Here is a 115343-nt window from a genome sequence, read left to right as displayed (position 1 = left end):
GTTCCTCGCCTTCCTCAACATCGCCGCAGCACGGCTATGGTTGAAAGACTATGTCAACAGGACCTAGCCTGCGATAAAATCTCTGGCCGATGCAGCGCCGTCGGGTCAGTCTCTCAGCCTTGGAACGGGTGCAACGTCTTCGATCGTTCCGTCAACAAGTCCACGAACGCTCGAAGTGGCGCAGGCATGAAGCGGCTGGAGAAGTACAGGCGCGGACCGTCGTACCGCGGCCACCAGTCGCGAAGAAGGGGCACAAGCGCCCCGGACGCAAGATGCGGATCGAGCCAGTTGCGGAACGAATAGAGGATTCCCTGACCCGTAAGCGCATGATGCATCAGGGCCTCCACACCAGCCGTGCCGAGAATGATTCGCGCGGGCGGGTCGACGCGGATGGTCTTGTCGCCCTTCTCGAACTCCCAAGCGTTCAGCGCCGCGCCGGCGAAGCGGATGCGCAGGCACGCGTGGTCGAGCAGGTCGCGCGGATGCTCCGGGACGGGATGCCGCGCGAGATATGAGGGGGCAGCGGCAAGACCGCTTTCCTGCTGCCGGGGCCCGATCGGCACGGCGATCATATCCTGTTCGAGGTGTTCCCCGTAGCGGATGCCCGCATCGCAGCCGGCGGCGGTGATATCGACCAGACGGTCCTCGACGACGATCTCCACTTGGACCTCTGGATGGCGGTCCAGGAACCGGTCGATCAGCGGCGGCAGGATGTCCCGCATCACGGCGCCCGGAACGTTGAGCTTCAGGCGACCGCGAACGACGTCCTTCGAGTTGATGACGTCCTGCATGGTTGCAAGGGCCTCGCTGAAAAGCGGCGCCAATCGCGCCGCGAAAGCGGAGCCCGCCTCGGTCGGCACCACGCTGCGCGTCGTTCGCGCCAGAAGGGGGACGCCGATCTGGTTCTCGAGCCGTGATATGGTTTCGCTGACCGTCGAAGGTGAGAGACCAAGGCGCCTTGCAGCGATGCGGAAGCCAGTTGCCTCACGACGGCCAGAAAAACCCGAAGATCGTCGAAGGAAGCGGGGTGTTCATTGATCGGCATGGCGAACAGGCTATTCGCCTGAACGTCGATTATCAAATTTTTCCGAACAGGCAACTTGCGTTCATCAGCAAGGAGACCTGTGATGTCTGATACAGCAACCCAACCGGACGCGGCCGCCGCTGGCCGCTTCACCTTTCCCGGCACGTCGATCTCGGTGAGTCGTATGGGCTATGGCGCTATGCAGTTGGCCGGACTGCACGTATTCGGAGAGCCTCGCGATCCCGAGGAAGCGAAGGCCGTCCTTCAGGAAGCGCGCCAGCTCGGCATTGACCACATCGACACCTGCGACTTCTACGGACCGCACGTCACCAACCGCCTCATCCGCGAAACGCTGCATCCCTACGGTGCCGACCTGACGATCGTCACCAAGATCGGCGCCTATCGCGACGAGACGGGCGGGTGGGTCCTCCAGCGAGATGCCGACTTCCTGCGACGTTCGATCGAAGACAACCTTCGCAATCTCGGTCTGGACCGAATTGCGATCGTCAACCTGCGTATGGGCGGCCCCGAGGACGACGTGGCCGCTCCGATGGAGGCGATGCGCCGGATGCAGGAGGAAGGGCTTCTCGAGCACATCGGCATCAGCACGGTGGACGAACGGCAGCTTGCCACTGCCCGCGAGATCGCGCCGATCGTCTGCATGCAGAACCACTACAACCTCGTCCACCGCGCCGACGATGCGATGATTGACGCGCTGGCCGCGGACGGGATCGCCTATGTCCCCTACTTCCCGCTCGGCGGCTTCACACCGCTCCAGGCCGATCGCCTGACTACGGTCGCGACCTCGATGGGCGAGACATCCCAGGCGGTCGCTTTGGCCTAGCTTCTCCAGCGCAGCCCCAACATCCTCGTCATCCCAGGCACCTCACGCCGTGGCCACCTTCAAGCGAACGTCGCGGCAGCCGTGTTGCAGCTTTCGGCTGATCACGTGCGCGAGCTGGACGGGCTTCTCGACGCAGGTTGAGAACGCAACGGTTCTCGTCGTCGGTGTGAGGTTTTTACCCCTTCGATTCAACTTCGAGGACAAGAATGGCCGCTTCCGGGAAGATCTCGGGGGCGGTCGAACTTCCGGGAAGGGTCGTATTCAGAACGGCGGCTTTCCGCCATTCGCGATCAAAAATGGACCGTCGGGTATCGGCCCGTCCTCATATCACGAGGCATCGCATTTTGAGACCGCCACTTGCCCTTTACTGGCAAAGGGTCCGGCGAAGAAACTGGCGGCAGCCCATACTTCGTAGAGATGCAAAGGTTGCGGATCGAAATCGGTGGCGAAGCTCTTCATCGCCCGGGCCTCAATCCTGAACGATCCGCTCGAAGAGGTCTGACCGACCTGAAGATTCTTGAAGAGGAGAGGGTCGTTGATCACCTGTATCGGCTGCCAAACACCTGCGCCGGGGAATGCGTCCCCGGCGCTCGTCACGCGACATGTCTTTGTGGTCGATGTCAGGCGGGCTTTCCCGTGCTCACAGCTGCCGGTTTGCCAACGGGACGTTGGTTCTCGACGAGAAGAGAGACGACGGCGCCGACGAGGAGAGCCCAGAACGGGGCGCTGATGCCGAGGATCGACACGTTCGCCATCGCAATAATCAGTGCGACGAAGGCGCCGACCTGATAGCCCGAGTCCCTGTTGAAGGCCGCCTGAAAGGCCATGACGAGGACATTGATCATGGCAAGGCCTGCGACGGCGCCGATGAGCGGTCCCGGCAGCATGAGGATAAGCGGCACCAAAGCACCGGCGAAGACACCGAACCCGGCGAACAGCACGCCGTTGACGATCGTCGCGGCATAGCGACCCTCTCGCCGTTCGCCGGCCTGATCCGACGAGCAGATCGCGGTCATCGGCCCGGCAATGTTGGCGTTGTGTCCTCCCAACAAGCCGGCCAGAATACCGCCAATGCCGGAAACCACCGTCATCGCATTGACGGGAGCGTCGTATTTTTCGGCAAGGAGCACGCCTGTCGCCTGTGCGTTCTCCGCGCCGACGACGAGGATGGCGAGGGGTACGGCAATCGCGAGGAAGGCGTCGAACGAGAAGCTCGGTGCTGTGAACTCCGGCAGAACGAAGCTGATGCCGGCCTCGTTGGTTCCGAACGATCCCGTCAGCGCGACGGCGACCAGGCCGACCACGAGCGCTGACAGAACCGGGGGCACCACCTTGAGGAAGCGCATGGACAGGAAGAAGGCGACGACGGCTGCACCAACGACGATCGGCAGTGCCGAGACCGCATTCACGGCACCGATGCCGAAGCGGATCAGCGCGCCGGCAATCATCGCCATGACGATCGGCATCGGTAGCCAGCGCATGACCTTGCCGATCAGTCCCGTCACTCCGAGGATGAGGACGATCACGCCGGCCATGATGAACGCCCCAACGGCCTGATCGAAGGGGAACACCGTGAGCGATCCTGCGACGAGCGCCGCGCCCGGGATCGAGTAGGCGCCCGTGATCGGCATTTTGTAGTAAAGAGCCATCACGAGGCTGATCAGGCCGCCAAAACCGTAGATCGCAAGAAGCCAGGCCACGGTCTGACCATCGGTCAAATTGCCGCCTTCGGCTGCGCCGATGACGATGAGAGCGGGGCCCGAACAGCCGAAGATCGCGGCGACGAGGCCCGCGCTCCCCGTCTTCAGGTTGAAACTGGCCGCGAGATCGCGAAATCCCGCGCCGATCCCGGGACCGGGCTCGATCAGCCCTCGTTTCGTGATTTCCATAATGTCCTCCCCTAAGAAATTTGCGTCGCCGGAAAACCTCACCTGTCCGGACGTCACGCGTTGACGACGTCGACCGTTCAGCGGCCGGTGAAGTTCGCCTTGCGCTTTTCGTGGAAGGCTTCGACGCCCTCCCTGAAGTCTTCCGACTGGCGGAGTCTGCTGTAGTTCAGACCCTCGAGTTCGATCGCCGTCGTCAGGAAGGCGTCGTCCGTGTCGTTGAGCATTTTCTTGGCAGTGCGCTGCGCAAGCGGGGAAAATTCGAGGAGTTCGTCCACCAGAGCGTCGACGGTGCTCTCGAGATCGGAGTCAGCGACGCATTCGGTCGCAATTCCCCAGTCGAGCGCCGTCTTTCCGGCGATGCGCTTGGAGCGCATCACGATATCCTTTGTGCGCGTCACGCCGATGATCTTCTGGAGGCGTGCCGAGCCGCCGGATCCGGGGATCTGGCCGAGCTTCTGCTCGGGCAGGGCGTATCGACAAGTCTCCGAGACGATCCGGAAGTCGCAGGCGAGCGAGATCTCGAATCCGACACCGAACGTATATCCACGGTTGGCGGCGATCACCGGCTTGGAGCATCGCGAAGGGGCAGCGATATTCCAGGCGAGCTTCGAGACGTGCTCGGGGCTCGCTTCCATGAAGCCCTTGATGTTGCCGCCGGACGAGAAGTGCTCGCCCATGCCCGATAGGACGATGATCCGCACGCGCTCGTCTTCGTCGAGGGCTTCGAAAACGAGACGCAATTGATCGCGCGCCGCCATCGAGATGACGTTGAGCGGCGGGCGATCGAGAATGACGTCGGCACGCTGCTTTTCAGACGTGATTTCCACGCGGAAGCCGTCGAGAGTTGAGAGGCGTGGATCGGAGAAGGTGTAGGTCTCGCTCATGAGATGCTGGTCTTTCGAAAGATGTTCAGGAGAGGGCCGGCTGCCGGCTTTCGCCGACGCTGGTTTCTGCGTCGTATTCACCGGCGACGAGCTTGCGGCGCAGGAGTTTTCCGACCGGCGATTTCGGGATCTCGTCGACGAAGACGTAGGCTCGGGGCCGACGGAAGTTGGCGAGACCGGACGTCTTGCAGTGGCCGTCGAGAGCAGCCTCGTCGATCGGCGCCGACCGCTTTACGAAGGCGGTGACGATCTTTCCCCAACGCTCATCGGGAAGGCCGACGACCGCGACCTCGACGACGTCAGGATGCAGCGACAGGCAGCTTTCGACCTCGACCGGAGATACGTTTTCCCCACCGGTGATGATCATGTCGTCGGCGCGGCCGGTCACGAACAGATCGCCGTCCGCGTCGACGAAGCCTGTATCGCCGGTGAAGTACCAGCCGTCCCGCAGAGCCTTTGCGCTCGCTTCAGGACGTTTCCAGTAGCCTTCGAAACTCTCATCGCCGAGGAGCGAGGCAACGATCTCGCCTTCTTCGCCTGTCTTGACCCGGACCTGCGTATTTTCGGCCCCCAAGGGTACGACGCGGATACGTTGATTGATCCCGGCCCGCCCCGCCGATCCCGGTTTGGCGGCGGCGTTCTGGTCGATGGTGAAGGTGTAGACTTCAGAGGAGCCATAATGATTGACGAAAAGCTCCGGCTCGAACGCGCTCCTGAGCTTCTTCATCAGACCGTCGGTCATCGAGGCCCCGGCATAGCCGAGCTTCGTCACCGTCGCGACCTTGTCCTTCGAGAAGTCCGGATGGTGGACGATGTCGTGATAGAGCGTCGGTACGAGATAGAGATTGGTGACGCTCCGTCTTGCGATCGCGTCGAGAGCGCCCTTCACGTCGAACCGGCGCAGACAGACGAAGGTGCCGCCAATAACCGAACTCGCCAGCAGCGAGCGAACGCCCATCGTGTGGTAGAGCGGCATGACGCCAAGCGTGCATTCGCCGTGGCGGTAAAGGTTCTGCGCGACATGGGCGATGGCGGCCGCGCGCTCGGCGCGGTGGCGTCGGGGCACGCCTTTCGGCCTCGACGTCGTGCCGGAAGTATAAAGCATCAGCGACCAGTCGTCGGCGGACGCGCGCGGACTTGCGTCGGGGCTCGACGACGCCATGAGCAAGGTCAATGATTGCGCTTCGGCGTCCGGCTCGCCGGCCTTGAGCTTCGGCAATCCATTCGCCTTCGCCGCTCGCGCGACGGCCTCGGCTGTCGCGTCCTCAAAGACGATGATCCTCACTTCGGCGTCTTCGATCGCGTAGTCGATTTCGTCCGGCTTGGCGCGCCAGTTGAGGGGCGTCACGATCAGACCGGCGAGCTGGCAGGCCCAATGAAGAGACGCGTTCTCCCAACGATTCTGCAAGAGTGTGAGCACATGGTCGCCGGGCTTAAGCCCAAGCGTGGCTAGGCCGGCAACCAAGGCCGAGATCTTCCCGAACCATTCCTCATAGGTAAGTTCGACGTCGCCGTCGCAGATCGCCAGCGCATTCGGATCGCGTTCGACGCTTGCGATCAGGCTCGTCCCAAGATCAAGCATCTGTTGTCTTTTCCTCCCTGACGTGTGCCTGTGCTGCGAGAGCTGCCTTCACGATCGGCGCATATCCCGTGCATCGGCACAGGTGGCCCGAAAGCTGTTCGCGGATCTCCCGCTCGCTGGCTTTCGGCTTGCGCGCGAAGAGCGCGTCGAGGCTCATGAGAATGCCGGCGGTGCAAAACCCGCATTGCAGCGCGAAATGCTCTCGGAATGCCGCCTGCAGCGGCGACAGTTCGCCCGGTCGCGGCTCGAGCCCCTCGACCGTCCGGATGTCGAGCTTCTCTGCCTGAGCGGCGAGCGTCAGGCAGGCACGAACCGGTTCTCCGTCGATCTGCACGGTGCATGCACCGCACACGCCGTGTTCGCAGCCGACATGTGTCCCCGTCGCACCGACGGCATGCCGGATCAGGTCGGTCAGGAGCATGCGTGCCTCTACGCGCGCTGTCGTCCTTCGGCCATTCAACGTGAAGCCAATCTCGTGGGTTGTTCTACTACTCAGCTTCGGCATGCGACGGCCTCCTCGACGGTTCGGCGCCCGAGCGTGCGAACGAGATCGCGGCGATAGCGGGCGCTGGCATGCAGGTCGTCGCGAGCGTTGAGGCTCCAGGCGAATTCGTTGAGCTGATCGTCGAAGTCGGGATCGGAGGGGTCCGGCAAGGCGACGGCCTGCGGGACATCGGCGACGCCGCCGATCGCAAGGCGAGTTGCGCCGCCAGGCCTTGCGATCGCAGCGCAGGCGACGATGGCGTAATCGCCGTGACGGCGAGCGACTTCGCGAAAGGCGGTACCGGTTCCCATCGGATGCGCCGGCAGGACGATTGCTTCGATCATCTCGCCGGGCGCGACAGCGGTCGCCATCATGCCGAGGAAGAACTCGTTCGCCGGGAGGGTGCGTTTCGCCCTCTTGGATCTCAGTTTGACCTCGCCATCGAGCGCGAGCAGCGCGAGAGGCAGCTCCGCGCTCGGATCGGCATGGGCAAGCGAACCGCAGACCGTGCCGCGCGAGCGCGTCTGGGCGTGGCCGACCCAGGGCATCATCGCGGCGACAAGGGGCAGCGTACCGGCAAGGGCCGCCCAGCGTTCGAGCGCGACCTGGCGAACTCCGGCCCCGATTTCCACCCGGCCGTTCTTCGGCTCGATTTTGGAAAGCGCGTCGATCCGCATCACGTCGACGAGCACCGAGGGGCGCGCCAGACGCATGTTCAGCATCGGCACCAGCGACTGGCCGCCTGCGATGATGCGTGCCTCCTCGCCGCCCTCTGCCAGCGCGCCGAGAGCCTCGTCCAGCGTCTCGGCGCGAACGTAGTCGAAGGGAGCGGGCTTCATGAACCACCTCCGACGAGCGCCTTCAGCCGCGCAAGGAAGCCGGCGCCGGACGCCCCTCCGCCGGCATGGTTCGCGAGCGCCTTGAAGAACTGGCCGATCACCACCCGCGCCGCGCCGTCGAGGAGGCGTCCGCCGACCGACGCGACCTTCCCGCCAACTCCGGCTTCGTAAGTGTAGGCTATGCGTGTTCTTCCCGAGCCAATATCGGTAAGCGTGATCCGTCCCTCGCCCTCGCCGAAGCCGAGGGCCCCGACGGTCTTGCCGCGCAGCGTCACGGCGTTCGGCTCGTCGAGATCGAAGAGTTCGATGTCGGCCTTGTAACGACCTTTCACCGGTCCGACGCCGAGCGTCACATCGGCAGCAAAGTGGGTGTCCGAAATTCTGCGGACGCCATGCGAACCGGGAATGATCGCATCGAGCGTCTGCGGATCGAGGAGCATCTTCCAGACCTCTTCGCGGGTGGCCGCGACTTCGGCCGCTCCTTCGCCGGTCAGCTTGCGCTGGCCGCTCGGGCCAGCCGGCTCGATCTTGCGCGGCGGGTTCTTCGCCTGCGGCTCTTCGCCGGCGATCAGCCCGAGAATCTTCGAGGGGGTCAGCGGAAGTGTGACGCTTTCGGCGTCGATCGCGTCGGCGATCGCATTGGCGATGCAGACCGGCGTCGACATGCAGTTGCCTTCGCCGACGCCCTTTGCGCCGAGCGGCGTGAAGGGTGATGGTGTCTCGTGATGGAGGATCACGGGCTCCGGCACTTCCATCACGGTCGGAATGAGGTAGTCGGCCAGTGTCCCGGACTGGAAGCTGCCATCGGCGCCGTAAGCGTATTCTTCCAGAAGTGCCGCGCCGACGGCATGGGCGAAGCCGCCTCTCACCTGTCCTTCTACCATCGCGGGATGAAGGATCGTGCCGCAGTCGTGCATGGTCACGTAACGGTCGATGCGCGTCTCACCGGTCGAAGCGTCGATCTCGACACCGCAGAAATCGAAGATGAAACCGTGGCAGAGCGACGAGTTGATTTCGTCATCGGCGTTCGGGGCGGCGAGTTCGTCCGGTGTCCAGAAGACCGTTTCGCGGATCGTCTGATCGACGACCTCAGGGAGGGTCCCCGGCGCCCAGTGCGCAGCGGCGGCGACCCGCGAGAACGAGACCGAATTGTCTGGATTGGCCCGTGAGGCGATCCGTCCGCCTTCGAAGGCGATGTCGTCCGGCACCGTGTTCAGCTGACCGGCCGCGACATGCTTGAGCTTTTCGCGGAGACGATCGGCGGCCAGTTTTGCGGCGCCGGCGACGGCGGGTGCAAAACGGCTCGAATAGTTGCCCGAAGCGATCGACCATGCGTCGCGCCCGGTATCGACATCCGCTATGACCGATACCGAGCCGGGATCGAGCCCCAGGGCGTCCGCGACGACCTGAGCGAGGACCGTGCGATGGCCCTGGCCTTGGGGCACGGACGCGACCTTGACCGAGACCGAACCGAGCGGGTCGACCGCCACCGTCGCCGTTGCCTGCGCGCCGTTCTTCGGGCCGGCCTTTTCACGTTCCTCGGGAGTCAAGACGGTCGTGATGTAGCCCATGTTCGAGACGCTCGGCTCGACGGCGGCCGCCAGACCGATGCCGTAGACCCGTCCTTCGGCGCGCGCGGTCTTGCGGCGTTCGACGAGTGCGGCGTATCCACCCTCGGCGATCGCGCGACCGAGTGCCGTTCCGTAGTCGCCGGAGTCGAGAAGAGCCCCGGTCGCCGTGCGATAGGGGAAGGCGTCCGACGGTACGAGATTGCGGCGGATCACCTCGATCGGGTCGAGCTTCAATGTCCGCGCGATCGTCTGCATCAGCCGCTCGAGCGGATAGTAGACCTGCGGTCCGCCGAAACCGCGATTGAGGCCCGTCGGCGTCTTGTTGGTCAGGACGATCCGGTTGCGGATCGAGACGTTCGCGATCGCGTAGGCGCCGGTCATGTTGCCGTGCATGCGATAGAGCGTTGCGGGTTCGGGAGCCCTCAGATGCGCTCCGCAATCCTCGATCTGGTCCCAGGCAAGCGCGGTGATGCGCCCGTCGGCCTCGACGGCGGCCTCAAGTTTCGTCGCACGGTTCGTCGCCGAGACCGAAGCCGCGAGATGTTCGATGCGGTCCTCGATCCATTTCACCGGTCGCCCAGCGATACGAGCGGCAACGCCCATCAGGATCATGTAGGGAAAGACGCCCTGCTTGATGCCGTAGCTTCCGCCGGAGGATGGCGGGGTCTTCAGCCGCATGCGGTTGCCAGGCACCTTGAGCGCCCGCGCGACGACCGCATGGATCGAGAAGGGCCCCTGAAAATTGGCGAGGATTTCATAGGCGTCCTCGCCGGGATCGTAATGGGCGACGACCCCGTAGGTTTCGATCGGTGTACAGGAGTTTCGCGGATAGGCGATATCGACGCCGATCCTGTGGGGAGCGGCGGCGAACGCGTTGTCCGGGTCGCCGTAGGAAAAACGCCGCTCGTTGATGAGGTTCGAGCCAAGAGAGGGATGCAGGACGGGCGCCTCGTCGCCCAGTGCTGCGACCGGGTCCACGACCGCCGGGAGAATGTCGTAATCGACTCCGACGCGTTCGGCGGCGTCTTCGGCCAGATAGCGGTCCGTTGCAAGAACGATCGCCACCGGCTCGCCGACATAGCGTACACGGTCGGTCGCAATCGGCCAGCATTCCACGTTCGCCTTGACGCCGACCGTCATCGACCGGGTCAGTCGTTTGACATCATCGCCGGTCACGACCGCAACGACACCCTCGCTCGCAAGTGCCGCATCGACGTCGACGCGACGGATCTCGGCATGGGCGTGCGGGGAGCGGACGATTGCTGCGTCCAGCGTGTTTGTTGCTGTGGGCAGGTCGTCGATGAAGCGTGCCCGGCCCGTTAGGAGCGCAGCGTCCTCGACACGCGGAACCGAGCGTCCGACCCAACGATCGGCGGACGGGTTGATGGTCATGGTACCTCCCTGACGCCCCTCCCGGCGTCGTTCTGTGGGAGGTTAGGAGCTTTGAAGATGTCATCGCGATCCCAAGGCGTCGCGCGACTTACCGAGGAGTCTCGAAATCGACGGTCTGCAGCCCCGCAACTTTGCGAAAGGCCGTTGGCGAGGATCCGGCGTGATCGTGGAAGAAGCGCGAGAAATGCGCAGGGACCGAAAAGCCGAGTGTTTCGGACACGGACGCGAAACTCGCCGTGCCCTCGGCCACCGCTTGGACGGCGCGCTCCATCCGAAGAACATTGAGGAAAACGCGCGGACTGACGTTCAGCGAGGATTCGAACAGGCGAAAGAAGTGCGCTCGGGACAGGCCGACCGCGACCGCGAGCTTGTCCATGTCCACGACCGCGCCGGGGTCGGCGCTCATTGTTCCGACGGCCTTGCGGATTCGATGGTCGATGATCGTCGACGCAGCCAACCTGAGTGAGGCCGGCTCGTCCCGCCATTCGGCAAAACGCTCGATGACCGCGATCATCAAGCGCGCGATCAGACGCTCGTGTTCTTCCGTATTTCCCGGTTCGTGCACCATCGTCTCTGCAAGCCGGCGCGTCAGCCACCGGATGTCCGGGCTCGTCTCACCCACTGAGCGGACGAAGAAGTCGGGGGCCCCGCTCGCCTTCCAGTTCGGCCGAAACGCACCGAGCCAGCGTGGCTCGATGTAGAGCGCAAGGATGATCGTGGCCGGCTGACCCTCCTTGTGCGCATAAGCATGCGGTTCCCACGCATTGATTAGGACGGCGCTCTCGTCAGATAGCGGAACGACCCGATCGCCGACAGAAAACTGGGTGTCGACACCCTCAACCTTGAGAAGAACGTGGCAGTGCGGATGCGCATGGCGCACGAGCGGACGATCCATGTCGAGGAGCGCGACACGACCGAACGTTCCCTTTGCAAGTCTCAACGCGTTCGACATCGTTCGAGCCTAACACAAAACCCGATAGAGGATGACAAAGAAGAATTTAGCTCTCTCGTGAACGCGTCACGTAAGATGTGTCTACGAAACTAGTTCCGAAGTTTCCCCTTCGGCACCTACGTCAAAATAATTCCGAAGTTTCCTCTTCGGCACCTACGTCAAACTAAAGACGTAGATTGAAGCGATTGCCATCGTAGATCGTGGTTTTGAAGATGCAGTGGACCGTTTGTTTCCAAACGCTGAATGGTATGCTTGATACCAAAAACCGATGTCAGCTTTTAACCTCACGCGCTCCGAAGCGGACCGTCTTCTTTCGGCCCATCCTTGACGGGCTTTCTGAACACGCATTCGGCCAAAAGTCTTGGCGAAACCCGCGCCATTATGGAGGCTTGGCGTAGAGACTATAACGAAGTCCAACCTTACAGCGTGATCGGCCACAATACGCCGATTGAGCTGATGAAATGCTCAGGAAACGCGGTGTCGGCCTGGGCGGAAACCTTCGGAATTGTTTCAGCTGGGCGGTGGAAAGGCGGAAGCCCCTCATCCCCCGGGACTTCTATTGCAGGGCTGACCATAGACTTAGGCTCACCTTGGCCAACCTGAAGGGTCGCAACAGATTCGCAACGTAGATCCGGGAAAGTAACGGAATATTTTAAGAGCATGCATCATGAAGAAGCAATCCGACAGAATCGTAGGCCTTCAACGTCCTGATTGAATAGGTTTTCCAAATTTTTACGTAAAGACTCGATGGCGGAGCTGTCGCTCTCGATTTCGACTGTCGCAATCGTCAATCTATTGCAGTTGTCGAAAGGCGCGATGGTGTGCATTGCTAGGAGAGGCGGCTGGCTCTTTAGTCTGACGTGGTGGGGATAGAGAAGAACGACATTGCGGCAGCGATACAAACGGCTGTAAGCCATGATCTGATAGATGTCACTCTGCGAAACCCCGCGCTTCGGATCGTCAATTTTGTCGGACAGGGGCTTCCACTTCGTATCGATGATGGCTTCGACGATTTCGCCCCGCCGGATGAGAATGTCCGGCTTGGTCAGGAATAGTTCGCTACCGCTTTCATCTCGCAGGCACTTGCGGAAACCGCCTTGGGCAGTCGCCTTGAAGCCCGTTCCCTGCAAAACGCGATCAACGAGACGTGCGGTGTAGGTCTCGAACAGGATATTCATGTCGAACAGCAGGGAGATCCCCTCGGTCTGGCCGCTCGACGTCGTTTGAAACCGATCGCCGAGGAGCATCTTTGCCAGATTGAGGAGTCCCTTCCAGCGAACGTTCGTGCGGTCCAGCGATACCTCGTTCCACGCCAGACGACGCGGATGAACGGGAGTGATATCAGCATAGACCGCCGCAAGCTCACGCAGGGCTCGATCGTTCGAAGCCGAGCGCGTGATCCGCAAAAGCCGCGTGATCGCAGCTTTCATGATCTGATTGAGCGCGATGTCCGGCGAGAGATCGTCGAAGCGACAAGCGAGGCGCTGGGGGCTTGCTGCGAGCACGGTGAACTGGCGACGCAGATCGAGGCGGCCGCGCAGGGTGGGCAGATCCTCCGCGACCTCGACATAGCGCCGCGGCATCCCTTTGCGCACGGCGTCCGTCAGCCGCGAGGCAAAGAGAGCGATCAGGATTTCGAGAAGGTTATCGCGCTGCGTTCCGAGCCCGGTCGCAGCACCGGCGGCGATCGGAAAATCGAACGCGAAGGCGAGCATATGGACAAGCCGGTCGCGGATACGCGTTTCATTCGGCGCGGAATCGCCGGCAAAATCGATCTTCGGCAAGATCTCGAGAACGCAGTTGCCCGCGACGACGACGCCGACGACGTGCCGTGCGTAGAGCCCATTGGCGCGACGATCGAGGGCGACATGACCCAAGCGCGATGCGCTTGCAGCTGCGTGGAGGCGATCGGCGACACCTCGGTTGATCTTGTCATCACCCTCGCCGAATTGCAGTCCGGTCCATTCCAACAGGGTCCGGCGGATCATCGGAATATGTCGTAAGCATTGTCCGCGAATGGCGCGCGCACTGTCCAGCGCACGCGATTCTCGGCAAATGCATCGTCCGACAGCCCCGGAGGCGCATTGAGGGGTTTGCGCTCCAGGAACCGCGCGCCATCGACGTCGCCCAGCACGGACGCGATCTTTTGCCAGTCCTCGAAGAAATATTCGGCGAGCAGCGGGATGACCTTCCGGCGCATCACGGCGTCGACATCCTCGCGGCTTCGACAAGCCATGAAGAAGGCATGGCCGATCTGATGTTCGCGATCGAAGAGATACTCGATACGATCGTTGATCACGCGCAGCATCGCCACGAGGGGGATGCCGGTCGAAGTCTCGGCATCTCGGAGGTGCTCTGGCTCCGGCATCAGCTCGATGAAATCGAACCGGCGCCGCAGTGCCGTGTCGAGAAGCGCGATGGAGCGGTCCGCCGTGTTCATGGTGCCGAGCACGTGAAGATTCGAGGGCACGCCAAACGTGTCGTGCGAATAGGGAAGCGTCACGGTCAGCACGTTGTCTTCTCCCAGCCGCTTGTCGGGTTCGAGCAGAGTGATCAGCTCGCCGAACACTTTCGAGATGTTGGCGCGGTTGATCTCGTCGATCACGAGGACGAACTGGTTCGGGCGGCGAGACGAGAGGTTCTGCAGTGTTTGATCGATCTCGCCTGCGCCATGGCCGGAGGCCTCCGACAAAAGGCGTTCGAGGGCCGCCCGGTTGAGGAGGTCCGACCGGAGCTCGTAGCAGGACGATTGCGTCAACGATTTTCCGTAGATCGCATCGGCGGGAATCGGGTCCTTCGGGACAAGCAGCCAATTGACGGGACGGCGCTGGTCGTAGCGTTCCGGCTCGCCCGGTGCGTGGTAGTAATCGCCGGTCACGATACCGATCGCGCGGATCAGACTGTTGCCGTGCGAAACGACGACGAGGTCACCGACATTCATCTCCAGAAGCCGCCAGACCTGAGCGATATCACCCGAATTGCCGGAGGTTCCGGGTTTTTCGTCGTTCACCCGGCGATAGACTTCGTCGTAGTTTCGATACTTCGGATCGCTCCAGTCGAGGCCGAGGCCCCAGCCGAGAGCCGTGTAGCCGCCTTCGATCGCAGCATCGAACAGATAATCTTCCCAACCGGCCCGTCCGATGCTCATCTTGAACACGCGGCGGGACCCAAGGGCGAAAGGTGTCGCCTCGGGACTGACAGGCTGACATGCGGCAATCCTTGCGCGCTCGGCTTCTGCGGAGATGCGACGGAAGACGCCGTTGACGGGCTTGAGCTCAAAGCCGGCCGACGATGTTTTGGGTTCGGATTGCGGCCCGGTCCCTTCCGCTTCTTCGAGCCCTTGCGTTGGGCGCAGGCCTTCGACGAAATCCTCGTAGGCATAGGACTGGTGGAAGGTCACGAACTCGATCTGTTTGGTGGCGACGAGTTCTGCGTATCGGGCTCGTACAGCTTCCCTGTCATAGAGAGTTTCTTTCCGCCAGTCGTCGCCGTCGATCAACGCAACAGCGTGTCGCGACGTGGCGTAGGTCTTGCCTGTTCCTGGTGGACCGTAGAGGATCAGATTGCGAGGTTCGGGAACGTATTGGATTGACGAAGCCGTGCTGTCGTCGCCGTGCGGAATGTTGCCTGCTGGCATGTCTCCCCCCTCTGCCGGAATGTTCAGAGCTTCTGCGATAGATTTCGAAATGCGATAGGCGACGAGCTTTTGCTTGCCGTAGCCGAGAAGGTTTGCCGGCCCACCGCCAAGCGGAGCCATTCGGACAAGCCGGCGGTCGATCAGAAGAAAGCGCGCGACTGCTATCAGGTCTGTAGTGAACTCGGTTTCCTCGAGCTTATTCCCGCCCGTGGAGATGCGGTATGCAGGCTCGTCGCCGCCTTGCGGAACCATCGGCTTCGGCGCGAAGGCGGTGCCGCTCCGATCGAACAGCAGGATTGGATTTTCCGACGTCTCTTCTTCATCGATGCCAAAATCGGCATCGAGGCACACCCAGGCGAATCCCTGGACGTCCAGAAGATCGCGCGGCTGCCATGTCCAGTCGTTGCGCATCACGGCGAAGATGCGGTCGAGCAGCCGCTGCCATCCTGCGATTTCGTTCGGATCGGACGGGCCGATGTCGAAGATCGGCCTACCAAGGAGGCGTCGAGCGAGGTCGCCCGCCTTGCTGACCTCGACGAAGCACGTTTCGGACGGGTGGCCGGCTGCGCGGACGGTGTGCGTGAGGCAGCGGATTTCGCCCGGCGTCAGCGTCGCGGCTGCCTCGCTTCGCATCGTCTCCAGCTCGGCGGCGGCCCGCGCGATTTCCTTCGTTCCCGGACGGAATTCCCCCACATCGGCGGTCGCCGGCTCGCGTGCGAGCTGGCCGAGGATTGCATAAAAGCGATCGGCAAGCTGCGGCACCTTCTTGTCGATCGCATCGCGCGTCTGCCATCGCAGCAGGGGACCGGCCTGGGGCACCAGGGCATCGTAGACGGCCCGGCCGGTCGAGGCCTCGTCGGTGCCGCGAGCGATGGCATCCGCGACCTTGGCAAGGATCTCGTCCTTGTAGGCCCGCTCAATCCGCCAGTATTCGCCGCTTTGCTGCTGGAAATTCTCGAAGTCCGGCATGCGCTCCAGAAAACTGGCCTTCATTGCCTCCAGCTCCGGCCAGTTCCCGGTTGGTTTGGGTGGCTCGCCGTCCATGAAGCGTTTAAAGAGGCGGAGATAGCTGCGAAGCGCGGTCAGATATTTTTCCGGGATCGTGGTGTCGGAGAGGACAGCGTAACTTCGATCTCCAGCTTTGGCCGCCTCCCGCATGGTGCCGAGATGGGCGATGAGCCCGCGGAGGCCGTCGGCCCGGTAGGCTTCGTCGAGGCTCTGCTGCGGGGCCTTGATCGCGGCGAGCTTGTCTTCGAGATTGCGAAGGCGCGACAAGCGTGTCGACACGGCCTTCTGCGTGCGCCCTCCTTCAAGCAGCCATGTCTGAAACGCTTCGTCCTGCATGATGGCCGTCCCCGTAATACACGCTTAAAATAAATTTTGCACGTCGATAGCGCGGTATGACATGTTTCGAAAGAGGGCGTGAGCAGTCTGCACAGATGTCTCGATCGCTCGCTATTTCGCGGAGACCGCGATCCGTTTCGCGGCTCGTAAACATCCTGGCGTCACGAATGACGGGCGCCTAGCGCGTTGCGTCGTAGGACCAATAGCGCGGTCAGCGCGTTCTCGACCTCGCTGAGATTGGCTTCGGCGGGTGCTGTGGCCTTATACGGAAGCCTTCCGCCGGCCACGCTTCGGCTTCGGCGCTTTCGCGCGCTCGGCGCGGATGCGCTCAAGGAGAACGCTCGCCGGCTCGTCGTTCGGGTCCTGCGGCACCAGCTCGCCGCGGAAGGCTTTTGCGAGGATCGCCTGTTCCAGTCGGTCGAGGAGTTTTCGGGCACGGGCGGCCTCGGCCTCCATGCGGTCGGCGCGAGCGAAGGCGGTCCGAAGCCCGTCAACAATTCGATTTTGAACATCTATCGATGGCGCGGGTAGTTCGAGCGCAAAAAACTTGCCCTGTGTTAGATTGAGGCCGCTGTCGCTGATACCCGTTTTCATAGCCTCAATGCGTTCAAGAGCCTGGGGCGAGTTTAACATGAACGCTAAGAAGGCGGGGCTCACTTCACCCGTGCAACGCAGGCGATACATCTTGTCGGCCAGCATAAGCCGCGGCCTGGTCGTCTCGACGAGGCAGGTTACCCCGCATCGGACCCGTGGACCTGCTCGCGTGACGAGGATGTCCCCCGCTCTTACTTCGATATGGGCGCGCGGCTGGAGATCGAGAGGCAGAACTTTGTTTTCACCTGACTGATAAGCCATCGCCTGGATCGCCGTCGTCTTTAACACCGCCCACTCGTCATCATTGGACGAAGGGTAGTTCTCACATTTTGGACTCCACCCTTGGTCAAGAGTCTCGATAAGGTCACCAAGCTCGGAAATTCGGTAGGCAGACGCAATTTGATAGGCTTCTCGCAATGCAGCGAAGCGCAAACTTGATGCCAGCGCCGCCACCCGGTCCAGTTCCGCCCGCGCACGGGCGATGCGGGCGGTCAGCGCGTCCAGCTTCGCGACGATCCGGCGCTGTTCGGCGGCGGGGGGGAGATCGATGTGAAACGCTTTGACTTCTGGGAAATAGATCGTCGTATGGGTCGAGCCTTCGCCAAAGCGGCGTATGTCTTCGCCTTCCGCAAGAAGCGCGTTGAGCAGGTAGTCTGGGTCGATTGTCTCGCTGCAGGTCCAGTTCACGAAATCCTGGCTCGTCGCCATGTCTCGACCCATCTTCACGACATATCCAACGGACGCTGTTCGTGAGAGGCACACGGTGTTCTTCGGCAACAGGACTGCCGCGGAATTATCCAGCCCCAGTTCTGTGACGTGCTGTGCCGTATCGTTGATGACCTTTCCATGATTGGCTCCGGCGTCCCGAATGCCGATCCACGGAATGTCACCGTCCCAGTAATTCGGCTCGTGGCGGCTTGGCGTGTGCCCGGTTCCGAGGTCTGCGACGTCGGTCAGCGGCGCACGGCTCCAGCCCGTCGGCAAGGGATGCCCCGGATCGTTGACGGATATCGCGCATCTGCCCTTGATGATCGCATCGGTCGCTGCACGGCCTGCCATTACTCCGCCGCCTCCGGCAAATCCGCCGTTTCCGGCATCCCATCCCCCAGCTCTACCAACAGCGCCCGCACTTCGGTCATCGCCGCGGTCAGGTGCCCGTCGATCGCGGCCAGGATGTCCTCCGGCGTCTCGAGCCCGTCCTCAGCCTCGTCGCTGGTGTCCTTCAGCCAGGTGATGTCGAGATTGTCGCCGCGCGCCGCGATGCCCTCGCGGGAAAAGCGCCGGAAGCGGCCGGTCTCGCCCTCGTCGGTCCGCTCGGCACGGCCATGAGGGTCGGCACCGAAGGCGGTGACGAATCCGTCGAAATCGGCGGGTTTCAGCGGGTTGGTCTTGCCATAGGCCGGCGCGCCGGAGCGCATGTCGTAGATCCAGACCGCCTCCGTCGCGTCAGTCAGCGGCGCCTCGTCGGTGGAGCGGGTGAAGAACAGAACGTTGGTCTTCACGCCTTGTGCATAAAAAATGCCGGTCGGCAGGCGCAGGATAGTGTGGAGGTCGCACCAATTCATCAGCCGCTGGCGCAGCGCCTTGCCGCGCCCGTCGTCGAAGAGGACGTTGTCCGGCACGACGACGGCGGCGCGCCCGCCAGGCTTCAGCGCCCGGATACAATGTTCGACGAAGGGAAGCTGGTAGGAGGAGACGCGGTCGGTGATCGTCAGGTCGTCGCGCGTCGGCGGGCCGCCAGCCGGGCCGAAGGGCGGATTGGTGAGGATCAGGTCGGCCTGCTTGAAGCGGGTTTCCGAGCCTGCCGGCGACAGGGTGTCGGCAAGATTTAGGTGGTCCGGGTCGATCGAATGGAGATGCAGGTTCATCTGCAGCAGGCGAAAGGTATCCGGCACGTTTTCGAGGCCGCGCAGGGCCTGCGAGAGCTGGAAGGCGCTCTTGTGTTTATCGTCTGCGAAATCGAAATAGTTGTCGCTCCGCGCCCGCATGTACCGGTCGGCCGCTATCAGGAAGCCACCGGTGCCGGCGGCGGGGTCCTGGATGACCTCGCCGGGCTGCGGCTTCATGAGGTCGACCATGACGTCGATTAGGACGCGCGGGGTGAAATACTGGCCGGCGCCGCGCTTGGTCTCCTCGGCCATCTTCTGGAGAAGGCCCTCATAGGCATCGCCGAAAGCGTCCCGCTCGTCGGAGAACCAGTGGAGGCCGTCGATGGCATCGATCAGCTTTCTGAGGTTCGCCGGCTCGCGAACGATGGTCGTGGCATTCTGGAAGATCGCGACGATGGAGCGGTCGGCGATCTTGGCGCCGTCGCCGAGATCGATCAACGCTTGGCGGTAAAGTTTGAGGACCTCGGTCTCGCTCGCCCTCTTCAGGGCGCCCCAGCGATAGGGCTCCGGAATGCGGCTTTCGTCCTTCTGCTCCGACGCCATCTTCAAGAAGAGGAGATAGGTGAGTTCGGTGACATATTGCTGATAGGTCACCCCGTCCTTGCGCAGGAGCGCACAGAGGCGCCAGAGCTTGTTCACCAGATCGGCGGAAGGGTTCATGCGGCAACTCTCGTCATGCGGCGTTCGGGCTGTCCCAGATCGCCGTGTTCAGGTCTTTGAGGACGGTCTCTAGCGTGGAGTCGAATTCCCGGTCGATGGTCTCGAAGCCGCCGAACTGGGCAAAGAGCGGCTCGGCGAGGAGCTCGGGGTCGCCGACCGGCTGGGCCTTCAGCGCCCGGCCGATGCGGTTCAGCCACTGGCGCTGCTTGGCTGTCCAGGCGCGACTGGCGAGCATCTTCTGCAGGCCGTTCTCGACACGGGTCTCGTAAGGGACCAGCGGATCGCCGATGGCCGCCTGACGCACGAAGCCGATGATATGGGCGGCGATGTCGGCATTGCGTGCCATGCCATAGGCGCGGCGGAGGCCTGCTTCCGAAAAGCCCTCGGCGTCGAGCAGGGTGGCGAGCTCCTTCAGCTCCTTGCGGGTGAGTTCGCGCGGACGCTGGGTGGCGGCGATCATCGCCGGCACGGCGTTCATATTGGCGCGGACATAGGCCTCGAAGCTCTCGATATAATCGGCCGGGCTCGCCTTCTTGCCGTAGTCGTCGACGACCGAGACGACCTCGTCCTCATGCTCGGAAATATAGACCTTTGAGCCGCGCCTTTCGGGATTGGCTGCGTCGAGCACGCCGGCGAGCTGCGGGTGCTTGGCGAACAGCGCGGCGACTTCCTGCGGTGACTCGTCCTTCAGCCGGTCGGCGAGCGTGGGGAGGGGCCCGAGCACCGTTTCCAGCGCTCCGCGTCGCTCCGGGTCGAGATATTTGATACGCTGGCGCAGCTTCACGACGATCTGATCCCGCACGAAGGTCTTGTCCTCCCTGCTTGTCGCGCGGTCGAGATCGGCGACGAGGGCGGAAAAGGTCAGCTTCGGATCGACGACGACCGGCCGCATGTCGCTGACGTCCTGCAGCTTCTCGTAAAGGTCGACGGCATCGAAGATCCGGAAATACTCCTTGCCGATCTCGTCGCAGCGCCGTGTGGCCCGGCCGATCATCTGGTCGTAGAGGATGCGGCTGTTCACCCGGCGCACGAAGACGAGATTGACGATCGCCGGCACGTCGATGCCGGTGGTCAGGAGATCGACGGTGACGACGTATTTCGGACGCGGGTCGTTCTTGAACGCCTTGATATGGTCGAGCGGGCGATCGATCGACCCGGTGATCTTCTCGACAAGATCGTGAGGTTGCGGGCCGTATTCGGCGGCAAGCGCCTTCCGCAGTTCGTCGACCAGGACATCGGCGTGACCGTTGCTCGCCGCAAAGAGGAGCGTCTTGCCCGGCTGGTCCGGCGGGCATTCGGCGGCGATCACCTCGGCGACCGCCCGGTTGAAGGCGCGCGTGTAGACCTTCTTGTTGAACTCGGAGACCTCGAAATCCTGCTGGTCTTCCAGGGTGAACAGATCGATCTGCCCGGTGCGGCGGTCGATGACGTTGACTTCCTCGCCCTTGTCAAAGCTGATCCCGGCCTGGCTGAGAGCCGTCGTGATGCGCCGGGGCGGGCGATGGTCGATGAGATAGCCGTCGATGACGGCCTGACGGTAGCTGTAATGGAAGACGGCGGGTCCGAAGATCTCGCGGGTGTGGAGCGCCGGCGTCGCGGTCAGCGCAACCTTCGTCGCGTCGAAATAGTCGAGCACCCGGCGATAGGCGGAGAGATAATCCTCGAGATTTCGGAAACTGAGGTCTTCCTCGCGGAGTTCCGCGTCGAGCGTGTAGCCGCGATGGGCCTCGTCGACGATGACGAGGTCGTAGGTGCCGGGCGTCGGCCGCGTCTCGTTCGGCTCGTCGAACACCCGCCGGATCATCGCCTGGACGGTCGCGACCTGGACACGGTCGCTCGCCTCGGGAAATTTCTGGTCGAGGCCGGCGACGGAAAACACCTGATCGAACTTCAGGAAGCCGCTGGTATCGGTCGTCGACATGGCATCGAGGGCCTGGCGACCGAGTGAAGTGCGGTCGACGAGGATGAGGATGCGGCGAAAGCGCTTGGCCCTCAGGAAATCGTATATCATCGCGAGGGCGAGGCGCGTCTTGCCGGTGCCGGTTGCCATCGACAGAAGGATCGAGCGCTGGCCGCGAGCTACGGCTGTCTCGACCGCCGCAATGGCCGCCTGCTGATAATCGCGAAGGCCGGTGACGCCGATTTCGCGCTCGGCCAATTCGCCGAAGGCCGGTTCAGTGGCTTGCTCCAAACGCTCCGACAGGTCACGTGGCGAGAACCATTCGGGCAGAGCCACTGCCGGATTCTCGGAGCGTCGGGCATCCCAGAACCAGATGCCCGACTTCGTCTCCAGCTGTTTCACAAAGGGCCGGCCGTTGGTGACGAAGATGAAGGGAACGCGGTAGCTGTCGAGCCCGTCCTGCCAGGGCCCATCGAGCGGCATCTCTTCGCTTGAGAGGACGATGTCGCGCGCGTAGCGGCGGGCCTGGGGGAGATGGCCGGGAACATCGGCCAACTGCCGCTTCGCCTCAATGACGCCAATGCAGCGCCCGTCGACGAAAAGGGCATAGTCGACCCGCCCGCTCGTCGTTGGCCATTCCGCGATCGCCATCGCCTTGCCGGGTAGCGGGCGTGCCCCGTTCGCGTGGCGCAGGGACGTATGGTCGGCCTCCCAGCCGGCGCCGCGCAGATGGTCGTCGATGAGAGTTCGGGTGGTCGACTCGTCAATCTCGATGCGCGCCGCACTCTGCGCGCTATGCATGGCCAAGCGGTCGAGGTGTTGGCGCGGCGCGGTTTCGGCTTTCGCCTGGGTCGCCTTCAACTCGGCTTCGGCCGTCTTGAGCGCGGCTTCCGTTTCGGCCGCATAGCGCTCCCAGAATGAGCGGTCCTCGGCTTCGGTCTTCGCCTGCTCGGCAAATCGCTCTGCCTCATCGGCTGCTTGACGTGCTGCGAGCCTCGCCTTCGCCTCGGAGTCGGCGCTCGCTTCCACCGCTCGGCGCATTTCGTCGAGTTGACTCCTCAACGCCGCCGTCGCGTCGGTCGGCGCGGCCGGAGGAATGAAGGGGCTGGGACAGAACCCCGGCACCCCCGCATAGGTCTGATAAAACCAGATGGCGACGACGCGCGCGATCTTGAGGGCGGCGAGCGCGTCCGATGCCGAGCCACGGTTTTCGTGCGCGGCAGCGTTCCCGGCACGTTTCAAATGAAAGAAGAGGTCGGCGACCTCGCGCGGCAGCACGTCCCGCATCTTGAGGAGGCGCAACGTCTCGTCGAAACTCGGAGAGCGCTCGCGAAGGAGCGCATGCCGCGCAGCGACCTCCTTGGCCATGAACTCGCCGAACTGTCGCAGCCGGAACAGCGCGGCCGGCGGATCACTCTTGAAGTAGCTTTCGGCGAGCGTTGCCAACTTGGCGAGCTCAGGGCTTTCCTCGCTAAGGAACCCGAAATTTCCTTGCTCAGTCTTCATTTCAGTCCGTAGGGCGGCATCGATCTTTCAGTGCTTCCGTGATTGCGAGACGAGTGCGTGTCTCGCGAGCAAGCCTGCTTCAATTTGGAAATGCTTTCAATGTTCAAGACGAGCGGCACCAGCAAGTCTCTTCTGAAAGGTCGTGCCAGGCCAGACGCTTGGAGAGAAAAGTGTTCCACAACGAGAAGTTAGGTATTCGCCCCTAAACCGGTCCGAGGTCAATTTGCCAATCTGGGCATGGGATTGCGACACCTCAGTCGAAACTGGATACCATTCAAGAATGCCGATCATCGAAAACGCGCCCCTCGACGAAATTCAACGTCGTTTCGTTACCGCGAACGACACAGACATCCGGCTGCTCGCCCCGGCCGGGTCCGGGAAAACGCATTCGCTGTTGTGGCGCTGTTTGCATCTGCATCGGCAAAGCCGGTCCGCAGCACGGTTCCTGCTCGTGACCTTCACTCGAGCGGCGCGGGATGAACTGCGTGCTCGGCTCAACAGTGGCGGCGATTTCGCCGAGATCGCGACATCCGCAGATGTCGTGACGCTCAACGGATATGGCTGGCGAGCAGTGCGCGACACCTTCTCGAGCCCGAAGTTGTCGGTTTCCGCGTTCGAGCGGCAAACGCTGGTCAACGGGACATTGGCTTCGGCCTGGAATGAGGATGAGCGCCTCCGCGAGGCCATGCGCGCCTACCCCTTCAAGGCACCGGGTGTCCTTGCCAGCCTCCTCGAAACGATGAAGGCTCTTGGCTTTGATCATGAGACACCCTCAAGTCGCCAGGCGAACGACCGCATCGACGCTCTCGAAGACCTTGGGCTGATCGGACTTCTGGAGGAACCGAAAGAAAAGCTTCTGGAATTTGGAGCACTCGCGAACGGCCGCTGGGAGACGTTTCTCGCGACCGTCGTCCCATTCTTCGTGAAGGCCTGCGAAGCACAGCGACGGGCGGCGGCATTTACCCTCGAGGATCAAAAGTACTTCGGCTGGCTCGCTCTTCGCAACCTCGTTCGCGACCAACGCCTGCCTGCACCGGAAGCCCGCTTGACGCATATTTTGGTCGACGAGTTTCAGGACATTAATCCACTCGACCTCGAGCTAATCCTGACGATCGCCGCACTCAACGACGCAAAGCTGACCATTGTAGGTGACGACGACCAAGCGATCTTCGAATGGCGCGGGGCGGCGCCGGACTTCATTCTCGATCCGAACGAGCAGCTCGCTCGGCCGTTCGAGACGCATATCCTGGAAATGAATTACCGCTGCCCGCGCAACATCGTCATGAAGAGCGCCGAATTGATCGCTCACAACAAGCGCCGCGAGAAGAAGAAGATGACGCCGGTCTCCGAAGTGGAGGCCGAAATCAAGCGCCTCCACGGCGAGACCTTCCTCCATACGACGAACGCGGTCGTCAACGAGATCCGCGGGTTCGTTGCGGGGGGTCTTGCTGGCCAGCGGATGGCTCTCCTGTCGCGAAAGCGGGCGCAGCTCATTCCCTATCAGATCATGCTCGCACGCGAGGATATTCCGTTCTGCGCAGCCGAGGATCTCCATCTCTTCCTGTCCGACAGTTTCAAGCGCCTTCTCGGGGCGTTGAAGACCCGCCTTACGGCACAACAATTGCCTGCTTTGGCAGCGATCGGCTTCACGCCCCCCAATCTCGTCGACGAGATCATGGTCCTTGCGGACTCCGTCCAGCGCTATCCGATGCGCAAGGCCGAACGCGATGCGCTCGCTTCCTTCGTGAGATCAGCCCGCCCTGAAACCTATGACGCGGCGGTGGATCGGCTGGAAGTCTATGACGGGTCGATCCGCGGCGAAAAGGATAACGGGAAGACGGTGAAAGACTTCGCCCTTCGTTTGCGCCGCTTCCTGCACGCCGGAGACGTTCGCGCAGCGATCGCAGCGCTCGAAGAGCTCTATTCCGGCTTCCGCCAGGATTATGGGCGCGGGACGGAAGACATCTTTCTCGCCGATCCGCCATTCTTCTACCTTTCGGCGTTCGCCGGGACGTATGGCGATGATTTCAAGACCTTCATCGCCGATCTCGAAAAGGCCATGTCCACGTTGGTCAAGCTTCCCGGTTCCGACTCCGACGATCGGATGGACGAGCAGTGGAAGCGTCCCGTGCATCTTATGACCGCGCTTCGCGCCAAAGGCCGGGAGTTCCATACGATCGTCATGCTCGATGCCGTAGATGGCATCTGGCCGCTTCGTCGTGCCAAGACCGAGCGTCAGATCGAAGGCGAGCGTCGGCTCTTTTATGTCGCGATGACGCGCGCTAAGGCGCGGTTGCTCGTAACGACGAGTGGACGGATCGGGGATGCGCCCGTTCAGCCGAGCCCGTTTCTTCAGGAAGCCGGGCTGCTATCCTAATCGATCGATTTATCGCTGGAGAAGCCGGGTTCGACTGACGTCGAATGGGGCTGTTGAGTTTTGACGACAGCAGAGGAAGTGAATTGACGACCGATTGAGAAAGAGTTCGTTTTACGCCTTACCGAATTGATCTCGAAAGCAAAAATTGTGAAACATGCGCGCTGCGGTAGTATCGCCCTCTCTGAGGTGATGAGCCGTCGATACGGGGAATTATGGGGACGTCCGCATGAAATGGCTTCTGTGGTGGCCGATCAGACTGACGCTCTTTCTCGTGATCGTCGGTTTAAGCGTTTTCCTATTCGACGTCGTCTTTACCTGGCTCGATCTCGGGGTCGTCACGATGACGGTCGGCGAAGCGATCGATGGCAACTATGAAGCGCTCACCAACGAGGACTTCGCCTACTCGCTGGCGACGCTGATCTTCGCGTTCGGAGCGGGTATCGCCGCTGCTTTCCTTTTCGCAAACGTGGCCTTCGTGCTGCTCGCTGTCCGGCGCTCCCGAAGGGTCCTTGAAAAAGCAATGAAGGCCGGGAATTCCCCTGGCGACAAGCTACTCGCATATTCGGACAAGCACGACGACATCCGTGGACGCCTGACCGGAAGCTTCTTCGTCGGCCATGCCTTCAAGGAATTCTGCGAGACTCTGGTCGTCCCCGACGAACGCGGCAAGCCGATCGTCAACACGGTGCGCCCGCAATCCTTCATCAATGCAAGCCTAGCACGCGAGCGCTTGCCAGGCCTGAAAATCATGCCGAGCATCCCTGGCTACTTCGTCGGTATCGGTCTGCTTCTGACGTTCATCGGTCTCGTCCTCGCCCTATCGAAGGCAGGCGAAGCGACCCAAGCAGGGGACGCCGACTCCATGACGATCGCGCTCAACGGATTGCTCGCTGTGGCCTCCTTCAAGTTCGCGACCTCGATCGCGGGCCTTGGAACGTCGATCTTTCTCGCGATCTTCTTTCGCATCTACCAGGTTCTGCTCGAGAGCAGCTTCGGCAAGTTCTGCGAGACGCTGGAAAATGGCCTCGTCTACCAGGCGCCACAATCGATCTCGGCCGAGATGAGCCAGACGCTGAAGGAGCAGCTGCGCGAACTGAAAGATATCACGCAAGGCGAGTTCTTCTCCCGCATGGGTCGTGAAATGGAACCGATCGTCGCGCGTGCCGTCTCGGGCGCGATGACGCCTGTCGGCGATCGGATCTACGAGGCGGTCGGCAACATTTCGCAACAGGGCACGGCTGGCATGGAAGCCATGATCACCAGCTTCAGCGAGAATGTTCAAATGGGGGCCGGTGCTGAATTGAAGGCCTTGGCCGAGACGCTGGCGCAAATGGAGAAGACGCTGTCGGGACTTCAGAACGAGTTGCGGGGCTCGGGTGAAGACGTCAGCCGCCGCCTGTCTGAAGCGGCGGAAGGCCTGAAAGCCCTCGTCGATACGGCCGGTTCTAATATGGAGGAGAGTTCCGCAAAAAGCCGGGATGCTTTCGCGGAGATCGCCCAGGCACTGAAAGAGAGTCTCTCAGGCGCCGGCGAAGGGCTCAACGCAAAGATTTCCAGTGCAGCCGATGCGAGCGCGCGGCAGATCGACGAAACGATGGCGAATGTTCTCGGTCGTCTCGATGCACAGATCAGCCAATTGGGCGCGGGTCTCAACGCGATCCAGGAGACGATGGCGAGCGAGGCGGCACGGACCGAGGAGGAAGGGCGGAAGCGGCGGAGCGACGCCGACGCGCTGGCCGATGCGGAACGTGAACGCGCTATGACGCGCACGAAGGAATGGGAGGCGGCCCAGCGCAGCGCCCAGGAAGGGCTTGCAGAGAGCGTCAGCGAGGTCGCGGGGCGCCTGACTGCTGCTGTCGAAGAAGCGACCCGACGCGTGGAAGCTCGTTTCGGCGAACTTGGAACTCGGTTTTCCGAGGTGGAGCGCGCGCTGGCCGGACAGACTCTCGCTTTGCAGGGAACGGCCGGCGAAGCCCGAAAGACGGCGGACGCCTTCTCGGACACTGCACAACAGATCCGCGTCGCGACGCCGCCACTGATCCAAGTCAGTGAACGCTTCTCCAAGGCAAGCGACGGCATCAACGAGTCCCTGCAGCTCACGCTCCGCTCGATCGAAGCGGCAAAAGGCGGCATCGAGACGCTCGCACTTTCGCTCACCGAGGCGAACCAGCGGAGCGGCGAGTTCTGGGACGGTTTCCGTGCCAAGTTCGACAGCGTCGACACAGCGCTCGGGGTAGCGGTCACTACGCTATCGACCGCGACGACGAACCAGACCGACAGCCTCCGCGATCAGGTGCGGACGGTGGACCACGAACTTGCCAAGGCGATTGGAAACTTGCAGCCGCTTCTGAACGATTTGTCGAACGCTGCGGGCGATCTCGCCGATAGCGTCGGCCATCAGCAGCGCAGAGCATCCGGGTCGAACGGCCAATCGTTCGAGAGAGCAGGCACATGATTGCCGATCACGACGTCGCGCACGGGAGTGAAGGAGAGGAGGAGAGCGAAAATTACTTCATCTCCATGACCGACATGATGGTTGGCATCCTCTTCGTCTTCATCATCATGCTGATGGTCTTCGCGCTGAACTTGCAGCGGCTGACCGACCAGACGCGTGACCAGATCGCGGTCGCGGACGATCTGGCGCGCCAGATCTCGGAATTGCAAGAACGGATCGACAGCGAGTTCGCCGCAATCAACGAGGCGGACGCCGCGCGTCGGCAATTGCTGAAGACGTTGAAGGACAGCCTGCAGGCGGCGGGTCTTTCCGTCGAGATCGACGAAACCAACGGCGTGCTACGATTGGCCGAAAATGCCATTCGTTTTGCATCCAACGACTCCCGGTTGTCGGCGCAGGCAGTCGGTAATGTCCGAAAAGTCGCCGGCGTCCTGGCAGAAACGCTCCCGCGTTACGCGCTCTGCAACCAGGATGGGTCGTGTCAGCAGTCCGACGCAGCAAACCGCGTCGAGACGGTCTTCATCGAAGGTCATACCGACGTTACCGGTCTCGACGAGCGCAACTGGCAGCTGTCAACCGAGCGGGCCGTCAATACCTATCGCGAGATCATCGAAACTGCACCCAAATTGCGGGACCTTCGCAATGGCGAGGCGCGGGAAGTTCTAAGCGTCTCGGGATATTCATCCACCCGTCCGGTCTCGGAAGGAAGCGAGAGAACGGATTTTGATAGGAATCGACGTATCGACCTGCGCTTCGTCATGGAAGCGGACGACCGAAAAAGGCTGATGGAGATTTCGAGTCTCCTCGACCAGATGAATGCGCGGATCCGGCGCCTGCGAGGGGACGCGCCGGTCGAAGGTGGCAGCGATCTTGGTCTAAGGACCGGAAACGATGGCTGATGGGGAGGAGAGCGATCGGCAGGACACCGACAAAGACGGTGGTGACGGCTCTGATGAGCATCATGCGGATGATCGACAGATCGGTCTGCGCGAGGCGATCGGCGATCTACTGGCACGCCACCGACATGCCCCCGCGTCCTCACCACCCTCGGAACTCACGCGCACCGTTGCGCTATTGGACGGCGTCGAGGCATATGTCAGCGAAAGTCCCAAGAAGGATTACGACGTCATTGCATCCCAGATCGCCAGTTGTCTCGCCGCGCGAGACCGGATCGCACAACGAAACCTGCGGGACGGTGCATGGTGCATGTGGAAGACCAAACCTGCGCTCGCAGAGGATGCACCGATATTGAGCGAGTTTCTCCGTCGCTGCCAGGCGGAAAACGACAAGCGGATCGCTCGCAATCTGTTATCTGCCTATTTAACTCAATGGCAGGATGATCGGCCCGGGCTGAACGAGATTTCCGTGGCCTGCACGTCGCTGGCGGGTGTCGCGGGGCACCAATATTCCGAAGCGCAGTGTCGTTACCGCCTTTTCAGTCTGCCTTCGGGGCCGGTCGAGCTTGGTCGCGCCGCCGTCCAACAGAGGCGCGCCCCGCCTACGCTTCTTGCGGAACTCGGGTTTTCCGACAGTATCGCTCGCGGCGGCTTCTCACTTCCCTGCACCCGAGCCGCATTGGAGACAGCCGGCGAGACTAAGGAGCTCTCACCACGCGAGCGTCTCGACCTCGTCCGCGATCTGGCTCTGCTGCCCGACGGCACTTTGATCAACCAGACTCTGAGTGTGCCCTTCGCGAATGCCCTTCTAATGCCTTATTCCGCAAAGAGCCCGACAGAAGATATCAAGCAGGAGACGATCAATCTGGTGACGAGAGTCCTCGGCGATCCTCGGACAAATTCCTGGATCGGTATGGATCAAGCGAGGAGGGTCCTGCTCCGATGGCTGACCAGATTGGCGCTCAGCCAGTTCCTTGATGTCGTCGAAGCTGTCAATCCGGACCCCAATTGGAAATATCGCCGCCGCTTCTGGGAAGCGATGAACGAAGAGGAGGCGATACTTGGCGCGTGGGCCGTTCTCAGCAGCGAAGGCGAGGCGGAAGCTCGGCGTCGGTTTGGCCTGGACACACCTTTCGCAACTTTTCATCGTGGCTACGTGCAGTCAGGACATGCTGTTTTGCTGATGCAGATCGGCCCCGGCATCTGCGCAGAGTGGAGTTTCAGCGGCAAGTGTCGATTCTGGGCAGACTCAAGCCGGCAGGGTGCTCCCAAAATGTACGAGAAGTCGTACGATGCGGACTTTCTTCGAAAAGGGCGCTCCTATGCCCCTGTTCTTGAGGTCGTGCATTCGCCTCATCGAGACAGCCGCTCCGGCGTGGAAACGGCTTGGCAGCATAAAGTCTATCGCCGCATTTCCGGTATGACAGGCATTCGCGTCCCCAGCGATCGCTATATGTAGATAGAACATGACTTTCGCCGCCACATACGCCGAAGCAGGCGTCGAGATCAGACACAAAGCCCGCAAGATAATAAGAAGTGGCGTGACTCCGCCCGATCAATGGACGTCTATATCGGGCGGCGAAAAGCGAGCCGCAACCGCTTTGCTGGCGATAGTCGAACGCGACGAAGCTGTCTTGATAGACGACGGTGTTCGTCTCACCCATGAGCGGGCGGCCCGTCTGCCAGCCTCGCTTGCCGCGGCCATAGGCCTGCCGCCACTCGTGCCGTTGTCGGTCACACTCGGTTTCGACGGCAAGATGACGGATCGTGACGGCCGCATCCGTGCGCGATGGTATGATGACGGGCTTGCGACCGTCCGGCCCAAACGCACCGGATGCATCGTCGAATGGTGTCAGGACAGACAGGGCCGTCTGTCCCCGCAGCTGTTCACCTTGATCGAGGCCGTCGACGCCTATAACGCAACCGACGGGCAGGAAACGGAGTGGCGCATCGAGGCCTGGATGCCGGTTCAGACGGCCCTTGTGGCCGCAACTGGCGAGCGCGTCGATGCCGATTCCTATATAAGCCATCTGACCCTCTATCAGGCTGGCTCGCTATCGCTCGACGTGCGCGCAGGCAAGGACGGGCCGGATTTCGCGCCGATCCCGATGGGTCGCGACCGCGCAAGCGGCCCGACGGACGGGGACGCGCCGGTTCCAGATGACGATGGCAGCGGCGATCCGGCCTCCGTCGACCGACCGCCCGACGAGAATACCGCCGCCTTGCTGCCGCGCGATCTGCAAGCAGTGTTCTTGCAGCAGTTCCGGAAAGAGGAGGCGACGCCGCCGGCCTATGTTCTCGGGCGCGGCGAGTTCATGGTCGTCGATCCCGAGCTCCGCACCGCTCTCGATGTCGTTCGAAATAAACGCCGCGCCCCGCGGAGTGAGCGCGAAGACTTCGTCCGCAATCCATGGGCGGCCTTCAGCCAGGCGCTTGCAAGAAAGCCGAAATCACCCTCTGAACCGAACCTCGAGGAAGCCGAGAACGTCGAAGATAATGCAGAGCTGTCGTCGTCGCTGCTCGTCGAGACGGCGCAATACGCCGAGCGGGTGATCGGCCTCGGCGTCTGGCAGAAGCCTGATATCCCATGGCTTAAGGCACCCGGCGGGCAGTGGTTGCCTGAGCGGTTTCCGGTTACAATCGGTGAGACGGTCGTCACCCTCGACGAGCGTTCGACGGCAGTCTTGAAGGAGACCTGGACTGCGGCCGTCGCTGCGGGTGAGAGCAAGATCGTGCATGAGGGCGCGACGCTCGAGACGGCGAAAGTCGGCGACACTCTGCGTTCTCTCGGGATCGTCGTTGACGAGCCGGAAGGAGAGAGCCCCGACGGCCCGAACTATACTCAGGACGATACCGGAGACGGGCCGAACGCCGGCTTTGAGGAAGCCACGGCCACATCGCCCGATCCTCTTTCGCAAATTCCTGATCCTTCGGAGCCGCCGGTCGCACCCGACCGCCAAGTCCTGCTCATTCACCAGAATTTCGAGGGCGTCGATTACGAGATCGCCTATCCCCGACGCGCGCCCGACGAGACGGTCGATTTTCCGAAGCACCTCACGCGATCGGAGCCGAAGCCGCACCAGTGCGAAGGGTTTGCATGGCTTTCCGCCGCCTGGAAGGTCGGGTGGCCCGGCGTGCTCCTCGCCGATGACATGGGCCTCGGCAAGACGTTCCAGTCGCTTGCCTTTCTCGCCTGGCTCCGCGCCGAAAACCTCAAGAAGGGCTCATCCCGCCTGCCGGTTCTCGTCGTCGCCCCCACGGCTCTCTTGCGCAACTGGATCGAGGAGGCAGATCGCCATCTGATGCCTAATGCGCTCGGCGAGCGGGTCGACGCCTTCGGAAGCGCGCTTTCTCGCCTGCGAACGAAGAGCGGAGACGGCTGGAGCGATGAGGACAGCCTCGATGTCGCGCGCATGCGCAGGGCCGACTGGGTTCTAACGACCTACGAGACTCTCGCCCAGCATCACCGCGCGTTCGCCCGCACCGCCTTTTCTGCAGCAATCTTCGACGAGGCGCAGAAGATCAAGAATCCGGGCACCGTGAACACGCAGGCGGCGAAAGCGATGAATGTCGACTTCTGTCTGATGATGACGGGCACGCCGATCGAAAACCGCCTGGCCGATCTCTGGTGCATCGTCGACCGCGCGGTACCCGGTTATCTCGGCGCGCTGAAGGACTTTTCGAAGGCCTACGAGGATGTAACCGAGGATCGCTTGGGGGAGTTGAAAGCCAAGCTCGACGGCCCCGACGTAAGCACGCCGCCGCTGATGCTGCGGCGAATGAAGGAAGATATCCTGTCAGCGCTTCCAGAGCGTCGCCGGATCAGCCTTCCGGCGGAAATGCCGCCGGCTCAGGCGGCCGCATACGGCACAGCGCTTCGAGAGGCGATGGAGGGCGAGCGCAGCCACGGGGCGATGCTCAAGGCGATCCACGCATTCCGGGGTCTGTCGCTTCATCCGGATGGCGTCGCAGATCTCGATCCCTTCGATGCAGGAGCCGTGGCGACGTGGATCGGCCGCTCGGCGCGCGTGTCGGAAGCCGTCAAGGCACTCGACGAGATCGCGGAACGAGGCGAGAAGGCGCTCGTCTTTCTCGAAGACCTTGCGATGCAATCGGCCTTCGCGAGAGCGATGGCGACGCGCTACAACTTGAAGAAAGAGCCGGGCATCATCAACGGCAATGTGCCGGGCGAGAAACGGCTCGCTATCGTGGACGCCTTTCAGACCGGTCCCGCAGGCTTTGATCTTCTGGTGCTTTCGCCGAAGGCCGCAGGCGTCGGCCTCACGATTACGGCGGCCAACCATGTCATCCATCTGTCGCGCTGGTGGAACCCGGCCGTCGAGGACCAATGCAACGATCGGTGCTACAGGATCGGCCAGAATAAGCAGGTCACCATTTACATACCGCAGGCGATCCACCCCGCTTTCAAGGACGCGTCCTTCGATCTGACGCTGGACAAGCTTCTCGAACGCAAGCGTAGCCTGAGCCACGCGATGCTTCGGTCGCCTGTGGAGGACGGCGATGTTGCTGCACTGTTCGGTGGGGTTATTCGCCCGATCAATCGGGTGGTTTAGAACCAATCCTTCGCAAGGAACGGCTCCAACAAGAAAATTGCAATTAGCATCTCAGTCGCTATCTGTTACTTGTACCAGCCGAAGTTTCAATTCTCGAAATGTAAATACGGGTTTATCGGAGAATTCTCTAGATTCGTTGATGATTTTCGGACGGAGGCGGAGAATCCCTTCCTCTCCGCCATGGATTTTTCACTCTCCGCCATTTAAAATCCCGCTGATTAACGCATTCGACCCGATCGACACACCTGTTTCGGGAGCGTGGGAATGTCGGCGTTAGCGGGTCTATCGTGCCGTGTATCGCGTGGCGGGCCATCGGAGCCAATCAAGTCGAGCGCGAACCGACGCGGATCGGGTCCCTGTCTCGTCCGGTTCGTGACGATCTATCGCTTCCACATCCGTCGTCCGAAGGATCTGGATGTCGGTCGCTCGAGGCCGCCGATCCGGGTGAGCCTCGGCATATGTTCGATCTGCGAGACACGGCGTAGAGCCGGGTACCCTGCAGCTTATGCACGGGGGCCGGTTCGAGGAACCGGGAGGCAGACGGGCAGCTGAAGGCGGAGATGAGGACGGCGGGCGAATGGAGGACAGGACGCCGACCTTTTCCGAAGGGAAACTCGGACGAGGCGCTGGTCAGATGCGGGGATGGCTGAAGCCCCACCATTCTCTGATCGATCGTGTGCATCCTCGCCCGAAGCCGCAGCGGTACGAACGAAGCGTTCTCGCAAGTCCGCCGGTATCATTCCTCCCGCAGGGCTCGCTGCATCTGATCGGTGAAGGGTTTGATCAGATATGAGAGTGCGGTCCGCTCCTTGGTTTGAAGGAAGACGTCGACAGGCATGCCGGGGACAATCGATTTCTGGCTGATTTCCGAATGGCGCGGAATCCGGACGGTCGCAAGATAGAACGCCTGTCTGGTTGCCTCATCGACGCTTGCGGCCGCGGTTACAACCTCGACGGTCCCTGTTATCTCAGGCGTCGTGCGCTGATTGAAGGCGGAGAAGCGAAGCTTTGCGGTCTGGCCCGGCTCGACCTGGTCGATGTCGACGGGGGAAAGGCGCGCCTCGACCACGAGGTCCTCACCTTTCGGGACGATCGTCATCACGGTCTCTCCGGCGGCGATGACGCCTCCAATCGTATGCACCCGAACTTCGTTCACCGTTCCACCGATCGGAGCACGCACGTCCATTCGTGCGAGCTTGTCGGCCGCGGCGACCGCACGTTCATGAAGCTCGGATATGCGGCCCTCGACATCCCGAAGCTCGCGTTGCGCGTCCGTGCGCACTTGCTGGTCGAGCTCGATCAGTTTCAGTTGCGATTCACTGATCTGCCCTCTCGCACGTGCGATATTGGCGGACAGTTCGCCGGCGAGCCCGTCGAGCCGAGCGATATCGCGCTCGAGTGTTCGCGTCCGGCTGACCTCGACCATCTGTTTGCGAACGAGGGGCATCAATCGATCGAGATCCTCGGCAACGAGCGTTCTCTCCTCGCTGTTCGACGTCTGCTGTGCCTCAAGGCCACGTATCTCTTCTTCGAACTGATCGATCTGCGCCTGCAACTGCTTTCTCTGCGCATCCCGCGTGGCGCGGTTCTCCTCGAACAGTCTCCTTTCGCCGTCCACGATCGCTTCGGAGACGCCGTCGCCGCGCGCTTCCTTGTCGACGACGATCGCTTCGAGCCCGTCGCGTTCTGCGATCAAGCGGGCCTTTCGGCCTCCAAGCTCTGCGAGCTGCGAGCGCAGAACGCCGAGTTCGGCTCTCGTCTGGGTCTGGTCCAGACGCAGCACCACGGCCCCGGCTTCGACCTTCGCCCCCGGCGCAACGAGAATATCCTCGACGATTCCGCCATCTCGATGCTGTACCTCCTTGATCTGGGTGCGGACCGCCACCGTGCCATGAGCGATGACCGCGCCCGAAAGTTTCGCCTGTGCGGCCCAGCCTCCGCAACCGACGACAAGAAGGACGGCAAAGCTGCTCGCGAGAAAGACCCGCGATCTCACTCCGAAATTCTTGTCCCGTGGTCGTGCAGATCGCGGGCTGGTTGCGGACCGTGTCATTTCATCTTCCTCCAACAGGGCCTCGAGGCTTGTCTTGTCGTCTTTTCTCGACCAGTTCGTCCGGTTTCACGCATGTTCGACGATCGTGCGTTCGCCGAGATCGAAATCTGCTGCCGTCAGTTCATGCCAGCCGTCGAGGATGATCTCGGCATCATCCGCCGGCCGATCGCCGAGATGGGCGACGAGAACCGTCTCTTCGCCTCCGTCGTCGAGCAGACGATGCTCGAAGGTTAGGGCACCGATGTCTTCGGCGCTCTCCAAGGCGGCACCGGCGAAGAACAGCTTCTGGCTGCCGAAGCCATCTTCTGCGATCTCGATACGCGAGAGATCGATCCGGTCTCCGGGTTCGAAATCGACAATGCGGTCGCTCGGCCCGCCGTGATTGCGGATCGCGTCGAGACTGCGAAAGACGAACGTGTCGTGCCCGCTATTGCCGACCATGACGTTGACGTCGTCGCTTGCGATCAGACGGTCGTCGCCCCTTCCCCCCACGATGTTCTCGATGCTGAAGAGGCGGGCTTCCTCACGGTCGGCAATCCAGAGGCTCGCGTTGGGAAGATCGACAACGGTATCGAAGCCCTCGTTGCGCAGATCGATGGTGTCGCATCCCTCGCCTCCGCGATACTCGTCGACCACGCCGTCGGCGACCGCCACGAAATGGTCGTTCCCGCTCCCGCCATCGAGATGATCGAGACCCTGGTCGTCGCGAAGGACGTCCTCGCCGTCGCCGCCGAGGAGCGTATCGTTACCTCCGCCGCCCGAAAGATCATCCGCTCCGTCGCCGCCATCGAGACGATCGTCACCCATCCCGCCCTGGAGAGTGTCGTTCCCAGCATCGCCGGCAAGGACGTCGTCGCCGTCGCCGCCGTCGAGAACGTCGTCTCCCTCCCCTCCGAAGAGAAGGTCGTCGCCCGCACCAGCGTTCAGTTCGTCCTTTCCGGCATCTCCATGCAACTCGTCGTCGCCGCTGCCGCCGTCGAGCAGGTCGTCGCCTGCGCCCCCGTATAGGCGGTCGTCGCCCGCACCTGCGACGAGCACGTCCGAACCGTTGCCACCGTAGAGCGCATCCGCGCCCTCGCCGCCGTCGAGAACGTCGTCACCCGCGTCTCCATAGAGAATGTCGTCGCCCGAACCGCCGTCCAGCACGTCGCGTCCGGAGCCACCATGCAATTCGTCACTGCCGGAGCCGCCATCGAGGACGTCGTTTCCGTCTTCGCCGTAGAGAACATCGTTGCCGTCCTCGCCGAACAGGACGTCGTCGCCTGAACCACCGAAGAGGATGTCGTCGCCCGGCCCGCCATGGATGGCATCGTCGCCATCGCCGCCAATCAACCGGTCTTCTCCGGCTCCACCATAGATGACGTCGGCCGCCTTGCGGCCGTAGACGATGTCGTCGCCATCGCCGCCGAAGATGACATCCGCGAGCGGCGTGCCCAGAAGGACGTCGTCTCCTTCCGTTCCGACGATCTCGTTACCCGAGTCGGGGAGGATTTTCAGATGGGCGATCTGCTCGACCGCCTCGATGCCGTCGGTCACCTCGTAATGAAAGACGACGGGACGAGTGGAATCGACGTCCGGCGTGAAGATCCACTGCTCGGGTCCGATCCGGAGCAGCTTTCCACCATCTGCCTCGATGATCCCCAAAGCGAGGCTGTCCCCGTCCGGATCGCTCGCGCCCATCAGGAACATGGATGCGGTGATGAGGATCGAGACGTTCATCCGGCCATCGGTGAGATAGACCGGACTGAGAAGGACCGGCCGGCGATTGGCCCGGCCTTGAGGCGCGGTGACGCCGTCACCGGCGGGAGCCTGACCGCCGCTGCCCGGCAGATCGTCCTCGCCTGCCGGTGACGGGCTCGGCGGCTCTGCGGACCCCGTGCAGGAATGGTCGCCGATGGGCTTGGGAGCGGCATCGCGATCCGCCGAGCCGAACGGTTCCATGCCTGCATTTTCACGGGGAGAGACGCCATGGGCAGGACGCGTCTCTTCAGGAGAAACGGGCGCTTCTCTTTCGGCGTGCTCGCCCGGACTGAAGAGGCGCCGGCCCGCCTGCTGCACCGTGGCCCGCCCCGACGAATGATCGGAAAGCGAAAAGGCCCTCACCCGTTCAAATGACGCGTCGAAACTCAGCGCCCCCTCGGATGCCAGAAAGGCGACCGGGCTCTGCGTCGCCGCGGCGATCACCGGCACCTTGCGTCCGGAGAGCGTATCCAGATAGTCGGCGATCCGCAGGACGTTTTCGGCGGACTGATCGTCTGGCTCGGTCCTTGCAGCCGGCACGGCGGTATCGTCGGGAGCCGGCGGCTGCTTCGGATGCGGCGATCCATGCGGCTCGTCCTCGGGCGCCTTCTGGCTGCCTTCGATCTTGGCGAGCACCCAGAGCAGACCACCGATGATGAAAGGCAGGACAGAGACGGAACGAAGTTTGGTTTTCGGCGTGTCGGCCTCGAACCGGCCCTTCGGCGCATCAGCCTGATCGCCCTGCGGTATGTCGATCCTGAGGGGCTGGTCCATCGAACGTCGCCTCTACTTCGAAGGCGCGGCCGTTGCGCGGCCAGCGCTTGCGCTCGCTCCGCCGTAGATCGGGGCGTACGGGACCGGGCGCGGCGATGGCTGCAACACTTCGTCCTTCGAGCCGAAGGCGTGCAACCTGCCGTTTTGAACGATGGCGACGAGATCGACGGCCACGAGGGCGCTTGGACGGTGTGCGATGACGATCGCGATGCCGCCCCGCTCGCGCACCGCCCTGATGGCTTCGGTCAGGGCCGCCTCCCCTTCGGCGTCGAGATTGGAGTTCGGCTCGTCGAGAACGACCAGGAACGGGTTGCCGTAGAGCGCCCGGGCAAGACCGATGCGCTGTCGCTGCCCGGCCGAGAGTGACGTGCCGTTCGGTCCGAGTTCGGTCTGGTATCCCCCGGGCAGGCGGACGATCATTTCATGAACGCCGGCGGCGCGCGCCGCGGCGATGATCGAGCCGGGATCGGCATCCGGATCGAACCGAGCGATGTTCTCCGCGATGGTGCCGTCGAGAAGGGCGACGTCCTGCGGCAGATAGCCGATGCTCTGCCCGAGAACCTCTGGACGCCACTGGTCCAGATCGGCATCGTCGAGGCGCACATGACCTCTCAGAAGCGGCCAGACGCCCACGAGCCCCTTGGCGAGCGACGTCTTACCGCCTCCGCTCGGTCCGATCAGGCCGAGGGCCTGGCCGGCTTTCACGTCGAAGGACACCTCGCTGACGAGAATCGTTCCGGTGGCCGGCGCGACGATCGTGATCTTCTCCACCTTGATCGACTTCGTCGGAGCCGGAAGCGCAAGGAACCTGCCGTCGTCGTCCATCGCCTCGATCGTTTCCTGGAGACGATCGAAGCTGCGCCTCGCCGCCCCCATGGCCTTCCACTGGCCAAGGATCATGTCGACGGGCGCCAGCGCTCTGGCGGAGGCGACCGAGCAGGCGATGATCGAACCGGCCGAAAGCTCCCCGCGCATGGTCAGGTAGGCGCCCAGACCGAGAAGCGCGGACTGGAGCATCATGCGAAGGACCTTCGACAGGCCGCTGAAGGAGCCTGCGACATCGCTCGTGCGCGTCTGGAGATCGAGATGGCGTTCGTTCGCCGCCTCAAACCGGGCGACCGCCCGCCCGGCAAAGCCCATGGCGCGCAGGATGTCCGCGTTTCGCGCATGGCAGTCGGCGAGATTGCCGCGAAGCACGGCGGCCTTCTGCAAGTCTGCGGCGGAATTTCGCGTAACGAAGCCGGTCAATGTCGTCAGGGCGATCAGAACGAGCGCGCCCGCGCTGGTGAGAAGGCCGAGAAGCGGATGGAGGACGAAGACGAAGACGAGGAAGAGGGGCATCCAGGGCAGGTCGAAGAGCGCCCCCGGCGCCGGGCTGGCCACGAAGTTGCGCACCGTGTCGACATCCCTGCCGCGTTCGAGCGCCTCGGTGGTCGAGTAGCCGTAGCGCGGCATCTCGATCACCACCTCGTGCGCCAGGGGCGCGAGACGCGCATCCATCCGCGCACCGAAGCGCACGAGGATCTGCGATCTCAGGACATCGAAGATCCCCTGGAAGAGATAGAGCCCGATCGCCAGCACCGAGATCGCGACGAGGGTGGGCACGCTGCCGCTCGTCAGCGCACGGTCGTAGATCTGAAGCATGTAGAACGAGCCGGTCAGTGCCAGCAGATTGATGACCCCCGACAGAAGGAGAAGGAAGATCGCGAGGCCGCGGTAGCGTCCGATCTTCTCGGTCATCAATGCTTTGCCGGTCTTCGGCTTCTTGCGATCCCTGGCCATGAAACCTCCGCTCCACCTCAAGGTCCCGGGCACGTTCGAAAGCCAGATGTCTTCGGGGCTGATGCCGTGCTTCGGGAGACGAATTCAGAAGATTGCGGGCGGCATCATGCCGCCCGACCACGCGTTCGGCAGATCAGTTGATGCCGTGGAAATCCGCTTTCGTCAGATCGTGGCGCCCCGTCAGATCGATGCTGAAGTCGTCAGCGCCGTCCTCGCTCAGATGCGCTGTCACGAGCGTGTGCTCGCCGTCGTCACGCGTCTCGTGGGTCACCATGACCTGACCGATCGCCGTGAAGCTCGTGCCTGCGAAGAGGACGAAGTTCTGGTGCCCGGCGCTTCCGCGATCGGCATCGATGCCCGACAGGTCGATCACGTCACCCGGCTGGAAGCCGACGATCGTATCGCCTCTGGCTGCCTCGGCGGAGTTGAAGACGAAGGTGTCGTTGCCGCCGCCGCCATCCATGACGTTCGCAAGGTTCGATGCGACGATCGTATCGTTCCCCGCACCGCCGATGACGTTCTCGAAACCGAAGATCGTGTCGTAACCGCTGGCGATGCTCGAAACGCTGCCATGCTGCATGAGGCCACTGCCGAGATCGACGGTGAGGTCGCTCATGATCGCTGCCAGATCGAGCGTATCGGTCCCGGCATCGCCCCAGTAGACGTCGTCGCCGTCGTTCATCGTCGCGATCACCCGGTCGTCTCCGGCACCGAGATAGACCGTATCGGCACCCGCACCGCCTTCGACGATATCGTGCCCCTCGCCGGCGAAGATCCGATCCGAACCATCGTCGCCGAAGATCATGTCGTCGCCGCCGTCGCCGAAGAGATCGTCGGCGCCGGTTCCACCCATGATGACGTCGCGGCCGGCGCCGCCCTTGATCAGATCGTTGCCGTCGCCACCCAGAAGGGTGTCGTCCCCGTCCTGTCCGAAGATCAGGTCGTCGCCTGAAAGACCCGAAAGGATGTCCGCTCCAGCCCCCCCGACCAGAAGATCCGGATCCGCCGTGCCGAAGCCGGCATCTGAGTCTTCGGTCGGATGGCTTGGAGGCTCCGACTGCGAAGCCCCGTCTTGCGGCGTGTCCGCGTCGCCCTCCAGGTCGGACGGGTCGTCGTCCGGAATTTCGGCGGCGCCGCTTCCGCTCGCATTCTGTCCGGTGCCGGTCGCATCGCCCGGCTGTCCGCCCTGGGCGGAGCCTTTGACGTTGACGATGTCCTGGGGACGCGTGTCGCCGATCACCTGGCCGGAGGCATCCGTGCTGAAGACGATCCGGTGATCGGAGGCCAGGCGGGTGATGTCCACCGTGTCGCCGCCATCCTCGTCGTTGATGTGGATCGTATTGTAGTTGAGGTGCGTCGCGTCGAAGTTGCCGCTGACATTGACGGTGTCGCTTCCGCCCCCGGTGTTGATCACCAGTTCCTCGACATTGCGAAGTTCCGCGATGACGGCACCGTTGGTGGTTCCGCCCCGGGTGATGACGATCTCGGTCCCGACCGCTGCCGTATGGCCATTGTTGCCGGTGCCGCCGAGAGCCAGCCAGTCCGCTCGCGTATAGAGGTTGAAGGTCTCCGAGCTGTTGCTCCCGTTGATGACGAAGGTGTCGCCGGCAGCACCGTTCGAGCCGCCATCCACCACGTCCCGGCCATCGGTGCCGTTGTTGGAACCGCCGCCCGCATTGTTTGCATTCCACACGATCGTGTCGTCGCTGCCCCCGGCATTGATCGTGTCGTTGCCTCCGCCACCGACGATGATGTCGGCGCCGGCGCCGCCGCTAATGGTGTGGGCGCTGCCGTTGTCGAGCAGGATCTGGCCCGATCCCGACGTCGCATTGAGCGTGGTGCCGCTCGTCTGCTGGGTGACGGAGACGGTGGCCGACAGCGCGCCGGAGGTATAGCTGAACGTTCCCCCGGGGCCGCCGCGGTCGACGAAGGAGACCGATCCGGACGCGGAACTGTGAGCGACGTTCGCAAGACCGGACAGGTTCGCGGCACCGGAGATCACGACCCCGTCCACATCGGTGTCGTTGGCGGCCAGCATCCAGTCGGCGACGGTGATCGTGGTTCCGCCGAAGCTGTTGCTGTTGGTGTAACCCAGGTTCGTCACGATCGAGTCGGCCGCGAGGGCAGTCGCCGGATCGTCGACGGGCGTGACATGCACGGTCGTCGTCGCCACCGCGCTGTCGCGCAGGCCGTCATTGACCGTGACGTCGATGTGCCGATCGGCCGCCGTCGGATCGTCACCGGCGTTCGAAAAGGTAATCGCCTCGAGGGCCGTCTGGAAATCCGCATGGGACGCGCCGAGCTGGCTTGTGAGGACGATCGCGCCCGTCCCGCTCCCCGCGGCGACGATGCCTGCCGGCAGTGTCCCGACGGTCAGCCGGTCGCCGGTCACGGCATCCCGGATCACCGCCCTGGCGGAGAAGATCAGCGTATCGTCCTGATCCGTGATCGATGGCGTCGAGGCGATGGCCGGCGGGGCCGCCTGCTGCTCGGTGTAATTGACGGAGTAGTCGTTGCCCGGCGCCGCATCGACGATGCGCGTGGCCGTGACGCTGATATTGTCGATCTGCACGACATCCGTGACGGCGTTCATGGCAGTTGCGACGAAGAAGAGCCGCGAGTTCTGGGTGAAGTTTCCGGTCACGTCGAAGCTGACGGTTCCGGCATTGCCCGTATTCCGATCGATGGTCGTGACGAGAACATCGTTCGCTCCGGGCGTGTTCTGATTGTCCGTCATCCAGACCTCGACCGTCTCGCCGACACCGAGGCCCGATTCCGAAACATCGAAGCTGACATGAGCAGTCCCGTAGCCCGAAAGATTGACACCGCGAGAGATCGAGGCCCCGTTGTAGGGATTGTTGAAGCCCGAACCCGGACCGCCGTTGATCTGGAGCACACCATCGCTCTGGCCGACCGCCTGATAATGGATCTGTCCGGAAGACGAGCTGCCATTGCCGTCAGCCGTTTCGGTCCAGCCTCCCGTCCAGCCGCTTCCACGACCATAGGGGTTGTTGGAGGGACTTCCGGCGAACGCGTCGCTCGCAGCAAGGCTCACATTCGTCAATTGCGCGTGGAGATCGACGCTCGGAGCCTTGTCGAAGAAGGCTCCCGCCTTCACGGTTCCATTGGCGAAGCGCAGGTTCTCGATTCCGATCAGAAGATCGGTGCCTTCGTTGGAGAGAGGAACCCCGTTGGCATCGAGGATCGCCTGACCGTTGGCATCGATGAAATCGGTCGCCGTTCTCATATCCGTGATGCGCAAGGCGAAGAAACCGTCGGCATGGGGATCTGCCACCAGATCGCCGTGGGCGTCCACCGCCTCGACGCGATAGTCCGAGCGGTCCGGCCGGTCGAGATCGATGGTGCCGGAATAAACCGCCGTATCCTCCTTGCCGAGGTCGCCGCCCTGGCCCGGTGCGCCGCCATCGCCGTCTCCCAGCACCGTATCCTTGAAGAGCCTGGTTCGAAGCATCTCGGTGAAGTGCTTGTCGAACATCCCCGTTTCCGATCCGTCGAGGAGACCGCTGCCGTCGATCGTCTCGTTCCAGGCGACACGGTGCGAGGCGCCCTGGTAAAGAGCGTCCTGAAGCCGGTCCTCTTCGGTCAGACCGTCATTGCCGTTGTTGTGATTGTAGTAATCGGCGGTGCCTTCCTCTTGGCTGTATCGCCCGATCAGCGCGTCGAGCCGGATCGATCCGCCGACGATGATGTCGTTGCCGCCCATGCCGGTGAAGGTATCGTTGCCCGAGCCGCCGATCAGCCAGTTGTCCCCGGCGATGGAGGCGTCGGCGCCGGCCCCTGCGGACGTCTCGTCGTTTCCGATGATGGTATCGTCGCCGGCCGAGCCGATCACGCCGTCGAGCTGGAAGGACTGGACCTGCGAGGCCGAGCCGTTCGGCGTCGTCGCCGGATTGGCCTGGTTGAACAGATCGAAGCGGACCCCGCCGGGACGCACGGTGTTGTCGGAGAAGTCGATGAGATCGAAGCCCTTGTCGTTCCGGTCGACGCCGTCGCCGCCGAGAACCTCGTCTCCGCCGATCGTCAGCGCGCCGGTCGGGTCGCCCGGCAGGAGAATGTCGTCGCCGTCATTGCCGAAGAGCTGATCCTGATCGGCGCCGCCGACGACGATATCGTCGCCATTGTCGCCGTAGAGGATGTCGCCCCCGGAATCGCCGAAGACGAGATCGTTGCCGTCGCCGCCATGGGTGAACGGATCGGTGTCCTGACCGCCGTGAATGATGTCGTCGCCGGATCCAGCCGACAGCTTGTCGATGCCGACGCCGCCCTCGATATAATCGTTGCCCGAACCGCCGATGATCTGGTCGGCGCCGTTGATGTCCGTGCCGGACGACTCCCCGTAGAGGAAATCGTCGCCCGAACCGCCGTCCATCAGGTCGGGATTATCGCCGCCATACATCCGGTCGCTGCCGGCTCCGCCATAGAGGCGATCGATCCCGAAGCCTCCATAAATGATGTCGTCGCCGTCCTCACCGTAGACGGTATCGTCACCGCCCTGGGCATAGATGAGGTCGTTCCCGGCCGTGCCGACGATGACCTCGTTCGATTCGGCACCCGTGTTCGGTGTGCCATCGAGGTTCATGAAGTCGTTGAGGGCGTAGACGCTGTCGGGATCGAGGTTTTGCAGGCGCGTGTCCTGTACGTAGGTCTGCCCGTTGATCGTGATGAGGTGGCCGTCATTGGCGCTCGAGAGACCGCCATTGGAGTAGATGCCGATCGCGCCGGACGCCACGTCCGCGAGATCTCCGTATTTGTGCTCGTTGCCGGTGGTCAGCGCTTCGGCGCCTTCGGCGACCACCTCCTTCCGGGCACCGAGATCCACATACTGGTCGGCATAGCCGAAGACGTTGCCGTTCAGATGGACGAGGCCGGTATTGCGCTCGACGAGATCCTTCAACTGGCCGTTCGCCACCTCTTCGCCGAACTGCTGCCCGGCCAGGCGATAGAGGTAGTAGAAGCGGTCGCCGTCCATCAGGGACTCGATCTGGGCGACGAAGACCGTATCGAACGTCTCGCCGAGGAGGCCGCCCGGCTGGTGGACTTCCGCAAGCCCGCCCAGCCATGTGTCGATCTGGTTGAACCCCAATGTTCCCGCACCGCCTCGCGTTTCGTCGCCGGACAGGAAGGCGTAGGCCCGCGAGACGAGATCGGCGACCGGACCAGCCCAGCCGAGGATCGCTCCGAGCGTCAGGCCCGCAGCGCTCGTCTCGAAGGCCTGACTGGCGAGGTCGAGAACCGCGTTGGCCTTGTCCAGCGCGCCGTCGAAGGAGTAGGCCGCGATGAAATTCGCCAGCGAACTCGGGTGCTGCATGTTCTGGCCGAAATCGTTCCAGCTCGTATAGCGTTGCAGCCCGAGGGCCTCGCGGAAGTCGTTGAGGGCGGGAAGTCCGACGTCGCGGCCGCGGGCGATGTTGATCGCCGCAAGGTCGAGCGGCTGGCCGAGCAGACCCTGGTTCAGCGCAGGCGTTACGAATTCGTCGATCTCGCTCTGCTGCTGGTGCGTCATGCCGAGCAGGATGGAACCGGGACCGACCTTGCCGAAGGATTCCGGGCTCAGAAAGGCATCGTGCAGGGCATAGCCCATGATCTTGCCGGTGATGCCGTGGGTCGGATCGATCGTGTCGATGGTCTCACGCAACGTCGAATGTCCGAACCGGAAGGCGGCCTGCGAATATTCCATCGTCACGTCCGGCTGCTTGTCCGGAGAGTAGCCGACGAATTCCTGGATATTCGGCGAGACGTTGCGGGCGTACTGATCGACTGCGGCGTGCTGATACTCCATCTCGACGATGAGCTTGGCGCCCTGGAAGATCTTGTCCTCGTTCCAGGAGATCGAAACCCCGTCCGCCTGCAGATAATCCCCGGCGGCGTTCATCCCGTGTCCGGTGTCGATCTGGAACTCGTGCAGCTTTTCGTGGGTCACGTCGTTGGTGACGACATCCTGCCGGTGCAAAGCATCGATCAGGTTCTCGACCTGATAATTGTGCTCTTCGTGGAAGACGTGGTGGATCGATGTGAGGCCGAAATTCTCGTTCGCCCGACCGTCGCCGGCGATATAGTGATCGCCGACCGACGCCATCAGAATGTCGCTGACGGCACTGCGCACGCCCTCGATGAAGGTCGATGGAATGCCCGGGGGTGTCTGCATGATCGAGAAGTTCGAGAAATCGACCCAGCCGGCGAGTGCGCTGGCGCCGGTGAGCGAGGTCCCCGCCGCGATGACAGGCTGGCCGGGCCCCATGGACAGGTCGGAGCCGAGCGTCAGGGCAAGCATGCCGTCTTGGTTGAAGCCGAAGGTGTCGGCGGGCACCGTCCCGCCCTGCCCGTCGGGATGGGCCGGGCGAACACCATAGGTATTGAGAAAGGCGATCGCCGCTTCGACCCTCGCTACCTCTGCCGGGGTCTCGCCCTGTGCTGCGATGAGATGCGCGGTATCGAAGCGCGGATTCATGTCGAGCAGCAGGGACTCGCCGCTGCTTCCGCCGCTGAGTTGTCCGGCGCCGTCACGATTGCGCAGATTGCCGATGTCGTCCCAGGTCAGGGAAGCCCGGCCCGTCGCGTCGATATGGGCCCGAAGCTCGTTGAGCGTCGGCAGGGTTTCGTGGGTCAACGTGCCATCGGGCCGGGCCCACGGGGTCTGAAGCGTCGCGCCGTCCAGGAGCTTCATGCCCGCATGGAAGCTCTGTCCCCCGTCGCTCGACACCCATTCGCGCAGCAGTTGGGTGCGCTGGACGTCCGAGCCGTAGGTCTGGCTCTGGTCGATGAACGGAGAGACGTGATTGACGTATTCGCTGCCGTTCGCGTCGAGGGTCTCGACCGTGGAGCGATTGATCGTGATCTCCGTGACCGGTCGGCCGTCGGGACCGAGCATGCCGTAGAGCGGGTCGTCGACGCCGAGCGCGATCTTGATGGTCACGTTTCGGCCCGCACCGTCCGACTGGCCCTTGTCGATGAAGTCGAGACCGTGGTCGAAGAACTGGCCGAACAGGACGAAGAAGCCGTTGGAGGGGGAGACGCCTGGGTTCAGGCTGCCGATGAAGTGGTCGTTCTGGCCGGCGGAGGCTTCGAGCCGTGCCTGGGTGTCGACTTGGCCGAGGCCGCCATTGGCGACCGTTTCGAGAGCGCCCCAGTCGAGAACCGTCGCCTCTCCCGAGACGCCGTCCGCCCCGTAATAGATCTCGCCCGGCCTGTGGTCGCCTGCGGCCGGATTGTCGGAGTGGTTTGCCCACGTATCGTAGGTCACGCCGGCGGTCGTGATCGTGCGGCTGATCATGCGCGGCGTATAGTCGACGACGTTCCTGATATTGATGGCCGTGCCGTCCGACGAGACGGTGTCGCCTTCGGCACCGCCGAGCGCCGCCTGAACCGTATAGTCCTGATGCGACAAGGCGTAGTCGGTCGTGAAGCCGTGGAGCTTTACGCCGTTTAGCTCGCCCACGAGTTCACCACCCGAGAAGACCGTCGAGACGATGCCGTCGACGGACTGCGTCACCGTGACGGGATCCGATGTCGCGACGACCGCAGTGCTGACGGTCTCGCTGGTTCCGTTCGCGCTGGTCAGGACGGTCCGTGTCTCGTCCTGAACGTAGTCGTAGCTCGTGGTGGTGGTGGTCGAACTCGTGGTCGTGGTGGTCGCGGTCAGAGCAATGTGGTGGCCATCGTTGACGACGGTGGAAGTCACCGCAGCGACAGCCGTCGAGACGCTGGTGCCGGAGGTGACGATCTCGTGGATCGTTTTGGCGACCCCGGGGGCCGAGAAGACGCTGTAGACCCCGCTGTCGAGGAGAACCTGGACGTTTTCCTGCGTTGTGGTCGCGACCGGTTCACTGGAGGCGACGAGAACGGGACCGATGGTCGGGTTGCCTGTGACCTGAACCAGATAGCCGCTGTAATCGGCGGTCATCATCCGGGGGAACAGTTGGCCGGTATCACCATAATGGGCAAGAAGCGGCGCCAGATTGTTCCAGTAGCCGCTGACGTCCCGGGTTCCCGAAAGATCGGTGAAGTTCTGATAGGATTGTCCCCATTTGGCGAGGTTCGCCTGGGGGCTGCCCTGTTCCGCGTAGGGATTGCCGGAGAAGTCGAAAACCGGGCCGACGCCGTCCCAGGCGACGATGATGCGCCCTTGAGCATCGAACAACGGAAGAAATCCGACCTGATCGGTCAAGAAGCGGATATCCGTCGCATTGATGACGAACGGTTTGAGCGAAGCATTGAAGGTCGACATCGTTCTTCTCCGGGATGGAAACCATTATGGGATGCTGTCGGACAGTCTTGTCCTTCACGCGAAGACAGGCGGGTCCTGCGTCGAGGCCGAAACGAAATCTTGCAATTCAGTCGCCGGATGCCGCGCTACGATCCACTCTCTTCGAACCTGCGGGTGCGGACTTTCTTCTTCTTAACTTTCACTTAAGCATGCCATAGTGAACTGGCGCTCCGACACAGGCGTAGGTCGAGCCAATTTCTCGTAGAAAGTCTGGTACGCCTCTCAGCGAATGGTCGAACGGATGACTGGACCAAGGTCTAATCGCAGCGGCGCACGAGGCGCGAGGCTCACGCTGTTCCAGCAATTCTCGATCGTCGCGACGATCAGTTTCGCTCTCGTGATGATCACTTTGGGCTGGTGGGTCAGCAAGCGAATTTCGGACGGCATCCTTCAGCGCAGCGCCGAGGCGGGCGCACTGTTCATGCAGAGCGTGCTCGAACCGCACATCCAGTCGCTGGTCGAGGGCAGGCCACTCTCGTCAGCCGATATCGCTCAACTGAGAGCCATCAGCGACACCCATGCTCTTCGCAAGCATGTCATGTCGATCAAAATCTGGGAGCCGAACGGTCGGATTGCCTTCTCGAGCCAGCCCGATCTCATCGGTCAAAGCTTTCCGACCGATGAGATCCAGCCAGCCTTGAACGGTGAGATCAAGGGTTACCTGAATCAACTGGAAGACGACGAGAACGCGTTCGAGAGAACGCTTTCGGTCCCTCTCTACGAGATCTATGCCCCTCTTTATCGAAGCGGAAGCAACGAGATCATCGCGGTCGGAGAATTCTACGAAAATGCCGAACGGCTGAACAACGAACTGCTCGACGCCGTTCGCGACAACTGGCTGGTCGTTGGAAGCGCCGGCCTCGCCCTGCTGATGGTTCTCTTCGCGATCGTCTACCGTGGAAGCGTGACGATCGAGCGTCAAAAGCGCGATCTGGAAGCCAGACATGCCCGCGAGATCGGCCTCCACAAAACCAACGCGAAACTGCGCGGCGAAATGCAGATCGCCCTTCAGAAGACGGCTCGGATCGACCACATGCTTCAGCGGCGGCTCGGCGCGGAGCTTCACGATGGTCCGGCGCAACTGATGGCTTTCGTTCTTCTTCGCCTCGACGACATCGACGAAGCCATCCGGGCCGATCGGTCGGAGGAACACTTCGGGAGAGAGACTTTATCTGAGGTTCGGGCGGCAGTTCAGGACTCGCTCGCAGACCTTCGGGCCATCGCCGCGGGTCTCTTCATGCCGTTCCTGAAGGAAGGATCCGATATCACCGAAGTCGTGCGTGCGATTGCGCTCGCCCATGATCGCAGGACGGGCGGCACCACGGTTCTCTCGTTCGAGAACGTCGAGGGCATCACCGCTCCCGATCTGGTTCAGGCGATCGCACGCATCGTCCAGGAGGCGATGACCAATGCCGAGAAGCATGCCGGTGATCCCTCCCCGCGCGTCGTCATCCGTCAGATCGATGGCGAGATCGAAGTGACGATACAGGATCGCGGACCCGGACTGGAAAACTCGGAGAGGAGCGACGCGGACCGAAACGGCAAACTCGGTCTGGACGGCATTCGATACCGTGCCGGTTCGCTGGGAGGTTCCGCGCAATTCGAGAGCGGGCCGGGAGGGGGAACGCTCATCCGTTGCCGGATACCCTTCCCGTCCGACTCTGCATAAGAACTGCGTGATACCGAACACGGATGGCGCCGAGCCGAGGCGCTTCGCTTCGACAACCTCGGATCGATGATCGACGAAACTCGTCAGACAAAGAGCAATCGAATCAATCCATTTACTTTCCCGATTTTACATCTAGAGTCGTGTGCTTGGTAACCTTACGGCAAAATCGACAGGGCGATCTGTCTAGGCTGAATTGACTTTCAATACGCGCTCCTCTTCAGTAAGATGGGCGGCAAAGAAACCGAGGTGTACAGGGCCGCTCTGCTGCAAAGGTGTTTGGTGAACAGCAATGAGTACCGCGTTTCAGGTCTCACTGGCAGTCGTCGATGACCATCCCATCGTAAGGCAAGGTCTCATCACGGTTCTCGGCCGCGATCCGAGATTTCAGATCGTCGCCGAAGGGTCTTCGACCAGCGAGGCCCTCGAGATCGCGATCCGGCACAAGCCCAAGGTCATGCTTCTCGATCTTGGAATGCCCGGCGGGGGTGGGATCGAGGCACTCGCACTGATCCGGGCTCATGTGCCGACGACGAAATGCGCAATCCTCACGGTTTGCGACGATGCCGAGACCGCGATCAAGGCACTGAATACGGGAGCTTGCGGCTATATCCTGAAGGGTGTCAGCGCGAGCGATCTGAAGTCTGCCGTATGGACGATCGTCAACGACCAGTCTTTCATATCTCCCGAGTTTGCCACGAAACTTCTTCATGCGGCCCAGGGCGGCGAACGCAGGGGACAGTCCGAGGGGCTTTCTCACCGGGAGGAGCAGATCCTGGCTGAAGTCGAAGCGGGCCTGACCAATCGCCAGATCGCCGACAAGCTGGGCCTCAGCGAGAAAACCGTCAAATATTACATGACGACGATCATGCATAAATATGGCGTCACGAACCGCGTCTCAGCCGTCGTCGCGGCTCAGAAGCTCCGCAGCAGCCAGACGCGATCGAACGTCTGAACCGTACGCTTTCGATTTCGGATGGTGCGAACGACCTGTCCCAGGCACTCGAGGACGGCGCGTAGATGTCGCTCGGCGTTCTGATCACGAGCGCATCGATCCGACATCTCTTACTGAACGCACACGCGAAGTCATCAAATCGAGCCTTCTGGTGCTGAATATTCGCGCCGCGCGGCGGCGACCTTTCATTCCTCAAGGTCAGACGCTTCCATTCATGACGCCCTTCTGGCGGGGATGCAGATCCACCGGCCGACCGCTCGACACCGCCCGATGAAACCGCGGGACCTTCGTAGCCGTCGAGCCTCATGCGAGCTTGAGATGCTGGTCTTTCATCTTCATTCGCCGAGACATTCGAAAAGGGTCAGTCGAGGATGCCGTTCTACGCCCACTCGATCGAAGGCAAAGCGCCCGAACGCTGGGAGCCTCTCGTCGATCATCTGGAGGCCGTCGCGGCGCAGGCGCGCTGTTTCGGAGATGAAATCGGCATTGCTCGCCTTTGCGAACTTGCTGCCCGTCTGCACGATCTCGGCAAGTTCGATCCGCGATTCCAGCGCTATCTGGCCGGTGCCAGGGAGCGCGTTCCCCATTCGATCGCCGGGGCGGCGGCGATCGTGGATCGCGGGGAGACTCCGGGCGAGAAGGCGGTCGCCATGCTCATCGCGCAGGCGATCGCCGGCCACCATGCCGGGTTGCCCGACCGCACGGGAAGCGACGGGGCGAGCCTTGCCGAGCGCAAGGCCGCCTTCGACTTCGCCTCTCTCTCCGGGTCCTGGCACTATTTCATTCCGCAGAACCTCGACGGTCTCGGTATGACCTTTGCCGGGAGCGGATCGAAACGAGAAGAGGCCCAGCGCTATGCCATGCTGGGGCGGATGATCTTCTCCTGCCTGGTGGACGCCGATTTTCTGGAGACCGAGCGGTTCTATGTCGAGAGGGGCGAGCGACGAAGGGATCGCGACTGGCCGAGCCTTGCGGACTGTCTGCCGCGCTTTCAGAGGCGCTTCGAAGCCAGGATCGCCGGCTTCGACCCGGCGGCATCGGAGATCGCCGGGCTGCGGCACGAGATCCTGACGAGCGCGCGAGAGCGAGCCAGGACGCTGGAACCCGGTCTTTTCACGCTGGACGTGCCGACCGGCGGCGGCAAGACGCTCGCCTCCCTCGGTTTCGCCCTCGACCATGCCGAGAAATGGGGTCATCGCCGGATCATCTACGGCATCCCCTTCACGTCGATCATCGATCAGACGGCCGAGATCTTCCGCGACGTTCTGGGAGCCGACGCCATCCTCGAACATCATTCCGCGATCGAGGACGAACGGCTCGATCGAAGCCTCGAGGACGCCGACACCCGGCGCTCCGGCAAGGACAAGATGCGCCTCGCCATGGAGAATTGGGCGGCGCCGGTCATCGTCACGACCCATGTGCAGCTTTTCGAAAGCCTGTTCGCGGCGCGCACCTCCCGCGCGCGAAAACTCCACAATATCGCCAAGAGCGTCATCATTCTCGACGAGGCGCAGGTGCTGCCGAAGCATCTGCTCGCTCCGACCGTGCGCGCCATAGACGTGCTCGCCCGCGATTGGGGCTGCTCGATCGTCCTGTGCACGGCGACCCAGCCTGCTTTCGACGCATCGAACTTTCCAGAGCGCCATCCGCTGGCCCTCGACCTCGAAGGCCGCGAACTCGCGCCGGATCCGAAACGCCTGCATGCCGCTTTCCGGCGCAACCGGCTCGTTCAGGCCGGCGAGATGGACGACGAGGCGCTCGTTGCGGCGCTCGGCGACGAGCCCCAGGCCCTCATTATCGTCAACAGCCGGGCTCACGCGCTGGAGCTTTTCACGCTGGCGCATGAGGCCGGGCTGGACGGCCTCGTCCATCTGACGACGCGCCAATGCGCGGCCCATCGCCATGCGATCCTCAAGGATGTTCGTGCTCGTCTGACCAATGGCGAACCTTGCCGCCTCATCGCGACATCGCTCGTCGAGGCAGGCGTCGATATCGATTTTCCCAAAGCCTGGCGCGCCGAGGCCGGTCTCGAAAGCATCATTCAGGCGGCGGGCCGGGTGAACCGTGAGATGAAGCGGGATGCTGAGGCGTGCACGGTCACCGTCTTCAAGCCGGCGGGCCGCAAGCCACCTTTTGAGATCGCGGCTCTCGTGCGCGATACGCAGAACGTCGCGCGGCGCCAGCCCGACCTTTTCATGCGCGAGGCGATCGACGACTATTTCGGCGAGGTCTATTGGCGCATGGGCGAAGAGGGCCTCGACGCCGCGCCGCTCGGGCCGATCGCTGATGGCGAAACGCGCGGTATCCTGCGACAGATGGCCCACACCAAAGTCCAGGGTCTCGATATTGTCTATCGCACCATCGCCGAGCGGTATCGCATGATCGAGAACGGCATGGCGCCGATCGTCATTGCACGGGACGAAAAGGCGAAGGCGGCTGTGGAGAAACTATCCCTCCCTGACGTTCCGTCTGGCGCGGTCGCGCGCGAACTGCAATCATACATTGTACAGGTTCCGCCGAAGGCCCGCGCACTTCTTGTTGCGACGGGGCACGTGGTTTTCGGGCATCCTGAGCTTCGCGGCGATCAGTTCGCGGTCTTGAGGACGCAGACGCTGTACCGGGAGGAGATCGGTCTGTGGTGGGAGAACGCGGATTATCTGGCGATCGAACAGATGATGTTTTGAGGATCGGTGGCCGGTGCATCGGTACGATGCATTAGCCAGTATCTCTCGCCGTTCATTCTATGAATTGGTTTCGATCCACGCAGAATGCCCGGACGCGGATCGCGTTCGGCTCGCCGCGACATCAGACAACGAATGATAGGGGTGGGAAGGCTGGAGTCGAGACTGAGGTCCCGCACGGGAAGTCGTTGACAGTTCTGCATTCTCGAATTCCATCGATTGGAAGTTCCGAACTTTGAAGGTGCGAAGTTGACCTACGGTATCCGCCTTCAGGTTTCCGGCCCCCTCGCCTGCTTCACGCGCCCTGAAACCAAGGTCGAGCGCTTCTCCTACGATGTGATGACGCCGTCGGCCGCGCGGGGCATTCTGGAGGCGATCCACTGGAAGCCGGCGATCCGCTGGGTCATCGACGAAATCCATGTTCTGAAGCCGATTCGCTTCCGCTCCATCCGCCGCAACGAGGTCGGCCACAAGGCCTCCGCCGCCAATGCGAAGAAGGCGATGAAGCGCGGCGACATCGCCGGCCTCGGCATCCGCGTCGACGAGGACCGCCAGCAGCGCGCCTCGACCGTGCTGGTCGACGTCGCCTATGTGATCTCGGCCCATTTCGAGATGACGGACAAGGCCGGTCCCGGCGACAACGAGGGCAAGCATCTCGACATGTTCAACCGCCGGGCGGCGAGCGGCCAGTGTTTTCATCAGCCCTGTCTCGGCACGCGTGAGTTCGACGCCCGCTTCGAGCTTCTCCCGAAGGACGCTCCGATGCCGAAGCCCGAGGCCGAGGCGCAAACTCCTGAACTCGGCTTCAAAACCCCGCGCGATCTCGGCCTGACGCTCTGGGACATCGACCATCAGGCGCCTGGGCGGCCGTCTATGTTCTTCCGCGCGAGGCTTCAGGACGGCGTTCTCACCGTGCCTCAGCCGGGCTCGAAGGAGGTGCTGCGATGACCATGCTCGCCGCGCTGGAACGCGCCTATCGCTGGATGCCGGATGCGCCGAGGTCGGGCTTTGCGATGGCCAAGATCGGCGTCGTCGTGGGGCTGAACGAGGACGGCACGATCGCGACGATTTCGTCGCTCAAGGAGAAGGTTGGCAAGAAGGAGGTGGCGCGGTCTTTGGCGGTGCCAGCAGCGGTGAAGCGTACCGCCGGCATCAAGCCAAACAGTTTCTGGGACAAGACGTCTTACGTTCTCGGCGTCACGGCTGGTGCAGGAAAGCGGACAGCTGAGGAACATGCTGCTTTCATAGAGCACCACCGGGACCTGATCGGCGACAGCGATGATCCAGGGCTTCGCGCACTCCTGCGCTTTCTGGAAGGCTGGTCTCCGGAAAGGTTCGAAGAGGCGGGCTTTTCCGAAGACATGAAGGACGAGAACGTGATCTTCGCCTTGGAAGGAGAGCGACGAAAGGGCGTCTATATTCATGATCGCCCTGCCGCGCAGGCGCTTCTGAAAAGCGAGGTCGAAGGCGAAGGCGCGCTTTGTCTCGTCACCGGCGAACGGGGTCCGATCGCCCGATTGCATCCCTCCATCAAGGGCGTCTGGGGCGGCCAGACGGCGGGAGGCGCCATCGTCTCCTTCAATCTCGACGCCTTCGAAAGCTATGGCCACGCCCAAGGCGACAACGCCCCCGTCAGCGAGGCCGCCGCCGAGGCCTATGTGGGCGCGCTCAACCGATTTCTCGCCAACGGCTCCGGCCATCGCATGCAGATCGGCGATGCTTCCGTCGCCTTCTGGGCCGAGGCGCCTGCCGAGTTTGAGGGCGAGGAAAAGCGGCAGGTCGAGGGGCGCGCGGAAAAGGCGTTCGCGACGATGCTTTCAGACGAGGACAAGCGCGATCAGGCTGAAGAGGATGACGCGGAGGCCAGGGAGGTTCGTGACGCTCTTGCAAAAGTTCGCGATGCCTTTCGCTCACAAAACGCCGGCTCCCTCGGCGCCGATGTCCATCCCGCCACGCGCTTCTACGTCCTCGGCCTCTCGCCCAATGCCGCGCGCATCTCGGTTCGCTTCTGGCTGGACACCAGCTTCGGAGCGCTTGCGGAAAGCTATCGGCGTTTCGTCAGCGACATGGCGGTCGAGCCGCTGGATCGGCGTGGACCCGGAAATCTCTACTGGCATCTGCGAGAAACGGCCGTCCTCGGCAAGAGCGATAATATCGCTCCGAGTCTTGCCGGAGAATGGGCGCGCGCGATCCTGTCCGGCACGCCTTATCCGCTCACGCTTTTGAACACCGTCCTGATGCGCATTCGCGCCGACGGCGAGGTGAACGGGCGGCGTGCGTCCATTCTGAAGGCGGTTCTCATCCGTAATTTCGGTTTTACAGAAGGGGAGGCGCCCGTGGGGCTCGACCGCGACAACCGACGAAGGGGCTATCTCCTGGGCCGCCTTTTCGCCGTCTATGAACAGGCTCAGAGCGCGGCGCTCGGGCGGAACGTGAACGCGACCATCAAGGACAAGTTCTACGGTTCGGCCTCGGCCCAGCCGCGCAAGGTGTTCCCTATTCTGGATTCCGGCTCCGCGAACCACCTCTCCAAGCTCGGCAAGGTTCGCCCCGGCCAGCGCACCAATCTCGAAAAGGAGATCGCCGAGATCATGGAGAAGATGGAGCCCGGCGAAACGCCCGCCGACGATCCGTTCCCCGCGACGCTTCCCGCCGCCGAGCAGGCGCTGTTCGGTCTTGGCTATTACCACCAGCGAAGCGTTTTCTTCGCCCGCAAGGAAACCGCCGATCAGGAGCCAGACGCCGCATGAGCGACCTTGCCCGCCGCCACGATTTCGTTCTCCTGTTCGATGTGAGGAACGGCAACCCCAATGGCGATCCGGACGCCGGAAATTTGCCGCGCCTCGATCCCGAGACCGGCCATGGGCTCGTCTCGGATGTCAGCCTGAAGCGTAAGATCCGCAATTATGTCGAACTCGCCCATGGAGGCGAGAGCGGCAAGGCGATCTACGTGTCCGAAGGATCGATCCTCAACGAGAAGCACCGCGAGGCCTACAAGGCCGTTCGGCCGGACGAGAAGACGGACGGTGCGAAACTCAATCCGAAGAGCGATGACGAGGCGGAAAAGCTGCGTCGCTGGATGTGTGCCAATTTCTTCGATGTGCGCACCTTCGGTGCCGTCATGTCGACCGGCATCAATTGCGGCCAGGTGCGTGGCCCCGTTCAAATGACCTTCGCCCAGTCGATCGAAGCGATCGTGCCGCAGGAAATCTCGATCACCCGCATGGCTGCGACGACAGCCAAGGAAAGGGAACAGCGGCGCGAAGGCGAGGCCGACGAAGGCGATCAGCGCACCGACAATCGCACCATGGGCCGCAAGCATATCGTGCCTTACGGGCTCTATCGCGCCCATGGATTCGTGTCGGCCAAGCTGGCCGAAAAGACCGGCTTCGGCGAAGACGATCTCGATCTCCTGATGGAGGCGCTCGCATCCATGTTCGAGCACGATCGTTCGGCCGCGCGCGGCGAGATGGCGGCCCGCAAGCTGATCGTCTTCGCTCACGACAATCCACTGGGTCGTGCGCCCGCGCATCGGCTTTTCGACCGCGTCACCGTCCAGCGATCGATCGACGGCGAAGCCCGGCCCATCGATGCCCGCCTCGACAACTACCCGCCGGCCCGCGCCTTTTCCGACTACGCCGTCACCATCGATCGTGACGGCCTGCCGGAGGGCGTCGAGATCATCGAACGGATTTAACCTTCTATCTAGTGAGCGTGGTCGGCTTAGCCGAACGCTCTAGTAGGTTCGCACCGAATAGCGGGTTTTCGCAGTATTCATCATAGCTTACAGCATAGACCGTCGCCTCCCTCGCGGAGGCGTGGATCGAAACTCGGCCTCCGGTCCCGCATTCCAAGCGGTGTCTGGTCGCCTCCCTCGTGGAGGCGTGGATCGAAACGGCGGTATCGAGGCGATCGTCGGCACGAAGGCGCCGTCGCCTCCCTCGCGGGGGCGTGGATCGCAGCGAACGCCACTCGAAAGACCCCCGACATCGGCGAGGCCGAACATCGGCTGCACAACGATGTGGGACTCGATCTGAGCTTCGCGCCGACGGCCGTGCCGTCGGCGCGAAGCCCGTTTCATGCGCGAGAGCGGCTTAGAAGCCCGGCAAAGGCAGCGCTTCAGACGCGCAACGAACCGCCACCACGAGATTCCGATCGCTCCGAAGCTTCCGATCGGGTGTCGCAATCACACGAAGACGACCTGTGCCACGGTGTTCTCGGCCAGTCCTTCTTTCGCGAATTGGACGCCCATACCGGATCGCTTCACGCCCCCGAAGGGGGCATTCGGCTGAACGGCCCCGTGTTTGTTGATCCAGACCGAGCCGCACTCCATCCGCAGGGCGAGCGCGCGGGCGGCGTCCAGATCGGCGCTCCAGACCGAGCCGCCGAGGCCGTTGGGGTTGTCGTTCGCCGCCGCTATCGCTTCGTCCACCTGCGAATAGCGGATCACCGGCAAAGCGGGCCCGAACTGCTCCTCGTCGACGAGCATATCGCCATTGGTCAGTCCGTCGACGATGGTCGGCGGGAAGAACAGCCCCTCGCCCGGTGCGCCGCCCAAGAGCACCCGGCCCCGATCGGCCGCGTCGGCGACCATCCGCGAGACCTTGTCGAATTGCATCCGGTTCTGGATCGGACCGAGGATCGAGTCCTCGTCCAGGCCGTTGCCGACCGGGATGGCCTTCGCGAAGGCGACCAGCGCCTCGCAGACCTGATCGTGGATGCTGTCATGGACATAGAGCCGCTTCAGCGCGGCGCAGGTCTGGCCGTTGTTGATGAAGGCGCCCCAGAACAGCCCCTCGGCGATTGTCGCGGGATCGGCGTCCGGCAGCACGATGCCGGCATCGTTGCCGCCGAGCTCCAGCGTCAGGCGCTTGAGGCTGCCGGCGGCCGAGCGCATGACATGGCGGCCCGTCGCGGTCGAGCCGGTGAAGACGATCTTGTCGATGCCCGGATGGTCCGTCATCGCGGCGCCCAGCTGGAAGGCCGTGTCGTCGCCGGTCACGACGTTGAGGACGCCCTCGGGCAGGATGGCGCTGGCGAGTTCGACCATCCGCAAGGTGGCCAGCGGGGTCAGCGGCGAGGGTTTCAAGACCACCGTGTTGCCGGCGCGCAGCGCAGGAACGATATGCCAGATCGCGATCATCACCGGGAAATTCCACGGCGTGATCGAGCCGACGACGCCGACGGGCTTGCGATGCAGCTCGACCCGGCCGGCATTGTCGTCCTGAAGCACCTCGACCGGCAGCAACAGACCGGCGGTGTAACCCGCCCATGCGGCCGCCCCGCCCAGCTCCCACCGCGAGCCGAGGCCGTTCAGGGGCTTACCCTGTTCCAGCGTCAGAAGCCGCGTAAGCTCTTCGGCATTCGCCTCCAGCATCGCGGCAATGGCGCGGCAGGCCTCGGCGCGCTTTTCGTCCGGCAGCGCGGCCCAGGCCGGCCCTGCGGCGCGCGCGGCGGCGACCGCCCGGTCGAGATCGGCCGCGGTGGCATTCGGTGCCTCGCCCGCAACCTCGCCCGTGGCGGGGTTCAGGACGGCGAAGGTCGATTGGGTCATCATCTCCTCCCAGAGATCAGCTCAACCCTGTCGGGCGGTCTTCATGGCGGCCAGCAGCACCTCGCGCTCGCCGATATGGTTCATCAGGATCAGCGTCAGCCTTGACCAGAGCCGCAGGCTCTCCTCATCGCTCAGGCCGTCATGGAGACGCACCAGCGCGTCATAGAGATCGTCATGGGCCGAGAGGTTCGGCGTCAGGATCAGTTCAGGCATCGGGTTTCTCCCTTCGCACGGCCAAGGGCGGCGGCGATCGCGGGCGCCGTCGGGTTCTGCCAGCGCGCAGCGACATAGTGATCGGGGCGCACGAGAACCGCGCCGCCGGGGCTCAGGGCCAGCCGTTGGGCGGCCAGCCCCTCGGGCGGCAGCGCGATCTGCCTGAGGCCGGCAGGCGCCGCAGGGCAGTCGCCGCAGGTCAGAAGCACGAAATCATTGCCCAGTGTCTCCAGCAGCCAGCCATCGCCAGATGGAGTGTTAAGGGGCGCGTCCAGCACCGGATGGCCCGGCGGCACGCCGCCCTCCCACGCATCCTCGTCGGGCGTCGAAAGCGGGCTGGCGGCATAGGCGACGGCGGTGGACAGGCGGCCCGAATTGACGAAGGGCCGGGCGAAGGCGTGCTCGGCCGCCAGTTCCAGCACCGCATCGCGCAGCGCCCGGCTGGCGGTGGATTTCGGGGTCAGGAAATCGGTCGAGCGGGTCGAGTTCAGAATGTTCTCGTCCGCCGTGGCGATGGCCTCGTGGTCGTAGCTTTCGATCAGCGCCTCATTCGCCTCGCCGCGCAGGACGAGGCCCAGCTTCCAGCCGAGATTGTCGGCATCGGCAAAGCCGCCATTGCAGCCCCGCGCCCCGAAGGGCGAGACGAGATGGGCCGCGTCTCCGGCAAAGACCACGCGGCCATGCTTGAACCGGGCCATGCGGCGGCACTGGAAGGTGTAGACGGAATACCATTCGCGCTCGAACTCGACCTCCTCGCCCAGCATGGCGCGGATGAAGGGCTCGACGTTTTCCGGCCGGGTGGCGGCCTCGCGGTCGATGTTCCAGCCCAGCTGGAAATCGAGACGCCAGACATCGTCCGGCTGCTTGTGCATCAGCGCCGAGCGGCCCGGATTGAAGGGGGGATCGAACCAGAACCAGCGCTCGGGCGGCATCTCGTGCGTCATGCGGATATCGGCGATGAGGAAGTTGTCCTCGAAGACGCGGCCCTCGAAATCGAGACCCATGCGCTCGCGCACCGTCGAGCGCGCGCCGTCGCAGGCGACCACCCATTCGGCCGCAAGCCGATAGTCGCCATCGGTGGCACGGATCGCCAGCTCCACCCCGTCATTCAGCGGGGTGACCTCGGTGACGGCATGGCCCCACCGGATATCCACATTGGGCAGCGCGCGGCAGCCATCCAGCAGATAGTCCTCGATGTAATATTGCTGGATGTTGATGAAGCCCGGCCGCTTCTGGTCCTTCACCGGCAGCATGTCGAACTGGTAGACAGGCTCGGCCGCCGCGCCCCGGAACACCTTGCCGACATTCCAGGTCACGCCCTTTTCGATCGCGGCATCGCACACTCCGAGCCGGTCCAGAATGTCGAGCGAGCGCTTGGAAAAGCAGATCGCCTTGGAGCAATGGGCCACGAAATCCAGCCGGTTCAGCACCGTCACCGGCAGGCCCTGGCGCCCCAGATCCAGCGCCAGCGCCAGGCCGACAGGGCCCGCGCCGACGATGACCACCCGCGCCTCGTCGCGCGGAAGGGCCGGCACCGGAGTGGCGACGATCTCCTTGTAGACGGGAATGCCTGCGACATTCGCCATGGTTTCCTCCTCCCTTTTCCGCCGTCAGTCCTGAAGCTTGGCCCAGACCTCGCGGTCGCGCTCGGCGGTCCAGATGCGCGGATGCTCGATCCCGTCATATTCGTCCCAGAGGCGCTGCACGTCGAAGGGCAGGCAATGCTCGAAGATCGGCCAGCTGCCGAATTCGGGGGCGAGCGCGTCGCGCGTCGCCTCGAAGGCCTCGCGCAGCGAGCCGCCAGCCTTGTGGACCCGGCCGACATTCTCGATCATACCGTTGAGGAACTTGCGCGTCTGTTCGACTGCCGCGTCGGTCTCCGCCACGCCGCGCGCCACGGCGCCGCGCCCGCCGATCAGGTTCTCGGCCCTGTAAGCCTTGACGTTGTCGAGCGTCTTGCCGGCCCAATCGAAGTGATAGGCGTCGCCCGTGTAGAGCGCGGCCTTCGCCTCGACGAGGTCACCGGCGTAAAGCGTGCGGGTCTTGTCGTGCCAGACGGCGATGTCGCCGCCGGTATGGCCGCGGCCGAGGAACCGCAGTTCCAGCTTGCCGCGATCGCCGCCGAGCTCGATGTCGTATTCGGTGTCGAAGGTGATCGTCGGCCAGGTCAGGCCCGGCACTTCGTCCGCATTCTTAGCCAGGCGCGGCATGCGGCCGAACTCGCTCTTCCAGTCCTCTTCGCCGCGTTCGGCGACCAGATCGCGCGAGGCGTTCGACATGATGATGTCACCCGCATCGAAGGCGCTGGCGCCCAGAACGCGCACGGCGTGGTAATGGGTCAGGACCAGATAGCGGATGGGCTTGTCGGTCTGTTCGCGCAGGATCTTCAGCCAGTCGCGCGAGGCGGCGGGGGTGGCGCGGGATTCGATGGCGACGACGAAGTCCTCGCCCTCGACCGCGCCGACATTCGGATCGCCCTCGGCGGTCAGGGCGTAGACGCCCTCGCCCAGGATCTCGAGCGTGTCGGTTTTCGCGGCGGTGTCGGTCGAAGAGGCAAAGGGCTTGCTCATGGTCTCACTCCCGGAGGTATCTTGATGTGAAACATTTCTATTGAAACGAAATACGGCTGTATGTCATTAGGTCTATGGACAACGCGGGGGGGGTAATTTGATGCACGGCTTCAACCTGATCGACCCGGACCTCGCCGCCGACCTCCTAGAGGCGCGCGACAGCCGGCTGTTCGCGATCCGCCTGCTGGACATCGCCCGGCGGGCCGCCGGCATCGAGGAACTGTTCGCCTGCCGCCTGGGCGACGGGCTCCCCGAGATCCTTGCCTCGGCCAGCACACTCGATGATGTCGAGGACCGCGCCGGGGCCTATGTCCGCCGGTTCCACCACAGCGATCCGCTGGCCGAGGCGCGGCGCGCGACCCCGCCGGGCCAGGGTTTCGTCCGTCGCATTCCGGCCGAGGCGATCAATCTCGGGGCCTATCGCAACCTGTGCTTCGACCGCCCCCGCTTCGCCGAGAAGATCTGTTTCGGCTGGTGCCGGGCGGACGACGCGCTGGTCGTCTCCTTCTACCAGCGCCGCGATGCCGGCTCGCCGGACATGGCGCAGCTCGGCGCCCTGGCGCAGCTGGCCATGACCGGACTGTCCCGCCTGACCCAGCCCCCTGCCCCCCTGCTGCCCGAGCTGCGGGACCGGTTGGCGCAGGCCTATCCCGCCCTCACGGTGCGCGAGCGCGAGATCTGCGCGCGCACCTTAAGCGGCCAGACCGCGCGGGCGATTGCGGACGATCTGGCCCTTGGGACCAGCACCGTCCTCACCTATCGCCAGCGCGCCTATCAGAAGCTCGGAATGCGCAAATCCAACGATCTGCTGGCCGCGATCCTGCATTAGGCAGAGCCTCAGGCGACCGAGAGGTAGTTCTTGACGAAACGCTCGCTCGTCACCTCCCACAGCACCCGAGTTCCCTTCGGGGCGAACCAGCCGTCGCCCACGGTGAAGGTGGCGCTTTCCCCCGTCTCCTCGTCGGTCAGGGTTACGCTGCCTTCGACCACGATGGCATGTTCGCTAAAGGGATAGGTCATACGGAACCTGCCCTTCGTGACGCCGAAATAGGCGCAGGCGACAGGATCGGTCGGCGCGCCGTGGATCATGGCGCCCATGCATTGCACATCGCCCTCCAACAGCTCGGCGCCCAGATTGGTGATGCTGCCCCAGCTTTCCATGTCCGGGGCGGTCTCCTTGATTCGCGTCAGCATGGTCATGTCCTTCCTTCAGCGCCGGCCGTTGAAATAGCCGGACAGTTGGTGCCAGCACTTGCCGGCGGTGGTGATCGCGGCACGGGCCTGGTCCGTCCCGACGATCGAAACATGGGGAATCTGCGCCATCAGGTCGTAGCGGGCCGAGCCCTCGCTCATCCCCTCGGCCAGGACCTTGCTGACGATATGGCTGGGCGTGACACCAAAGCCGGAATAGCCCTGCACGTAGAAGGCGTCCGGCCGGCCCGGCAATGTGCCGATCTGCGGGAACAGGTTGGCCGAGCAGGCCATCGGCCCGCCCCAGGCCATGTCGATGCGCACGTCCTTCAGATAGGGGAAGATCTTCAGCATCAGGTTGCGGTTCCACGCGGCCAGATCCGATGGCACGTGGTCCAGCAGCCGCGTCGCCGCACCGAACAGAAACCGGTTCTCCCGGGTCACGCGAAAATAGTCGATGACGGGGCGAATGTCCGAATAGGCGCCCCGGATCGGGCTGATCCGACGGATCAGGTCGTCGGGCAACGGCTCGGTCGCCATCTGGAAGGCGAAGGTGTTGACCGTCCTCGAGGCAATGGCAGGTTCCAGCCGGTTCAGGAACCCGTCGCAGGCCCAGAGCAGCTTGCCCGCCGTCACCGTTCCCCCATTCGTGCGCACAGTGATCCGCGGGCCGTATTCGACCGCGATCGCCGGCGAATTCTCGAAGATGCGGGCACCGTGGCCGACAAGAGCCTTTGCTTCCCCCAGCAACAGGTTCAGCGAATGGACATGCCCGTTGCCCATATGCTTGATCGCGCCGGCATAGACATCGGTGCCGACGATGGTCTGCACCTGTCGTCCTTCCAGCAGCTCGATCTCGACATCGGGTTCGGCGGCACGGAACTCATCGAACCAGCCGCGCAGGGTATCCAGCTGGCGACGGTTGTAAGCCAGATAGCCATAACCATGGCTCAAATCGGCGTCGATGCCGTATTTCGCCACCCGCTCGCGAATGACCCCCGCGCCCATATTCGAGATCCGGAACAGCGTCTCGAGCCCCTCGGGCCCGACATGCTTTTTCACCTTGCCGAGATCGTGGCCGATCCCCGCCATGACCTGCCCGCCATTGCGACCGGTGCCGCCATATCCCAGATGCCGCGCCTCCAGCACGACGGTGTTCGTGATGCCCGCCTCGGCAAGCTCCAGGGCGGTGTTGATCCCGGAAAAGCCGCCGCCGATCACCACGACATCGCAGTCGACGTCGTCGGTGAGCCGGGGAAACGACAGATCGTATTTTCTGGTGGCTGAATAGTAGTTGCGCGCGTCGAGCCTGCGCATCTGCGCGGGGTCGAGCACACTCATCGGCCGGCCCCTCGGCATCTCGCAAAGAGTGGCGCAACTGGCGATGCGGCGGTGTCCAACATGATGTCCTCCCCTGGTCGGCCACTGCTTCTGGCGCGCTTTTCATTTCATTTGAAACGAATGTTAGGGTAGGCTCTAGGCGGGGTGAATTGCGGGATGCGCCAATGATTCGATATTTCGCGCCACAGGGCGCCGTTCGGGACGCCGCTCCACCGATGATCCGCGTCTCCAGCCTTGGCCCCGTCCTGCATGTCCTGGACCAGAACCCACGCCGTGCCGACCGGCTTCTGGCGCGCCACGCGCTGACCCGGACGATGGTCTCCGATCCTTATGCCGAGATCCCGCTGCCTCGCTATGTCGGGTTCCTGGAGGCTGCAGCCGAGACCTGTGGCGATCCCTTTCTGTGCGCCCGCGTGGGCACAGGCTTCCGAGCGGCCGATCTAGGGCCGGTCGGATTGATCTTCGGCGGATCGTCCACACTGCGGCGCGGCCTGGAGCGGCTGGCGGCGATGCTGAATGTCTGGCAGGACGGCACCCTGATGCGGGTCGAGCCGCAGGACGGCCAGTTGGTCTGGAGCTACCGGCTGGAGGATCCCGCTCTGTGGCCGCGCCGGCAGGACAACGAATACACCGTGGCGGCGACGCTCGCACTGGCCCGCGATGCCTTCGGCGCAGCTGGCCGACCGGCCGAGCTGCATCTCGAACATTCCCCTCCCCCGGACGCGTCGGTGCTGGATCGGCTCTGGGGTCTGCGCCCACGTTTCGGACAGACGGCGAACCGCCTCGTCTTCGATCTGGCCCTGTCCGAAAACGTCGTGCGCACCGAGGATGCAGATCTTCTGACCATCCTCTCGCGTCATCTCGCGGATATGTCGCACGGTCCGGGCGATGCAGGGCTGGTCGCGCGGGTGCGCAGCCTTGTTCGGATGCATCTGGGGCAAAGACCTGTCAATCTGCCCCTGATTGCTGGCGAGCTGGGCCGGGCGCCCCGCAGCCTGCAACGCCATCTGGCGGTCGAGGGGACCTCGCTGCGCGCGCTGGTCCTTGAGACGCGCCTGGAGCTTGCCCATGCGCAGTTGCGACAAGGACTGGCCTCCAATGCCGAGATCGCGCGCCGGCTCGGCTATGCCGACAGCACCGCGCTCTGGCGCGCCATCAAGACGGCGACGGGATTGCCGCCGTCCGGGCATCGCCCGCGTTGAGTCAAGGCGCACTGCTCAAGAGCGATTATCCGGGCGTCCGGCTTGGTCCAACAGCCGGGTTAGCCCGGCATCGAAGGCGTCGGCGTCCTTGCCCAACAGGTCTTGCAGGTGAGTCTGGAAGTCGTTCGCGATATGGGCAAGGCGCGCCATCAGCGCCTCGCCTTGCGGGGTCAGGCAGAGGGCGATCAGGCGTCGGTCCCCGTCATGGCCGCATTTGGCGACATGGCCCGCCTGCTCGAGCCGCGAGGCAGCGCGGCTGACCACGGATTTGTCCAGATGCACCCGCCGCGTGATGTCGCGGATGCTGACGCTGCCCGAATGGGCCAGATGCGCCAGCACGCGCCACTCGGGAATGCTCAGCCCCGCTTCGGCGGCATAGCGTTCGGCGAAGCGACGGCTGACCTCGGCGGCGGCGATGGACAGACGATAGGGCAGGAACTGGTCAAGCTGGAAGGTCATCGGGGTCTCTCCTTGCCGGCCCACCATCGCCCAGAATTCGTTGCGCGCGCAACAGTCTTGACATGCTCGCCATGCGGCCGTTAGGATCGTTGCAATCACAACGAATATTTCAGGAGGAACCCGATGACCATTCACGATCTGCCGCAGGGAATGATCCGCGCCACCGGGACCACGGGCCCGCATGAAGGCTACATGCCCGGCTTCGGCAACGACTTCGAGACCGAAGCCCTGCCGGGCGCCCTGCCCCAGGGCCAGAACAGCCCGCAGAAATGCAATTACGGCCTTTATGCCGAGCAGCTGTCCGGCACCGCCTTCACCGCGCCGCGCGGCCAGAACGAGCGGACCTGGTGCTACCGCATTCGCCCCTCCGTCCATCATACGGGGCGGTTCACGCCGATCGACATGCCCCACTGGAAGAGCGCGCCGAACATCCTGCCTCAGGTCACCAGCCTCGGCCAGTATCGCTGGGACCCGATCCCCGTGCCTGAGGAGGATCTGACCTGGATCACCGGCATGCGCACCATGACCACGGCGGGCGACGTCAATATCCAGGTCGGCATGGCGTCGCACGTCTATCTCGTGACGCGGTCCATGGAGGACGAGTATTTCTTCTCCGCCGACAGCGAGCTTCTGATCGTGCCCCAGGAGGGACGCCTGCGCTTCTGTACCGAACTCGGCGTCATCGACATCGAACCCAAGGAGATCGCCATCATCCCGCGCGGTCTCGTCTATCGGGTGGAGGTTCTGGAGGGGCCGGCGCGGGGCTTCGTCTGCGAGAATTACGGCCAGAAATTCGACCTGCCGGGTCGCGGGCCGATCGGCGCCAATTGTCTGGCCAATCCGCGCGACTTCAAGTCTCCCGTCGCTGCCTTCGAGGACAGGGAGGTGGAAAGCCGGGTCGTCATCAAATGGTGCGGCCAGTTCCATGAGACCCGCATCGGCCACAGTCCGCTCGACGTCGTCGCCTGGCACGGCAATTACTGCGCCTACAAATACGATCTGAGAACCTATTCGCCGGTCGGCGCCATCCTCTTCGATCATCCGGACCCGTCGATCTTCACGGTTCTGACCGCGCCGTCCGGCCAGGAAGGCACGGCCAATATCGACTTCGTCCTGTTCCGCGAACGCTGGATGGTGGCGGAACACTCCTTCCGCCCGCCTTGGTATCACAAGAACATCATGTCGGAGCTGATGGGCAATATCTACGGCGTCTATGACGCGAAGCCGCAGGGCTTTCAGCCGGGCGGGATCAGCCTGCACAATTGCATGTTGCCCCATGGGCCCGATCGCGATGCCTTCGAGGGCGCCAGCAATGCCGAGCTGAAGCCCGCAAAGCTCGCCAATACAATGTCCTTCATGTTCGAGACCCGCTTCCCCCAGCATCTGACCCAGTTCGCGGCGAAGGACGCGCCGATGCAGGAGGAATATATCGAGGTCTGGAACCAGATCGAGAAGAAGTTCGACGGCACGCCAGGCATCAAGTGATCCGAAGGGCTGCTGATATCGAAGCGCGACGGGCCATTCCTCGTCGCGCTTCGACCCGGCGCGATGCAGGCCGGCACAAAATGTCATTGCAATTGAAATGAACCCTGCTATTCATTGCATATGAAACGTTTTGGCGTTCGCAGGCCATTCGCTCCCAACGAACTGCATGACCGAAGCGACCGCCGAGTTTTCGAGCGACATGCGATCGATCGGGATCGCCATTTCGCTCTGAACCTCTGTTTCGCCACACGATGTGATCGGAAAGGTCATGCAACTTTCCTGCATCACGCTCTGAAGAGGATCCGATGGCCGAACCCGTCCTGCGCAGCTTCGTGGCTGCCGCAAACGCCCCCGACTGCGATTTTCCCATCCAGAACCTGCCCTATGGCGTCTATTCGCGGGCCGGCGGCGCGCCGACCTGCGGCGTGGCGATCGGCGACATGATCGTCGATCTCGCCGCCTGCGAGGCGCGAGGGCTGATCGAGGCGCAAGGCACCTTCTCGTCCCCCCGGCTGAACGACTTCATCGCCCTTGGCCGCCCCGCCTGGGACAAGGTGCGCGCCGATCTCACCCGGCTTCTCGCCGAGGACGCAAATCCGGACCTGCCCCTCGTCCCTATGGCCGAGGCGACGATGCATCTGCCGATAGAGGTCACCGAATTCACCGATTTCTACGCGTCCAAGAACCACGCCTTCAATGTGGGTGTCCTGTTCCGTGGTCCGGACAACGCGCTGCCGGCCCAGTGGACCCATATGCCCATCGGCTATAATGGCCGGGCCTCCTCGGTCGTCGTGTCCGGCACGCCGCTCCACCGTCCGATGGGGCAGCTCAAGGGGGAAAGCGGCCCGGTCTGGGGCCCTTGCCGGCGCCTCGATCTGGAACTGGAACTCGGCGCCATCGTCGGCGGCGAGACCGAGCTCGGAACGCGGGTCAGCGTCGCCGAGGCGGAGGCGATGATCTTCGGCTATGTCCTCTTGAACGACTGGTCCGCCCGCGATGTGCAGGCCTGGGAATATCAACCGCTCGGGCCGTTCCAGGCCAAGGCGCTCGGCACCACGATCAGCCCGTGGATCGTCACCAGCGCGGCGCTGGAGCCGTTCCGCTGTGCCGGCGCCGAACGTGTCGACCCGCTTCTGCCCTATCTTCAGGAAGAGCGGCCCGGCCTTTACGATCTGACCCTCGGCTGGACCATGAACGGCCAGACCATGGCCGAGACGAATTACAACGTCATGTATTATTCAAGCGCCCAGCAGCTCGCCCATCACACGAGTTCGGGCTGCCCGATGCGTGTCGGCGACCTTCTCGGCAGCGGCACGATATCCGGCCCCTCGGTCGAAGAGACCGGCGCGCTTCTGGAAATGACCAAAGGCGGCAAGTCGCCGGTCAAGGTCGGCGAGGCGGAGCGGACCTTCATCGAGGACGGCGACGAGATCGGGCTCTACGGCTTTGCGAAGGGCGCGGGCTACCGCATCGGCTTCGGCCCCTGCACCGGCACGATCCTGCCGGCGAAGGAATAGCGTTAAGATGGCGCGGCCGCTTCTTTACGATTACTGGCGGTCCTCGGCCTCCTACCGGGTCCGCATCGCCCTGAATCTCAAGGCGATCGCCTTTGACAGGGTGGCGGTGGATCTGGTCGCCGGCGCCCATCGCTCGCCGGCCCATCTCGCCGTCAATCCGCAAGGGCTGGTGCCGGCGCTCGAAATCGACGGGCAGATCCTCACCCAGTCGCTGGCGATCATCGAATATCTGGACGAGACCCGCCCCGAGCCGGCTCTGTTGCCGGGCGATCCGATGGCGCGCGCAAAGGTGCGGCGCCTCGCGCTGGCGGTCGCCTGCGATATCCACCCGGTCTCCAATCTCGGCGTTCTCGCGCGGGTCGGTGCGCTGGCTGGGCCGCAGGCCCGCACGGACTGGAACCGCGACAACATCGCCGAGGGCCTCGAGGCCATCGAGGCGATGCTGGATCATCCGGGCTTTTCGGGGCGCTTCTGTCACGGGACGGAGCCGAGCCTTGCCGATTGCGCGCTCGTCCCGCAGCTCTATAACGCCGCCCGCTGGGGCGTCGACTTCGCGCACCTGCCGAGAATTTCGGCGGTGTCGCGGGCCTGCGGGGGCCACCCGGCCTTCGTCGCCGCCCATCCGGACCAATTCGACCCCTCGCGGGAGGCGAGGGCATTTGAGGGAGAGAGAGCATGAAATCGCTGCGTTTGGCCCTTGCCGGCCTGATCCTGTCCGCAACGCCGCTGGCCGCCCAGGACCTCGTCATGTCGTCCTGGCTGCCGCCCAAGCATCCCATCGTCGTCAACGCCTTCGAACCGTGGGCCGAGGACGTCGAAAAGGTCACCGACGGCCGGGTCACCGTGCGGATCATGGGCAAGCCCCTCGGCAGCCCGCCGGCCCATTTCGACATGGCGCGCGATGGCGTCGCCGACATCACCTACGGCTTGCATTCCTTCACCGAGGACGACCGCTTCACCCGCGCCAAGCTCGGCCAGTTCAGCTTTCTGGGTGACGACGCGGTGGAGAATTCGAAAGCCTATTGGGCGATCTATGGCGGCGATCTCGATGCCGCCAAGGAGCATGAGGGGACCCATCTCCTCGGCCTGTTCATGCATGGCCCCGGCCTTCTCCACAACAATGTCCGCAAGATCGAAAAGCCCGAGGACATGCAGGGGCTGAAGATCCGCGTCCCCGGCGGCTATGTCGCCGATCTGGTCTCGGCGCTGGGCGCTGCGCCCCTCTTCATGTCGTCCCCGGAAGTCTATGAAAAGCTCTCGCGCGGCGTGATCGACGGTGTCGCCTTCACCTATGAGGCGATGACCGCCTTCAATCTGACCGACTACATCAAATATTCGATGTCCGTTCCCGGCGGCATCTACAACACGACCTGGTTCTTCGTGATCAACGAAGACAAATGGAACGAGATCTCCGAGGAAGACCGCGCCGCCATCGACGCGATCTCCGGCGAAGCCTTCGCCGAACGGGTCGGCAAGGCCTGGAACGACGCCGACGACAAGGCCAAGGAAGAGATCGGCGACAAGGTCGATTTCTACGAGGCGAGCCCCGAGGTCGTCGCCGCGCTGACCAAGGCCGCGGACCGGCTGGAAGCAGCCTGGGCCGATCAGTTGTCGGGCTATGACGGTGCCGCCGCCCTGGCGAAGTTCCGCAAGATGACCGGAGTGCGGGGCGAATGACCCCGACCGGCCCGGACGTTTCGAAAACGGGAGCCGGCGAGGCCCCGGACATGATCCCGGGCCGGGCCACGCACCGGCAAGCGGTCTGGTACCGCTTGCTGGCCGTCGTCGCCGCGGTCCTGATCCTCTGCCTCATCGGCGTGACCTGCATCGACGTGGTCGGCCGCTACCTCCTGAACCGCCCCTTCGGCGGCGCTTACGAGCTGACGCAGATGCTGCTCGCGGCGCTGGTCTTCGTCGCCTTGCCGCTGACCACCGCCGATGGCGGCCATGTGGAGGTCGATCTCGTGCTGCATATGGTTCCCGAACGGGTGCAATGGGCCCTCGGGAGGCTGGCGGGTGTCCTCTCGGCGCTGGTGCTGGGCTATTTCGCCTGGCGCCTCGCCCTTCTGGGCGTCTCGCAGATGGACGAAGGCACGCGCAGCGCGTCGCTGGCCCTGCCGATGGCGCCGCTGGCGTTCCTGGCGGCGCTCAGCTGCGCGGTCTCCGCCCTCATCATGGTGTTGCCGAGGACTGCTCCGTGACCTTTTCCCTGATTGCATTCGCGATTCTTCTCGCGCTGGTCTTTGCGCGCGTTCCCATCGCCTTCGCCATGGCCCTCGTCGGGGGCGTCGGCTTCGCGCTGATGCGGGGCTGGGGGCCGGCGGGGTCGATGGTCGGCAATGCGGTGTTCGAAACCGGGCTCAACTATTCGCTCTCGGTCGTGCCCTTGTTCATCTTCATGGGCAATGTGCTCGCGGGATCGGGCATCGCGCAGGGGCTCTTTGCCGCGGCCGACCGGGTGTTCGGCCGCATGCGCGGCGGACTGGCCATGGCGACCGTTCTGTCCTGCGGCGGCTTTTCCGCCGTTTGCGGCTCTTCGCTCGCCACCGCCGCCACCATGTCCAAGGTCACGATGCCCTCCATGCGCCGCTTCGGCTATTCCGACAGCCTGGCCACGGGCGCGATCGCGGCGGGCGGCACGCTCGGCATCCTGATCCCGCCCTCCGTCGTCCTGATCATCTTCGGTCTTCTGACCGAATCCGACATCGGCAAGCTGTTTCTCGCCGGCATCGTGCCAGGGATTCTCGGCATCGTCGGTTATCTTCTGGCGGTGATGGTGGCGGTGCGGCTGCGCCCGGAACTCGCCCCGAAGGTCGGCGACCCGCATCCCTTGAGCCGCAAGGACGCCATCAGCGTCGTCGCCGTTCTGGCCCTCTTCGTATTCATCATGGGCGGCATCTATGGCGGGTTCTTCACGCCCATCGAGGCCGCCGGCATGGGCGCGGGCGCCGCGCTCCTGATCGCCTTTGCCACCGGCGGCCTGTCCCGCGCCGGCCTCTGGCAGGCCTTTCTCGACAGCGCCGGCGCCTCGGCGATGATCTTCGCCATCATCATCGGCGCGGAAATCTTCGGCAATTTCATCAATTTCGCCGGTCTTCCCTACGCCCTGTCGAACTTCGTCTCCGATGTCGGCCTGTCGCCCTGGCTCGTTCTTCTGGCGATCGTCCTCATCTACATGGTGCTCGGCTGCGTTCTGGAGAGCCTGTCGATGATCCTCCTGACGGTGCCGGTGTTCTATCCCCTGGTCATGGACCTCGATTTCGGACTGGCGATCCTTCAGGATCCGGACATGGTTCTCGCCTGGTTCGCGATCATCGTCGTGGTGGTGACCGAAATCAGCCTGATCACGCCGCCCATCGGCATGAATGTCTTCGTCCTGCGTTCGGTGCTGCCGGATGTGGCGCTCGGCACGATCTTTCGCGGCGTCGTCGTGTTCTGGGTCGCCGACATCGTGCGCCTGTCCCTCATCATCGCACTGCCGGTTCTCTCCCTCTTTCTACTCCAGTGATCGAAGCGGGCGAGACCCTTTCGCCATGGAGCCACGCTCGCCTCGGCTTCCCGGATCTTGTAACGATCGGATCAGCCGACAGGACGCTAGGAACTCAAGTTACGATGCGTATCGAAACCTTCTTTCCCTACCGCCTCGCCGTGGTCGCCGAAGCGTTCTCGCGCCAGCTGGTCGAGGTCTACGGACGCGAACACGGCCTCTCACGCGAGGAATGGCGTCTGCTGTTCCTCCTGGAGGATGCAGGCTCGCTGAATTCGCTTCAGATTGCGGAGCGGACGTCCCTGGACAAGGTGCAGGTCAGCCGTGCCGCCACACGGCTCGAGGCAAAGGCGCTGATCACGCGCAGGGTTCTCGGCTCGGACCGGCGCCTGCGTCAATACACCATCACCGACGAGGGCGACGCGCTCTTCCGAGCGGCATTCGTAGGCGTGGCTGCACGGGCCGACGAGATCCTTTCCGCCATGGCTGAACCGGATCTTGCGGCCTTGCTGCAGGGACTCGCAGCGCTCGACAAGGCCGTGGCCGACTGTTCCGCTCGAAGGGCCGAAGAAGCCCGTTTCAAGCCTGTTCAGGACGACAAACAACGAGAAGCACCCCCGCTTCTCGATACTCAGACGGAGGACCGATGAAGAAGGTCTACGCCACTGCGGACGAGGCGCTGGAGGGCTTGCTGCATGACGGCATGTTCATCGCGGCGGGCGGGTTCGGCCTGTGCGGCATTCCCGAGCTTGCGATCGACGCGCTGGTGCGCTCCGGCGTCAAGGACCTGACCGTCGCCTCCAACAATGCGGGCGTCGACGATTTCGGCCTCGGCAAGCTCCTGGCCACGCGGCAGATCAGGAAGATGATCAGCTCCTATGTGGGCGAGAACGCCGAGTTCATGCGCCAGTATCTGTCGGGCGAACTGGAACTGGAGTTCAATCCCCAGGGCACGCTCGCCGAGCGGATGCGGGCGGGCGGCAGCGGCATTCCGGGCTTCTACACCAAGACCGGCGTCGGCACGCTCATCGCCGAGGGCAAGGAGGTCAAGACCTTCGACGGCGAGGACTACATCCTCGAACGCGGCATCGTCGCCGACCTCTCGATCGTCAAGGCCTGGAAGGCGGACGACACGGGCAATCTCGTCTTCCGCAAGACCGCGCGCAACTTCAACCCGCCGGCCGCCATGTGCGGCAAGGTCTGCCTGGCGGAGGTCGAGGAAATCGTTCCCCGGGGCTCGCTCGACCCGGACATGATCCATCTGCCCGGCATCTACGTGCACCGCATCGTCGAGGGCGCGCACGAGAAGCGCATCGAGAAAGTCACCACCCGCCAGAAGGAGACCGCGTGAATGCCCTGGGATCGTAACCGGATGGCCGCGCGCGCGGCCGAGGAACTGGAAGACGGCATGTATGTGAATCTCGGCATCGGCATTCCGACGCTGGTGGCGAACTATGTCGGCGACAAGGACATCACGCTCCAGTCAGAGAACGGCATGCTGGGCATGGGCCCCTTCCCCTTCGAGGGCGAGGAGGATCCCGACCTGATCAATGCCGGCAAGCAGACCATCACCGAGCTTGCACGCACCTCCTATTTCGACAGCGCGACGAGCTTCGGCATGATCCGCGGCGGCAAGATCGCGGCGGCGATCCTGGGTGCGATGGAGGTCTCCGAAAAGGGCGATCTCGCCAACTGGATGATCCCCGGCAAGCTGGTGAAGGGCATGGGCGGGGCGATGGACCTCGTCGCGGGCGTCGGCAAGGTGATCGTGGTGATGGACCACACCAACAAGGCGGGCGACTCCAAGGTGCTGAAATCCTGCACCCTGCCGCTGACCGGCAAGGCCGTGGTGGACCGGATCATCACCAATATGGGTGTCTTGGACGTGGTGCCCGGCGGGCTGCGCATCGTCCAGCTGGCCGACGGCATCACCGAGGACGAGATCCGCGCCGCGACCGAAGCGGCCATCGTCGCATGAGCCGCGCCTGCACCGGCCATGCCGGTGCAGGCAAAGCCGCAGGATGATCGAACGGTCGGTCACGGACATGCCCCGTGTCGATCCATCAACGAGGGTTCGCTCTGCCGTCGGCGAACCCTCACACTCTTCATGCGGCGTTCGGAGCCTTTATCCCGGCGCTCTCGATCGGGTCCGAGGATCCAGAGATGGATGCCTCTGTCAGGCCGGGCCGAAGCTGACCCTTGGATCCATCGCCAGCGCGCCGGGGTCCGTTGCGATCATACCGCCATCGACCGGTATCAGGGCCGCGTTCACGTAGGACGCCTTGCCGGACAGCAGCCAAGCGATCACCTCGGAGACCTCGTCTGCGCTGGCAGGACGCCGGGACGGGACGAAAGAGGTGGCGCGGGCATAGGCGCCCTCTGCATCGAGGCCGAGGCCTTCGCCGTATTCCCCCATCTCCATGTCGGCCATCTCGGTGCGCGTCCAGCCGGGGCAGACGGCATTGGCACGGATACCCTGCGGGCCGTAATCCACCGCGACGGACTGGATCAGCATATTCAGCCCGGCCTTGGTGGCATTGTAGCCCGCAATATCCTGCGTCGCCCGCAGCGAGGCGGCCGAGCTGACCCCCACGATCGCGCCGCGGGTCGCGATCAGAGACGGCAGCGCCGCGCGGATCAGCCGGAACGGCCCGGTCAGGTTCGTGCGGACCATGGCGTCCCAGTCCTCGTCGGCCAGCGCGCCCACCGGGCTGGGCCGCACGATGCCTGCATTGAGCACGAGCCCGTCGATCCGACCGAACCTGTCGAGCGCGGCCGCGACCAGGCGGTCGAGATCGGCGGTCGATGCGGCGTCGGCGCAAACGGGCACCGCACCCGTTTCGTCCGCAACCGCCTGCAGCGGCTCCATGCGCCGCCCGCAGATGACGACATCCCAGCCCTCGATGCGCAGGGTCCGGGCGGTGGCGGCGCCGATGCCGGTGCCGCCGCCGGTAATGATCGCGACAGGGGCCGTCATCGTGCCGCCCCCTCGAATTCGAGCGGCGGCAGGGACGAGCGGGCGACATAGCCGAAATCCGAGACCAGCGCGGTCCCGTTGATCGGCGCACTGACCGGCGAGGCGAGGAAGACGGCATGGCGGGCGATCTGGTCGGCCTGCATCACGGGAAGGCTTAAGCCCGCAAAGCCCTGCGGGCGACCGAGATCGGCGCGCGACATGGGCGTATCGACCACGCCGGGGCACAGGCAGTTCACGCGGACCGCCGGATGATCGACCGACAGGCCTTTGGCGAGCATCAGCAAGGCCCCCTTGGAGGTGCAATAGGGCGTCATCCCCTCGAACGCGACCAGGGCCGCGTCCGAGGCCAGAAAGACGATGCTGGCGGCGTCGCTCTCCTCAAGAAGGGGCAGAGCATGCTTCGCGGCCAGGAAATTGCCGCGCACATTGATCGCCATCACCCGGTCCCAGTCCTCGGCCGAGATGTCGCGCAGCGTGCGCCCGACCGGGCCCGAGATGCCCGCGCAGCCGACCAGCATGTCGAGCCGCCCGTAAAGGTCCATGGTCTGCCGCATGGCGGCCTCGACCTGAGGCTCCGAGGTGATGTCCGCCTGGACGAAGACGGCATCGTGCCCTTGCGCCTCGAGCGCCTTCGCCACCTCCTGTCCCGCGCCGTCGCGATCGAGGATGACGACCTTTGCCCCCTCCTCCGCCATCGCGCGGGCGCAGGCGAGCCCGATCCCCGAAGCGCCGCCGGTGATCACCGCCACCCGGCCCGCCAGTTGCATATCCATGTCTTTCACCTCCCCTTTTAACGTCCAGTCCCGGCCTTCAGCCTTTCGTGTGATCCTCGGGATAGACGGTCGTGTTCAGGACGCTGAGGCGAGAGTCGAAGGGCAGGACCAGCGTCGTGGCCAGCGTGTCGTCCCATCCGAACATCCGCCCGATCGAGCGCTGGTGCTTCAGATCGACCAGCAGCACCGCCTCGACGGTCATGACTTTTTCGGTCCAGAAGAAGATGAAAAGATCGTCGGTGACCTGCCACGCCGCGCAGCGGTCGGTGTCGGCGAGCCCCGCCTCGCCGCCGCGCAGGCAATGCCAGGTGAAGGTCCCGCGGTTCAGATAGACATGCTCATATGTCTCGATATCGCTGTAGCGATAGAAGATGCGCTTGCCGACGAGGGCATCGCTGCGCTCATGCACCGACCCGCCTTCAGGGTTGGCGTGGCTGAAGCCGGTGGTCGCGCGGACCCTGCCATCTGCTTCCACGAAACGCGAGATCGCGTGCGTGACGGCGCCGGTGTTGCGGTCGAAGATGATGGTGATGCTCTCAGTGGCCAGATCCTCGCCGCGCACGAAGTCGATGATGAAGATGCCGGGGCGGGCCTCGACCGCCTTGTAGGAGCTGTGGCCGCGCGATGTGCCGTAGGTCCATTCCAGCGACGTCGCATCCCGGAAGGCGTAGTCGCAGCTCACGCCCTTCTCGTCGTCGATGCGCAGGGACGTGCCCGCGAGCGCGTCCGACGGGGGCAGGCTGGGCTGTCCGAAGCCGTCCAGCATCACGGAGACCGAGGGCCATTCGGTTTCGGGTACGAAATCCTGATCTTTCGCAAGGGCCATGGGTATCACCTTTTCGATTGGAATTTGGATGTTGCGTCGGTTGCGCGTTACGATTGCGGGGCGGGCGCCTTGGGCGTCGCGCGGTCCTGAAGGCCGCGCAGGCCGTAGAGGACGAGCGAGAACAGAAGGATGCCGACGCCCATCAGAACCTCCTTGGTGCCGCCGTAGCCGACCAGTTCGGTCGAGGCGACGCCGACGAGCACGATGAGGCCCGTCAGCAGGCTCAACGCAAAGGCCAGCGGCACCCAGCCACGGCCAAGCCGGACCGGCCGCTCGACATGGGCCGCGTCCTTGCGCAGCCACAGAAAGCCGGTCAAGGCGAAGAAGATCGAGGCGACATAGCCGATATTGGCCGTCACGAGGATCGCCAGCGGCGAGGAGAGGAGGAAGATCATGGCGATGTTGATGACGACGGCCACAGTCATGCAGCGGCCCGGCACCTGATACTTGTTCAGCGTGCCCAGCTGCCGGATCGTCAGTCCGTCCAGCGCCATGCCGTAAAGCGCGCGCGATCCGTCCGCCAGCGAGGCGTTCAGCCCCATGAACAGGCAGACCAGCAGGGTCGCCACGAAGAAGCCGCTGAACCGTTCGCCCAGAAGCAGGTTGAAGGCGTCGATGAAGAAGCCGTTGGGATCGGCGGCGGCTGCCTCGGCCGTCACCAGCCCGCCAAGGCTGAAGGCGACCCCGGCAAAGACCGCCAGCGTGAACAGCCCCGAGGTGATCAGCGCCAGGCGCATGTCGCGGCGGCTGCGGTATTCGGGGCCGAAGGCGGCGCACATCTCGGTGCCGTAGGCGCTCCAGGCGATCAGGAACAGCCAGGTCAGCGCGATGCGCCCGTCGGCCCATCCAAGCGCCGTGCCGTTCTGCCAGGCCGCCTGGAAATTCTCGAAGCTCCAGGCGGGGCTGTAGAGCGGGCCGAAGGCCAGGACCAGCACCGGTACCAGCAGCAAGGCGCCCATATATTTGGAAATGGATGCAGCCATCTGCACGCCGAGCCGGTTGAACTGCCAGAACAAAAGGATGAGGCCGACGCCGATCAGCTGGGCGAGCCCGATATCGACGGAGCCGAGTCGAAAGCTCCAGTTCTGGTCGGGGAACCACTGGGCCTGGATCAGCGCGCCCGCGCTGACGCCCACGATGGACAAGACGGCCGACCAGCCCAGCCAGTAGCCGAACGAGGCGATGGGCCCGACAAGGGGAAGCCGCCGCCTCCAGCCCTCGGTCGCGATCATCGCGATGCCGCCGGGTCTGTCGGGATACATCGCGCTGACTTCCAGGAAGATCCAGTTCTGGATCGCGCCGATCGCGGCCGATCCGACCCAGATGAGCATCGCGCCGATCGGCCCGAGGGCCCCCAGTGCGAAGCCGAACGAGGCGAAGATCGAGCCCGAGACGGCCATCGACAAGGCGAAGGCGTCCGTCCATCTCAAGGTCTTCGCAAGATGCGTGTTTTCACTGCTCATAGAGCATCCTCCCCCCTCCAGAGGCTTCAGAAACGCTTGAAGCTGCTTGTGACCGCCCGGCCCCTTGTCGGGTCAGCGCCAGGGCGGCACCACGTCATTGAGAGTCTGGGCCGGTGGGCGGGCTCGTGCGCCGTCGCCATTCCGGTCGTCCAATCGATCAGAGCGACCCTCCACGGTCCACTTCTCGATCCTCAAGACCCACGTCATCGAGAATCCTCCTTCTCAACGTCGTTCCGGTCGCAAGTCGTTTCAAATGACACGAAAACGATACGTTTCCGCAGGCAGGAAAAAAATGACGCCTGGCGCCAAAAAACAGACATTTTGCGCCAAGTTCACGCGGCGTTTCGGCGTCAGCCGCGCTTGGGTCGCCGGCCGGTCCAGGTCTTGAAGGCGCGAGAGAAGGCGGTGGGTGCGCTGTAACCGAGAGTGTCGGCCAAAGTGGACAGCTGAGGATTGCCCTCGTGCAGAAGCCGCAATGCGAGCCGTTCGCGCTCTTCGCGGACCAGCGCTCGGATGCTGGTGCCTTCGCGCGTCAGCTGGCGCTGAAGTGTCCGCGCCGGAATGCCGAGGGCGTCGGCGATTGCGGGCAGTGTCACCGAGGCGTGGCCGATATACATGGCGATGTAGGACCGCACGCTGTCGCTGACACTGTGGTGATCGGAAGCGGTCGCCATGAGATCACGGATATGGCGTTCCAGAACCGCGACCATGGCCCTGTCCTCGCGGCGCGTGACGCGATCGGCCTGGTCCTGTCGGAAGACGACGGCGTTGGTCGGCTGGGCGAAACGCATCGGTGCCTTGAACAGTCTGCCGAGGGACTGAGCATCGGGCGGTTCGGCATGTTCGAAATGCACCGCCACGGGCCGCCAGCTTTCGCCCAGATAGTCTCGGATCATCTGGCAGGTCGCCGATATCGCGTATTCGGCATCCTGTCGTCGCGGCCAGATGGCCGGATCGCCGATGCGATAGGTCCATAGAAGGTCATCCCCCTCGGGGATGAGGCTGATATCCGTGGATGTCGCGAAGGCCGACAGATAGCGTGAGAAGCGCTCGAACCCGATACGCAGCGAGGATGAGATCGAGAAGAGGATCCCGATCGGCCCCATATCCGCCGCCTGATACCTGTTTCCGACTTCGGCTCCCAGAAAGGGCCGGTCGAGCACGATCGCCAAGTCCTCGAACAGCGACACGAACCGGCCGAGCGGGATCCTCGAATAGGGATCGTCCAGTTGCGAGGGAGAGATCGAATTTCGTTTCAGCAGAGCTCGCAATTTCGGCGTGTCGATGTCGAGGGGTTCGAGGATCCCCAGGAGCACGCTTACCCTCACGGTCGGAATGCCTTGGTCGGATCGACCTTCAGCCTTCACACCGCAATCCCCGTATCTCTCCTCAGTCTGCAGCGGCGATCATCGCATAGGCGTCCCCATGCCGCAATCATGCATGCGACGCCTCGCCATCATGCTCTGGACGCGACCGGGAATCCGTCGTGGATAGCGCCAGGCTTCATGGATTGCGTCGTGTATCGCCGGTTCGTGGATGAGCAGACTCAATTCTCGCGCCGTCGCGCAAAAGCTTGGATCCGCTCCTCCGATTTGATCGCCTTACGTGATCCGGCGAATGCTCTCGGAGATCTCCTCCGGCTCGAAGACGCGCAGCCAGTCGTCTTTCATCAGCATCGGCATGCCGTTCTCGATGGCCTTGTTGCAAGCGTAGGAAAAGACCCCGTCCACCTCGTCGAACGTCACCGCGGCGAGGATGTTCAGATGTCCGACGAGGAAATCGCGGGCGGCCGTTTTGTCGACCCCGCGTCGCACGACCTCGTCCATGGCCTGCCGCATCGCTAGAAGCAGGGTGGCGCAGACCGTTTCGGAAAGTCCGGGCTCGAGCAAGGCCATCTGATCGACCGTCACGCGGTGCGATCTGAGGATCGGCGCCCAGATCGTCTTCGCGATCTCCTCGCCGGTCCCGTAATGCTCTTCCGGGCCCTGCATCAGGGCATTGACGATCGACTGCTTCGCCGCGATCCCGCCGAAGCGGTCGGCAAGCGCCGCCGCATCCGCTTCGGTCGAAAAGATCGGCGGATGGCAGGGATGGGTGACGAAATAGGTGATGTCCTCGCGCTTCGGCAGGTGACCTGCGTAAGGCGCGGCCGCATCGAGGATCACCACGATGGTTCCGGGATCCAACCGGTCGACGATGCCGGACGCGACCGTGCCGATCGCGGTGTCGGGAACGGCCAGCACCACCGCGCCGGCCCCTTCGAGCGCGTCGTCCAGCGCCACGCAGTCGGCACCGAAGGCCGATTTCAGACGGTCGCGCCCCGCCTCCGAGACCTCGACATAAGCCGTGTCGTAGGCGGAGTTTCGCAGATTGCGGGCAAGCCGCATCCCCATCTTCCCGCCCGCTCCGATCAGAGCCAGTTTCATCGCCCTACTCCCGTTCGTGTATCTGCGATCGGATGCACCCCCTCGAATGGGTGCCGCCGGGGATCTCGATCGTCCTCGTTGCGTCAGCCGTGCTTGATCGAGACGGTCTTCAATCGGGAAAACCCGTAGAGTGCCTCGAAGCCCTTCTCCCGTCCGTGCCCGGATTTGCCGACGCCGCCGAAGGGCAGCTCGACCCCGCCGCCGGCCCCGTAATTGTTGATGAAGACCTGGCCGCAATGGAGCGCCCGGGCGATCCGCATCTGACGGGCGCCGTTCTCGGTCCAGACGCCGGCGACGAGTCCGTATTCGGTGCCGTTCGCAATGCGAACGGCTTCCGCCTCGTCCTCGAACGGGATCAGCACCTGAACGGGGCCGAAGATCTCCTCCCGGGCAAGACGGTGATCCGGCGCGACATCGGCAAAGAGAATGGGCGCGACATAGTGGCCGCCGGACGGGGCGCCCTCCGCGATCGTTCCCTCGGCGGCGATGGCGAGATCCCGCCGGCCCTCCTCGATGAACGCCGTCACGAGCGTCTTCTGTCTGGCCGAAACCAGTGGTCCAAGCGCATGGCAGTCCCTTGCCGGTCCTGCGACGAGCCCGCTGTAGATCTCGGCCATGCGGCGCTTCACCTCGTCGTAGATGCCGCGCTGGACGAGAACGCGCGAGGCCGCCGAACAGGTCTGGCCGGCCGCCTGGATGCAGGCTCCGACGAGGGTCGTAAGCGCCGCTTCGAGATCGCAGTCGTCGAACACGATATGCGGGGACTTGCCGCCGAGTTCGAGCGTCACCGGAACGACGTTGGCGGACGCCGCCTCCTGGATGCGCTGGCCGGTCCCGACGGAGCCCGTGAACGAGACGTGGTGGACGCGGGCATGACCGGACAGGGCAGAGCCGACATCGTGGCCGTAGCCGGTGACGATGTTGAGCGCTCCGGCCGGGAGCCCGGCTTCGAGGCTCAGTTCGGCAATCGCGAGGGCCGAGAGCGACGCGTCCTCGGCCGGTTTCAGAACGCAGGCATTGCCCATGGCGAGTGCCGCACCCACCGAGCGCCCGAGGATCTGCATCGGATAGTTCCACGGAATGATGTGCGCCGTGACGCCGTGCGGCTCGCGAAGCGTCATCACGGTGGTCCCCGCCTGATAGGGGATCGTCTCGCCGGTCACCTTGTCGGCCGAGGCCCCATAGAACTCGAAATAGCGGGCAAGGGCCTTCGCATCGTTGCGGGCCTGATCGAGCGGCTTGCCCACATCCCGGGACTCGAGTTCCGCGAGCCGTTCGGCATTCGCCTCCACGAGGGTGCCGAGCCGGGCGAGGATCCGCCCCCGTTCGGTGGCGGTCTTTCGTCCCCAGTCGCCGGCAAGGGCTGCTTCCGCGGCAGACACCGCCGCATCGACATCGGCTGCCGTGCCCCGTGCGATCCGGCCGATCCGTTCTCCGGTGGACGGGTCCTCCACGTCGATCGTCTCGCCCTTGGCGCCGTCCTGCCACTGTCCGCCGATGAAGAGCTTCGTGCGCTCGAAACCGAAATGTATCGTCACTGTCTTCCTCCCGAGCGGCGCGCCTTCAAGACCTGCGCCGTCCCTCTTCGATCCGCCGCCATGACCGCGTCACGGCTTCGGGTTTCTGCTCTGCTTTTCCCGCGGCCTCACAGCGCGCCGCGCACATGGGGCTCGATCCGGTCGCGCGCGGCATCGATATGCGCCTTCATCATCGCCGAGGCCCGGGCCTCGTCCCTTGCCGCGATGGCCTCGAGGATCGTCACATGTTCGGCGATGACGTCCTCCACGATGCCGGAGTGAATGCGGACCCGGAAGATGTGCAACTGGGTGAAGAGCTTGGCCAACATCTCCAGAAGCAGGGCATTCCCGCAGGCCGAGGCGATCAGGGTGTGGAAGCGGCTGTCCAGCATTACGAGGGCCGTGGAGTTCTGCCCGGTGTCCTCGGCAAGAAGGCGCTGCATCTCGTCCGCGATCGATTTGAGGTCGGACAACTGCGAGGGCGACGCCAGACGCGCGGCCTTCCGTGCGGCGTCCGGCTCGATCAGCGCGCGCATCTCGAAAACCTGCTCCAGCCGTTCGACGGTCGGCAGCGGCGCGACGAAGAAGCCCAGATTGTGCTTCTTGACGACCAGCCCCTCGGTTTCGAGACGGATCAGCGCCCCGCGAATAGGCGTCTGCGACACGCCGAAGCGGCGGGCGAGACCGTCGACCGACAGCCGCTCTCCCGGCGGCAGCCTCAGGGAGACCAGATCACCGACCAGACGCTCGTGGACCTCGTCCCCGAGGCCGGGACGCTGTTCGATGCGGTCGTCCGGGGACGCATCGGTCCAGCCATCGGCCCGGTTTCGAGACATGCCTTGATCGATCACTCCACCCGCCGTTGACCGCCTCCAAATTACCAATTACGAATATCGTATCGGATATCGGATGTAAATGCGTCTTAATTGTTCGATCGGATCGCGCGATCAGGGAGAGCTCGCACAATCCGCCGCCCTCGCCATCGGCCGTCGAGGATCTGAATTTCTGGGAGGAAACCACATGACATTGAAGAGCCTGATCGTCGGCGCGCTTTTTGCAACGACTGCCCTTTCGGCATCCGCCCTCTCCGCCAAGGAGATGAATTTCGCGATCGTGACGCCGCCGGAGGGTCACTACGGCCTGGGCGCGAAGGCATTCGCCGAGAAGATGAACGAGCTTTCGAACGGCGAGTTCACGATCAACGTCATGGCGGGCGGCTCGCTCGGCGGCGAGCGCGAACTTCTGGAAGGCGAGCAGATCGGTACGATCGATCTTGCGATGACGTCGACCGGCCCCGTCGGCTCCTTCGTGCCGGAGATCTATGCCCTCGACTTTCCCTTCCTCTTCAAGGACTACGACAGCGCTCGAACGATCCTCGACGGGGAGATCGGCAAGGAACTGCTCGTCAAGTTCGAGGACAAGGGAATCATCGGCCTCGGCTGGTCGGAGAACGGCTTCCGTCACATCACGAATTCGGTGAAGCCGATCAGGACGCCCGAGGACGTCCAGGGCCTCAAGCTGCGGACGATGGAGAACCAGGTCCACATCGACGCGTTCCAGGAGCTCGGGGCCTCGCCGACGCCGATGAGCTGGACGGAGGTCCTCACCTCGCTTCAGCAGGGCACGATCGACGGGCAGGAAAACCCGGTTCCGATCATCACGTCCAACAATATGTGGGACATGCAGAAATATGTGACGCTGACGGGTCACGTCTATTCGCCGGCCGTCATCACCATGTCCAAGATCCAGTGGGACCAGCTCTCCGACGAGGAGAAGGGCTGGATCGAGGAGGCCACGAAGGCGGCCGTCTCGGCAACCCGCGCGAAGGTCGACGAGGACGAGGCCAATGGTGTCGCGCTCATGAAGGAGCACGGCATGGAGGTGATCGAGGACGTCGACAAGCAGGCGTTCCAGGATGCGGTCCAGCCGACCTACGAGCGCTACGGAGCCGAATACGGCGAAGAGATGATCCAGCGGATCCGCGACGCGCAGAAGTGATCCCAACGCGGCAAGGCCCCGATCGATCGAGATCGGAGCCTTGCCGAAGCGAACGCCCGGCGCCTGCCGCGATCGAGCGCCGGGATTTCCGGCACGCGCATGATCCTCGTCCTCGGATAGGCCGGGTCCGCCCTCGCCTTTCCAACCGTCCCTTGTTTCGACCACCGCCCTTCTTCTGACCATCGCCCTAGTTCTCAACATCGAAGGTGCCGCCGATGCGGAACGGCTTCCTGACTATCGCCGAGCGGATGATCTCGACGACCCACAATCTCGCGGCCTCGCTCCTCGCCGTCGCGGCGCTGCTCGTCTTCTGGCAGGTGGTGACCCGGTTCGTGCTCGGTGACGCCTCCGCCTGGTCGGAGGTTCTGGCGCGCGGCGTCGTCATCTGGATGGTGTTTCTCGGCGCCGGCGCCGGGTTCCGCCTGAGCGCGATGATCCCGCTGGAATTCGTGCGAAGCGTGCTGCCCGCGCCCCTGCAGCGCGTCGTCATCTTCGCGGTCATGCTCCTCAATCTCGTGTTTCTCGGTGTTCTGATCTGGTTCGGGACGGCCATGGCGATCCGCGTCTCGTCCCAGCAGGTCGCGATGCTGGGTGTTCCGATCTCCTGGTTCTACGCAGCCTTGCCGGTCGGCGCGATCCTGGCGCTGCCGGGTGTCGTCCTCGAATATCTGAGGCCGATCGAAGACGTGCGCGACGAGGCCGAGACCGGTGCGGAGCGCGCCGGATGAACGCCGCTCTCGTCACCGCGCTGATCGTCTTCTTCGTTCTTTCCGTTCCGGTCGGGGTCGCGATCGGCCTTGCGGCGATCGTCGGCGTCAGCTTCTTCTCGCCGCTGCCGCTCCTCGTCATCCCCCAGAAGATCTTCACCTCCCTCGACAGCTTCCCTCTCCTGGCGGTTCCGTTCTTCATCCTGGCCGGAAACCTGATGACCTCGGGCGGCGTCTCGCGACGGCTCGTCAACTTCGCGAAGTCGCTCGTCGGCGGCGTCCAGGGTGGCCTCGGCGCGACCTGCGTCGTCACCTGCATGATCTTCGCCTCGATTTCCGGCTCGTCGGTCGCGACCACCTTCGCCATCGGCGCGATCCTCGTGCCGGCGATGGCGCGGCACAACTACCCCGTCCCGATGGCCGCGACGATCCAGGCGAGTTCCGCCGAACTCGGCGTCATCATCCCTCCCTCGGTGCCGCTCATCATCTATGGCGTGGCGACGGAAACCTCGATCACCCAGCTCTTCATGGCCGGCATCGGGCCGGGCCTCCTGATCGCGACCGCGCTCGTCGTCATGACGCAGGTCTGGTGCCGGATCAAAGGCATCGGGAAATCCGACGGGGACGACAGCGAACCGGTTCTGAAGAGCTTTCTCGACGCATTCTGGGCCCTGATGCTTCCGGTCATCATCCTCGGCGGCATCTATGGCGGCATCTTCACGCCGACCGAGGCGGCGGCCGTCTCCGTGGTCTATGCGCTCGTCATCGGTCTCTTCGTCTATCGCGAGATGTCGATCGCCGATCTGCCACGCATCTTCCGTGCAGCCACGATCTCGACGGTCGCGATCATGCTGATCATCGCGACGGCCGGCCTGTTCTCCTTCCTCGTCGCGCTGTCGGGCCTGCCGGGCGTGGTGGGGTCCTGGGCCAAGGGCTTCTTCGAATCGCCGATGAGCTTCCTCCTGTTCGTGAATATCCTTCTTCTCCTTGTCGGGATGTTCGTCGAAACCTCGGCGGCGATCCTCGTCCTCGGGCCGATCCTCGCCCCGATCGCCATCGGCTACGGCATCGATCCCGTGCATTTCGGCATGGTCATCGTCATCAATCTCGCGCTCGGCATGATCACGCCGCCGCTGGGCGTCAACCTCTTCGCCGCCGCGCAGGTCGCACGAATACCGGTGCAGCGCATGTTCGTGCCGCTTATCGTGCCCTTCTGCGTCATCCTCTCGATGCTTCTCCTGATCACCTACGTGCCGCAGATATCCCTCTTCTTCCGCGACCTATTCACCTGATCGTCCCCCCACCCCCCGAGCGAGAACCCGGATTCCATCGATGCCCCATGCCAGACCAGCCACCTACCGGATCGCCACGATCGAAGGCGACGGCATCGGGCCGGAAGTCGCCCGGTCGGCGATGGAGATCGTCAAGGAGGCCTGCGGTGAGGCGAAGTTCTATTTCGTGATGGCCGATGGTGGCGCCGGGCACTACCAGAAGACGGGCGACGTCCTTCCCGCAGAGACGGCCAAGCTCTGCCGCGAATGCGATGCGATCCTGCATGGCGCGGCAGGCCTACCCGGCATCGTCTATCCGGACGGCACCGAGGTCGGCAACGAGCTTCATCTGAAGCTGCGCTTCGATCTCGACCTTTATGCCAATGTCCGTCCGATCAAGCTCCTGAAAGGCGTGACCTCGCCGCTCCGCGCCTTCGAGGGTGGCGGCATCGACTATGTCATCGTCCGCGAAAACACCGAGGGGCTCTACGCCAGTCGCGGGGCCGGCGTCCTCCTTCGCGGCGAAGTCGCCTCCGACAGCCTCGTCGTCACGCGCAAGGGCACGGAGCGGGTGGCGCGCTTCGCCTTCGATCTCTCCAGAAAGCGCAAGGGTGCGCTGCGCGACGGCAAGCGCCGCGTCACCGTCTGCGACAAGGCCAACATCCTGCGGAGCTACGCCTTCTTCCGTTCGATCTGCGACGAGGTGAAATCCGATTTCGCCGATATCGACATCGATTACGCCTATGCCGACGCAATGACCGTCCATCTCGTGAAGAGACCGGACTTCTACGACGTGATCGTCGCGGAAAACATGTTCGGCGACATCATTTCCGATCTGGGCGCGGCGACCGTTGGAGGAATGGGCATCTCGCCCTCGGGTGAGATCGGCGACCGCCACGGCCTCTTCCAGGGCGCGCACGGCTCCGCGCCCGATATCGCCGGCCAGGACGCGGCGAGCCCCGTCGCGGCCGTTCTGTCGGCCGTCATGATGCTGCGCTGGCTCTCGGACCGCCACGATGACGAGAGCCTTGCGGGCGACGCCGCTCGCATCGAACGCGCCGTGGAAGCCGTTCTGGGCGCCGGCGACCATGTGCCGGCAGATCTCGGCGGCTCGGCGCGTTGCAGCGGGATGACGAGGGCGATCCTCTCGGCACTGAACTGACACGCTTTCGCGGAAAAGGAACCAGATGACCAAGCGAACCGTCGGAATGATCGGCGTCGGGATGATGGGGCACGGCATCGCCGCCAACCTCGTCGCGAAAGGCTGGCCGCTCCATTATCTCGATCATGCCGGAAACCAGCCCACGGAGGATCTCGATAGCGTCGGGGCCCGCCGGGAGAGCGATGCCGCGAGCCTCGTTGCGAAGATCGACGTCCTGATCCTGTGCGTCACCGGGAGCCGGGAAATCAGGACGATCCTTCTCGGCGACGACGAGCTCGTTCGTCGGCTGAAGCCCGGAACCGTCGTCGTCGACTGCTCGACCGGAATTCCGAGCGAGACCCGGACCGTTGCCGGGCATGTCGAGGCCGCCGGTTGCCGCTTCGTCGATGCCGCGATGACCCGCACGCCGGCCGAAGCCGAGGCGGGACGGCTCAATCTCCTGATCGGAGGGGATGCGGACGTCGTGAGGGATCTGACGCCGATCCTCGAGGCGTTCTCGGAGAACCGCTTCCATGCCGGCCCGATCGGGGCGGGACAGACGCTGAAGCTGCTTCACAACTACGTATCGCTCGGAACGGCGGTCGTCGTTGCGGAAGCGGCGGCCTGCGCGGCGGAGACCGGAATCGCGCCGGAGGTTCTCGTGGACTGCCTCAAGCGCGGCGGCGGCTACGGCGCGGCGCTCGACAGGATCGGTCCCTACATCCTGTCGCAGGACGTCTCCGCCATGCGCTTCTCGAACGCCAATGCCCGCAAGGACGTCGCCTATTATCAGAGCCTCGTCGCCGAAACCGGCACAAGCCACGAGGCGGCGAAGGGAATTCTCAGTGCACTCGATTGGCTGAACGACAACGGATATGGCGGCGCCATGATGCCCGAATCCTGCGACGCCTTCCGCAACAGGAAGGGACGATCCTCGTAAGCGGCGCGCTGACGCCGATCGGACCTTGAGGTCGGGCCCGTGGCGGCGGGGTCCCGGCGACCTTTCAGGACTGTCTGGGCGGCGCGATGATCCGGCGTGCGATGGATGAGGCCTGCTCGACGTGATGGCGTGCCGCAAGTCCCGCCTTCGCCGGATCTCGCGATGCGATGGCATCGAGGATCGCGCGCATCTCGCGCGGGCCGTCCTTGTCACGCGCCCGATCCGCGATGGTCAGGGAGCGAAGGCGATTGATGCGCAGCATCAGCGAGGAGACGATCGACCAGGCCATGGCCTGGCCCGCCGCATGGAACATGATCTCGTAGAAGGTCTTCGTCGCCTCCAGCACCGCCGGCGGGCTCTTGGCCTCATAGGCCTTCTCGATCGCCAGCAGCGCCTCTCCCATGTCCTCGATGGCGTCCTCCGGGGCGAGTTCGGCGCAGGCCTCCGCCGCCATGGATTCGAGCGCTGCCCGAATGCTGTAGATCTGCCAGGCGTCCTCGGCCGTCGTCTCCGCGACGATGGGACCGCGATTGGGAAGGCTCGCGACCAGACCTTCGGATTCGAGATGCCGAAGAACCTCGCGGACGATGGTCCGGCTGACGCCGAGCTGGGCGCAGAGATCGCGCTCCACGAGGCGCTCGCCGGGCTTGAAATGCGAGGTGAGGATCGCCTCCCGCATCTTTTCGAGCGTCAGTTCCCTGAGGGTCTTGGTCGGCCTGTCCACGCGAATGCCGAGGTCAGCCTCCTTGATCGTCGTGGCCATTGGGTTCCCTTTCGATTGCTGTCACAGGGACCCGAGCCGTCTTCGACGGCACCGTCCTCGCTTCGACCACGCTCCATACGCGATGCGGGCGATGCCGGCGACGCATAGATATGCCTGGCTTCCATATTATAGTCCCGGCTCCGCCCGCGCATCGCAGCACGCACAGGCAAGGGGGCTCAGACGAAGACATGCGCCTCGTTCGGATCGAAGCGGAGCCAGGCCTCGTCGCCTCGCGACAGACCCGAGATATGCTCGTGACCGAACGGAAGGCGGACTGAAACGGTCTCGCCCCAACCGGTTTGCGCGATGACATGGACATTGCTGCCGAGAAACGTGACATCGTCGACGCGCACGGGAAGACCGCGCCAGCCGGTCGGCTCGCTCCTCGAGAGATCGATCCGCTCGGGGCGAAGCAGGAGAGCGCCCTCGCCCGGCGTTCCGCGTTCGTCGTGGAGAGGCACCCCCTCGACTGCGAAATCACCACCCAGAACCACATTGGCGCGCCCGCCTTGCGAATGGGTCACCCTGCAGGAGAGGAAGTCGCTGTCCCCCACGAATTCGGCGACGAAGCGGGTCGCCGGATCGGCATAGAGTTCGGGTCCCGTTCCCACCTGGTCGATCCGCCCCTTCGAGAAGACCGCGATTCGGTCGGAAAGCCGCAAAGCCTCTTCCTGATCGTGGGTCACGTAGAGGATCGTCACATCCGTCTCGTGATGGATGCGGCGGATCTCGTGCTGAAGCTCGTCGCGGAGCTTCTTGTCGAGGGCCGACAGCGGTTCGTCCATGAGGAGGATGGGCGGATCGTAGGCGAGCGCGCGCGCCAAGGCGACGCGCTGCTGCTGGCCTCCGGACATCATGGCGGGCTTGCGATCCTCGTAGCCCTCCAGCCGCACGAGTTTCAGCATCTCGCGTACGCGCTCGGTCACGTCCGCTTTCGACTTGCGCCTGACCTTCAGGGGAAAGGCGATGTTGTCGCCGACCGAGAGATGGGGAAACAGCGTATAGCGCTGGAACACCATGCCGATATTGCGCTGGTGGGACGGGGTCGACAGGAGTGTCTGTCCGTTCAGGCGGATGTCCCCGAGGGTCGGCTTCTCGAAGCCGGCAAGGATGTAGAGGGTCGTGCTCTTGCCGGAGCCGGACGGTCCCAGAAAGGTGACGAGTTCGCCGCGCTCGATGGTGAGATTGACGTCCTCCACCGCGACGACCGGCCCGTATTCCTTGCGGATGCCGTCGATCTTGAGAAAGGGAACGGTCATGGCTTCGACAGTCCTTTGCGAATGAGAGCGACGAGCAGCATCAGGACGATCGTCACGAGGACGAGGAGCGTCGAGACGCTGGCGACCACGGGTGTGAGGTCCTGCCTCAGCGTCGACCAGATGCGGACGGGAAGCGTCTGCAGGGTTGGGCTCGCCATAAAGATCGCAAGGACGACCTCGTCCCAGGAGGTGAGGAACGAGAAGATCGCAGCCGAGAAGAGACCTGCCGAAATGCCCGGCAGGGTCACGCGCATCTTCGCCTCGAAGGGAGAGGCGCCGCACAGGATCGCCGCGTCCTCGATCGACTTGTCGAAGCCTTCGAGCGCGGTGGTGAGAGCGAGGATGGAGAACGGCAGGGCGACGAGAAGATGGGCGATGACGAAGCCCGTCATCGTGCCGTTGATGCCGAGCCTGAGAAAGAACGCATAGAGAGCCACCGCGAGAACCACGACGGGAAGGATCATCGGCGTCAGGAACAGCGCCTTCAGCGTTTCGCGGCCGCGAAACCTGCCGCGCACGAGAGCGAAGGACGCAGCAAGGCCGATGACGACCGAGAGAACGGTGACGACGAGACCGATCTTCAGGCTGTTGAGGGCCGCATCGAGCCAACGCTGGTCGGCGAAGAGCTCGCTATACCATCGGGTCGTCCACGAGGGCGGCGGGAAGATCAGCCATTGGGACGAGCCGAAAGAGAGAGCGGCGATGAAGACGATGGGCAGGAGGAGGAACGCGGCGACCGCTGCCGTGAAGCCGCCCAGTGCCCAGCGCCACCAGCCGAGGCGATCGAAGTCGAGAAGCATGCCTACTGCCCTCCGAGCCGGGACGTTCCGAAAAACTTGAGCATCAAACCGTAGAGAACGAGGGTCGACAGGAGGAGGACGAAGGCCGCCGCGCTTCCGAGACCCCAGTCGGTCAGGGACTGGACGAGCTGCGCGATCAGTTCGGCGAGCATCATGTTCGACGTGCCCCCGAGAAGAGCCGGCGTGACGAAATAGCCGAGGGACATGACGAAGACCATGAGCCCTCCGGCAGCCATGCCCGGTGCGGCGAGCGGCAGAAGAACACGGGTCAGCGCCTGCCAGCGATTGGCGCCGCACAGGGCCGCGGCTCTCAGAACCGCCTTGTCGATATTGGAGATCACGCCGTAGAGCGGCAGGATGACGAAGGGCAGCATGATATAGGTCATGCCGATCGTCACGCCGGTGAGATTGTTCACGAGCGTCAGCGGCTCGTCGGTGAGGCCGACGGCCATCAGCATCTTGTTGATCAGTCCGGTGCGCTGCAGCAGAACCATCCAGGCATAGGTGCGCGCCAGGAGATTGGTCCACATGGACAGGATCAGGATCGCGAAGACGATCCGGCTCCAGGTCATAGGCATGACGACGAGTGCCCAGGCGACCGGGAAACCGATGGCGAGAGCCGCGGCGGTGACGACGGTCGAGACGATGAAGGTGTTGGCGAAGACGCCGATATAGGTCGCCGAGCCGAGCAGGGTCTCGTAGTTCTGAAGCCCCGGCACCGGTTCGAGGACACTGCGCAGGAGCAGCGCGACCACCGGCGCGACGAAGAAGAAGACGATGAGCAGGAACGCCGGAAGCGCAGGGCCGACCTCACCGAAGAGTCTCGGCATTCGGCGTCCGCCTTGCCTGCCCGTCACGGACCGGCTCTCGGTGAGGCTCGACATCTCGTTTCCCGCTGGACGTTCGAGAGGAAGGGCGCCGCGGGTCTGCCGCGGCGCTGCGATGGGCGAAGGTCAGACTTACTCGGTCTGCCAGGCGTACCAGCGCGAGGCGATCGCGTCGCGGTTCTTGGCCCAATAGGCCATATCGGCATTGACCTGGGTTTCGGTCTGCCGGTCCGGCAGGGTCGCGGCGCGGTCTTCGTCCATCAGTTCGGGCGATTTGGTGTTGATCGGCGCATAGCCGGTCAGCTCGGCCATCTTCGCCTGGGCCTCGGGCGATGTCGCATAGGCGATGAACCGCATCGCGGCATCCTTGTTCTTCGCGCCCTTCGGAACGACCAGGGAGTCGGCCGCGGTGATGTTCTGATCCCAGGACATCGAGACAGGCACGCCGCTCTCGGAAAGGGCAGAAAGGCGCCCGTTCCAGAAGCTGCCGAACGGCGCTTCGGCGGAGGCGAGCAGCTGCTGGGACTGTGCGCCGCCGGACCACCAGATGATGTCGTCCTTGATCGTATCGAGCTTTGCGAAGGCGCGATCGAGATCGAGCGGATAGAGCGCGTCCGGCGAAACGCCGTCGGCGAGAAGCGCGGCCTCGATCACGCCCGGCGCGGACCACTTGTAGAAGGTCCGCTTGCCGGGGAACTTGTCCGTATCGAAGAGGTCGGCCCAGGTTTTCGGACACTCGGAGACCGCGCCCTCGTTGCAGCCGATGACGAAGGAATAATAGAAGCTGCCGACCGAATGATCGGTGACGAAGCGCTCGTCGAGATCGGTCTTGTCGATGACCGAGAAATCGAGCGGCTCGAGCAGGTCCTGCTCGCCGGCCTGAATGGCGTAGTCGCCCTCGACATCGACGACGTCCCAGCTGACACCGTCGGCCTCGACCATCGCCTTCAGCTTGCCGTAGTCCGTCGGACCGTCCTGAAGAACGTTGATGCCGCTTTCGCTGCTGAAGGGCTCGGCCCATGCTTCGATCTGGGCATCCTGGGTGGTGCCGCCCCAGCTGGTGAACACCATCGATTCCTGCGCCTTCGCGCCGGAAACGAGGACGGCAAGCGAGGCAACGCTCGTCAGAAGCATCTTCATGATGGTTTTCCCTTTGATCACCGAATTGAAGGTCTTGGATCGTTCATTGGCGATGCGGTAAGGCCTGCTCCCTCCCGGGACGGCCTCAACGCATGACGAAAGGATCGGGAATGGGCTCTTCGGATGTCCGCAGCCAGACCGTCTTCGTTCGCGTGTAGTCGAGAGCGGCCGCAAGGCCGCCTTCACGCCCGTGGCCCGACATCTTGTAGCCGCCGAAGGGCGCGATCGGAGAAACGGCGCGATAGGTGTTCAGCCAGACGACCCCTGCACGCAGGCCGTCCGCCATCCGGTGTGCACGCGCCAGATTATTGGTGAAGACGCCCGATGCAAGGCCGAAGGCGCTGTCATTGGCGATCCTCAGAGCCTCCGCCTCGTTCGCGAACGAGACGACGGACAGGACCGGGCCGAAGAATTCTTCGGTCAGGGATGGGGAATCGACACCGTCGCAATCGATGATGGTGGGCGGATAGTACCAGCCCTCGCCATCGCCCATGACGCCGCCGGTGACGATCCGGGCTCCGGAGGCGGAAGCCCTGTCGACGAGCGCCTGGATATGGTCGCGCTGGCGCTTCGTGCAGAGCGGTCCGAGCTCCGTTGCGGTCTCGAGCGGCGAGCCGGTCACGATGGCCTCGGCCTTTTTCGTCAGCCTTTCCACGAACTCGTCCTTGATCGAAGCCTCCACGAGAAGCCGCGATCCGGCGACGCAGCTCTGGCCGCTTGCTGCGAAGATCCCGGCGACCTGCGCGTTGCAGGCGCTGTCGAGGTCGGCGTCGGCGAACACGATGAACGGCGACTTGCCGCCGAGTTCGAGCGAGGTGGAGGCGAGATTTTCGGCCGAATTCGCAACGACGCGGCGCGCGGTCTCGGGGCCGCCGGTAAAGGCGACATGGGCAATCTTCGGATGCCGCGTCAGGGCCACACCGCAATATGGCCCGAAACCCGTAATGACGTTGACGACGCCTTTGGGAAAACCCGCCTCGTCGATCAGCCGGGCAAATTCCAGGAGCGGAGCCGGCCCGTCCTCGGACGCCTTCAGGACCACCGTGCAGCCGGCCGCAAGGGCCGGGCCGAGCTTGACGGCGGCAAGGAAGAGCTGGCTGTTCCACGGCACGATCGCGGCGACGACGCCGAGCGGCTCGCGCTTGACCCAGACCGTCATGTCCGGCTTGTCGATCGGCAGCACGGCACCTTCGATCTTGTCCGCAAGGCCCGCATAATACCGATAATATTCGGCGACATAGGCGATCTGTGCCGAGGTTTCGCGGATGATCTTGCCGGTATCCCGCGTCTCGATCTCGGCAAGGCGTGCCGCATTCTCGGCGACGAGGTCGGCGAGCCGCGACAGGAGCTTGCCCCGCGCGCTGGCGTTCATCCTCGGCCACGGGCCCGTGTGAAAGGCCCTGTCGGCCGCCGAGACGGCCGCGTCGACATCGCGCTCGCGAGCCTCCGGCATCCTCGCCCAGACCCTGCCGGTTGCGGGATCGAGACTGTCGAAGCCCGCCTCTCCATCGGTGAAGACGCCATCGATATAGGACTGGAAGGACGGCAGCTCGCTCATGACGCGAATGCCGGGGCGACGTCGCGAACGAAGCGTTCGAGGGAGGCCTTCTTGCGCTCGAAGCTCATGCCCGTATCGATCCAGAAGGCGTATTCGTCATAGCCCATCGCTTCGTAGGCCTTCAGCCGCTCGATGACGGTGTCCGCGTCACCGACGACATTGTTGGCACGCAGGGCCTTCGGCGAGATCATCGCATTGGCGGCCAGTTCGTCGGAGGTCAGCGGCGGATCGATCAGTCCCTGGCGCACCGAGCGGTCGTTCTTGAACCAGGCGAAGAAGTAGTTGTAGTAGACCGAGAGTTCTTCGGCCGCCTGATCGAGATCGCTCTCGTCCGTGCCCACATAGGTATGGCGCAGGAGCATGATCTTCGGGCGCGGCTTGTCCGCATGGTCCGCGCAGGCGGTCTCGAAGCGATCCATGAGGGTGCGCACTTCGCTGTCGTCCTGCCAGAGCGGCGTGACCTGCACATTGCAGTCGTTGGCGACGGCGAAGTCGTGGCTGTTGGGATCGCGTGCGGCCACCCAGATCGGCGGTCCGGGTTGCTGGACGGGACGCGGCGCGGAGGTCGTCGAAGGAAAGCTCCAGAACTCGCCCTCGTGAGCGTAATCGCCGGCCCAGAGTTTCTGGGTGGCCGGTATGACCTCGCGCATCTTCTGGCCGGCGCTCCAGGCATCGAGACCCGGCGACAGACGCTCGTATTCGTAGGAATAGGCGCCCCGCGCGATTCCGAGATCGAGGCGACCGCCGGTGATCAGATCCGTCATCGCCGCTTCGCCGGCGAGCTTGATCGGATGCCAGAACGGCGCGACGACCGTCCCCGTCCCCAGACGCACGTTCTTGAAGCGGTTGGCGAGGTCCGCGATGGTCACGAACGGGTTCGGCGCGATGGTGAAATCCATGCCGTGATGCTCGCCGGTCCAGATGGCGTGCAGGCCGGCCCGATCGGCGATCTCGCAGAGCGCCAGAAACTCCCCGTAGAGCTGCTTCTGGGACTGTCCTTCGTTGAGACGCTCCATATGGACGAAGAGCGAGAGTTTCATGGCCGATGCTCCTTCGTGAGGGAATGGATGCGCCCGTCCGTCTCGTTGCCGAAATAGATGGCGAACTGGCCGAGTTCGCTCTCGGCGCGGAACCGCTTGACGATGTCGACGCTCTGCGGCCGGTCGATCCGCTCCAGCGGCAGATCGGAAAGATCGAAGAAGCCGCCGCCTAGCGGCTCACCCTCGGAAACGCTCGCGCGGTAGACGATGTGCTGCCGGTTGGAGCCCCGCTCCTCGTAGACCGAATAGAGGAAACCGATCTCGGCGGTGAGGCCGGTCCGCGCCGCGATCTCGGCGACGAGGCCCTCGATCGGATTGTCGCCGGAAGCGCGGCAGGTGGGAAGCGCGAGCTTGCCGTTCGCAGCCTCCAGAAGAAGGATCGACCCGGCCCGCTCGACGACGGCGCCGAGGACCGTCTCGCCCTCGCTGCCCGCAGCCTCGACCGCCCGCTTGGCGAGGGCCGAGGTGAAGTAGCTTCCACGGGCATAGCCCAGACCGCTATGGCCGTTGTTCTTGAAGGCTTCGACACGCCCAAGAAGCATCACATGGTCGCCGGCATCGACGATCTGATGGGTGGAGCAGTCGAACCAGGCGGCGGATTCGGGAAGGATCGGCGCGCCGTGCGGCCCCGCCTCCCATTCGACATCCGCGAAGCGATCCGGCACGCGGCTCGCAAAGGTGTTGGAGACGGCCTTCTGATCCTCCGAGAGGATGTTGACGGCGAACCCCCTCGCCTCGGTCATCGCTTCGAAATTGCTGGAGGTCTTGGCGAGGCAGACGCAAAGAAGCGGCGGATCGAGGGAGACGGACGAGAACGAATTGGCCGTGAAGCCGAGGGGGCGTCCGTCCGCGTGATGGGCCGTCACCACCGTGACGCCCGTGATGAAGGCTCCGAACGCATCGCGAAGCGCACGCGCGTCGATCACCGGATCGGTCATTGCTCCGTTCCCTCCTCCAGCCATTCGCGCATGATGGCATTCACGCGGCCGGGCGCGGTCAGGTTCACCATGTGCCGCCCCTCGATCACCACGGCCCGGCCGCGCGGCGCAGCCTCCGCCATCGCCTCGGCCATTAAGGGCGTGGAATTCTGGTCGTCCCGTCCGGTCAGGAACAGGGCCGGGCACCGTATCCCGGGCCATGCGCCGGCGAAGGTCGCATCGCCGTTCGCGAAGGCCGAATAGGCGGTGGCGTAACCGTTCGGGTCGACACCCTCCAGCCAGTGGCGGGTCTGGCGGTAATAGTCCCGATGTTCGCTGCCTTCGCCGAACCAGCGGCGCAGAGGCCCGTCGAGATCGATCGCGGCGCCCGCCTCGATGAGGGCGGCGCGCTGCCGAACCGCTGCGGCGGCCTCCTCGCCGCGCAGATAGACCCCGTTGAGAAGGGCGACCCGGGCGATCCGCTCGCCCAGCGTCGCGGCCGCGCCCCCCGCGATCAATGCGCCCATGGAGTGACCGGCGACATTGACCCTGTCGAGGCCGAGGTCGTCGAGGACATCGGCAAACCAGGCGACGAAATCCGTCAGGTCCGCGCCGGTCTTCAAGGGTGCGCTGCCTCCGTGTCCCGGCATGTCCACCGCGACGACCCAATGGCTCTCGGAGAAGGCCGCGATCTGCGGAGCCCAGGCCTCGAGACGCATGCCGACGCCGTGGATGAGAACCAGAGGCTCGCCCTCCCCCACCGCGTGATAGGCTGCACCGCGCGGCGTTCGCGCGCGATCGACCTTGAGTTCGTCGGGGCTGGTCACGATCTGCATCCGCTCTCGTCCGATCCTCAGACGGATGCCGGATTTTCGACGTCGTGGCCGAGTTCCTTCAGATCCTGATAGCGATCGCCGATCCGGTGATGCGGCCGTCCGCCGACCGATGCGCCCAGGGCGACGACGATTTCGTCATGAGCCGGCGCGTCGGGGATCGCAGTCTGGATGGTGAGATAATGCGAGCGGCGGCCCGCATCGTTCTTGTCCATCAGCGGGATCATCAGCGGCGCGTTCGCGGGCCCACGGGTGTTGCAGAACGACAGATAGGATTTGGCGCCGACGGCGGTGCGGAAGTGGTTGCCGAAACGCAGCGTGTGAATGAGCGCCGAAGCGTGCTCCACCTCGCCCGACAAGCCGACGATCGCCGACTTCCCGTAACCCTCGACGGCCTCTCCCGAGCCGACGGCGTCGATGATCATGGCCGTGAGAAGCTCGCCGAGTTCGGGAGCGACGGCGGTGATGCCGGGCTTCAGATCCTCGACGAAGCCCTGACCGGCCCAGGGATTTTCGACGACGGCCGCCGCCGTGAAGAGCTTCAGGGGCGTCGGCGCCTCGCGTCCGCCCTCGATGAGGGTCGTCTCCACCTGAAGCAAGGTCTTGCGGATCCTGGCATTCGTCGACATCGCGTTTGGCTCTCCGTCTTGTATGATTGTATTTTGGTATGCCAACTTATTGGATGTCAACAGCGAAGTTTCGGCGGACGGCGAACACCCGCCAGGAACGAGAGGCAGAGATGGCAGCCGGCATGTGAGACGAGGACGCAAGGGCTCCGCATTTCGCGATCCCGAAATCCCGCGCCGACTAGCGAGCCTGGGCGGTGTGCGCCGCATCGAGCATATGGGTGTCAAACCCGCGACGGATCTCAAGGGTCCGCTGATCGTTTAGGCGCGCTCTTCGCCTCCATCCCGCGATCGTCGCAGCCCAGCCCCGCGGCGCCCTCGATCGCGGTCCGTTCACACGCGGACCCGAAGCGTGACCGAAAACGCCGACACGTTCGCACATCGGCCAAACCCTTGAAATGATTGCCGAACTCGCCGTCGCAGCAGGTGCGCCTCCTAGGATAAGCCGCGCTCACCGATGGGTTCGCACCGAACAGCGGGTTTTCGCAGTGTTCGTCATCGCTTACAGAATGGACCGTCGCCTCCCTCGCGGAGGCGTGGATCGAAACGTCCCATGGTGCGGTCGTAAACGGTGAGGGGCTGCCGGTCGCCTCCCTCGCGGAGGCGTGGATCGAAACGGGGGTGTCGTAATAGCGCTGGCCCGCCTGCACGGGTCGCCTCCCTCGCGGAGGTGTGGATCGAAACGTCAACGCTCCGGCGGTCATGAGCCAGACCGAAAGGTCGCCTCCCTCGCGGAGGTGTGGATCGAAACAAGCGAGCGCTCCAGTCGATGGAGCAGCGCGGGGCCGAGGGTCGCCTCCCTCGCGGAGGCGTGGATCGAAACCATGTCATCGTCCAGATCGCCCCGCCGGGCCGGTGGGGCGAGCCGGGCGGATCAGCTGGACGGGGGTTCGGCGAAGAGCTTGCCCGGATTGAACAGGTTGCTGGGATCGAGAACGGCCTTGATCTGTCCCATGAGATCGAGCTTGCGCGCATCCGAGGTCGCCCGGAGCGCGCCGATCCGCTTGGAGCCGACGCCGTGTTCTGCGGAGAACGAGCCGCCGCGCGAGGCGATGTCCCGGTAGATCGCGGCCTCGATCCGCTTCCGCAGATCCGGATCGAGCGAACCCGGTCTGTTGAGGATGATATGGAGATTGCCGTCGGCGAGATGGCCGAAGATCAGCGGCTCGAGCGTCGGATCGATCGCCGCCAGATCCTCCTCCAGCCGCAGGAGATAGGCCGGGATCTCCGACTGAGGCAGGGAGATGTCGAAGGAGGGCGCTGCGGGAAAGGCGCGGTAGACGAGATCGGTGTCCTCGCGCAGGCGCCAGATCTCTTCCTCCTGAAGCGAGGAGCCAGCGATCAGCCCGCCCACATCGGGATGACGGTCGAGAACCGCCTCGAACAGGGTTTCGAGCCCGTTCTGGAGATCGCCATGTTCGGCCCCGCCGATCGTCAGGAGCAGGAAGACCGGCGCCTTAAGATCGATGGCCGGGTCGGCCCATCCCAGAGCCTTGGAGGTCAGCGTCAGGAACGGACGCCACATCGCTTCGGCCGCACGCAGATCGACCCCCGGCATTCCGATCGCGATATTGATCGTGTCGAGAACCGCGTCCACGCTCGGCAGCGAGAGGAGCGCGCTCGCCCGCGCATGGGGCATCGGATCGAGCTTCAGTGCAAGGCGGGTGATCGCGCCGAGCGTGCCTTCCGCGCCGACGAGAAGATGCTTGAGGTCGTAGCCCGCCGAGGTCTTCACGACGCGTGTCAGGTCGTTGAAGATCGTGCCATCCGGCAGGACGGCTTCGAGGCCGAGGACGCGATGGCGCATGACGCCGTTGCGGAAGGCCATGACCCCGCCGGCATTGGTGGAGGCCATGCCGCCGAGGGTCGCCGTGCCGCGCGAGGGCAGATCGATGCCGACGTCGAGGCCGTGGGGCGCGGCGGCCTCCTGCAGCGCCTGCAGGGTGACGCCGGCACCGGCGACGACGGTCCGCTCGACAGGGTCGAGGCGCTCGATCGCGTCGAGCCGCGCGGTCGAGAGGATGACCTGCCCTTCGGCCGAGATCGCCCCGCCCACGAGCCCGGTCAGGCCGCCATGGGTGACGATCGAGACGCCGGCCTCCCGGCAAAGACGCACCACGGCCGCAAGGTCCTCGGTATCGCCGGGCCGCGCGAGAACGCCGGCGCCGAGATTGGCCGGGTCCCAGCCCGGATCCATGGCGCGCACCTCGTCTCCCGTCCGCACATTGCGCTCGCCGACAAGTGACTTCAGACGTTCGATGAAGCCCTCGGGAAGATCGGAACGGGCCATGGGGTCGTCTCTCCAGATGATGTCCCGAAAGGGGCGGCATCGCCCCGAATGTCGGGCCCGCTTGCGAGGTGCCGGGCCTCAGGGCGTGCCCGAAGCCTCCTCGCACGGATCGATTTCGATGAGAAAGGCCGTCTGCGGCATATCCGTCCGCAGGAGGATGGACGGATCGCCCCGCTCGAGGAGAAGCGCATCCCTCGGGCCGAGCATTGCCGATGATCCCTCCCCGGCCTTAGAGGCGACGGGGCCGAGCGGGATGAGAATGGTCCATTCGGCGCACGGGCGGACCGATGTCTCCGAGGAGATGTCGATCCGGCTCACACGATGCTTCGCCGTCCCGCGCCGTGCCATCACGTTGAGGTCGGTGATCGGGCCGCCCAGGAGCGAAGCCTCAGTCGCCGCATCGGCGGGAAAGGTGAAGGGCGCGGTCTCGGGCGTCAGCCGGTGCCGTCCGAACCCGTCGATGTCGAGTTCCATCCCCTCGCCTTCGAGGATCGCGAGCGTCCGGTCCACCCCGGGAAAGGCCGAAAACGGCCCGTCGCTCTCGACCCGCGCCATGGAGATGCGCCAGTCGAAACCGTCGAGGCCGGCGCCCGCAGGATGGACGGCGATCTCGATGGTCTCGCCGCCGCCGTTCTTCCAGGCCATGCGCCTGTGGTCACCGGCTCTTAAGATGCGCACGGCGCCGCCTCAGTTGCCGAGGATCGCAGGCAGGCGCAGGCCCTGTTCGCGGGCGCAGTCGAGGGCCTCGTCATAGCCGGCATCCGCGTGGCGCATGACGCCGGTCGCCGGATCGTTCCAGAGAACACGCTCCAGCCGGCGCGCCGCATCCTCGCTGCCATCGGCGCAGATCACCATGCCCGAATGCTGGGAGAAGCCCATGCCGACGCCGCCGCCATGGTGGAGCGAGACCCATGTCGCGCCCGATGCGGTGTTGAGAAGCGCGTTGAGGAGCGGCCAGTCGGAGACGGCGTCCGAGCCGTCCTTCATCGCCTCGGTCTCGCGATTGGGCGAGGCGACCGAGCCGGAATCGAGGTGATCGCGGCCGATGACGACCGGCGCCTTGAGTTCGCCCGAGGCGACCATCTCGTTGAAGGCGAGGCCAAGCCTGTGACGATCGCCGAGACCCACCCAGCAGATGCGCGCCGGCAGGCCCTGGAAGCTGATCCGCTCCCGCGCCATGTCGAGCCAGCGGTGGAGGTGGTGATTGTCCGGCAGGAGTTCCTTCACCTTGGCGTCGGTCTTGTAGATATCCTCCGGATCGCCGGAGAGCGCGGCCCAGCGGAACGGCCCGACGCCCCGGCAGAAGAGCGGCCGGATATAGGCCGGCACGAAGCCCGGAAAGTCGAACGCGTTTTCCAGCCCCTCGTCTTTCGCCACCTGGCGGATATTGTTGCCGTAATCCAGCGTCGGAACGCCCTGTTCGTGGAAGGCCAGCATCGCTTCCACATGGGTGCGCATGGAGGCGCGTGCCGCCTTCTCGACCGCCTTCGGGTCGCTTTCGCGCTTCGCGCGCCACTCGCCCATGGTCCAGCCGGCCGGCAGATAGCCGTTGATCGGGTCGTGGGCGGAGGTCTGGTCGGTGACGATATCGGGGCGGATGCCGCGCCGGACCATCTCGGGCAGGATCTCGGCGGCATTGCCGAGAAGACCGACGGATTTCGCCTCGCCGGCCTTCGTCCAGGCCTCGATCATCGCCATGGCCTCGTCCAGCGTCTCGGCCTTCTCGTCGACATAGCGGGTGCGCAGGCGGAAATCGATGGAATCCGGGTTGCACTCGATGGCAAGGCAGGAGGCGCCGGCCATGACGGCGGCGAGCGGCTGGGCCCCGCCCATGCCGCCGAGCCCGCCGGTCAGCACCCATTTGCCCTTCAGATTGCCGCCGTAATGCTGGCGCCCGGCCTCGACGAAGGTCTCGTAGGTGCCCTGCACGATGCCCTGCGTGCCGATATAGATCCAGGAACCGGCGGTCATCTGGCCGTACATGGCCAGGCCCTTCTTATCCAGCTCGTTGAAATGGTCCCAGGTCGCCCAGTGGGGCACGAGGTTGGAGTTGGCGATGATGACGCGCGGCGCGTCCTTGTGGGTGCGGAAGACGCCGACCGGCTTGCCGGACTGGACGAGCAGCGTCTCGTCCTCGTCGAGGGTGCGCAGGCTGGCGGCGATGCGGTCGAAATCGTCCCAGGTGCGCGCCGCCCGGCCGATGCCGCCATAGACGACCAGCTCATGGGGGTTCTCGGCGACTTCGGCATCGAGATTGTTCATGAGCATGCGCAGCGGGGCTTCGGTGAGCCAGCTCTTGGCCGAAATCTCGGTGCCCCTCGGGCTGCGGACGTCGCGGATGTTGTGGCGGGGATTGGTCATCGGGGGGCCTCTGAAAGGGAAGGTGCGAGCGCTTCGATTTGGCTGAGGAGCGTTTTCAGAACGGGCCGCAGGCGCTCCGTGCGGACGGGATCGAGGTCGAAGGGCGGGGTCTCGCGCGCCAGATGCGTGACCTGCGCCAGCTCCATCTGGATGGCGTGGACGCCGGTGCCCGGCTCGCCGTAATGGCGCGTCGTCCAGCCGCCCCGGAAGCGACCGTTGAGGACGCTGGTATAGCCGTCAGCACCGGCGCAGGTCTCGGCTACGGCCCGCTCGATCGCCGGATCGCAGGTCCGCCCGTTATCCGTGCCGATGTTAAAATCCGGCAGCACGCCCTCGAAGAGATGGGGGATCTGCGAGCGGATCGAATGGCAGTCGTAGAGAATGGCGATACCATGCGCCCCGCGCACTCGCTCGATCTCGGCCCGCAGCGCCTCGTGATAGGGCCGGTGGAAGCGTTCCACGCGCTCGGCGATGTCGTCTTCGCTCGGCTCCGAACCGTCACGCCAGATCGGCACATCGTCGAAGGTCGTTACCGGCACGAGCCCGGTCGTGTTCTGGCCGGGATAAAGGCTCTCACCCGACGGATCGCGATTGGCGTCGATGCAGTAGCGATGGAAGGTCGCGCGCACCGTGGTCGCGTCCTTCAGAAGCCCGTCATAGAGGCGGTGGATGTGCCAGTCCGTATCGCGAAGCACACGGCCTTCATCGTTCAGACGGGCCGCGATGTCCTCCGGAACCTCCGTTCCCGTATGGGGAAAGGCAAGAACGACCGGCGAGGAGCCGCGATGGATCTCGACCATGGTCATGGATCAGTCTCCCAGCATGGGCAGGAGCCCGGCCGGAAGGCTCGCCTCGATCCGCCCCTCGGCAACGAGGCTCGAAGCTGCGGCGAGTTCGGTCGCGAGATAGCGGTCTTCTTCGAGGCTCGGCACGACGCTGCGGATCGCGGCCATGGCCTTCAGGAGATCGGGGCTGGTGTCGAGGGGCCCGCGCAGCTCCACCCCTCGCGCCGCCGTCACGGCCTCGATGCCGACGATGCCGAAGAGGTTCTCCGTCATCTGGAGAAGCCGCCTTGCGCCGTGGCAGGCCATGGAGACGTGATCCTCTTGATTCGCCGATGTCGGTGTCGAATCCACCGAGGCCGGATGGGACATCTGCTTGTTCTCGCTCATCAGAGCAGCCGAGGTGACCTCGGCGATCATCAGGCCGGAGTTGAGGCCCGGCTTCTTGGCGAGGAAGGCCGGCAGGCCGTGGGACAAGGCCGGGTCCACCAGAAGCGCGATGCGGCGCTGGGTGATCGCGCCGATCTCGCAGATCGCAAGGGCGATCTGATCGGCTGCAAAGGCGACCGGCTCGGCATGGAAGTTGCCGCCCGAGACGATCGTGTCGTCGGACAGGACCAGCGGGTTGTCGGTCACGGCATTGGCTTCGATCCGAAGCGTGCGGGCCGCCTGGCGCAGAAGGTCGAGGCAGGCGCCCATCACCTGGGGCTGGCAGCGGATGCAATAAGGGTCCTGCACCCGCTCGTCGCCCTCCACGTGGCTTTCACGGATCGCCGAGCCGTCGAGAAGCGCACGCAGGGCAGAGCCCATGTCGATCTGGCCCTGATGGCCGCGAAGGGTGTGGATATCGGGATGGAACGGGGCGGAGGAGCCCATGGCGGCATCTGTCGCGAGCGCGCCGGTGACGGTCGCCGCACGCAGGGCCCGGCCCGCGCGGAAGAGACCGGCGAGCGCGAGGGCGGTCGAGGTCTGGGTGCCGTTGATGAGCGCGAGACCTTCCTTCGCCGTCAGCTCAATCGGCGCAAGTCCCGCCCGCCTCAGCGCATCGGCGCCGGAAAGGCGCTCGCCCTCGAAGAAGGCCTCGCCCTCCCCCATCATGACGGCGGTCATATGGGCGAGCGGCGCAAGGTCGCCCGAGGCGCCGACCGAGCCCTTTTCGGGGATCACGGGAACGACGCCGCGCTCCATCATCGCCTCGATCAGCCGCACGAGTTCGAGCCGGACGCCGGACGCGCCGCGCCCCAGCGAGACGAGTTTCAGCGCCATCACGAGGCGCACGACGTTTTCGGGAAGCGGCGCGCCGAGGCCGCAGCAATGGGAGAGGATCAGGTTGCGCTGGAGTTTCGCGACGTCGGCCGCGTCGATCTTGATCGATGCGAGTTTTCCGAAGCCGGTATTGATGCCGTAGACCGGCGCATTGCCGCGCGCGACGGCCGCCACCCTCTCCGCGCCCCTGGTGATCGCGGCGTCGAAGCCGGTATCGAGCCGGGCCGGCTCGCCGCTCCAGTAGAGATGTTCGAGGTCTTCGAGCGAGACCGAACCGGGATGGAGAACCAGCGTCATGATTCGATCTTTCGTCCTTTGAAGACCCGCATGTGGAGGGGATTGAAGCCGAAGCGGTAGACGAGCTCGGCCGGGCTCGTGACGTTCCAGACGGAAAGATCGGCCGATTTCCCGGCTTCGATCGTGCCGGTCTCGTCCTCAAGGCCGAGGGCTCTCGCCGCCTCGCGCGTGGTGCCGGCAAGACATTCGGCGACGGTCATGCCGAAGAAGGTCGCCGCCATGTTCATGGCGAGAAGCAGCGAGGTCATGGGCGAGGTTCCGGGATTGCAATCCGTCGCGACCGCCATGGGCACACCGGCGGCACGAAGCGCTGCCATGGGCGGCACCTGCCTTTCGCGGATCGCGTAGAAGGCGCCGGGCAGGAGAACCGCGACGGTTCCGGCTCGGGCCATCGCCTCGACCCCGTCCGCGCCCAGATATTCCAGGTGATCGGCCGAGAGCGCCCCATAGGAAGCGGCGAGCTTCGCCCCGCCGAGATCGGACAGCTGCTCGGCATGGAGCTTGACCGGAAGCCCTAAGGATTTCGCCTTGTCGAACACCGTCGCGATCTCGTCCGTCGAGAAGGCGATACCTTCGCAGAACCCGTCAACCGCGTCGATCAGGCCTTCCGCCGCGCCCTGCTCCATGCCGGGCAGCACCACATCGGCGAAGTAATCGGCGTTGCGGCCCTTGTATTCGGCAGGCGTCGCATGAGCGGCGAGCCAGCTCGTGACGATGCGCACCGGCCGCTCGCGCGAGAGCGCCCGCGCCGCGCGCAGCATGTCGAGTTCCGGCTCGATGGCGAGCCCGTAGCCGGACTTGATCTCGATCGTGGAAACGCCCTCGCTCAGAAGCGCGTCGAGACGGGGAAGCGCGGAGGCGACGAGGCCTTCGACCCCCGCCTCGCGCGTCGCACGGACGGAAGAGACGATGCCGCCGCCTGCCCGCGCGATCTCCTCGTAGCTCGCCCCCTCCAGCCGCATCTCGAATTCGCGGGCGCGGTCGCCGCCGTGAACGAGATGGGTGTGGCAGTCGATCATCGCCGGGGTGACGAGGCGTGCTCCGAGGCTCTCGGCCTCCACGTCCCGCCATTCGGAGGGAAGCTCCGATCGCGGACCTGCGAAGGCGATGCGCCCGCCTTCGACCGCGATCGCGGCGTCCGCGATGGTTCGGGTGCCGTCCGTTCCGGTCATCGGCGCCAGGGTCAGGTCGGTCCAGAGGGTCCGTGTCACGTCAGCCGTTCTCCGCCCTTTTCAATGGAGTGGCCTATCGATATGTATATACAAAATACTTGTCAAGCGAAGCGGAGCCCGCCCATGCGCATTCACGCCGAAGCCGCACTCCTGCCCGATGGCTGGACGCGGGACGTCACGGTCGAAATCGGAAAGGACGGGGCGATCGCATCGGTCGTCCGGTCCGCCGGCGAGCCGCCGGATCATTCGGTCGCGGTGCTGCTGCCGGCCGTCGCCAATCTCCACAGCCACACCTTCCAGCGCGCGATGGCGGGAATGACGGAGACGCGGAGCCCGGAAGGCAAGGGCGACAGTTTCTGGACCTGGCGGACCCTGATGTACCGCTTCCTCGACATCCTCACGCCGGACGAGATCGAGGCGGTGGCGCGCTTCGCCTTCATGGAAATGCTGGAGGCGGGCTACGGGGCGGTCGCCGAGTTCCACTACCTCCACCACGCGGCAGGCGGTGACGCCTATGGCGACAGGGCCGAGCTTGCGGGCCGGATCGTCAGGGCCGCCGGCACCACCGGTATCGGCCTGACGCTTCTCCCGGTCTACTATCAACGGGGCGGTCTCGACGGCCGGCCCCTCGCCGGCGGCCAGCTCCGCTTCGGCAACGATCTCGATGGATTTGCAAGGCTTCTCGACGGCGCGCGCCACCATCTGAAGACGCTCGGGCCCGATGCCCGCCTCGGTCTTGCGCCCCATTCCCTGCGGGCCGCGAGTGCGGGGGATATCGCGCAGCTCGCGGCCCGGATGCCGGAATCGCCGATCCATCTGCATATCGCCGAACAGGAGGCCGAGGTCGCGGAGGTCGAGGCCGCGACCGGCCGCCGTCCCGTCGAATGGCTTCTGGAGAGCTTCGATGTCGACGAGCGCTGGTGCCTCGTCCACGCGACGCAGATGACCCCGTCCGAGACCGAAGCCATGGCGAAGTCCGGCGCGATCGCAGGCCTCTGTCCCGTCACCGAGGCCAATCTCGGCGACGGCACGTTCCCCGCGAGCCCGTTTCTCGCGGCGGGCGGCCGGTTCGGCGTCGGCACCGACTCCAATGTGCGCATCTCCCTCGCCGAGGAGCTGCGCCAGCTCGAATATTCCCAGCGTCTCCTCCGCAAGGCCCGGTCGGTCCTGGCCGAGCCCGGCGGCTCGGTCGGGCGCTTCCTTTACGAAGGCGCGCTTGCCGGTGGCTCTGCGGCCCTCGGGCGCGAGAGCGGGCGGATCGAGGCCGGATGCATCGCCGATCTCATGAGCCTTCGCGCCGATGCCTCCAGCGATCTTCCGGACGGCGACGCCGTTCTCGATGGCTGGATCTTCGCGGCGAACGGCATCGCGGTCGACGAGGTCTGGTCGGCGGGCCGGCATGTGGTCGAGGGCGGAGTTCATCATCGCCGCGACGAGATCGCGGCTGCCTATCGCGCCGCGCAGCGCGCGATCCGATCGCGCCTCTAGATGGGCTGACAGGGCGGAGAGCCCGGCCCGCGCGGCCATCCAGTCAGGCGAAGGTCTTCGACCAGTGCAGCGTCGCGCCGTTCTGCTCCTGCCCGAGCGAACCGATCCAGGAGCGCAGCTTCGAGCCGAGCGGCTTTTCGAGGGCGGAACGCTCCCAGGCGACGAAATAGGGCTCGGCGAGCCGCAGGGGTCGCTCGAACGGCACCACGAGCCGCCCTGCCCTGATATCGGCGGCCGCCATCGACCATTGGGCGAGCACGAAGCCGCGCCCTTGGATGGCCGCATCGATCGCAGCGCTCGAGAGCGAGAGAAGCACCTCGCCCTCCCGCTTCCTGTAGGGCTCGCCGATGCTGGCCGCCCATTCGTTCCAAGTGGGCGGCTGGCGGTGGTCGCGCGCCCAGGCGATGCCGAGAAGCGTCGTCGCCAGGATCGCGCCCGGCTCCTTCACGGGGTGCCGGGCGAGGAATTCGGGCGAGCAGGCCGGCACGACCCAATCGGTGAAGAGCTCGGCATACTGATCGTAATTCTGGCTTTTGCCCCCGTAGGAGATGCGGAAATCGACCTCCTCGGCCGTGAGATCGGGCTCGATCTCCCGCGCCAGAAGATTGACGGTCGTCCCCGCATGCCTCGACTGCCAGTCGAAGAGAGCCGGCGTCAGCCATTTGCTGGCGAGCGAGGGCAGACAGGAGATGGTGAGGACGCTCGACATGCGCATCCTCTCGATCGCCTCCTGCGCCTCGCGAAAGCCGGCAAAGCTCTTCGAGATCATCTCATGATAGCGCCGGCCCCAATTGGTGAGCGCCACCGTGCGTCCGCGGCGCTCCACGAGATTGATGCCGAGCGCCTCCTCGGCCTTGCGGAGCTGCTGGCTGACGGCGCCCGCCGAAACCCCGAGTTCGGCCGCCGCTTTCGTCACGCTTCCCACCCGGCCGAAGGCCTCGAACGCCTCGAGAGCGCGCAGCGACGGCGCCTTCATCCTGTCATCCGGGCGAAAAGGGTGGGGACCATGGTCGGGACGGCGATTTACGTTGTAGATTTTCTAAACAATAACACAGCCGCAGCCGGCTTTCCACGCGCGTGACCGTTCCGTAGCATCGCCGCCGAGAGACAATGGAGACGGATCATGTATCTGAGGAACAGCTGGTATGTCGCGGCCTGGGACAGCGAAGTCGTCGCCGGCGAGTTGAAGCCGGTCACGCTTCTTGGGGAAAACGTCGTTCTCTATCGCAAGAAGGATGGAACGGTCGCCGCCCTGGAAGACGCCTGCCCCCATCGCAAGCTGCCGCTCTCCATGGGCCGCATCAAGGGCGACGACGTCGAATGCGGCTATCACGGCCTCACCTTCGACTGCACCGGCACCTGCACCCGCGTGCCCGGCGCCGAGAAGATTCCCCATGTCGCGCGTGTGCGCTCCTATCCCATATCCGAGCGCTACGGCCTTCTCTGGGTGTGGATGGGCGATGCGGCGCTCGCCGACGAATCGAAGATCTTCGAGGTCGAGCATTACGGCGATCCGAGCTGGGGCGTGAACCGCGGCGAGTCGATGGTTCTCGACTGCAACTATCTCTACATGACCGACAACCTGCTCGATCCCTCCCACGTCGCCTGGGTCCACCAGTCCTCCTTCGGCAATGCCGCGACGGAGGAAGCCCCGCTCGAGACGACGGTCGGAACCGACGGCGTCACCGTCTGGCGCTGGATGATCGACGTGGAGCCGGCGCCCTTCTACGCGCCCTTCCTGAAGTTTGCGGGCAATTGCGACCGCAAGCAGCACTACGAGGTCCGCTATCCCTCGAACGCCATCATCAAGGCGATCTTCGTGCCGGCCAACACCGGCGGGGAGGACAAGCCCCTGCATGAAGACGTGTTCCTGATGGACAGCTACAACTTCATGACGCCCGTCGACGAGAACCACACCAAATATTACTGGTTCCAGATGCGCAATTTCGCACCCGACGACGCGGAGATTTCCAGCCGCTTCGCAGCCTCCGTGCGCGGCGCCTTCGAGGAGGACCGGGCCGTCCTCAATGCCGTCCACAAGGGCATGGCCAACAAGCAGACGCCCAATCTCGACCTGAAGATCGATGTCGGCCCCTTGCGCTTCCGCCGCAATCTGGCCAAGCGGATCGAGGCGGAGAACCAGCTCGCGGTGGCTGCCGAATGAGCGGCGGGGGCGCCGCGCCATCTATGCAGCCGAAGGGCGGGTTCCGCGATCTCGTAGTGGTGGACAAAGTCCGCGAGAGCGAGACGATCACCTCCTTTTATCTGAAGCCCGCCGACCCGGACGGCTGGCGTCCCTTCGAGCCGGGCCAGTTCCTCGTCTTCCGCCTTCCGCTGCCGGACGAAACGAGCCTTCTGCGCAATTACAGCGTCTCATCCTCCCCGAAGGCCGAGGGGCTCTACCGGATCAGCGTCAAGCGGGAGGCCGCCCGCGAAGCGGGACAGCCGGACGGTCTCGGCTCGCTTCACCTGCACGACCGGACCGGGATCGGCGCCGTTCTGAAGGCCGAGGGCCCGCGCGGCGGCTTCGTCCTCGATCGTGGCAGCGATCGGCCGGTCGTCCTTCTCAGCGGCGGCGTCGGCCTGACGCCCATGGTCTCGATGCTGCATGACCTTGCCGGGAGCGACCGGCGGGCGATCTTCATCCATGCCTGCGACAATGGCGAGGTCCATGCGCTGAGGGACGAAGTGGCGGAACTCGTCGCCGCCAATCCCAATCTCTCGGCCCATATCCGCTACCGCTTCCCCAGCGAGGCGGACAGGGCTGAGGCCCGCCACGACAGCGAGGGCGTCGTGACGAGGGAGCTCCTCCAGAGCCTCCTTCCGCTCGACGACTACGACTTCTATCTCTGCGGCCCGCCGCCCTTCATGCAGAGCGTCTTCACGATCATTCGCGGCCTCGGCGTCGACAAGTCGCGGATCGCCTACGAATTCTTCGGCCCGGCCACCGTGCTCGACAGAGCCGAGACCGAGGCCCCCTCCCCGGCGCCTGCACCCGAGGCGCCCCGCGAGACGGCCGAGGGAGCGCCCGTCATCGAGTTCCGGAAGTCCGGCATCACGGTGCCCTGGACCGATGGCGCCGAATCGATCCTCTCCTTTGCCGAGGATCAGGGGCTGTCACCCGCTTTCAGCTGCCGTGCCGGCATCTGCAGCACCTGCAAGACCGCGCTTCTCGAAGGCGATGCCGATTATTTCGAGGAGCCGCTGGACGACCTGGAGGACGGTGAGATCCTGATCTGCTGCTCGCGGCCGAAAACCTCCCTCGTTCTCGATCTCTGATCTGCAGCATCGGAGCGAAACGTGGACCCGGCTCTCCGCCCATCCGATGCGCCGGCCTTAGACAGAGCCTTCCCGCCCCTTCTTCCGTTCGTGAGGACGATACACCCCGTGACGATCAGCACGCCCCCCAGCCCGAACCACGGTCCGTCCCTCAACCCGCATGTGGCCGCCCTTCCGCCCTACAATGCCGGGATGAACATCGCGCTCGCCCGCAAGGCGAGCGGCCGGGACGACATCGCCCGCCTTGCCAGCAACGAGAACCCCGACGGCTGCTCGCCCCGGGTGCTCGCAGCTCTCGCCGATCCCGCGCTCGAGCCCTGGCGCTATGCGGACCCGGCCTGCACGGCGCTTCGCGCGGCTCTCGGCGAGACCTTCGGCGTCGATGCCGAGACGATCGTCGTCGGCAACGGCTCGGAGGAGATGATCGCCGCCATCTCGCGCGCCGCCCTCGTCCCCGGCGCCGGCGTCCTCACGGTCGTCCCGAGCTTCGGCCTCCACGAAATCGAGCCGATGGCGCAAGGGGCGAGCGTCACCAAGATCGCGATGACCGAGGACCTCGGCTTCGATATCGACGCGCTGGAACGGGCCCTGGCGGACGAGCCTGCAGTCTTCTTCCTGTCCTCGCCCTGGAACCCGGTCGGCACCGGTCTCGACCGCAGTTCGCTTCAACGCCTGCTGCGCGCGACGCGGCAGGGCACGCTCTTCGTTCTCGACGAAGCCTATGTGGAATATGCCGACGAGGACGCGCCCGACGGGCTGGCGCTCCTGCGCGAAAGCGGCGCCAGCTTCGTTTCCCTCCGTACCTTCTCCAAGGCGTTCGGGCTTGCGGGTCTGCGCGTCGGCTATGCCATCTGTTCGGACACGCGGATCGCACGCGCCGTCTCGGCCGCCAAGACGCCGTTCAACGTGAACGCCGCCGCCCAGACCGCCGCCCTCGCCGCGCTCGGCGACATGGACTGGATGCGCGAATCGGTCGGCCGCCGGCGCATCGAGCGCGAACGGGTGAGTGCCGCGCTGACGGCGCTCGGCTTTCGCCCCGCGCCCTCGCAGACCAATTCCGTGTTCTTCGATTGCGGCACGGACAGCGCCGATCTCGCGGCCGCCATGCTGAAACAGGGGATCGTCATCAAGGCCTGGCGGGAAATGGGCTACGAGCGCTTCGTCCGCGTAACCATCGGGACCGAGGCGGAGAACGACCGGTTTCTCACCGTGCTCCGGTCGCTACAGGCCGCATCCAGCGACCGTGAAACCCATGCCGGCTGATCGGCGACGGCTCGCCGGCCGTGCTTTGAGCGCCGCGTGACCGGCGAATGATCGCCGCGTCGCGGACGATGGCGCGAATGATTAATTTCTAGACGCTTTTCAGGCTGCACAAGAATTGACAAGATGAGAACGATGGGTTTCATTATGTCTAGTCATATTGGCGGAATCGAACCGACCGCCGAGGACCGTGACGCCCGATCGATCAACTGGAGATCAGTTCAATGCAGAAGCGCATCTTCCTGAAAGCAGTCCTTGGCCTGTCGGTCGCCCTCGGCGTGTCGTTCGCCGGCAGCAATCTCGCCTCAGCCCAGGACGCGCTCGAAAAGGTCAAATCCTCGGGCACCCTCACGGTCGGCACCGAAACCGCCTTCGCACCCTTCGACTTCATCGACGAGACCGGCACCCATGCCGGCCTGAATGTCGACCTTTTCGAAGAGATCGGCAAGGAGATGGGCGTCGAGATCAAGTGGGTCGAGCTGCCGTGGGAAGGCGTGCTGCCCGGTCTCGAAGCCGGCCAGTTCGACATGGTCGCGGGCCCGGCCACCATCACCAAGGCCCGAATGGAGCGCTATCGCTTCCTCTCGCCCGTCGCCGAGGCGACCGTCGCCATCCTGAAGAAGGCCGGAGACGACAGCATCGAGAAGCCGGAGGACATCGCCGGCAAGCTTGTCGGCTCCGGCAAGGCGACCGCCCAGCTCGCCCAGCTCCAGGAATACGGCGCAACCCTTCCCGAGCCCGTCGAGACGCGCGAATATGTCGGCTTCAACGAGGCCTATGCGGATCTGGCAGCCGGGCGCATCGTCGCCGTCGCCAATTCGCTGCCGAACATCGCCTATCTGGCGTCCCAGCAGCCGGACGTCTTCGAGACCGTCCTGCCCCCCTTCGGCAAGAGCACCTATTTCGGCTATATCGGCACGAAGAAGCCTGAGGATCAGGCCCTTCTCGACGCGGTCAACGACGCGCTCCTGAAGATCAAGGCAGACGGCCGGCTGGGCGAGCTCCAGAAGAAGTGGTTCGGCCAGACCTTCGATACGCCCGAAGCAGTGACCGACCCGAACGTCTGATCGACGCGGCCGGCACGAGCGCCGGTCGCCTGAACCCTCGATGCGCCCGTTCCTTGCGACGGGCGCGTCCGCCGGGTCGCGCAGCGCCCTTCGATGACGGGGCGCCCCTCGCCGCCTTCCCCCACGCAAAGAGTTTCGAGATCATCCATGTCGATGCGACTGTTCGAACTGATGCTGTGGGCTGCCGGGAACACGATCCTTCTCAGTGCGATCTCGATCCTGATCGGCTTCGTGATCGGCCTCATGGTCTGCGCGGCCAAGGTGTCGGCGAACCCGTTCCTGCGCATTCCCGGAACGCTCTATGTCAGCCTGTTCCGCGGCGTACCTCTCCTCGTCCAGCTGCTCCTGATCTACAACCTGCTCCCGGCCGTCGGCATCATGGTGCCGAGCGTCGTCGCGGCCGTTATCGGACTTTCCCTGTGCACGGCGGCCTATCAGGCCGAGAACCTGCGGGGCGGCTTCCAGTCGGTGCCGCGCGGTCTTCTCGAAGCCGCCGACATGGTGGGCATGAGCCCCTGGAAGCAGCTCGTGCGCATCCGCGCGCCCATCGCCTTCCGCCTCACTCTGCCCGCCCTCGTCAACGAGGCGATCCTCATTCTCAAGGCGTCCTCGCTGGTCTCCGTCGTCGGCGTCATCGAACTGACCCGCATGGCGCAGAACCTCTCGGCCTCGTCATTCCGCCCGCTTCTCTTCTATTCGGTGGCCGGCGCCATGTATCTCGTCATCTGCTGGGCGGTCGCGGGCGGCGGCTCCATCGCCGAGCGCATGCTCAGGACCGGGAGCCGCGCATGACCCTGGATTTCGGCCTCATCGTCCAGAACCTGCCGGAGATCCTCGCCGCCTTCTGGATGACGATCTGGATCTGGATCGTCTCGAACATTCTCGCGGTGGCCTTCGGCTTCGCTGTCGCGACCCTCAGGCGCTACGGCCCGGGCTGGCTCGGCCTTCTCCTGCGGCTCTTCGTCGAGGTCATTCGCGGCACGCCCTTCCTCGTCCAGCTCTTCCTTCTCTATTTCGGCGGGCCCTTCATCGGCCTCTCCCTCGATCCCATTCCGGCGGGCCTTCTCGGCATGACGGTCTATGCGACCGCCTATTACAGCGAGATCTTCCGGGCCGGCTACAATGCGGTGCCGGTGGGCCATGTGGAGGCGGCCGAATGCGTCGGGCTGACGCGCGGCCAGATCATCCGGCGCATTCTCGTGCCCGAGATGACGATGCTGGTGCTTCCCCAATGCGTCAACATGGCGATCCTGATGATGAAGGAGACCGCCATCCTGTCGATCATCACCGTGCCGGAACTCACCCTCGTCGTCGGGGCCATCGGGTCCCAGCAATATGCCTTCGTCGAGGCGATGTTCCTGCTCGCCCTCTTCTACTGGTTCCTCGTCGAAGTCTCCGGCTTCCTCGGACGCATCGCCGAGGCCAGACTGTCCAAGTTCAGGTTTGCCCATTCATGACCCGATCCGCTGTCCTGGTCCGCGACGTCCACAAGTCGTTCGGCGATGTCGAGGTCCTGAAGGGGATCGATCTCGCGGTGCCGCAAGGCTCCACCACCTGCCTTCTCGGGCCGTCGGGCTCCGGCAAGTCGACCCTTCTGCGCTGCATGGCGTTCCTCGAGGAGACGACATCGGGGACGATCGAGATCAACGGTCAGCCCCTCGGCTTCGCCGAGACCGGCGACGGCCGGCGGACCCGGCTTCCGGCCGGCGATATCCGCAAGGTCCGCTCGCGGATCGGCATGGTCTTCCAGCAGTTCAATCTGTGGCCGCACATGACCGCCCTCGGCAACGTGACCGAGGCGCTCGTCACCGTGCGCGGCATGAAACGCAAGGAGGCCAACGCGAAAGGCGAGGCCCAGCTCGCCCGCGTCGGTCTCGGCGATCGCGGTCACCACTACCCGTCCGAGCTGTCGGGCGGGCAGCAGCAACGCGTGGCCATCGCCCGCGCGCTCGCGCTCGAACCCGATATCCTCCTCTTCGACGAGCCCACCTCCTCGCTCGATCCCGAACTGACCGGCGAAGTCCTCAACGTC

The 115343-nt window shown here is 64.2% G+C and carries 88 protein-coding genes, 2 pseudogenes and 1 CRISPR repeat array (2 of these 91 cut by a window edge); of the genes and pseudogenes, 39 read left to right on the top strand and 51 right to left on the bottom strand.

Features of this window, described 5'->3' with window-relative positions; all coding sequences use genetic code 11:
* A pseudogene (locus DYI37_RS20595) lies at positions 1-67 on the top strand (IS5 family transposase); it begins 715 nt to the left of the window's first position.
* A gap of 46 nt (positions 68-113) precedes the next feature.
* Here the strand turns inward: DYI37_RS20595 and DYI37_RS17385 are convergent.
* Positions 114-968 carry a LysR family transcriptional regulator gene (locus tag DYI37_RS17385; RefSeq protein ID WP_199520201.1) on the bottom strand — a complete coding sequence of 285 codons (855 nt, stop codon included), beginning with the start codon at positions 966-968 and terminating at the stop codon, positions 114-116.
* Positions 969-979: 11 nt separating this feature from the next.
* On the opposite strand from DYI37_RS17385, the gene DYI37_RS20185 reads away from it, so the two are divergent.
* Complete coding sequence (locus DYI37_RS20185; RefSeq protein WP_199520196.1) at positions 980-1135, top strand: hypothetical protein; 156 nt, start codon at positions 980-982, stop codon at positions 1133-1135.
* Positions 1128-2009 (top strand): annotated as a pseudogene (locus tag DYI37_RS17380) (oxidoreductase). The gene DYI37_RS20185 and the pseudogene DYI37_RS17380 overlap by 8 nt, the downstream one beginning before the upstream one ends.
* 186 nt (positions 2010-2195) lie before the next feature.
* Here the strand turns inward: DYI37_RS17380 and DYI37_RS17375 are convergent.
* The 8 genes from DYI37_RS17375 to DYI37_RS17340 all read right to left on the bottom strand — a co-directional run bounded on the left by DYI37_RS17375 (position 2196) and on the right by DYI37_RS17340 (position 11461).
* Positions 2196-2465, bottom strand: a complete 270-nt coding sequence (locus DYI37_RS17375) for a hotdog family protein (RefSeq protein WP_116684543.1) — start codon at positions 2463-2465, stop codon at positions 2196-2198.
* A 23-nt stretch (positions 2466-2488) separates the two neighbouring features.
* Positions 2489-3757 (bottom strand): benzoate/H(+) symporter BenE family transporter, encoded by a 1269-nt coding sequence (locus DYI37_RS17370; RefSeq protein WP_116684542.1) that lies wholly within the window; start codon positions 3755-3757, stop codon positions 2489-2491.
* Between the two features lie 77 nt (positions 3758-3834).
* Positions 3835-4641: an enoyl-CoA hydratase/isomerase family protein gene (locus DYI37_RS17365; RefSeq protein WP_116684541.1), complete on the bottom strand. Its 807-nt coding sequence runs from the start codon at positions 4639-4641 to the stop codon at positions 3835-3837.
* A 25-nt stretch (positions 4642-4666) separates the two neighbouring features.
* The gene (locus DYI37_RS17360) at positions 4667-6223 is read right to left on the bottom strand and encodes an AMP-binding protein (RefSeq protein ID WP_116684540.1); all 1557 of its coding nucleotides are present in this window, start codon (positions 6221-6223) and stop codon (positions 4667-4669) included.
* Positions 6216-6728 carry a (2Fe-2S)-binding protein gene (locus tag DYI37_RS17355; RefSeq protein ID WP_116684539.1) on the bottom strand — a complete coding sequence of 171 codons (513 nt, stop codon included), beginning with the start codon at positions 6726-6728 and terminating at the stop codon, positions 6216-6218. The genes DYI37_RS17360 and DYI37_RS17355 overlap by 8 nt, the downstream gene beginning before the upstream one ends.
* Positions 6716-7546 (bottom strand): FAD binding domain-containing protein, encoded by an 831-nt coding sequence (locus tag DYI37_RS17350; RefSeq protein WP_116684538.1) that lies wholly within the window; start codon positions 7544-7546, stop codon positions 6716-6718. Before DYI37_RS17350 ends, DYI37_RS17355 begins: the two co-directional genes overlap by 13 nt.
* Positions 7543-10509, bottom strand: coding sequence for a xanthine dehydrogenase family protein molybdopterin-binding subunit (locus DYI37_RS17345; protein WP_116684537.1), 2967 nt, complete (start codon positions 10507-10509; stop codon positions 7543-7545). Before DYI37_RS17345 ends, DYI37_RS17350 begins: the two co-directional genes overlap by 4 nt.
* Positions 10510-10597: 88 nt before the next feature.
* The gene (locus tag DYI37_RS17340; RefSeq protein ID WP_116684536.1) at positions 10598-11461 is read right to left on the bottom strand and encodes an AraC family transcriptional regulator; all 864 of its coding nucleotides are present in this window, start codon (positions 11459-11461) and stop codon (positions 10598-10600) included.
* 324 nt (positions 11462-11785) lie between these two features.
* Here DYI37_RS17340 and DYI37_RS20590 point away from each other — a divergent pair, with 324 nt between their 5' ends.
* Positions 11786-12064 carry an integrase core domain-containing protein gene (locus DYI37_RS20590; RefSeq protein WP_116684535.1) on the top strand — a complete coding sequence of 93 codons (279 nt, stop codon included), beginning with the start codon at positions 11786-11788 and terminating at the stop codon, positions 12062-12064.
* 62 nt (positions 12065-12126) lie between these two features.
* Here the strand turns inward: DYI37_RS20590 and DYI37_RS17330 are convergent, their stop codons facing one another.
* From DYI37_RS17330 to hsdR, 5 genes are all read right to left on the bottom strand, one after another.
* A complete protein-coding gene (locus DYI37_RS17330) occupies positions 12127-13449 on the bottom strand; it encodes an McrC family protein (protein WP_116684534.1) in 1323 nt (440 codons plus the stop codon).
* On the bottom strand, positions 13446-16442 hold the full coding sequence (locus DYI37_RS20345; protein ID WP_116684533.1) for an AAA family ATPase: 2997 nt from the start codon (positions 16440-16442) through the stop codon (positions 13446-13448). The genes DYI37_RS17330 and DYI37_RS20345 overlap by 4 nt, the downstream gene beginning before the upstream one ends.
* Before the next feature lie 261 nt (positions 16443-16703).
* Positions 16704-18095: a restriction endonuclease subunit S gene (locus DYI37_RS17320; protein ID WP_116684532.1), complete on the bottom strand. Its 1392-nt coding sequence runs from the start codon at positions 18093-18095 to the stop codon at positions 16704-16706.
* A complete protein-coding gene (locus DYI37_RS17315; protein WP_116684531.1) occupies positions 18095-19585 on the bottom strand; it encodes a class I SAM-dependent DNA methyltransferase in 1491 nt (496 codons plus the stop codon). Before DYI37_RS17315 ends, DYI37_RS17320 begins: the two co-directional genes overlap by 1 nt.
* A gap of 13 nt (positions 19586-19598) precedes the next feature.
* On the bottom strand, positions 19599-22991 hold the full coding sequence (gene hsdR, locus DYI37_RS17310) for a type I restriction-modification system endonuclease (protein WP_116684530.1): 3393 nt from the start codon (positions 22989-22991) through the stop codon (positions 19599-19601).
* A 280-nt stretch (positions 22992-23271) separates the two neighbouring features.
* Between hsdR and DYI37_RS17305 the strand changes: the two genes are divergently transcribed.
* The 5 genes from DYI37_RS17305 to DYI37_RS17285 all read left to right on the top strand — a co-directional run bounded on the left by DYI37_RS17305 (position 23272) and on the right by DYI37_RS17285 (position 33293).
* Positions 23272-25368 carry a UvrD-helicase domain-containing protein gene (locus DYI37_RS17305; RefSeq protein ID WP_116684529.1) on the top strand — a complete coding sequence of 699 codons (2097 nt, stop codon included), beginning with the start codon at positions 23272-23274 and terminating at the stop codon, positions 25366-25368.
* Positions 25369-25594: 226 nt separating this feature from the next.
* Positions 25595-27823: an anti-phage ZorAB system protein ZorA gene (gene zorA / locus DYI37_RS17300; protein ID WP_116684528.1), complete on the top strand. Its 2229-nt coding sequence runs from the start codon at positions 25595-25597 to the stop codon at positions 27821-27823.
* Positions 27820-28722 (top strand): OmpA/MotB family protein, encoded by a 903-nt coding sequence (locus DYI37_RS17295; protein WP_116684527.1) that lies wholly within the window; start codon positions 27820-27822, stop codon positions 28720-28722. Before zorA ends, DYI37_RS17295 begins: the two co-directional genes overlap by 4 nt.
* Positions 28715-30178 carry an EH signature domain-containing protein gene (locus DYI37_RS17290; RefSeq protein ID WP_116684526.1) on the top strand — a complete coding sequence of 488 codons (1464 nt, stop codon included), beginning with the start codon at positions 28715-28717 and terminating at the stop codon, positions 30176-30178. The genes DYI37_RS17295 and DYI37_RS17290 overlap by 8 nt, the downstream gene beginning before the upstream one ends.
* Positions 30179-30185: 7 nt before the next feature.
* Positions 30186-33293 (top strand): DEAD/DEAH box helicase, encoded by a 3108-nt coding sequence (locus tag DYI37_RS17285; RefSeq protein WP_116684525.1) that lies wholly within the window; start codon positions 30186-30188, stop codon positions 33291-33293.
* Between the two features lie 736 nt (positions 33294-34029).
* Here the strand turns inward: DYI37_RS17285 and DYI37_RS17280 are convergent.
* From DYI37_RS17280 to DYI37_RS20175, 4 genes are all read right to left on the bottom strand, one after another.
* Positions 34030-35346, bottom strand: a complete 1317-nt coding sequence (locus DYI37_RS17280; RefSeq protein ID WP_116684524.1) for an HlyD family type I secretion periplasmic adaptor subunit — start codon at positions 35344-35346, stop codon at positions 34030-34032.
* Between the two features lie 66 nt (positions 35347-35412).
* A complete protein-coding gene (locus tag DYI37_RS17275; RefSeq protein ID WP_158555205.1) occupies positions 35413-37860 on the bottom strand; it encodes a cadherin-like domain-containing protein in 2448 nt (815 codons plus the stop codon).
* A 12-nt stretch (positions 37861-37872) separates the two neighbouring features.
* A complete protein-coding gene (locus tag DYI37_RS17270; protein WP_116684523.1) occupies positions 37873-39642 on the bottom strand; it encodes a type I secretion system permease/ATPase in 1770 nt (589 codons plus the stop codon).
* Positions 39643-39775: 133 nt separating this feature from the next.
* Positions 39776-47887: a peroxidase family protein gene (locus tag DYI37_RS20175; RefSeq protein ID WP_116684522.1), complete on the bottom strand. Its 8112-nt coding sequence runs from the start codon at positions 47885-47887 to the stop codon at positions 39776-39778.
* A gap of 280 nt (positions 47888-48167) precedes the next feature.
* Between DYI37_RS20175 and DYI37_RS17260 the strand changes: the two genes are divergently transcribed.
* The 6 genes from DYI37_RS17260 (at position 48168) to cas7c (ending at position 56925) form a co-directional block, all read left to right on the top strand.
* Complete coding sequence (locus tag DYI37_RS17260) at positions 48168-49595, top strand: sensor histidine kinase (protein WP_158555204.1); 1428 nt, start codon at positions 48168-48170, stop codon at positions 49593-49595.
* Positions 49596-49884: 289 nt separating this feature from the next.
* Positions 49885-50547: a response regulator gene (locus DYI37_RS17255; RefSeq protein ID WP_116684520.1), complete on the top strand. Its 663-nt coding sequence runs from the start codon at positions 49885-49887 to the stop codon at positions 50545-50547.
* A gap of 371 nt (positions 50548-50918) precedes the next feature.
* A complete protein-coding gene (gene cas3 / locus DYI37_RS17250; RefSeq protein WP_116684519.1) occupies positions 50919-53231 on the top strand; it encodes a CRISPR-associated helicase Cas3' in 2313 nt (770 codons plus the stop codon).
* 246 nt (positions 53232-53477) lie between these two features.
* Positions 53478-54176 (top strand): type I-C CRISPR-associated protein Cas5c, encoded by a 699-nt coding sequence (gene cas5c / locus DYI37_RS17245; protein ID WP_116684518.1) that lies wholly within the window; start codon positions 53478-53480, stop codon positions 54174-54176.
* On the top strand, positions 54173-55978 hold the full coding sequence (gene cas8c / locus DYI37_RS17240) for a type I-C CRISPR-associated protein Cas8c/Csd1 (RefSeq protein ID WP_116684517.1): 1806 nt from the start codon (positions 54173-54175) through the stop codon (positions 55976-55978). The genes cas5c and cas8c overlap by 4 nt, the downstream gene beginning before the upstream one ends.
* Positions 55975-56925, top strand: coding sequence for a type I-C CRISPR-associated protein Cas7/Csd2 (gene cas7c / locus DYI37_RS17235; RefSeq protein ID WP_116684516.1), 951 nt, complete (start codon positions 55975-55977; stop codon positions 56923-56925). Before cas8c ends, cas7c begins: the two co-directional genes overlap by 4 nt.
* A gap of 489 nt (positions 56926-57414) precedes the next feature.
* On the opposite strand, the gene DYI37_RS17230 is transcribed toward cas7c, so the two are convergent.
* Genes DYI37_RS17230 through DYI37_RS17215 form a run of 4 tightly spaced genes read right to left on the bottom strand, consistent with a single transcriptional unit; the run spans position 57415 to position 61565 of the window.
* Positions 57415-58785 carry an aldehyde dehydrogenase family protein gene (locus DYI37_RS17230; RefSeq protein ID WP_116684515.1) on the bottom strand — a complete coding sequence of 457 codons (1371 nt, stop codon included), beginning with the start codon at positions 58783-58785 and terminating at the stop codon, positions 57415-57417.
* 18 nt (positions 58786-58803) lie between these two features.
* Positions 58804-58995, bottom strand: a complete 192-nt coding sequence (locus DYI37_RS17225; RefSeq protein WP_116684560.1) for a DUF2783 domain-containing protein — start codon at positions 58993-58995, stop codon at positions 58804-58806.
* The gene (locus tag DYI37_RS17220; protein WP_116684514.1) at positions 58983-60581 is read right to left on the bottom strand and encodes an FAD-dependent oxidoreductase; all 1599 of its coding nucleotides are present in this window, start codon (positions 60579-60581) and stop codon (positions 58983-58985) included. The genes DYI37_RS17225 and DYI37_RS17220 overlap by 13 nt, the downstream gene beginning before the upstream one ends.
* Before the next feature lie 24 nt (positions 60582-60605).
* Positions 60606-61565, bottom strand: coding sequence for an MBL fold metallo-hydrolase (locus DYI37_RS17215; RefSeq protein WP_116684513.1), 960 nt, complete (start codon positions 61563-61565; stop codon positions 60606-60608).
* 100 nt (positions 61566-61665) lie between these two features.
* Between DYI37_RS17215 and DYI37_RS17210 the strand changes: the two genes are divergently transcribed.
* Positions 61666-62394 (top strand): helix-turn-helix transcriptional regulator, encoded by a 729-nt coding sequence (locus tag DYI37_RS17210; RefSeq protein ID WP_199520195.1) that lies wholly within the window; start codon positions 61666-61668, stop codon positions 62392-62394.
* 8 nt (positions 62395-62402) lie between these two features.
* Here the strand turns inward: DYI37_RS17210 and DYI37_RS17205 are convergent, their stop codons facing one another.
* Together DYI37_RS17205 and DYI37_RS17200 are read right to left on the bottom strand one after the other, a co-directional pair.
* Positions 62403-62759, bottom strand: a complete 357-nt coding sequence (locus DYI37_RS17205) for a cupin domain-containing protein (protein ID WP_199520194.1) — start codon at positions 62757-62759, stop codon at positions 62403-62405.
* 15 nt (positions 62760-62774) lie between these two features.
* Positions 62775-64097, bottom strand: a complete 1323-nt coding sequence (locus DYI37_RS17200) for an NAD(P)/FAD-dependent oxidoreductase (RefSeq protein WP_199520193.1) — start codon at positions 64095-64097, stop codon at positions 62775-62777.
* Between the two features lie 215 nt (positions 64098-64312).
* Here DYI37_RS17200 and DYI37_RS17195 point away from each other — a divergent pair, with 215 nt between their 5' ends.
* Positions 64313-65299, top strand: a complete 987-nt coding sequence (locus DYI37_RS17195) for an AraC family transcriptional regulator (protein WP_158555203.1) — start codon at positions 64313-64315, stop codon at positions 65297-65299.
* Positions 65300-65314: 15 nt separating this feature from the next.
* On the opposite strand, the gene DYI37_RS17190 is transcribed toward DYI37_RS17195, so the two are convergent.
* On the bottom strand, positions 65315-65758 hold the full coding sequence (locus tag DYI37_RS17190) for a MarR family winged helix-turn-helix transcriptional regulator (RefSeq protein WP_116684510.1): 444 nt from the start codon (positions 65756-65758) through the stop codon (positions 65315-65317).
* Between the two features lie 123 nt (positions 65759-65881).
* Here DYI37_RS17190 and hmgA point away from each other — a divergent pair, with 123 nt between their 5' ends.
* The gene (hmgA, locus tag DYI37_RS17185) at positions 65882-67243 is read left to right on the top strand and encodes a homogentisate 1,2-dioxygenase (RefSeq protein ID WP_116684509.1); all 1362 of its coding nucleotides are present in this window, start codon (positions 65882-65884) and stop codon (positions 67241-67243) included.
* Between the two features lie 111 nt (positions 67244-67354).
* Here the strand turns inward: hmgA and DYI37_RS20050 are convergent, their stop codons facing one another.
* A complete protein-coding gene (locus DYI37_RS20050; RefSeq protein ID WP_158555202.1) occupies positions 67355-67513 on the bottom strand; it encodes a hypothetical protein in 159 nt (52 codons plus the stop codon).
* A gap of 35 nt (positions 67514-67548) precedes the next feature.
* Between DYI37_RS20050 and fahA the strand changes: the two genes are divergently transcribed.
* The 8 genes from fahA (at position 67549) to DYI37_RS17145 (ending at position 74225) form a co-directional block, all read left to right on the top strand.
* Complete coding sequence (gene fahA, locus DYI37_RS17180; RefSeq protein ID WP_116684508.1) at positions 67549-68760, top strand: fumarylacetoacetase; 1212 nt, start codon at positions 67549-67551, stop codon at positions 68758-68760.
* A 7-nt stretch (positions 68761-68767) separates the two neighbouring features.
* Entirely contained in the window at positions 68768-69439 is a 672-nt protein-coding gene (maiA, locus tag DYI37_RS17175; protein ID WP_116684507.1) for a maleylacetoacetate isomerase, read from the top strand.
* On the top strand, positions 69436-70437 hold the full coding sequence (locus DYI37_RS17170; protein WP_116684506.1) for a TRAP transporter substrate-binding protein: 1002 nt from the start codon (positions 69436-69438) through the stop codon (positions 70435-70437). Before maiA ends, DYI37_RS17170 begins: the two co-directional genes overlap by 4 nt.
* A complete protein-coding gene (locus DYI37_RS17165) occupies positions 70434-70961 on the top strand; it encodes a TRAP transporter small permease (RefSeq protein ID WP_116684505.1) in 528 nt (175 codons plus the stop codon). The genes DYI37_RS17170 and DYI37_RS17165 overlap by 4 nt, the downstream gene beginning before the upstream one ends.
* Entirely contained in the window at positions 70958-72268 is a 1311-nt protein-coding gene (locus DYI37_RS17160; RefSeq protein WP_116684504.1) for a TRAP transporter large permease, read from the top strand. The genes DYI37_RS17165 and DYI37_RS17160 overlap by 4 nt, the downstream gene beginning before the upstream one ends.
* Positions 72269-72372: 104 nt before the next feature.
* The gene (locus DYI37_RS17155) at positions 72373-72897 is read left to right on the top strand and encodes a MarR family winged helix-turn-helix transcriptional regulator (protein WP_116684503.1); all 525 of its coding nucleotides are present in this window, start codon (positions 72373-72375) and stop codon (positions 72895-72897) included.
* On the top strand, positions 72894-73598 hold the full coding sequence (locus tag DYI37_RS17150) for a CoA transferase subunit A (RefSeq protein ID WP_116684502.1): 705 nt from the start codon (positions 72894-72896) through the stop codon (positions 73596-73598). Before DYI37_RS17155 ends, DYI37_RS17150 begins: the two co-directional genes overlap by 4 nt.
* Positions 73599-74225 carry a 3-oxoacid CoA-transferase subunit B gene (locus tag DYI37_RS17145; RefSeq protein WP_116684501.1) on the top strand — a complete coding sequence of 209 codons (627 nt, stop codon included), beginning with the start codon at positions 73599-73601 and terminating at the stop codon, positions 74223-74225.
* 198 nt (positions 74226-74423) lie between these two features.
* On the opposite strand, the gene DYI37_RS17140 is transcribed toward DYI37_RS17145, so the two are convergent.
* The 8 genes from DYI37_RS17140 to DYI37_RS17105 all read right to left on the bottom strand — a co-directional run bounded on the left by DYI37_RS17140 (position 74424) and on the right by DYI37_RS17105 (position 83065).
* Entirely contained in the window at positions 74424-75224 is an 801-nt protein-coding gene (locus DYI37_RS17140; protein WP_116684500.1) for an SDR family NAD(P)-dependent oxidoreductase, read from the bottom strand.
* Positions 75221-75997, bottom strand: a complete 777-nt coding sequence (locus tag DYI37_RS17135) for an SDR family NAD(P)-dependent oxidoreductase (protein ID WP_116684499.1) — start codon at positions 75995-75997, stop codon at positions 75221-75223. Before DYI37_RS17135 ends, DYI37_RS17140 begins: the two co-directional genes overlap by 4 nt.
* 37 nt (positions 75998-76034) lie before the next feature.
* Positions 76035-76823 carry a MoaF C-terminal domain-containing protein gene (locus DYI37_RS17130; RefSeq protein WP_116684498.1) on the bottom strand — a complete coding sequence of 263 codons (789 nt, stop codon included), beginning with the start codon at positions 76821-76823 and terminating at the stop codon, positions 76035-76037.
* Between the two features lie 47 nt (positions 76824-76870).
* Positions 76871-78286 carry an APC family permease gene (locus DYI37_RS17125; RefSeq protein ID WP_116684497.1) on the bottom strand — a complete coding sequence of 472 codons (1416 nt, stop codon included), beginning with the start codon at positions 78284-78286 and terminating at the stop codon, positions 76871-76873.
* A 350-nt stretch (positions 78287-78636) separates the two neighbouring features.
* A complete protein-coding gene (locus DYI37_RS17120) occupies positions 78637-79602 on the bottom strand; it encodes an AraC family transcriptional regulator (RefSeq protein ID WP_147307941.1) in 966 nt (321 codons plus the stop codon).
* Between the two features lie 285 nt (positions 79603-79887).
* On the bottom strand, positions 79888-80712 hold the full coding sequence (locus tag DYI37_RS17115; protein WP_116684495.1) for a phosphogluconate dehydrogenase C-terminal domain-containing protein: 825 nt from the start codon (positions 80710-80712) through the stop codon (positions 79888-79890).
* Between the two features lie 83 nt (positions 80713-80795).
* On the bottom strand, positions 80796-82250 hold the full coding sequence (locus tag DYI37_RS17110; protein ID WP_116684494.1) for an aldehyde dehydrogenase family protein: 1455 nt from the start codon (positions 82248-82250) through the stop codon (positions 80796-80798).
* A gap of 107 nt (positions 82251-82357) precedes the next feature.
* Positions 82358-83065 (bottom strand): GntR family transcriptional regulator, encoded by a 708-nt coding sequence (locus DYI37_RS17105; RefSeq protein ID WP_116684493.1) that lies wholly within the window; start codon positions 83063-83065, stop codon positions 82358-82360.
* Between the two features lie 184 nt (positions 83066-83249).
* Here DYI37_RS17105 and DYI37_RS17100 point away from each other — a divergent pair, with 184 nt between their 5' ends.
* The 5 genes from DYI37_RS17100 to DYI37_RS17080 all read left to right on the top strand — a co-directional run bounded on the left by DYI37_RS17100 (position 83250) and on the right by DYI37_RS17080 (position 88286).
* Positions 83250-84227, top strand: coding sequence for a TRAP transporter substrate-binding protein (locus DYI37_RS17100; RefSeq protein ID WP_116684492.1), 978 nt, complete (start codon positions 83250-83252; stop codon positions 84225-84227).
* Between the two features lie 215 nt (positions 84228-84442).
* A complete protein-coding gene (locus tag DYI37_RS17095) occupies positions 84443-84955 on the top strand; it encodes a TRAP transporter small permease (RefSeq protein ID WP_116684491.1) in 513 nt (170 codons plus the stop codon).
* Positions 84952-86226, top strand: a complete 1275-nt coding sequence (locus DYI37_RS17090; protein ID WP_116684490.1) for a TRAP transporter large permease — start codon at positions 84952-84954, stop codon at positions 86224-86226. The genes DYI37_RS17095 and DYI37_RS17090 overlap by 4 nt, the downstream gene beginning before the upstream one ends.
* A 40-nt stretch (positions 86227-86266) precedes the next feature.
* Positions 86267-87367, top strand: coding sequence for an isocitrate/isopropylmalate dehydrogenase family protein (locus DYI37_RS17085; protein ID WP_116684489.1), 1101 nt, complete (start codon positions 86267-86269; stop codon positions 87365-87367).
* Positions 87368-87392: 25 nt separating this feature from the next.
* The gene (locus DYI37_RS17080; protein WP_116684488.1) at positions 87393-88286 is read left to right on the top strand and encodes an NAD(P)-dependent oxidoreductase; all 894 of its coding nucleotides are present in this window, start codon (positions 87393-87395) and stop codon (positions 88284-88286) included.
* Between the two features lie 64 nt (positions 88287-88350).
* Here the strand turns inward: DYI37_RS17080 and DYI37_RS17075 are convergent, their stop codons facing one another.
* The 16 genes from DYI37_RS17075 to hutI form a co-directional block, all read right to left on the bottom strand.
* Entirely contained in the window at positions 88351-89049 is a 699-nt protein-coding gene (locus DYI37_RS17075; RefSeq protein WP_116684487.1) for a GntR family transcriptional regulator, read from the bottom strand.
* A gap of 176 nt (positions 89050-89225) precedes the next feature.
* Complete coding sequence (locus tag DYI37_RS17070; RefSeq protein ID WP_116684486.1) at positions 89226-90308, bottom strand: ABC transporter ATP-binding protein; 1083 nt, start codon at positions 90306-90308, stop codon at positions 89226-89228.
* Positions 90305-91108 (bottom strand): ABC transporter permease, encoded by an 804-nt coding sequence (locus tag DYI37_RS17065; protein ID WP_116684485.1) that lies wholly within the window; start codon positions 91106-91108, stop codon positions 90305-90307. Before DYI37_RS17065 ends, DYI37_RS17070 begins: the two co-directional genes overlap by 4 nt.
* Positions 91109-91110: 2 nt before the next feature.
* Positions 91111-91992, bottom strand: a complete 882-nt coding sequence (locus tag DYI37_RS17060) for an ABC transporter permease (RefSeq protein WP_116684484.1) — start codon at positions 91990-91992, stop codon at positions 91111-91113.
* 75 nt (positions 91993-92067) lie between these two features.
* A complete protein-coding gene (locus DYI37_RS17055; RefSeq protein ID WP_245413980.1) occupies positions 92068-93006 on the bottom strand; it encodes an ABC transporter substrate-binding protein in 939 nt (312 codons plus the stop codon).
* 154 nt (positions 93007-93160) lie between these two features.
* A complete protein-coding gene (locus DYI37_RS17050; RefSeq protein WP_116684557.1) occupies positions 93161-94624 on the bottom strand; it encodes an aldehyde dehydrogenase in 1464 nt (487 codons plus the stop codon).
* A 5-nt stretch (positions 94625-94629) separates the two neighbouring features.
* Complete coding sequence (locus DYI37_RS17045; protein WP_116684482.1) at positions 94630-95673, bottom strand: LLM class flavin-dependent oxidoreductase; 1044 nt, start codon at positions 95671-95673, stop codon at positions 94630-94632.
* Entirely contained in the window at positions 95670-96611 is a 942-nt protein-coding gene (locus tag DYI37_RS17040) for a flavin reductase (protein ID WP_116684481.1), read from the bottom strand. Before DYI37_RS17040 ends, DYI37_RS17045 begins: the two co-directional genes overlap by 4 nt.
* Entirely contained in the window at positions 96608-97426 is an 819-nt protein-coding gene (locus DYI37_RS17035) for an alpha/beta fold hydrolase (RefSeq protein ID WP_116684480.1), read from the bottom strand. Before DYI37_RS17035 ends, DYI37_RS17040 begins: the two co-directional genes overlap by 4 nt.
* A gap of 17 nt (positions 97427-97443) precedes the next feature.
* Positions 97444-98052 carry an amino acid synthesis family protein gene (locus tag DYI37_RS17030; RefSeq protein ID WP_116684479.1) on the bottom strand — a complete coding sequence of 203 codons (609 nt, stop codon included), beginning with the start codon at positions 98050-98052 and terminating at the stop codon, positions 97444-97446.
* A gap of 513 nt (positions 98053-98565) precedes the next feature.
* Positions 98566-98873: a CRISPR direct-repeat array (repeat unit 33 nt; unit sequence GTCGCCTCCCTCGCGGAGGCGTGGATCGAAACG).
* Between the two features lie 50 nt (positions 98874-98923).
* Entirely contained in the window at positions 98924-100339 is a 1416-nt protein-coding gene (locus DYI37_RS17025) for an FAD-binding oxidoreductase (protein ID WP_116684478.1), read from the bottom strand.
* A gap of 78 nt (positions 100340-100417) precedes the next feature.
* Positions 100418-101017, bottom strand: coding sequence for a HutD/Ves family protein (locus tag DYI37_RS17020; RefSeq protein ID WP_116684477.1), 600 nt, complete (start codon positions 101015-101017; stop codon positions 100418-100420).
* A gap of 9 nt (positions 101018-101026) precedes the next feature.
* Positions 101027-102700 (bottom strand): urocanate hydratase, encoded by a 1674-nt coding sequence (gene hutU / locus DYI37_RS17015; RefSeq protein ID WP_116684476.1) that lies wholly within the window; start codon positions 102698-102700, stop codon positions 101027-101029.
* Complete coding sequence (gene hutG, locus DYI37_RS17010; protein ID WP_116684475.1) at positions 102697-103506, bottom strand: N-formylglutamate deformylase; 810 nt, start codon at positions 103504-103506, stop codon at positions 102697-102699. The genes hutU and hutG overlap by 4 nt, the downstream gene beginning before the upstream one ends.
* A gap of 3 nt (positions 103507-103509) precedes the next feature.
* Positions 103510-105045: a histidine ammonia-lyase gene (gene hutH, locus DYI37_RS17005; RefSeq protein ID WP_116684474.1), complete on the bottom strand. Its 1536-nt coding sequence runs from the start codon at positions 105043-105045 to the stop codon at positions 103510-103512.
* Positions 105042-106217, bottom strand: a complete 1176-nt coding sequence (hutI, locus tag DYI37_RS17000) for an imidazolonepropionase (protein WP_116684556.1) — start codon at positions 106215-106217, stop codon at positions 105042-105044. Before hutI ends, hutH begins: the two co-directional genes overlap by 4 nt.
* A 123-nt stretch (positions 106218-106340) precedes the next feature.
* On the opposite strand from hutI, the gene DYI37_RS16995 reads away from it, so the two are divergent.
* Positions 106341-107705, top strand: a complete 1365-nt coding sequence (locus DYI37_RS16995) for a formimidoylglutamate deiminase (protein WP_116684473.1) — start codon at positions 106341-106343, stop codon at positions 107703-107705.
* A 43-nt stretch (positions 107706-107748) separates the two neighbouring features.
* On the opposite strand, the gene DYI37_RS16990 is transcribed toward DYI37_RS16995, so the two are convergent.
* On the bottom strand, positions 107749-108681 hold the full coding sequence (locus DYI37_RS16990) for a LysR substrate-binding domain-containing protein (protein WP_116684472.1): 933 nt from the start codon (positions 108679-108681) through the stop codon (positions 107749-107751).
* Between the two features lie 147 nt (positions 108682-108828).
* Between DYI37_RS16990 and DYI37_RS16985 the strand changes: the two genes are divergently transcribed.
* The 7 genes from DYI37_RS16985 to DYI37_RS16955 form a co-directional block, all read left to right on the top strand.
* Positions 108829-109869, top strand: coding sequence for an aromatic ring-hydroxylating dioxygenase subunit alpha (locus DYI37_RS16985; protein WP_116684471.1), 1041 nt, complete (start codon positions 108829-108831; stop codon positions 109867-109869).
* Positions 109866-110984: a 2Fe-2S iron-sulfur cluster-binding protein gene (locus tag DYI37_RS16980; protein ID WP_245413977.1), complete on the top strand. Its 1119-nt coding sequence runs from the start codon at positions 109866-109868 to the stop codon at positions 110982-110984. The genes DYI37_RS16985 and DYI37_RS16980 overlap by 4 nt, the downstream gene beginning before the upstream one ends.
* Before the next feature lie 108 nt (positions 110985-111092).
* Positions 111093-112247 carry a histidinol-phosphate transaminase gene (gene hisC, locus DYI37_RS16975; protein WP_280987340.1) on the top strand — a complete coding sequence of 385 codons (1155 nt, stop codon included), beginning with the start codon at positions 111093-111095 and terminating at the stop codon, positions 112245-112247.
* A 221-nt stretch (positions 112248-112468) separates the two neighbouring features.
* Positions 112469-113311 carry a transporter substrate-binding domain-containing protein gene (locus tag DYI37_RS16970; RefSeq protein ID WP_116684469.1) on the top strand — a complete coding sequence of 281 codons (843 nt, stop codon included), beginning with the start codon at positions 112469-112471 and terminating at the stop codon, positions 113309-113311.
* A 147-nt stretch (positions 113312-113458) separates the two neighbouring features.
* The gene (locus DYI37_RS16965) at positions 113459-114103 is read left to right on the top strand and encodes an amino acid ABC transporter permease (RefSeq protein ID WP_116684468.1); all 645 of its coding nucleotides are present in this window, start codon (positions 113459-113461) and stop codon (positions 114101-114103) included.
* Entirely contained in the window at positions 114100-114768 is a 669-nt protein-coding gene (locus DYI37_RS16960) for an amino acid ABC transporter permease (RefSeq protein WP_116684467.1), read from the top strand. Before DYI37_RS16965 ends, DYI37_RS16960 begins: the two co-directional genes overlap by 4 nt.
* Positions 114765-115343 carry the 5' portion of an amino acid ABC transporter ATP-binding protein gene (locus tag DYI37_RS16955; RefSeq protein ID WP_116684466.1) on the top strand. 213 nt of this gene lie beyond the right edge of the window, so only the first 579 of its 792 coding nucleotides appear in the window; its start codon is at positions 114765-114767; the stop codon falls past the right edge of the window. Before DYI37_RS16960 ends, DYI37_RS16955 begins: the two co-directional genes overlap by 4 nt.

Source organism: Fulvimarina endophytica (assembly GCF_003403015.1).
GTDB lineage: Bacteria > Pseudomonadota > Alphaproteobacteria > Rhizobiales > Rhizobiaceae > Fulvimarina > Fulvimarina endophytica.
The sequence above is the reverse complement of the archived record's forward strand: the minus strand, read 5'-3'. Positions and strand labels throughout refer to the sequence as shown.

What these genes read in the sequence shown, in the direction of transcription:
- DYI37_RS17145 (WP_116684501.1), top strand. Translation starts at nt 73,599, where the DNA reads ATGCCCTGGGATCGTAACCGGATGGCCGCGCGCGCGGCCGAGGAACTG.
- DYI37_RS17075 (WP_116684487.1), bottom strand. Translation starts at nt 89,049, where the DNA reads ATGGCCACGACGATCAAGGAGGCTGACCTCGGCATTCGCGTGGACAGG.
- hutH (WP_116684474.1), bottom strand. Translation starts at nt 105,045, where the DNA reads ATGACGCTGGTTCTCCATCCCGGTTCGGTCTCGCTCGAAGACCTCGAA.
- DYI37_RS17085 (WP_116684489.1), top strand. Translation starts at nt 86,267, where the DNA reads ATGCCCCATGCCAGACCAGCCACCTACCGGATCGCCACGATCGAAGGC.
- DYI37_RS17030 (WP_116684479.1), bottom strand. Translation starts at nt 98,052, where the DNA reads ATGTCGACGAATGCCAGGATCCGCAAGACCTTGCTTCAGGTGGAGACG.
- DYI37_RS17365 (WP_116684541.1), bottom strand. Translation starts at nt 4,641, where the DNA reads ATGAGCGAGACCTACACCTTCTCCGATCCACGCCTCTCAACTCTCGAC.
- DYI37_RS17230 (WP_116684515.1), bottom strand. Translation starts at nt 58,785, where the DNA reads ATGATGACCCAATCGACCTTCGCCGTCCTGAACCCCGCCACGGGCGAG.
- DYI37_RS16980 (WP_245413977.1), top strand. Translation starts at nt 109,866, where the DNA reads ATGAGCGGCGGGGGCGCCGCGCCATCTATGCAGCCGAAGGGCGGGTTC.
- DYI37_RS17150 (WP_116684502.1), top strand. Translation starts at nt 72,894, where the DNA reads ATGAAGAAGGTCTACGCCACTGCGGACGAGGCGCTGGAGGGCTTGCTG.
- DYI37_RS17025 (WP_116684478.1), bottom strand. Translation starts at nt 100,339, where the DNA reads ATGGCCCGTTCCGATCTTCCCGAGGGCTTCATCGAACGTCTGAAGTCA.
- DYI37_RS17100 (WP_116684492.1), top strand. Translation starts at nt 83,250, where the DNA reads ATGACATTGAAGAGCCTGATCGTCGGCGCGCTTTTTGCAACGACTGCC.
- hmgA (WP_116684509.1), top strand. Translation starts at nt 65,882, where the DNA reads ATGACCATTCACGATCTGCCGCAGGGAATGATCCGCGCCACCGGGACC.
- DYI37_RS17155 (WP_116684503.1), top strand. Translation starts at nt 72,373, where the DNA reads ATGCGTATCGAAACCTTCTTTCCCTACCGCCTCGCCGTGGTCGCCGAA.
- DYI37_RS17070 (WP_116684486.1), bottom strand. Translation starts at nt 90,308, where the DNA reads ATGACCGTTCCCTTTCTCAAGATCGACGGCATCCGCAAGGAATACGGG.
- DYI37_RS17080 (WP_116684488.1), top strand. Translation starts at nt 87,393, where the DNA reads ATGACCAAGCGAACCGTCGGAATGATCGGCGTCGGGATGATGGGGCAC.
- DYI37_RS17340 (WP_116684536.1), bottom strand. Translation starts at nt 11,461, where the DNA reads ATGTCGAACGCGTTGAGACTTGCAAAGGGAACGTTCGGTCGTGTCGCG.
- DYI37_RS17165 (WP_116684505.1), top strand. Translation starts at nt 70,434, where the DNA reads ATGACCCCGACCGGCCCGGACGTTTCGAAAACGGGAGCCGGCGAGGCC.
- DYI37_RS16965 (WP_116684468.1), top strand. Translation starts at nt 113,459, where the DNA reads ATGTCGATGCGACTGTTCGAACTGATGCTGTGGGCTGCCGGGAACACG.
- DYI37_RS17055 (WP_245413980.1), bottom strand. Translation starts at nt 93,006, where the DNA reads ATGGTGTTCACCAGCTGGGGCGGCACCACCCAGGATGCCCAGATCGAA.
- DYI37_RS20345 (WP_116684533.1), bottom strand. Translation starts at nt 16,442, where the DNA reads ATGCAGGACGAAGCGTTTCAGACATGGCTGCTTGAAGGAGGGCGCACG.
- DYI37_RS17225 (WP_116684560.1), bottom strand. Translation starts at nt 58,995, where the DNA reads ATGCCTGAACTGATCCTGACGCCGAACCTCTCGGCCCATGACGATCTC.
- DYI37_RS16960 (WP_116684467.1), top strand. Translation starts at nt 114,100, where the DNA reads ATGACCCTGGATTTCGGCCTCATCGTCCAGAACCTGCCGGAGATCCTC.
- hsdR (WP_116684530.1), bottom strand. Translation starts at nt 22,991, where the DNA reads ATGAAGACTGAGCAAGGAAATTTCGGGTTCCTTAGCGAGGAAAGCCCT.
- DYI37_RS16970 (WP_116684469.1), top strand. Translation starts at nt 112,469, where the DNA reads ATGCAGAAGCGCATCTTCCTGAAAGCAGTCCTTGGCCTGTCGGTCGCC.
- fahA (WP_116684508.1), top strand. Translation starts at nt 67,549, where the DNA reads ATGGCCGAACCCGTCCTGCGCAGCTTCGTGGCTGCCGCAAACGCCCCC.
- DYI37_RS17040 (WP_116684481.1), bottom strand. Translation starts at nt 96,611, where the DNA reads ATGACCGATCCGGTGATCGACGCGCGTGCGCTTCGCGATGCGTTCGGA.
- DYI37_RS17140 (WP_116684500.1), bottom strand. Translation starts at nt 75,224, where the DNA reads ATGACGGCCCCTGTCGCGATCATTACCGGCGGCGGCACCGGCATCGGC.
- DYI37_RS17130 (WP_116684498.1), bottom strand. Translation starts at nt 76,823, where the DNA reads ATGGCCCTTGCGAAAGATCAGGATTTCGTACCCGAAACCGAATGGCCC.
- DYI37_RS20050 (WP_158555202.1), bottom strand. Translation starts at nt 67,513, where the DNA reads ATGACCTTTCCGATCACATCGTGTGGCGAAACAGAGGTTCAGAGCGAA.
- DYI37_RS17355 (WP_116684539.1), bottom strand. Translation starts at nt 6,728, where the DNA reads ATGCCGAAGCTGAGTAGTAGAACAACCCACGAGATTGGCTTCACGTTG.
- DYI37_RS17105 (WP_116684493.1), bottom strand. Translation starts at nt 83,065, where the DNA reads ATGTCTCGAAACCGGGCCGATGGCTGGACCGATGCGTCCCCGGACGAC.
- DYI37_RS17065 (WP_116684485.1), bottom strand. Translation starts at nt 91,108, where the DNA reads ATGCTTCTCGACTTCGATCGCCTCGGCTGGTGGCGCTGGGCACTGGGC.
- hutU (WP_116684476.1), bottom strand. Translation starts at nt 102,700, where the DNA reads ATGACCAATCCCCGCCACAACATCCGCGACGTCCGCAGCCCGAGGGGC.
- DYI37_RS17190 (WP_116684510.1), bottom strand. Translation starts at nt 65,758, where the DNA reads ATGACCTTCCAGCTTGACCAGTTCCTGCCCTATCGTCTGTCCATCGCC.
- maiA (WP_116684507.1), top strand. Translation starts at nt 68,768, where the DNA reads ATGGCGCGGCCGCTTCTTTACGATTACTGGCGGTCCTCGGCCTCCTAC.
- DYI37_RS17215 (WP_116684513.1), bottom strand. Translation starts at nt 61,565, where the DNA reads ATGAGCAAGCCCTTTGCCTCTTCGACCGACACCGCCGCGAAAACCGAC.
- DYI37_RS17360 (WP_116684540.1), bottom strand. Translation starts at nt 6,223, where the DNA reads ATGCTTGATCTTGGGACGAGCCTGATCGCAAGCGTCGAACGCGATCCG.
- DYI37_RS17125 (WP_116684497.1), bottom strand. Translation starts at nt 78,286, where the DNA reads ATGAGCAGTGAAAACACGCATCTTGCGAAGACCTTGAGATGGACGGAC.
- cas7c (WP_116684516.1), top strand. Translation starts at nt 55,975, where the DNA reads ATGAGCGACCTTGCCCGCCGCCACGATTTCGTTCTCCTGTTCGATGTG.
- DYI37_RS17280 (WP_116684524.1), bottom strand. Translation starts at nt 35,346, where the DNA reads ATGACACGGTCCGCAACCAGCCCGCGATCTGCACGACCACGGGACAAG.
- DYI37_RS17205 (WP_199520194.1), bottom strand. Translation starts at nt 62,759, where the DNA reads ATGCTGACGCGAATCAAGGAGACCGCCCCGGACATGGAAAGCTGGGGC.
- cas3 (WP_116684519.1), top strand. Translation starts at nt 50,919, where the DNA reads ATGCCGTTCTACGCCCACTCGATCGAAGGCAAAGCGCCCGAACGCTGG.
- DYI37_RS17195 (WP_158555203.1), top strand. Translation starts at nt 64,313, where the DNA reads ATGATCCGCGTCTCCAGCCTTGGCCCCGTCCTGCATGTCCTGGACCAG.
- DYI37_RS17260 (WP_158555204.1), top strand. Translation starts at nt 48,168, where the DNA reads ATGACTGGACCAAGGTCTAATCGCAGCGGCGCACGAGGCGCGAGGCTC.
- DYI37_RS17060 (WP_116684484.1), bottom strand. Translation starts at nt 91,992, where the DNA reads ATGTCGAGCCTCACCGAGAGCCGGTCCGTGACGGGCAGGCAAGGCGGA.
- DYI37_RS17270 (WP_116684523.1), bottom strand. Translation starts at nt 39,642, where the DNA reads ATGGCCAGGGATCGCAAGAAGCCGAAGACCGGCAAAGCATTGATGACC.
- DYI37_RS17315 (WP_116684531.1), bottom strand. Translation starts at nt 19,585, where the DNA reads ATGAACCCTTCCGCCGATCTGGTGAACAAGCTCTGGCGCCTCTGTGCG.
- DYI37_RS17370 (WP_116684542.1), bottom strand. Translation starts at nt 3,757, where the DNA reads ATGGAAATCACGAAACGAGGGCTGATCGAGCCCGGTCCCGGGATCGGC.
- DYI37_RS17090 (WP_116684490.1), top strand. Translation starts at nt 84,952, where the DNA reads ATGAACGCCGCTCTCGTCACCGCGCTGATCGTCTTCTTCGTTCTTTCC.
- cas8c (WP_116684517.1), top strand. Translation starts at nt 54,173, where the DNA reads ATGACCATGCTCGCCGCGCTGGAACGCGCCTATCGCTGGATGCCGGAT.
- DYI37_RS17170 (WP_116684506.1), top strand. Translation starts at nt 69,436, where the DNA reads ATGAAATCGCTGCGTTTGGCCCTTGCCGGCCTGATCCTGTCCGCAACG.
- DYI37_RS17200 (WP_199520193.1), bottom strand. Translation starts at nt 64,097, where the DNA reads ATGAGTGTGCTCGACCCCGCGCAGATGCGCAGGCTCGACGCGCGCAAC.
- zorA (WP_116684528.1), top strand. Translation starts at nt 25,595, where the DNA reads ATGAAATGGCTTCTGTGGTGGCCGATCAGACTGACGCTCTTTCTCGTG.
- DYI37_RS17255 (WP_116684520.1), top strand. Translation starts at nt 49,885, where the DNA reads ATGAGTACCGCGTTTCAGGTCTCACTGGCAGTCGTCGATGACCATCCC.
- DYI37_RS16990 (WP_116684472.1), bottom strand. Translation starts at nt 108,681, where the DNA reads ATGAAGGCGCCGTCGCTGCGCGCTCTCGAGGCGTTCGAGGCCTTCGGC.
- DYI37_RS17305 (WP_116684529.1), top strand. Translation starts at nt 23,272, where the DNA reads ATGCCGATCATCGAAAACGCGCCCCTCGACGAAATTCAACGTCGTTTC.
- DYI37_RS16985 (WP_116684471.1), top strand. Translation starts at nt 108,829, where the DNA reads ATGTATCTGAGGAACAGCTGGTATGTCGCGGCCTGGGACAGCGAAGTC.
- DYI37_RS17115 (WP_116684495.1), bottom strand. Translation starts at nt 80,712, where the DNA reads ATGAAACTGGCTCTGATCGGAGCGGGCGGGAAGATGGGGATGCGGCTT.
- hutI (WP_116684556.1), bottom strand. Translation starts at nt 106,217, where the DNA reads ATGACCGGAACGGACGGCACCCGAACCATCGCGGACGCCGCGATCGCG.
- DYI37_RS17290 (WP_116684526.1), top strand. Translation starts at nt 28,715, where the DNA reads ATGGCTGATGGGGAGGAGAGCGATCGGCAGGACACCGACAAAGACGGT.
- DYI37_RS20175 (WP_116684522.1), bottom strand. Translation starts at nt 47,887, where the DNA reads ATGTCGACCTTCAATGCTTCGCTCAAACCGTTCGTCATCAATGCGACG.
- DYI37_RS17295 (WP_116684527.1), top strand. Translation starts at nt 27,820, where the DNA reads ATGATTGCCGATCACGACGTCGCGCACGGGAGTGAAGGAGAGGAGGAG.
- DYI37_RS17220 (WP_116684514.1), bottom strand. Translation starts at nt 60,581, where the DNA reads ATGGCGAATGTCGCAGGCATTCCCGTCTACAAGGAGATCGTCGCCACT.
- DYI37_RS16995 (WP_116684473.1), top strand. Translation starts at nt 106,341, where the DNA reads ATGCGCATTCACGCCGAAGCCGCACTCCTGCCCGATGGCTGGACGCGG.
- DYI37_RS17210 (WP_199520195.1), top strand. Translation starts at nt 61,666, where the DNA reads ATGCACGGCTTCAACCTGATCGACCCGGACCTCGCCGCCGACCTCCTA.
- DYI37_RS17330 (WP_116684534.1), bottom strand. Translation starts at nt 13,449, where the DNA reads ATGATCCGCCGGACCCTGTTGGAATGGACCGGACTGCAATTCGGCGAG.
- DYI37_RS17135 (WP_116684499.1), bottom strand. Translation starts at nt 75,997, where the DNA reads ATGGATATGCAACTGGCGGGCCGGGTGGCGGTGATCACCGGCGGCGCT.
- DYI37_RS17035 (WP_116684480.1), bottom strand. Translation starts at nt 97,426, where the DNA reads ATGCAGATCGTGACCAGCCCCGACGAACTCAAGGTCGATCGCGCGCGA.
- DYI37_RS17095 (WP_116684491.1), top strand. Translation starts at nt 84,443, where the DNA reads ATGCGGAACGGCTTCCTGACTATCGCCGAGCGGATGATCTCGACGACC.
- DYI37_RS17045 (WP_116684482.1), bottom strand. Translation starts at nt 95,673, where the DNA reads ATGAAACTCTCGCTCTTCGTCCATATGGAGCGTCTCAACGAAGGACAG.
- DYI37_RS17285 (WP_116684525.1), top strand. Translation starts at nt 30,186, where the DNA reads ATGACTTTCGCCGCCACATACGCCGAAGCAGGCGTCGAGATCAGACAC.
- hutG (WP_116684475.1), bottom strand. Translation starts at nt 103,506, where the DNA reads ATGACCATGGTCGAGATCCATCGCGGCTCCTCGCCGGTCGTTCTTGCC.
- DYI37_RS17350 (WP_116684538.1), bottom strand. Translation starts at nt 7,546, where the DNA reads ATGAAGCCCGCTCCCTTCGACTACGTTCGCGCCGAGACGCTGGACGAG.
- DYI37_RS17320 (WP_116684532.1), bottom strand. Translation starts at nt 18,095, where the DNA reads ATGGCAGGCCGTGCAGCGACCGATGCGATCATCAAGGGCAGATGCGCG.
- DYI37_RS17345 (WP_116684537.1), bottom strand. Translation starts at nt 10,509, where the DNA reads ATGACCATCAACCCGTCCGCCGATCGTTGGGTCGGACGCTCGGTTCCG.
- DYI37_RS17275 (WP_158555205.1), bottom strand. Translation starts at nt 37,860, where the DNA reads ATGGACCAGCCCCTCAGGATCGACATACCGCAGGGCGATCAGGCTGAT.